The sequence below is a fragment of the uncultured Tateyamaria sp. genome, assembly GCF_947488715.1.
GTDB lineage: Bacteria > Pseudomonadota > Alphaproteobacteria > Rhodobacterales > Rhodobacteraceae > Tateyamaria.
This window is the reverse complement of record NZ_CANLAG010000001.1, coordinates 113,610-228,952: the sequence shown is the minus strand read 5'-3', so window position 1 is coordinate 228,952 and position 115,343 is coordinate 113,610. Positions and strand designations below refer to the sequence as shown.

At 60.8% G+C, this 115,343-nt stretch carries 98 protein-coding genes and 2 tRNA genes (2 of these 100 cut by a window edge); 55 read left to right on the top strand and 45 right to left on the bottom strand.

From position 1 onward, the window contains the following. From Q0936_RS01050 to Q0936_RS01020, 7 genes are all read left to right on the top strand, one after another. Positions 1 to 285 carry the 3' portion of a nuclear transport factor 2 family protein gene (locus tag Q0936_RS01050; protein ID WP_299297244.1) on the top strand. The gene continues 135 nt to the left of window position 1, outside the view, so the window shows 285 of its 420 coding nt (coding positions 136-420); its start codon lies beyond the left edge, outside the window; the stop codon is at positions 283 to 285. Between the two features lie 79 nt (positions 286 to 364). Continuing rightward, positions 365 to 976, top strand: a complete 612-nt coding sequence (locus Q0936_RS01045; RefSeq protein WP_299297242.1) for a carboxymuconolactone decarboxylase family protein — start codon at positions 365 to 367, stop codon at positions 974 to 976. A 104-nt stretch (positions 977 to 1,080) separates the two neighbouring features. Further along, the gene (locus tag Q0936_RS01040) at positions 1,081 to 1,491 is read left to right on the top strand and encodes a hypothetical protein (protein WP_299297241.1); all 411 of its coding nucleotides are present in this window, start codon (positions 1,081 to 1,083) and stop codon (positions 1,489 to 1,491) included. A gap of 503 nt (positions 1,492 to 1,994) precedes the next feature. Beyond that, entirely contained in the window at positions 1,995 to 2,993 is a 999-nt protein-coding gene (locus Q0936_RS01035; protein ID WP_299377805.1) for an MBL fold metallo-hydrolase, read from the top strand. An 81-nt stretch (positions 2,994 to 3,074) separates the two neighbouring features. After that, positions 3,075 to 4,025, top strand: a complete 951-nt coding sequence (locus Q0936_RS01030) for an NADP-dependent oxidoreductase (protein WP_299298506.1) — start codon at positions 3,075 to 3,077, stop codon at positions 4,023 to 4,025. 24 nt (positions 4,026 to 4,049) lie between these two features. After that, entirely contained in the window at positions 4,050 to 4,658 is a 609-nt protein-coding gene (locus Q0936_RS01025; RefSeq protein ID WP_299377802.1) for a TetR/AcrR family transcriptional regulator, read from the top strand. A 141-nt stretch (positions 4,659 to 4,799) separates the two neighbouring features. Beyond that, positions 4,800 to 5,561: an SDR family oxidoreductase gene (locus Q0936_RS01020; protein ID WP_299298501.1), complete on the top strand. Its 762-nt coding sequence runs from the start codon at positions 4,800 to 4,802 to the stop codon at positions 5,559 to 5,561. 112 nt (positions 5,562 to 5,673) lie between these two features. Here the strand turns inward: Q0936_RS01020 and ugpC are convergent, their stop codons facing one another. From ugpC to Q0936_RS00960, 12 genes are all read right to left on the bottom strand, one after another. After that, complete coding sequence (ugpC, locus tag Q0936_RS01015; RefSeq protein ID WP_299298498.1) at positions 5,674 to 6,708, bottom strand: sn-glycerol-3-phosphate ABC transporter ATP-binding protein UgpC; 1,035 nt, start codon at positions 6,706 to 6,708, stop codon at positions 5,674 to 5,676. Continuing rightward, on the bottom strand, positions 6,696 to 8,117 hold the full coding sequence (locus tag Q0936_RS01010) for a mannitol dehydrogenase family protein (RefSeq protein ID WP_299298495.1): 1,422 nt from the start codon (positions 8,115 to 8,117) through the stop codon (positions 6,696 to 6,698). The genes ugpC and Q0936_RS01010 overlap by 13 nt, the downstream gene beginning before the upstream one ends. Beyond that, entirely contained in the window at positions 8,114 to 9,007 is an 894-nt protein-coding gene (locus tag Q0936_RS01005; protein WP_299139430.1) for an AraC family transcriptional regulator, read from the bottom strand. The genes Q0936_RS01010 and Q0936_RS01005 overlap by 4 nt, the downstream gene beginning before the upstream one ends. Positions 9,008 to 9,011: 4 nt before the next feature. Next, on the bottom strand, positions 9,012 to 9,776 hold the full coding sequence (locus tag Q0936_RS01000; RefSeq protein WP_299298492.1) for an SDR family oxidoreductase: 765 nt from the start codon (positions 9,774 to 9,776) through the stop codon (positions 9,012 to 9,014). After that, on the bottom strand, positions 9,776 to 10,606 hold the full coding sequence (locus Q0936_RS00995) for a carbohydrate ABC transporter permease (RefSeq protein WP_299139435.1): 831 nt from the start codon (positions 10,604 to 10,606) through the stop codon (positions 9,776 to 9,778). Before Q0936_RS00995 ends, Q0936_RS01000 begins: the two co-directional genes overlap by 1 nt. Before the next feature lie 4 nt (positions 10,607 to 10,610). Next, positions 10,611 to 11,471 (bottom strand): sugar ABC transporter permease, encoded by an 861-nt coding sequence (locus Q0936_RS00990; protein ID WP_299139437.1) that lies wholly within the window; start codon positions 11,469 to 11,471, stop codon positions 10,611 to 10,613. Between the two features lie 100 nt (positions 11,472 to 11,571). Further along, a complete protein-coding gene (locus Q0936_RS00985; protein ID WP_299298489.1) occupies positions 11,572 to 12,858 on the bottom strand; it encodes a sugar ABC transporter substrate-binding protein in 1,287 nt (428 codons plus the stop codon). A gap of 267 nt (positions 12,859 to 13,125) precedes the next feature. Further along, positions 13,126 to 14,295, bottom strand: a complete 1,170-nt coding sequence (gene pobA / locus Q0936_RS00980) for a 4-hydroxybenzoate 3-monooxygenase (RefSeq protein WP_299298486.1) — start codon at positions 14,293 to 14,295, stop codon at positions 13,126 to 13,128. A 65-nt stretch (positions 14,296 to 14,360) separates the two neighbouring features. Continuing rightward, positions 14,361 to 15,023, bottom strand: coding sequence for a TetR/AcrR family transcriptional regulator (locus tag Q0936_RS00975; protein ID WP_299298510.1), 663 nt, complete (start codon positions 15,021 to 15,023; stop codon positions 14,361 to 14,363). Then, positions 15,020 to 16,549: a trimethylamine methyltransferase family protein gene (locus Q0936_RS00970; RefSeq protein WP_299298483.1), complete on the bottom strand. Its 1,530-nt coding sequence runs from the start codon at positions 16,547 to 16,549 to the stop codon at positions 15,020 to 15,022. The genes Q0936_RS00975 and Q0936_RS00970 overlap by 4 nt, the downstream gene beginning before the upstream one ends. Further along, a complete protein-coding gene (locus Q0936_RS00965; protein WP_299298480.1) occupies positions 16,546 to 18,948 on the bottom strand; it encodes an FAD-dependent oxidoreductase in 2,403 nt (800 codons plus the stop codon). Before Q0936_RS00965 ends, Q0936_RS00970 begins: the two co-directional genes overlap by 4 nt. A gap of 122 nt (positions 18,949 to 19,070) precedes the next feature. Beyond that, positions 19,071 to 19,811 (bottom strand): IclR family transcriptional regulator, encoded by a 741-nt coding sequence (locus Q0936_RS00960; protein WP_299298478.1) that lies wholly within the window; start codon positions 19,809 to 19,811, stop codon positions 19,071 to 19,073. Positions 19,812 to 19,952: 141 nt separating this feature from the next. On the opposite strand from Q0936_RS00960, the gene Q0936_RS00955 reads away from it, so the two are divergent. The 11 genes from Q0936_RS00955 to Q0936_RS00905 all read left to right on the top strand — a co-directional run bounded on the left by Q0936_RS00955 (position 19,953) and on the right by Q0936_RS00905 (position 30,961). Further along, positions 19,953 to 20,792: a cyclase family protein gene (locus Q0936_RS00955; RefSeq protein WP_299298475.1), complete on the top strand. Its 840-nt coding sequence runs from the start codon at positions 19,953 to 19,955 to the stop codon at positions 20,790 to 20,792. Positions 20,793 to 20,874: 82 nt separating this feature from the next. Continuing rightward, positions 20,875 to 21,225: a cupin domain-containing protein gene (locus Q0936_RS00950; RefSeq protein ID WP_299298472.1), complete on the top strand. Its 351-nt coding sequence runs from the start codon at positions 20,875 to 20,877 to the stop codon at positions 21,223 to 21,225. Further along, complete coding sequence (locus Q0936_RS00945; protein WP_299298469.1) at positions 21,222 to 22,007, top strand: SDR family oxidoreductase; 786 nt, start codon at positions 21,222 to 21,224, stop codon at positions 22,005 to 22,007. The genes Q0936_RS00950 and Q0936_RS00945 overlap by 4 nt, the downstream gene beginning before the upstream one ends. Before the next feature lie 3 nt (positions 22,008 to 22,010). Beyond that, positions 22,011 to 22,949 carry a 3-hydroxyacyl-CoA dehydrogenase family protein gene (locus Q0936_RS00940; protein ID WP_299298466.1) on the top strand — a complete coding sequence of 313 codons (939 nt, stop codon included), beginning with the start codon at positions 22,011 to 22,013 and terminating at the stop codon, positions 22,947 to 22,949. 148 nt (positions 22,950 to 23,097) lie between these two features. Beyond that, complete coding sequence (locus Q0936_RS00935) at positions 23,098 to 24,369, top strand: ABC transporter substrate-binding protein (RefSeq protein WP_299298463.1); 1,272 nt, start codon at positions 23,098 to 23,100, stop codon at positions 24,367 to 24,369. 9 nt (positions 24,370 to 24,378) lie between these two features. Next, the gene (locus Q0936_RS00930) at positions 24,379 to 25,107 is read left to right on the top strand and encodes an ABC transporter ATP-binding protein (protein ID WP_299139459.1); all 729 of its coding nucleotides are present in this window, start codon (positions 24,379 to 24,381) and stop codon (positions 25,105 to 25,107) included. Then, on the top strand, positions 25,100 to 25,810 hold the full coding sequence (locus tag Q0936_RS00925) for an ABC transporter ATP-binding protein (RefSeq protein ID WP_299298460.1): 711 nt from the start codon (positions 25,100 to 25,102) through the stop codon (positions 25,808 to 25,810). The genes Q0936_RS00930 and Q0936_RS00925 overlap by 8 nt, the downstream gene beginning before the upstream one ends. After that, entirely contained in the window at positions 25,807 to 26,673 is an 867-nt protein-coding gene (locus tag Q0936_RS00920; RefSeq protein ID WP_363323321.1) for a branched-chain amino acid ABC transporter permease, read from the top strand. The genes Q0936_RS00925 and Q0936_RS00920 overlap by 4 nt, the downstream gene beginning before the upstream one ends. Further along, positions 26,670 to 27,680 carry a branched-chain amino acid ABC transporter permease gene (locus Q0936_RS00915; protein WP_299298457.1) on the top strand — a complete coding sequence of 337 codons (1,011 nt, stop codon included), beginning with the start codon at positions 26,670 to 26,672 and terminating at the stop codon, positions 27,678 to 27,680. Before Q0936_RS00920 ends, Q0936_RS00915 begins: the two co-directional genes overlap by 4 nt. A gap of 3 nt (positions 27,681 to 27,683) precedes the next feature. Further along, positions 27,684 to 28,613 carry a 3-keto-5-aminohexanoate cleavage protein gene (locus Q0936_RS00910; protein WP_299298454.1) on the top strand — a complete coding sequence of 310 codons (930 nt, stop codon included), beginning with the start codon at positions 27,684 to 27,686 and terminating at the stop codon, positions 28,611 to 28,613. 326 nt (positions 28,614 to 28,939) lie between these two features. Next, a complete protein-coding gene (locus tag Q0936_RS00905; RefSeq protein WP_299298451.1) occupies positions 28,940 to 30,961 on the top strand; it encodes a calcium-binding protein in 2,022 nt (673 codons plus the stop codon). Between the two features lie 67 nt (positions 30,962 to 31,028). On the opposite strand, the gene Q0936_RS00900 is transcribed toward Q0936_RS00905, so the two are convergent. From Q0936_RS00900 to leuC, 8 genes are all read right to left on the bottom strand, one after another. Then, a tRNA-Pro gene (locus tag Q0936_RS00900) sits at positions 31,029 to 31,105 on the bottom strand. Positions 31,106 to 31,120: 15 nt separating this feature from the next. Continuing rightward, positions 31,121 to 32,104 carry a DMT family transporter gene (locus tag Q0936_RS00895; RefSeq protein ID WP_299139474.1) on the bottom strand — a complete coding sequence of 328 codons (984 nt, stop codon included), beginning with the start codon at positions 32,102 to 32,104 and terminating at the stop codon, positions 31,121 to 31,123. Positions 32,105 to 32,190: 86 nt separating this feature from the next. Further along, the gene (locus Q0936_RS00890; protein WP_299298448.1) at positions 32,191 to 32,553 is read right to left on the bottom strand and encodes a hypothetical protein; all 363 of its coding nucleotides are present in this window, start codon (positions 32,551 to 32,553) and stop codon (positions 32,191 to 32,193) included. A gap of 122 nt (positions 32,554 to 32,675) precedes the next feature. Then, complete coding sequence (gene leuB, locus Q0936_RS00885; protein ID WP_299298445.1) at positions 32,676 to 33,779, bottom strand: 3-isopropylmalate dehydrogenase; 1,104 nt, start codon at positions 33,777 to 33,779, stop codon at positions 32,676 to 32,678. Positions 33,780 to 33,811: 32 nt separating this feature from the next. Next, the gene (locus Q0936_RS00880) at positions 33,812 to 34,789 is read right to left on the bottom strand and encodes an endonuclease/exonuclease/phosphatase family protein (RefSeq protein WP_299298442.1); all 978 of its coding nucleotides are present in this window, start codon (positions 34,787 to 34,789) and stop codon (positions 33,812 to 33,814) included. A gap of 56 nt (positions 34,790 to 34,845) precedes the next feature. After that, positions 34,846 to 35,682, bottom strand: coding sequence for a hypothetical protein (locus Q0936_RS00875; RefSeq protein ID WP_299139485.1), 837 nt, complete (start codon positions 35,680 to 35,682; stop codon positions 34,846 to 34,848). A gap of 294 nt (positions 35,683 to 35,976) precedes the next feature. After that, a complete protein-coding gene (leuD, locus tag Q0936_RS00870) occupies positions 35,977 to 36,582 on the bottom strand; it encodes a 3-isopropylmalate dehydratase small subunit (RefSeq protein ID WP_299139489.1) in 606 nt (201 codons plus the stop codon). A 91-nt stretch (positions 36,583 to 36,673) separates the two neighbouring features. After that, the gene (gene leuC / locus Q0936_RS00865) at positions 36,674 to 38,077 is read right to left on the bottom strand and encodes a 3-isopropylmalate dehydratase large subunit (protein WP_299139492.1); all 1,404 of its coding nucleotides are present in this window, start codon (positions 38,075 to 38,077) and stop codon (positions 36,674 to 36,676) included. Between the two features lie 255 nt (positions 38,078 to 38,332). On the opposite strand from leuC, the gene Q0936_RS00860 reads away from it, so the two are divergent. Together Q0936_RS00860 and Q0936_RS00855 are read left to right on the top strand one after the other, a co-directional pair. Continuing rightward, complete coding sequence (locus Q0936_RS00860) at positions 38,333 to 39,730, top strand: mechanosensitive ion channel domain-containing protein (protein WP_299377797.1); 1,398 nt, start codon at positions 38,333 to 38,335, stop codon at positions 39,728 to 39,730. After that, on the top strand, positions 39,727 to 40,392 hold the full coding sequence (locus tag Q0936_RS00855; protein WP_299294712.1) for an MBL fold metallo-hydrolase: 666 nt from the start codon (positions 39,727 to 39,729) through the stop codon (positions 40,390 to 40,392). Before Q0936_RS00860 ends, Q0936_RS00855 begins: the two co-directional genes overlap by 4 nt. Positions 40,393 to 40,404: 12 nt before the next feature. Here the strand turns inward: Q0936_RS00855 and Q0936_RS00850 are convergent, their stop codons facing one another. Beyond that, on the bottom strand, positions 40,405 to 40,626 hold the full coding sequence (locus tag Q0936_RS00850; RefSeq protein ID WP_299294714.1) for a helix-turn-helix transcriptional regulator: 222 nt from the start codon (positions 40,624 to 40,626) through the stop codon (positions 40,405 to 40,407). Continuing rightward, positions 40,623 to 41,156 carry a hypothetical protein gene (locus tag Q0936_RS00845; RefSeq protein ID WP_299294715.1) on the bottom strand — a complete coding sequence of 178 codons (534 nt, stop codon included), beginning with the start codon at positions 41,154 to 41,156 and terminating at the stop codon, positions 40,623 to 40,625. Before Q0936_RS00845 ends, Q0936_RS00850 begins: the two co-directional genes overlap by 4 nt. Positions 41,157 to 41,450: 294 nt before the next feature. On the opposite strand from Q0936_RS00845, the gene rsfS reads away from it, so the two are divergent. Together rsfS and rlmH are read left to right on the top strand one after the other, a co-directional pair. Beyond that, complete coding sequence (rsfS, locus tag Q0936_RS00840) at positions 41,451 to 41,813, top strand: ribosome silencing factor (RefSeq protein WP_299139502.1); 363 nt, start codon at positions 41,451 to 41,453, stop codon at positions 41,811 to 41,813. Positions 41,814 to 41,822: 9 nt separating this feature from the next. Beyond that, entirely contained in the window at positions 41,823 to 42,293 is a 471-nt protein-coding gene (gene rlmH, locus Q0936_RS00835; RefSeq protein ID WP_299294717.1) for a 23S rRNA (pseudouridine(1915)-N(3))-methyltransferase RlmH, read from the top strand. Positions 42,294 to 42,314: 21 nt separating this feature from the next. On the opposite strand, the gene Q0936_RS00830 is transcribed toward rlmH, so the two are convergent. Then, complete coding sequence (locus Q0936_RS00830; RefSeq protein ID WP_299294719.1) at positions 42,315 to 42,665, bottom strand: hypothetical protein; 351 nt, start codon at positions 42,663 to 42,665, stop codon at positions 42,315 to 42,317. A gap of 35 nt (positions 42,666 to 42,700) precedes the next feature. After that, a complete protein-coding gene (locus Q0936_RS00825) occupies positions 42,701 to 43,399 on the bottom strand; it encodes a DUF599 domain-containing protein (RefSeq protein ID WP_299139509.1) in 699 nt (232 codons plus the stop codon). 84 nt (positions 43,400 to 43,483) lie between these two features. Here Q0936_RS00825 and Q0936_RS00820 point away from each other — a divergent pair, with 84 nt between their 5' ends. The 7 genes from Q0936_RS00820 (at position 43,484) to Q0936_RS00790 (ending at position 50,056) form a co-directional block, all read left to right on the top strand. Beyond that, on the top strand, positions 43,484 to 44,932 hold the full coding sequence (locus Q0936_RS00820) for an FAD-linked oxidase C-terminal domain-containing protein (protein WP_299294721.1): 1,449 nt from the start codon (positions 43,484 to 43,486) through the stop codon (positions 44,930 to 44,932). A gap of 58 nt (positions 44,933 to 44,990) precedes the next feature. After that, positions 44,991 to 46,109 carry a glycolate oxidase subunit GlcE gene (gene glcE / locus Q0936_RS00815; protein WP_299294723.1) on the top strand — a complete coding sequence of 373 codons (1,119 nt, stop codon included), beginning with the start codon at positions 44,991 to 44,993 and terminating at the stop codon, positions 46,107 to 46,109. Continuing rightward, positions 46,109 to 46,462, top strand: a complete 354-nt coding sequence (locus Q0936_RS00810) for a hypothetical protein (protein ID WP_299294725.1) — start codon at positions 46,109 to 46,111, stop codon at positions 46,460 to 46,462. The genes glcE and Q0936_RS00810 overlap by 1 nt, the downstream gene beginning before the upstream one ends. A 1-nt stretch (position 46,463) precedes the next feature. Then, positions 46,464 to 47,777 carry a glycolate oxidase subunit GlcF gene (gene glcF, locus Q0936_RS00805; RefSeq protein ID WP_299294727.1) on the top strand — a complete coding sequence of 438 codons (1,314 nt, stop codon included), beginning with the start codon at positions 46,464 to 46,466 and terminating at the stop codon, positions 47,775 to 47,777. Positions 47,778 to 47,865: 88 nt separating this feature from the next. Then, entirely contained in the window at positions 47,866 to 48,648 is a 783-nt protein-coding gene (locus Q0936_RS00800) for a trypsin-like serine protease (protein WP_299139540.1), read from the top strand. Then, positions 48,645 to 49,460: a trypsin-like peptidase domain-containing protein gene (locus tag Q0936_RS00795; RefSeq protein WP_299294729.1), complete on the top strand. Its 816-nt coding sequence runs from the start codon at positions 48,645 to 48,647 to the stop codon at positions 49,458 to 49,460. Before Q0936_RS00800 ends, Q0936_RS00795 begins: the two co-directional genes overlap by 4 nt. Before the next feature lie 131 nt (positions 49,461 to 49,591). Then, a complete protein-coding gene (locus tag Q0936_RS00790; protein WP_299139544.1) occupies positions 49,592 to 50,056 on the top strand; it encodes an Hsp20 family protein in 465 nt (154 codons plus the stop codon). A gap of 131 nt (positions 50,057 to 50,187) precedes the next feature. Here Q0936_RS00790 and Q0936_RS00785 read toward each other — a convergent pair whose 3' ends face one another. Beyond that, positions 50,188 to 52,353, bottom strand: a complete 2,166-nt coding sequence (locus Q0936_RS00785; RefSeq protein WP_299294731.1) for an esterase-like activity of phytase family protein — start codon at positions 52,351 to 52,353, stop codon at positions 50,188 to 50,190. Positions 52,354 to 52,438: 85 nt separating this feature from the next. After that, positions 52,439 to 53,407 carry a threonine dehydratase gene (locus tag Q0936_RS00780; protein WP_299294733.1) on the bottom strand — a complete coding sequence of 323 codons (969 nt, stop codon included), beginning with the start codon at positions 53,405 to 53,407 and terminating at the stop codon, positions 52,439 to 52,441. A 155-nt stretch (positions 53,408 to 53,562) separates the two neighbouring features. On the opposite strand from Q0936_RS00780, the gene Q0936_RS00775 reads away from it, so the two are divergent. From Q0936_RS00775 to Q0936_RS00750, 6 genes are read left to right on the top strand one after another with little or no spacing between them, the layout of a single operon-like run. Next, positions 53,563 to 57,483, top strand: coding sequence for a DUF6603 domain-containing protein (locus Q0936_RS00775; RefSeq protein ID WP_299294735.1), 3,921 nt, complete (start codon positions 53,563 to 53,565; stop codon positions 57,481 to 57,483). Between the two features lie 37 nt (positions 57,484 to 57,520). Continuing rightward, positions 57,521 to 60,670, top strand: coding sequence for a hypothetical protein (locus Q0936_RS00770; RefSeq protein ID WP_299294737.1), 3,150 nt, complete (start codon positions 57,521 to 57,523; stop codon positions 60,668 to 60,670). A 5-nt stretch (positions 60,671 to 60,675) separates the two neighbouring features. Further along, entirely contained in the window at positions 60,676 to 64,695 is a 4,020-nt protein-coding gene (locus Q0936_RS00765) for a hypothetical protein (protein ID WP_299377794.1), read from the top strand. Beyond that, entirely contained in the window at positions 64,688 to 66,727 is a 2,040-nt protein-coding gene (locus Q0936_RS00760; protein ID WP_299297359.1) for a hypothetical protein, read from the top strand. The genes Q0936_RS00765 and Q0936_RS00760 overlap by 8 nt, the downstream gene beginning before the upstream one ends. Before the next feature lie 24 nt (positions 66,728 to 66,751). Further along, a complete protein-coding gene (locus Q0936_RS00755; RefSeq protein ID WP_299297360.1) occupies positions 66,752 to 68,590 on the top strand; it encodes a hypothetical protein in 1,839 nt (612 codons plus the stop codon). 18 nt (positions 68,591 to 68,608) lie between these two features. Beyond that, on the top strand, positions 68,609 to 70,426 hold the full coding sequence (locus Q0936_RS00750; protein WP_299297361.1) for a hypothetical protein: 1,818 nt from the start codon (positions 68,609 to 68,611) through the stop codon (positions 70,424 to 70,426). A 1-nt stretch (position 70,427) separates the two neighbouring features. On the opposite strand, the gene Q0936_RS00745 is transcribed toward Q0936_RS00750, so the two are convergent. The 5 genes from Q0936_RS00745 to Q0936_RS00725 all read right to left on the bottom strand — a co-directional run bounded on the left by Q0936_RS00745 (position 70,428) and on the right by Q0936_RS00725 (position 75,691). After that, positions 70,428 to 72,416, bottom strand: coding sequence for a hydantoinase/oxoprolinase family protein (locus Q0936_RS00745; RefSeq protein ID WP_299297363.1), 1,989 nt, complete (start codon positions 72,414 to 72,416; stop codon positions 70,428 to 70,430). 24 nt (positions 72,417 to 72,440) lie between these two features. Then, on the bottom strand, positions 72,441 to 73,487 hold the full coding sequence (gene queG / locus Q0936_RS00740) for a tRNA epoxyqueuosine(34) reductase QueG (protein ID WP_299297364.1): 1,047 nt from the start codon (positions 73,485 to 73,487) through the stop codon (positions 72,441 to 72,443). Between the two features lie 66 nt (positions 73,488 to 73,553). Beyond that, positions 73,554 to 74,219, bottom strand: a complete 666-nt coding sequence (locus Q0936_RS00735; protein WP_299139565.1) for a glutathione S-transferase family protein — start codon at positions 74,217 to 74,219, stop codon at positions 73,554 to 73,556. Positions 74,220 to 74,275: 56 nt separating this feature from the next. Further along, on the bottom strand, positions 74,276 to 75,004 hold the full coding sequence (mtgA, locus tag Q0936_RS00730; RefSeq protein ID WP_299297365.1) for a monofunctional biosynthetic peptidoglycan transglycosylase: 729 nt from the start codon (positions 75,002 to 75,004) through the stop codon (positions 74,276 to 74,278). A 36-nt stretch (positions 75,005 to 75,040) separates the two neighbouring features. Beyond that, positions 75,041 to 75,691, bottom strand: a complete 651-nt coding sequence (locus Q0936_RS00725; RefSeq protein WP_299377791.1) for an SGNH/GDSL hydrolase family protein — start codon at positions 75,689 to 75,691, stop codon at positions 75,041 to 75,043. 159 nt (positions 75,692 to 75,850) lie between these two features. Here Q0936_RS00725 and Q0936_RS00720 point away from each other — a divergent pair, with 159 nt between their 5' ends. After that, the gene (locus tag Q0936_RS00720) at positions 75,851 to 76,087 is read left to right on the top strand and encodes a hypothetical protein (protein ID WP_299139571.1); all 237 of its coding nucleotides are present in this window, start codon (positions 75,851 to 75,853) and stop codon (positions 76,085 to 76,087) included. A 48-nt stretch (positions 76,088 to 76,135) separates the two neighbouring features. Here Q0936_RS00720 and gltB read toward each other — a convergent pair whose 3' ends face one another. From gltB to Q0936_RS00700, 4 genes are all read right to left on the bottom strand, one after another. Next, on the bottom strand, positions 76,136 to 80,665 hold the full coding sequence (gltB, locus tag Q0936_RS00715) for a glutamate synthase large subunit (RefSeq protein ID WP_299164837.1): 4,530 nt from the start codon (positions 80,663 to 80,665) through the stop codon (positions 76,136 to 76,138). Continuing rightward, positions 80,662 to 81,375: a hypothetical protein gene (locus tag Q0936_RS00710; protein WP_299298175.1), complete on the bottom strand. Its 714-nt coding sequence runs from the start codon at positions 81,373 to 81,375 to the stop codon at positions 80,662 to 80,664. The genes gltB and Q0936_RS00710 overlap by 4 nt, the downstream gene beginning before the upstream one ends. Beyond that, a complete protein-coding gene (locus Q0936_RS00705) occupies positions 81,375 to 81,836 on the bottom strand; it encodes a GFA family protein (protein WP_299298173.1) in 462 nt (153 codons plus the stop codon). Before Q0936_RS00705 ends, Q0936_RS00710 begins: the two co-directional genes overlap by 1 nt. A 188-nt stretch (positions 81,837 to 82,024) precedes the next feature. Further along, a complete protein-coding gene (locus Q0936_RS00700) occupies positions 82,025 to 83,467 on the bottom strand; it encodes an NAD(P)-dependent oxidoreductase (protein ID WP_299139578.1) in 1,443 nt (480 codons plus the stop codon). Between the two features lie 218 nt (positions 83,468 to 83,685). Here Q0936_RS00700 and Q0936_RS00695 point away from each other — a divergent pair, with 218 nt between their 5' ends. Then, positions 83,686 to 84,489 carry an undecaprenyl-diphosphate phosphatase gene (locus Q0936_RS00695; RefSeq protein WP_299298170.1) on the top strand — a complete coding sequence of 268 codons (804 nt, stop codon included), beginning with the start codon at positions 83,686 to 83,688 and terminating at the stop codon, positions 84,487 to 84,489. On the opposite strand, the gene Q0936_RS00690 is transcribed toward Q0936_RS00695, so the two are convergent. After that, positions 84,486 to 85,466, bottom strand: coding sequence for a complex I NDUFA9 subunit family protein (locus tag Q0936_RS00690; RefSeq protein WP_299377789.1), 981 nt, complete (start codon positions 85,464 to 85,466; stop codon positions 84,486 to 84,488). The two genes, Q0936_RS00695 and Q0936_RS00690, sit on opposite strands and share 4 nt — an antisense overlap. Before the next feature lie 192 nt (positions 85,467 to 85,658). Here Q0936_RS00690 and Q0936_RS00685 point away from each other — a divergent pair. From Q0936_RS00685 to Q0936_RS00630, 12 genes are all read left to right on the top strand, one after another. Then, positions 85,659 to 85,745, top strand: a tRNA-Leu gene (locus tag Q0936_RS00685). Positions 85,746 to 86,585: 840 nt separating this feature from the next. Then, entirely contained in the window at positions 86,586 to 87,293 is a 708-nt protein-coding gene (locus Q0936_RS00680; RefSeq protein WP_299294293.1) for a hypothetical protein, read from the top strand. Beyond that, positions 87,290 to 88,915, top strand: a complete 1,626-nt coding sequence (locus tag Q0936_RS00675; RefSeq protein WP_299294291.1) for an AMP-binding protein — start codon at positions 87,290 to 87,292, stop codon at positions 88,913 to 88,915. Before Q0936_RS00680 ends, Q0936_RS00675 begins: the two co-directional genes overlap by 4 nt. After that, a complete protein-coding gene (locus Q0936_RS00670) occupies positions 88,912 to 90,123 on the top strand; it encodes a cytochrome P450 (protein ID WP_299139589.1) in 1,212 nt (403 codons plus the stop codon). The genes Q0936_RS00675 and Q0936_RS00670 overlap by 4 nt, the downstream gene beginning before the upstream one ends. Further along, positions 90,120 to 90,371 carry an acyl carrier protein gene (locus Q0936_RS00665; protein WP_299139591.1) on the top strand — a complete coding sequence of 84 codons (252 nt, stop codon included), beginning with the start codon at positions 90,120 to 90,122 and terminating at the stop codon, positions 90,369 to 90,371. The genes Q0936_RS00670 and Q0936_RS00665 overlap by 4 nt, the downstream gene beginning before the upstream one ends. A 43-nt stretch (positions 90,372 to 90,414) precedes the next feature. After that, positions 90,415 to 92,121, top strand: a complete 1,707-nt coding sequence (locus Q0936_RS00660) for a carbamoyltransferase C-terminal domain-containing protein (protein WP_299294289.1) — start codon at positions 90,415 to 90,417, stop codon at positions 92,119 to 92,121. A gap of 355 nt (positions 92,122 to 92,476) precedes the next feature. Next, positions 92,477 to 92,905: a hypothetical protein gene (locus Q0936_RS00655; RefSeq protein WP_299294287.1), complete on the top strand. Its 429-nt coding sequence runs from the start codon at positions 92,477 to 92,479 to the stop codon at positions 92,903 to 92,905. A 203-nt stretch (positions 92,906 to 93,108) separates the two neighbouring features. Beyond that, positions 93,109 to 98,175, top strand: a complete 5,067-nt coding sequence (locus Q0936_RS00650) for an SIR2 family protein (RefSeq protein WP_299377786.1) — start codon at positions 93,109 to 93,111, stop codon at positions 98,173 to 98,175. A 152-nt stretch (positions 98,176 to 98,327) separates the two neighbouring features. After that, complete coding sequence (locus tag Q0936_RS00645) at positions 98,328 to 99,335, top strand: serine hydrolase domain-containing protein (protein WP_299294283.1); 1,008 nt, start codon at positions 98,328 to 98,330, stop codon at positions 99,333 to 99,335. Positions 99,336 to 99,486: 151 nt separating this feature from the next. Continuing rightward, a complete protein-coding gene (locus Q0936_RS00640; RefSeq protein WP_299294281.1) occupies positions 99,487 to 100,728 on the top strand; it encodes an AraC family transcriptional regulator in 1,242 nt (413 codons plus the stop codon). A 157-nt stretch (positions 100,729 to 100,885) separates the two neighbouring features. Next, positions 100,886 to 101,071, top strand: coding sequence for a hypothetical protein (locus tag Q0936_RS00635; protein ID WP_299139608.1), 186 nt, complete (start codon positions 100,886 to 100,888; stop codon positions 101,069 to 101,071). 318 nt (positions 101,072 to 101,389) lie between these two features. Continuing rightward, positions 101,390 to 101,992 carry a DNA-3-methyladenine glycosylase I gene (locus Q0936_RS00630; protein ID WP_299294279.1) on the top strand — a complete coding sequence of 201 codons (603 nt, stop codon included), beginning with the start codon at positions 101,390 to 101,392 and terminating at the stop codon, positions 101,990 to 101,992. Between the two features lie 51 nt (positions 101,993 to 102,043). Here Q0936_RS00630 and Q0936_RS00625 read toward each other — a convergent pair whose 3' ends face one another. From Q0936_RS00625 to Q0936_RS00585, 9 genes are all read right to left on the bottom strand, one after another. Further along, on the bottom strand, positions 102,044 to 102,814 hold the full coding sequence (locus tag Q0936_RS00625) for an ATP-binding cassette domain-containing protein (protein WP_299139613.1): 771 nt from the start codon (positions 102,812 to 102,814) through the stop codon (positions 102,044 to 102,046). A gap of 1 nt (position 102,815) precedes the next feature. Continuing rightward, on the bottom strand, positions 102,816 to 103,982 hold the full coding sequence (locus tag Q0936_RS00620; protein WP_299294277.1) for an ABC transporter permease: 1,167 nt from the start codon (positions 103,980 to 103,982) through the stop codon (positions 102,816 to 102,818). A gap of 90 nt (positions 103,983 to 104,072) precedes the next feature. Next, the gene (locus Q0936_RS00615; RefSeq protein ID WP_299139619.1) at positions 104,073 to 104,999 is read right to left on the bottom strand and encodes a sugar ABC transporter substrate-binding protein; all 927 of its coding nucleotides are present in this window, start codon (positions 104,997 to 104,999) and stop codon (positions 104,073 to 104,075) included. Positions 105,000 to 105,332: 333 nt separating this feature from the next. Next, complete coding sequence (locus Q0936_RS00610; RefSeq protein ID WP_299294275.1) at positions 105,333 to 105,887, bottom strand: dTDP-4-dehydrorhamnose 3,5-epimerase family protein; 555 nt, start codon at positions 105,885 to 105,887, stop codon at positions 105,333 to 105,335. Continuing rightward, on the bottom strand, positions 105,884 to 106,840 hold the full coding sequence (locus Q0936_RS00605) for an NAD(P)-dependent oxidoreductase (protein ID WP_299377783.1): 957 nt from the start codon (positions 106,838 to 106,840) through the stop codon (positions 105,884 to 105,886). Before Q0936_RS00605 ends, Q0936_RS00610 begins: the two co-directional genes overlap by 4 nt. Further along, the gene (gene rfbG / locus Q0936_RS00600) at positions 106,782 to 107,876 is read right to left on the bottom strand and encodes a CDP-glucose 4,6-dehydratase (protein WP_299294273.1); all 1,095 of its coding nucleotides are present in this window, start codon (positions 107,874 to 107,876) and stop codon (positions 106,782 to 106,784) included. The genes Q0936_RS00605 and rfbG overlap by 59 nt, the downstream gene beginning before the upstream one ends. Further along, on the bottom strand, positions 107,873 to 108,646 hold the full coding sequence (rfbF, locus tag Q0936_RS00595) for a glucose-1-phosphate cytidylyltransferase (protein ID WP_299294271.1): 774 nt from the start codon (positions 108,644 to 108,646) through the stop codon (positions 107,873 to 107,875). The genes rfbG and rfbF overlap by 4 nt, the downstream gene beginning before the upstream one ends. After that, entirely contained in the window at positions 108,643 to 109,953 is a 1,311-nt protein-coding gene (gene rfbH / locus Q0936_RS00590; RefSeq protein WP_299294269.1) for a lipopolysaccharide biosynthesis protein RfbH, read from the bottom strand. Before rfbH ends, rfbF begins: the two co-directional genes overlap by 4 nt. A gap of 107 nt (positions 109,954 to 110,060) precedes the next feature. Next, the gene (locus Q0936_RS00585) at positions 110,061 to 111,044 is read right to left on the bottom strand and encodes a glycosyltransferase (protein ID WP_299294267.1); all 984 of its coding nucleotides are present in this window, start codon (positions 111,042 to 111,044) and stop codon (positions 110,061 to 110,063) included. 159 nt (positions 111,045 to 111,203) lie between these two features. On the opposite strand from Q0936_RS00585, the gene pcaF reads away from it, so the two are divergent. The 6 genes in view from pcaF to Q0936_RS00555 are tightly spaced (at most 31 nt apart) and all read left to right on the top strand, a layout consistent with a single transcriptional unit that may run on beyond the window. Continuing rightward, positions 111,204 to 112,406, top strand: a complete 1,203-nt coding sequence (gene pcaF / locus Q0936_RS00580; protein ID WP_299294265.1) for a 3-oxoadipyl-CoA thiolase — start codon at positions 111,204 to 111,206, stop codon at positions 112,404 to 112,406. Between the two features lie 31 nt (positions 112,407 to 112,437). Continuing rightward, positions 112,438 to 113,415 carry a 1,2-phenylacetyl-CoA epoxidase subunit PaaA gene (gene paaA, locus Q0936_RS00575; RefSeq protein ID WP_299294263.1) on the top strand — a complete coding sequence of 326 codons (978 nt, stop codon included), beginning with the start codon at positions 112,438 to 112,440 and terminating at the stop codon, positions 113,413 to 113,415. Next, complete coding sequence (paaB, locus tag Q0936_RS00570) at positions 113,412 to 113,696, top strand: 1,2-phenylacetyl-CoA epoxidase subunit PaaB (protein ID WP_299139639.1); 285 nt, start codon at positions 113,412 to 113,414, stop codon at positions 113,694 to 113,696. Before paaA ends, paaB begins: the two co-directional genes overlap by 4 nt. Before the next feature lie 20 nt (positions 113,697 to 113,716). Further along, on the top strand, positions 113,717 to 114,415 hold the full coding sequence (gene paaC, locus Q0936_RS00565; protein WP_299294297.1) for a 1,2-phenylacetyl-CoA epoxidase subunit PaaC: 699 nt from the start codon (positions 113,717 to 113,719) through the stop codon (positions 114,413 to 114,415). Then, complete coding sequence (paaD, locus tag Q0936_RS00560; protein ID WP_299294261.1) at positions 114,415 to 114,876, top strand: 1,2-phenylacetyl-CoA epoxidase subunit PaaD; 462 nt, start codon at positions 114,415 to 114,417, stop codon at positions 114,874 to 114,876. Before paaC ends, paaD begins: the two co-directional genes overlap by 1 nt. After that, positions 114,873 to 115,343, top strand: the 5' end (the start) of a protein-coding gene (locus Q0936_RS00555) for a 2Fe-2S iron-sulfur cluster-binding protein (protein ID WP_299294259.1). It continues 594 nt past the right edge of the window; the window shows 471 of its 1,065 coding nt (coding positions 1-471); the start codon lies at positions 114,873 to 114,875; its stop codon lies off the right edge, out of view. The genes paaD and Q0936_RS00555 overlap by 4 nt, the downstream gene beginning before the upstream one ends.

Below are 115,343 nucleotides of genomic sequence, written 5' to 3'. Positions count from 1 at the left end.
GCCCGCACCGCATTCCTCGACCATGCCTATATCGTCGGCTCTATCGACGGTGAGCACTACAACATGGACGCCGACACATTTGCCGGAGCTGTGACCGGAGGCGGCCCCGCGCCGGACGTTCAGCACCACATCGCATGGATCAACGTATCGGGCCCTGCCGCAGCAGCGCGTGTCGAATTCATCCACTGGGGCGAACACCGCTTCACCGACTTCTTTGTGCTCTACAAGCAAGACGGCGCGTGGAAAATCAGCGGCAAAGTCTACGACTCCCACTCCAAGAACTGAGGGCTAGAGGGTCAAATCCCCCATCCCGCCAATCCCAATACCAACTGCCGATGTTGAGGCACGTCCTGTTGCACCCCCTTTGCAGCGGGCTGGCGTCTTGCAGCCTACACAAAAGGAAAATCCAATATCCCACCTGACTGTACACACCGAAGAAACAGCACCCGCCGCCAGCAAGACAATCCTGGAAAGCACAAAGAAAGCCTTTGGTTTCTTGCCCAACCTGACTGCAACTTTTGCGGAATCGCCAGCGATGGTCGAAGCCTATGGCGTTCTCTCCGGGCTCTTTGAGAAAACCGATCTGACCCCGACCGAGCGCCAGATTGTTCTTATGACCACCAGCCGCGAAAACGGTTGCACTTACTGCATGGCGGCGCACTCGACCGTCTCTCAAATGCAGAAAGTGCCCGCGGATGTGGTCGAAGCCCTGCGCAATGATGCACCCATCGCAGATGCCAAACTGCAGGCTTTGCAGGTATTCACCGCGCGCATTCATGAAACGCGCGGCAACGTCACCGAAACCGACCTCAACGCCTTCCATGCGGCGGGTTATACCAAGGCGAACATCCTTGATGTCATCCTCGGTGCGGGCTTGAAAACCTTGTCCAACTACACCAACCACATCGCTGAAACACCGCTCGACGCGCAGTTCCAAGCCAATGCGTGGACCGGCAAAACTTCGGCCGCTGCCTAGACTCTATATGCCCTGCGCGATCTCACCTTCGCGCAGGGCGCTTTATCCAACGTTACGGCACACACGTCCCCGCTGGAAAACGTACTCAAGAAACGGAATTAGACATGACATTCAACGAAGCAATGGCCGCGCACGCCCCGGCTTGGGTTGTCATTTGGACAAACATCTTGCTGCTTGGCGCGGTTGTATTGCCATTGACGCTGGCCTTTTGGAAATCGACGCGGCTGACCGCGCTTCTTTCTGTCTTCGCCAGCGCAATCAGCATCGGCGGGATCATGTTCCTGTATCAGCAACTTGGCTACGTCAAATTGCTCGGCTTGGCTCACATCATCGCATGGACGCCGCTTGCCATTCACCTCGCGCTCAAGATGCGCGCACCGAGCGTTCCTCGCCCACCTCGCATCATCATGGGCGTGATTTTTGCGACGATCATGGTGTCACTGGTGTTCGATTATGTGGATACCATCCGCTACTTCGCGGGCGACCGAACACCCCTGGCTGTTGCACCCTTGTAGTCGGCTTGGCTCATCATTTGTCTCTGCCGCCTCGCCATCTGAGCGATTGAATGCGCGATCTACAGTGCGGTGATGGGCCACTTCACCGCATATTTGTACCAGCAACCCTCGATGCTATGGCAAACCGGTACTCCCTCGAAATATGACGCCCCTATATTCATTCGCAGGTCATCCCTTCTAGCAGTCAACGTCCAAGCGCGTGCAACTACGATGCCCGAAAATTGGACCGTTTGACGCGATAAATTTCTTCCAACATTGGTGATGAACGACATTGCAAGCCATGGGGGCTCGCAAAAATTGGAAAAACTCGAAGCCGATATTCTCTACACCGACACCTCACAGTTTGAACCAATACCCATCTATTGTACTGTTTTAATTTACTATTTCCTGCTCACGAAAGCGTTACAACCCATATCATCTTTTCATAATTGCAATTTAAGACGACCGGTCATATTTACATTCCACAGCGAGATTCCTTCTCAACTCAAACCATAGGACCACCCATGTCAGACTCATCCCAAAACCACCCCAACCGGCGTGCATTCCTGTCAACAGCCGCAACTGCAGTTGTCGGCGGCGCTGCCGCAACGTCCTCTCTTGTTGTGCCCGCCAGCGCAGCCACACCGCTTGTCGGAACCCAAACGCCGCTGGTGTACCGCCGCAAGCTGGGCAACTACGAAATCACAGTTCTAGGCGACGGGTATGTCGACCTTCCGCACCAAATCTGGGCAAACGTCAGCCCCGAACAGGCCGACGGCTATCTCGCGGATGCCTTTCAACCGGCCGGCTCCATTCGCAACGGCGTCAATGCCTACCTGATCAACACAGGTGACAAGCTGATCCTCGTCGACAGCGGCGCGCGCGATCTCTTTGGTCCAAACGCAGGCTTGCTGCCAAGCAACCTGGCCTCGATCGGGGTACAACCCGAAGACATTGATCAGGTCTTGATCACGCACGTTCACCCCGACCACATCGCGGGCCTCTTCACCGCAGAAGGCAGCGTGACCATTCCGAACGGCGAAATCTTTGTGGACGAAGCCGACCTCGACTTCTGGACCAGCGAAGCCGCCCAAGCACAGGCCGTCGAAATCTCGAAACCCTGGTTCGACGTTGCGCGCCAATGGAAAAGCGCGTTCAACGGCCGCATCACCACGTTCAAAGGTGAAAAGGACCTGGGCGACGGTATCTCTGCATTCCCGCTGCCGGGCCACACACCGGGTCACACCGGCTACCGCATCGAAAGCGCGGGTGAAACGCTTCTGATCATCGGCGACGCCGTCATCAGCGCGGCCATCCAGTTTGCAAACCCCGACGCTTCGGCGATCTGGGACACGAACGCGGAAGACGGCAAAAAGTCCCGGCGCACGGTCTTTGACGTCGCCGCCAATGAACGCACCTTGGTGACCGCAACGCACTTGCCATTCCCGTCCTTTGGCTATGTCGACCGCCGCGCGGATGGATCCTATGCCTGGGTGCCAGAAGAATGGCGTTACGCCACCTGATAACGGCCAATACCAAACGGGTGCCGACAAGATCGGCACCCGTCCTCCTCCCCCCTCCCATTCTAATCACGGAATTTAGAAATGCGCGCTATCGTCGTAAATCAGAACGGAGGGCCAGAGGTCCTCGAACTCACGGACGTGCCACAGCCCACACCCGGTGTTGGCGAGGTTTTGGTCAAAGTAGAGGCCGCTGCCGTCAACCCATTCGACGCCCAGGTGCGCCGCGGTGACTACGCAGCCTATATGCCCACACCTCACAAACTGGGCGTGGACGTGTCCGGTACGGTCGTCGCCATTGGCGAGGGTGTAGATACGCTTGCCGTGGGCGATGACGTGTTTTACAGCACGCGCGTTCTATCCAACGAAGGCGGATACGCCGAGTACCACGTCGAGCAAGCGCAGCTGATTGCCAAGAAACCCAAAGATCTGTCGTTTGTTGACGCGGCTGCTCTGCCAATCGCGGCAAGCACCGCTTGGGTCTGCCTGATCGAACGCGGGCGCCTGCAAGCCGGTGACCGCGTCCTGATCCATGGTGCGTCGGGCGGTGTTGGCCTCTTTGCCGTTCAAATCGGTCGCCTGACAGGTGCAGAGGTCGTCGCCACAAGCCGCGCGGACGTGCAGGACCTCGTGCAAAGCCTCGGCGCTGATACGACAATCAACTATCGCGATCCTAACGCGTGGGACCAACTCGCCACCCATTCAAATGGCGGCTACGACGTCATCATTGACCTCGCCGGCGGCGACACGATCCAAAAATCGCTTGGCCTTCTGGCCCCTGGCGGACGTGTGGTCAGCATCGTGGATCAACCAAACCCGCAAAGCCTGTATGACGGTTGGGGCTTCAATGCCGAGATCCACTTGGTCTTTTTGACGCCAAGTGCTGACCGCCTCGCCAAGCTGGCCTCGCTGACAGCGCGCGGTCTGCTCAAACCGGTGGTCGAACAAACATTGCCGCTGGAAAAAGCCGCAGAGGCGCATCGCCTCATCGAAGCAGGCGGGCGCACCGGGAAAATTGTTCTCGTCACTTCATAGACAGACAGTGTAGATGAAAAACCGGTGTGGGTGACCTCTTGCCCACACCAACCCACCAGAAAGCAGCGACTGATGCCAAGACCAAGCCACAAAGAAAAAATCGTCGAATCCGGGTTAGCCGTTTTCCACGAATTTGGCTACCACGCGAGCGGCGTGCAAACGGTCGTGGATCATGCAGGCGTGCCCAAGGGATCGTTCTACAACCACTTCAAAAGCAAGGACGAACTGGGCCTTGCGGTGTTGGATGCCTATTGGCACCGGACAGAAGACGTACGTGCCATCCTCAACGATACATCTTTAAACCCGCTTGAGCGCATCGAGGCTCACCTGGCCGCATTTACCGTGACCCAATCTGGCTGCCTTGTTGGAAATTTCACAAGCGAAATGGCGAACGAACCACAGTTCCGCGATGCATTGAAAACCGTCTATGGCAGTTGGATTTCAGATGTCGCGGCGTGCATTTCACTGGGTCAAAAGGATGGAAGCATCCGCGACGACCAACCTGCCAGAACCCTTGGCGAGTTCGTTGTGACCGCGCTGGAGGGGTCCATCCTGAAAAGGAAGCTCGAGGACAACAAGCAGAACGTCATCGATTTCCGCAAAACCATTCTGGCCTTCCTGCGCGCAAACTAGAGCGGCTGGAAAACAACTGCAAAACTCGCACACAAAGACATCCAGAGTGTTCTTCCGCGAAATGGCGCTACCTTCGTAACAGAAGCCGTGGCCGCGAAAAGAGTGACCGCATAGCGCGACGCAACCCAAACAGAGGCTCTAATGACCAAAGCCGCAGAAAACAGCCCGTATCAAAAACCGTCTGTCGCCGTCACCGGGGCGAGCCGTGGCATCGGCCACGAGATCGTCAAAGAGTTTCACACCTCGGGGTGGGAGGTCTTTACCCTTGCCCGCACGCCATTCTCCGAAGTGTGCCCATGGGCCGAGGGTATTGTAAAACACATCGAGGTCGATCTGAGCGACAAGGCGTCGATCCGCGCTGCGGCCAAGTCCTTACACCGCCAATTGGCAGGACGCGGTTTGAAAGCACTGGTAAACAATGCTGGCATCTCGCCAAAAACCGCAGACGGTGGGCGCCTCAGCGCAACCGCCACGACGCTCGAGACGTTCCAGCGGGTGCAGATGATCAACCTGATTGCACCCCTGCTGCTCACGCAAGAATTGCTTGATCCGCTGGAACAAGCGCAGGGGTCCATCGTAAACATCAGCTCGATCGCCGGGACACAGGTACACCCCTTTGCCGGGGCGGCCTATGCCGTGTCCAAGGCGGCACTATCCGCGCTGACACGTGAACTGGCCTATGAGCTCGCAGACCGAAACGTGCGCGTCAACGCCGTCTCACCCGGCGAAATCGCCACGTCGATCCTGTCCCCCGGCACCGAGGAAATGGTTGAGCGTGACGTGCCGATGAAGCGGCTCGGCAACCCACAAGAAGTCGCCGAAGTCGTCAGCTTTTTGTGCAGCGCCAAGTCGTCCTACATCAACGGTGCTGAAATCCCGATCAATGGCGGCCAACACCTGTAGCTGCCAATGGCGATTACGACATGCACCATGTCGAACAGAAATGAAAAAGGCCGGGTGCACTGAACGCGCCCGGCCTTTTGCTTTTCAGCATCAACACTGAAAAATCAGGGGCTTAGATCCGCAGACCAGTGGCCTTGTTGAACACATGCACCAGATCGGGCTGAATGGTGAAACCGATGGTGGCACCTTTGTCCACTGCAGGCGGTTTTTCCGTTTTCGCGATAAAGTCGTGACCGGTTGGCGTGGTCAGGTGCACCAGGGCATATTCGCCAAGGTTTTCCACCAGTTCCAACTTACCGTGCACCACAGCGCTGTCCGCGTCCGTGACGGTCAGGTGTTCGGGACGCATCCCAACCTGTTCATCCGCACCCAACGTCCGTCCCAGCACCGTGCTGACGGAACCAGTCAGATCCTCGCTAGAAAAGAAGTTCATTTTGGGGCTGCCAATGAACTGCGCGACAAACGCGTTGGCTGGCCGATCATAGAGTTCAATCGGCGACCCAACCTGTTCAATCCGCCCGTCTCGCAACACGACAATCTTGTCGGCCAGCGTCATTGCCTCAACCTGATCGTGGGTCACATAGATCATGGTGGTTTTCAGACGCTCGTGCAGGCGCGCAATCTCCAGACGTGTCTGAACACGCAGCGCTGCGTCCAGGTTGGACAGCGGTTCGTCAAACAGAAACACCTGCGGGTCGCGCACAATCGCCCGCCCAATCGCAACACGTTGACGTTGTCCGCCAGACAAGTTGCGCGGGCTGCGATCTAGGTAGTCGGTGATTTGCAGGATTTCAGCAGCGTCTTTGACCCGGCGGTCGATTTCGGCTTCGGCTGTCTTGGCCTGCCGCAGACCGAACGCCATGTTCTTGTAGACCGTCATGTGCGGATACAAGGCGTACGTCTGGAACACCATCGCAACGCCGCGCTTGGATGCTGCCACGTCGTTGACCTCTCGATCCCCGATGGCAACGGTGCCGCCGGAGATATCCTCAAGGCCTGCAATCATGCGCAACAGTGTCGACTTTCCGCACCCGGATGGGCCGACAAAGACCACAAATTCACCGTCGTCGATGTCGAGATCGACACCGTGCATCACCTGGGTTGCACCATAGCTCTTGCGCACATCGCGCAGTGTCAGACCGGCCATTTCGCCTCCAATTCTGTGATCTCATGCCGCAAAACCGCGGCAAATTCAGGATATGTTTCGGGCAAGTCACCCCATAGGCGGTGGCTTGTCACAAAGCTGTCGGAACCAAGCATGGCTGCCAGATCGTCCCAACTGGGTTCAACGTAATCAAATGGAATCTTGCCGGCCGCGACGTGCCGCGCAAACACATACCAACCTGCGATACTTTGGATGGCATGTGTCGGCATGACCCCCTGTTCAAGACATCCAGCCAGCGTCGGACGAATGAAAATCGGGAACTTGGCCATACCATCGGCACAGATACGTGCGACAGTGTCGCCAATGGCACGATTGCCAAATCGGCGCGCAATCTTGACCAGATAGTCCCCCTTGGAAAATGGCAGGTCCAATGTGATCGCCCGCAAGACTTCGTGCGTTTCGAAATCATGGAAGTGGGCGTTCAGATGCGGGACACGCATCGCCGCGTCAAAGGTTTCAACACCCTCAAGCGCCGCGAGATAGGCCAACGCCGTATGGCCACCGTTTAGAACGCGGATCTTTGTTTCTTCGTAGGGGTCCACATCGTCCGTAACCGTAACGCCCGCCTGCGCCAGATCAGGCATGTCTCCGGCGGCTGTGTCTTGCAGCACCCACTGAATGAAGTCTTCGGCCATGATCGGCGAGGCAACCAGCGAACCAGTCAATGCGGTCAATTCATCGCTCAACTCGGAGGGGCTGCGCGGTGTAATCCGATCAACCATCGAACAGGGAAACGCCACATCTGTTCCCACCCAGGCCGCGAGCGTGTGGTCTCCGCAGGCTTCGAGATAGGCCAACAGATTGCGGCGCAACATCTTGCCGTTCTGCCGGATGTTGTCGCAACACGCGATGGTCAGGGGATTGGCGCCGCTCGCTACACGTTTGTGCAACGCCGCTCGCAGGAAGCCGTACACGCTCTCGGGCGATCCACCGGCAATTTCACGCGCAATAATCGGGTCTGACGTGCTCAGATCACCGTTCGGGTCCGTGTAATACCCGCTTTCCGTCACGGTGATCGTCACAAGGTGAACAGAAGACCCCGACAACAGAGCCTCGGCCGCATCCGAATCCACGCTCCAATCCGAAAAGGCGACGTGACTGCGCACTTTGCGCAGGTCAATCTGACCTTCGGGCGAAACCGATTTCAGGAAATAGCCGTCATTGCGGGTGATGTCCGCCACGGCGGTTTCAAATTGCCGGGTCTCGGACCCACGCAGGTTGACCGCCGCGATCCCCCAACGCACGTCGCCTGTCTGGTCAATATAGTCATCCAGATAGACCGCCTGATGCGCCCGATGAAACGCCCCAAACCCCAGATGTACGACCCCAACCGCGCATGCGGCCCGATCGTAACGCGTCGCCGCGATATGTGTTTTTGCCGCGCTGTTCATGATGTGGAACCCATCGCTGGGGCAAGGTCCTTGCGGGCCGTATCCCGGTACTCCGACGGGGTCATGCCTTTGAGTTTGAGGAAATGCCGGTTGAAGTTTGCAAGGTTCTTGAACCCTGCCTTGTGGCAGATGGCTGTCACCTGATCGTCGGACGCATAGAGCATCCCACAGGCTTGACCGATACGCACTCGGTTGACGAAATCAACAAATCCATGGCCAGTGACAGCCTGAAAATTCCGGCTGAACGTAGCCTGCGTCATGCCCGCCAATTCAGACGCCTGCGCCACGGAAATCTCTTCGCGGAAATTCTTGATCACGTGGTCGATGACCTGCCCGATGCGGGCGTGTTTGCTGCCGCCTTGCGGCTGGATCAACTTGGCCGCAGACAGGATTTTCTTTTCCGCATGCTCGTTCAGGCGCACAAGGAACCGGACAAAGGACAGAATCCGCTCTGCACCTTTGCTGTCCCGGATTGCCTCCATGTGGCCGCGGGCAAACGTCGGGTTGAAACCCTCGAACTGAATGCCCGATTGAGACATCTGCAGGATGTTCAGCACCTGCGAAAACTCAGGGAACCCTTCGGCCAGCTTTTCGACGCTTTCATGGCTGAACTGCACCAGCATGTCGCGCGTGGCCAGCGGTTCGGACCACACCTGATCCGTCACCCAATTGTGCGGCAGGTTTGGCCCGGTCATGAACAGATCGCCCGCCTTGAAGTCACCGATATAGTCGCCCACAAACGCCTTGCCGCGCGAGGCCACAATCAAATGCAACTCGCATTCCTCATGCGCATGCCAGCGGCACAGCTCGGATGGCCACCCGTGTTCGAGATACCGGATGGACCGCGTGCTGCGGTCGACCATTTCGATTTCGGGTTGCATGATCGACATCGGACTACCTCAACACGTTGCCGCCATCGACACCGATGGTCTGGGCGGTCATGTAGGCAGATTGGTCTGATGCCAGGAAAACGGCGGCACGCGCCACGTCGTCCGGCGCACCCATGTATCCCAAGGGCACGGCTTCGCCGACTTCGCGTTTCTTTTGGCCCGGCGCCTTATTCTCGAACTTGGCAAAGAGCGCGTCGACCTCACCCCACATGGGCGTGTCGATCACACCTGGGCTGATCGCATTCACGCGCACCTTATGTGGCGCCAGCGCAAGGGCCGCGGATTGGGTATAGCTGATCACGGCCGCCTTGGTGGCACAGTAGTGCGCGACAAGCGCCTCACCCCGGTGCCCCGCCTGCGAGGCGAGGTTGATGATCGATCCCGGCTTACCCTCGGCCACCATGGATTTCGCGGCGGCTTGCATGACGGCGTAAAAGGCCCGGACATTCACCCCGAATAGACGGTCGTATTGGTTCAGATCACCGGAATCGATCACACTGCCCATGGCGAAAATCGCAGCGTTGTTGAACAGGATGTCGGGTTTGATCTCGGCCACCCAGTCACAACACGCGCCCAGCTGGGCATCGTCCAGCAGATCGAACCTTCGATAGGTCGCGTCGCCGTCAAACGTGTCGGCAATGTCAGTCGCGTACACCTGCGCGCCCAGCGCGGCAAAATGCGCGACAGCACTGGCCCCGATGCCACCGACAGCGCCGGTGACAAGGGCAACCTTGCCTGTCAGGTCTGTGGGTGCCGCATCGAGGGTCATTACTTCACCGCTCCGAAAGTCATGCCCTGCACCAGCTGTTTCTGTGCCAGCCAGCCAAAGACCACGATGGGTGCGCAGGCCAGTGTCGACACCGCCGACACCTTGGCCCAGAACAGGCCCTCGGGTGCCTGGAACGACGCGACAAAGGCGGTCAGCGTGCTGGCGTCGGTGGTGGTCAGAACGATGGACCAGAATGCCTCGTTCCAGCACAGGATGATCGAAAGCAGCGCCGTGGACGCAATTCCACCCCACGCCAGCGGCATCACCACCTGGCGGATCTCGTTGAACGTCGACGTGCCGTCCATGCGCGACGCCTCAAGGATCTCCTTGGGGATCTCGCGGAAGTAGTTGAACAGGATCAGCATCACGATCGGCAGGTTGATCATCGCATAGATGATGACTAGCACAGCTTTGGTGTCATAAAGACCCGAGTTCTGCGCCAGGAAATAGATCGGCATCAGAACGCCAACCGCAGGCAGCATCTTGGTGGACAGCATCCACATTAGGATGTCCTTGGTCCAGCGACCGGGGTTGAACGCCATGGCATAGGCCGACGGGATCGCGATCAGCAGTGCCAGCAGCGTGCCGCCAAAGGACGTGATGATCGAGTTCAATGCGAACTTGCTGTAGTTGGTCCGCTCGTTGATCTCGGTGAAATTCTCCAGCGTCGGCTCAAAGAACAGCAGCGGGGGAATGGCGATGGCCTGGTTTTCGGTTTTGAACCCGGTCAGGACCATCCAGAAGATCGGAAAGAAGAAGAGCAAAGCCGCCACCCACGCAAAGAACACGGCGATGCGGTTTTTCCAGATATCGCGTTGCTTGTCTGTCATGGGATTACACCGTCAGCGTTTTGCCAATCGCGCGGATCAAGAAGATCGCAACGATATTGGCGAGGATGATTGCAAACACACCACCGGCCGAGGCCACGCCCACATCGAACGCTTGCTGCGACTGGATGTAGATCAGGTAGGTGAGGTTCGTCGACTGCACGCCGGGGCCACCGCTGGTGGTCACAAAGATTTCGGCAAAGATCGCGAGGTGAAAGATCATCTGGATCAGGATCACGATGGAAATCGGGCGCGCCAGATGCGGCAGCGTCAGGTGAAAGAACTGCGACCAGAACCCGGCACCGTCCAGCGTGGCGGCCTCTTTCTGTTCCTGGTCCTGGCTTTGCAACGACGTCATAAAGATCAGGATGGCAAAGGGCGTCCACTGCCAGCTCACCATGATGATGATCGAGGCAAGTGGTAGATCCTGCAACCATTCAATCGGCGTCATACCCAACGCGTTGGCAAGTGCCGCAAACAGACCGTTGTTGGGGTCCATCAGCATGTTCTTCCAGACCAGCGCCGACACGGTCGGCATGATGAAAAAGGGCGAGATCAGCATCACACGCGCCACCCCACGGCCCCAGAACGGGCGGTCAATCAGCAGCGAGACAGCGAGACCAAGGACAACGGTGATAACCAGAACCGAGCCCACCAGAACCAGCGTGTTGATCAGCGCCGGAAAGAACGATGGGTCCGTATAGAAGAATTCGTAATTCGACAGCCCGATGAAACCCTTACGCTCGGGATAGAGCAGATTGTAGCGGATCGTGGAGAAGTAGATCGTCATGCTGAGGGGGACGATCATCCAGATCAGCAAGAGGACAATACTCGGGGCCTGAAGCCACCTGACAAGTGCCGGGTTCATCTGAACATTCCTGATGTGCGAGGGGCGGGTGTCTTGGGGGTTCCGGGGCGGCGCAAATGGCGCCCCGGAACGTTGGCTGGCTTGTGAGCACGAGGCTTACTTAGTAGTAGCCGGCTTTCTTCATCTCACGGTCGGCCGCTTCTTGTGCATTGGCGAGCGCTTCTTCGACCGAGATGTCACCAGCCAAAGCGGCTGTCATCTGCTGACCCACGGCTGTACCGATGGCCTGGAACTCGGGGATCGCAGCGAACTGAACACCAACGTAAGGCGACGGGTTCTGCGTCGAGTTTTCAGGCTGTGCCGACAGGATCGCTTTCAGCTCCGCATCTGCGAACGCAGCAGCGGCCTGGAAGTTGGGGTTGTCGTATGTCGACTGACGTGTGCCTGTCGGAACTGCGCCCCAACCATTGGTTTCAGCAACCAGCTCGATGTAGTCTTTGGACGTGGCCCACTCCATGAACTTCATGGCGTCTTCTTTTTGCTTGGTGCCCGACGGAACCGCCAGCGACCATGCCCACAGCCAGTTTGCACCACGTGTGGTGACCGCTTGCGGTGCTTGTGCGTATGCCATGTTTTCGTTGGTCAGGAACGAAGCGGCGATTGTCGCGTCGATCCACATGCCGCACTTGCCTTCGTTCATCAGCGCCAGGATCTCGTTGAACGAGTTGGCCGAGGAACCGGGAGGGCCATAGTTGTTCAGCAGGTCAACGTAGAAGTTGACAGCGTGGTTCCACGCAGGGCTGTCCAGAGCAGGCGTCCAGTCTTCGTTGAACCACTGCGCGCCAAAGCTGTTGGCCATTGTGGTCAGGAACGCCATGTTGTCGCCCCAGCCTGGCTTGCCGCGCAAGCAGATGCCGTACTGACCGGCGTCTTTGTCGGTCATGGCTGCAGCTGCGTCAGCAACGTGACCCCAGCTTGGGTTGTCGGGCATTTCCATGCCGGCCGCGTCCATCAGGTCCTTGCGGTACATGATCATCGAGGACTCACCGTAGAACGGTGCAGCATAGAGGTTGCCTTCGTGGCTCAAGCCACCGCGCATGGCGGGCAGGATGTCGTCGACGTCATAGTCAGCGCCGAAATCCAGTGGCTCCAACCAGCCGCGCGAACCCCAGATCGGAGCTTCGTACATGCCGATTGTCATGATGTCGAACTGGCCACCTTTGGTGGTGATGTCCGTGGTCACGCGGCTACGCAGCGTGCCTTCGTCCAGAGTCACCCAGTTCACGGTGATGCCAGGGTTGGCTTCTTCGAACTTGGGCGTCAGTTTCTGCATTTCGATCATGTGACCGTTGTTCACGGTCGCAATCGTCAGCTCACCGGCAGACGCGGCTGTTGCACCGGCAACAACAAGCGACAGGCCGAGGGCCGTGTTCATTAGAGATTTCATGTTTTTCCTCCCAGAAATCACAGATGCGTTGTTCTCTGTGGTCCTAACGGTGCGGAATTGCCGCCTTTGCTGCAAATACAAATCGGGCAAAGAAGCATACGATTCTTGCAAATGCGGACGGTTCCGACGCGTTTACTGCAGTTTTCACCTGAACGTCATAATCACGCCCAACCTAAAAAGAATCAACAGCCAACGCCGCATCCCAGACTTTTCGGTGTCGAAAAAAGACAGGTTTCCACGCAATGCCAGCGATTCCCGAGGTATCCCTTAGTACGGCAGACCAACATAGTTTAATGCAAAAGATGCCTGCGCTTCGGGGCTGTCGCGCAAAAACGCGAGCTCGGCGAGCTGCATTTTCTTGTCAAAATCGGACTGTCCGGGCGCATGATGCATGAGATTGGAAAACCACCAACTGAACCGCTCGGTCTTCCATACACGGGCCAACGCCTGTGCCGAATACGCATCCAGACCGGCCGCATCGCCCTCCGCATAAAACTGGCGCAGACCCTGATACAGGTAGTGCACATCACTGGCCGCCGTGTTCAGCCCCTTGGCCCCCGTCGGCGGTACGATATGCGCGGCATCGCCACACAGAAACAACCGACCCCACCGCATCGGTTCCGTGACAAAGCTGCGCAAGGGGGCGATCGACTTTTCAATACTTGGCCCCGTCACCAGACTGTCAGCCGCCGCGGCGGGGATGCGTTTGCGCAACTCGGTCCAGAACGCGTCGTCTGACCAGTTGTCGGCGCTGTCACTGGCATCGCACTGGATGTAATATCGGCTCAGGTTGGCATTGCGCATCGAACACAGCGCAAACCCGCGGTCGGAATTGGCATAGATCAGTTCATCGTTGACCGGTGGCGTCTCTGACAGGATACCCAGCCATCCAAACGGGTACACTTTCTCATATTCCCGGCGCACATCAGCCGGGATCGTTTTCCGACTGACCCCGTGAAAGCCGTCGCACCCCGCCACGAAATCACAGTCGATCCGCTGATCGACCCCGCCTTCTCGAAACGCAACAAAAGGGTGGTCGCTGTCCGCGTCTTCGATCACCACATTCTCGACTTCAAAATGGGTCTTCGCACCGATGTCATCTCGCGCGGCATAAAGGTCGCGCGTGACTTCGGTCTGCCCATAGACCAACACAGTGGCGTCTGTGTGTTTGGTGAAATCGACCCGAAACATATCCCCGTCATAGGCGATCAAGGTGCCGTCATGGACATACCCTTCGGCGGTCATGCGCGCGTCTACGCCCGCCTCGCGCATCAACCCAACAAGGCCACGTTCCAGCACACCAGCGCGGATACGGCCCAGAACATATGCGCGGGATTTCCGTTCAAGAACGACGGTTTCTATGCCAGCCTTGTGCAAGAGCAGCCCAAGCAACAAACCAGACGGGCCGCCACCGACAATAACCACCTGTGTCCGCACGAAACCCCCTCCCGGATCATCGTCGGAAAGAGTGGCGGCAAGTCGCAAGGCGGTCAAGGCACCCTTTAACCGGTCACCGTGCGGGCAAAATCGTTGAACGCGGCGATTTCCTCGGCGCTGGCGGTGCTGCCTGTAAAGGCCACCAGATACCCCGGCACCATCGACAGCCGTTGTTCCAGCGTTTCGCCCAGGTCCGCATCATCATAGCCCAACTGCATGTAATAGATGACGCGCGCGCGTGCCGTCGCCTCCAATGGCGGATAGTCGTGGCGCTCAAACATGGCTGTTAGCGCATCCAGACGCGCGGCATCCCCGGCTTTCAAAACCGCATTGACCCGGTCAGACCGCCGCGCCCAGTCCCGGATGGCAAAGTCGAGCCGGTTGTCAAACAACCGCGCGTCGATATTGCAGTGGAACACGTTGCAGCATGCCTCGGTTATGGTGCGCGCCGGGGCATCCGCCTGTTGCACAAGGGCGGCGGTGTTGGTGTCCTGCCAGTGCTGCAACAAGGCATCCAACAGGTCTGTCCGGTTCTTGAAGTACCAATAGAAACTCGACCGCGACACCTGCATGCGTGCCGCGAGGTCCGCGACCTTGACGGTTTCCACGCCCCCTTGCTTGAGAGCTGCAAGGGCCGCGTTCAGCCAATCCTGCCGCGTGACTTTGACATTCCCGATCAGCGGATCCTTGTCCGGGTCATCCCGGTGCAGCAGCGGCGCAGTCATCAGTTTTCCGGTGCACAGCCACCAACCGCGCTGCGATCCGCGATGTACTTGCGCAGGGTCTCCAAACAGTCGGCGTCATTCGGTGGTGGTTTAAAGTCGCGCAAAATCCCCTTCCAGATATCGGTGGCGCGGTGCGTTGCGTCTACGCTGCCGCGTTCTTCCCACGTGCCGATATTGGCAAAGTCCGCCACGACAGGTTCGTAAAATTCGGTCTGATACCGTTCCATCGTGTGCGCCGCGCCAAAGAAATGTCCGCCCGGCTGTACTTCCTCCAGCGCATCCAGCGCAATGTCCGTATCGTCTGCGGCTGTTGCGGTGCACAACTCGGCCACCATCTGCAACACCTCGACATCCGTGATCAGCTTTTCATAGGACACCGACAGCCCGCCCTCTAGCCAACCGGCCGCGTGTAGCGTCACCGTGGCCCCGGCCAGCAGACAGCCCCAGGTCCCGAACTGCGTCTCGTTGGCGGCCTGCGCATCGCCCAGGTTCGCCGCCGACCCGGACGCACAGCGCCACGGCAACCCGATGTGCCGCGCCAGTTGCCCGGCGGCCAGCGACGCCTTGAAATGCTCCGGTGTGCCAAAGATCGGCGCGCCGGATTTCATGTCCACATTGGACGTGAACGTGCCATAGCACACGGGCGCGCCAGGGTTCACCAACTGGCCCAGCGCAATGGCGGCCAGCGCCTCGGCATGGGACAGCGTCATGGCCCCGGCCACGGTGATCGGCGCCATCGCCCCCATCAGCGTAAAGGGCGTGATGATCGCCATCTGCCCGGCCCGCGCGAAATCCATCACGCCCAGCGCCATGGGGATATCCAGCTGACGGGGCGAGTTGGTGTTGATGATGGTATAGCAATGGGATGCCGCCGCGAACTCCGCATCCGACAAGCCGCGCGCGATCTGCAACATCTCGAACGCTTCGGTCACCTGCCCCGTGCCGCGCGAATAGATGAACGGCACCTTGTCCGTCAGCTCCATCTGGCTCAGTGTCATGGCGTAGTGGCGCAGATGAATGGGCACGTCCTGCGGCTCCACCAGCGGCGGGATCATGTGCAGCACATCAAAATGCTGCGTCAGACTGATCAGCTCGCGAAAGTCCTGCTCCGTCCCCGGTCTGCGGCCCCGTTCCAGATCGGTGGCGTGGGGGCAGCCCGCGCCCGGTTGAAAGATCATCGACCCCAGTTCCATGACCTGATCCCGGTCGGGATGCCCGGCAATCAGGGGAAAGGATTTGGGGGCCGTGGCCAGCGCCGCCTCGATGATGTCGCGCCCGATATGCACCATCTCGGTGTCCTCATCGACCCGCGCGCCCGCCTTGCGGAATACTTCGCGGGCGGCGGGCAGCAGCACCTTGATCCCCAACCGCTCCAACACGTCCAGCGCCGCGTCGTGCATGGCGGCAATGCGGTCGGGCGGGAACACATCCATCGGCGGAAAGGGATTGCGCAGACGGCGGTAATCCGTTTGCCGTGTCTTGGCTGGCGGGGCACCGCGCCCACGTCTGCGCCGAGGTTGGTCGGTCATCCGCGCATCGCCTTGCCCGCCGGATCATAGGGCGACGCCGCCACAACGCGCGCGTCCCGCTCCACACCCACGATATGCACCGTCAGCGCGCTCCCCTCGCCCGCGCAATCGGCGTTGACCAGCGCCATGGCCAGCGATTTGCCAACCGTGTGTCCGTAACCGCCGGACGTGACAAAGCCGACCTTTTCACCGTCCTTCCAAATGGGTTCGTAGCCCGAGGCATCCGCCCCGTCCGCATCGACTTCAAGCGTGACTTGCAACTGCGCCGGCCCATTGCCGTCGCGTTCGGCAAGCGCCGCGTCCTTGCCCACGAATGTCTTGTCCCAGTCGATCCAGCGGTCCATACCCGTCATGCCGGGGGTGTAGCCTTGGGTGAACTCCGCCGACCAGATGCCAAAGCTCTTCTCCAGCCGCAGCGACAAGAGCGCGTTGAACCCGTATTCGATCATCCCCTCGTCCGCGCCTGCCGCCAGCAGCGTCTTGCGCAGGGTGATGTGGTCGCCCATGCGGCAGTGGATCTCGTACCCCATCTCGCCCGTCACCGACAGCCGACCGACCTTGCAGCGGAGCATGCCGATGTCGAAATCGCCGCACCCCATAAACGGCAGATCGCCCACCGAACCATCTGTCAGCTTTTCAATCACGGCCTTCGATTTAGGCCCGGACAGCGAGAACCCCGCCATCTCGTCCCCCAGATCCCTGACTGTCACGCCGTCTATCATGTGATCGTCAAACCACCGCATATGCCAGGTCCGCAGGTAATAGCTGCCCATGATCCACCAGGTGCCATCGCCCCAGTTGAACACGGTCAGATCCCCCTTGAGCCGCCCGTCCTCACCCAGCATCGGGGCCAGCCTCGCGCGGCCCGGCGAGGGAAGGCGGGAGGCCATCACATGGTTCAACCACGCCTCGGCGTTTTCCCCGGTGACCTCGAACCGCGAGAACCCGCTAATGTCCAACAGGCCCACGCCCTCGCGCACGCCCTTGCACTCGGCTGCGACGATATCAAAGGCGTTTGACCGCTTGAGCGATGGCGTCTCTTCGAACCCCTGCGGTGCGAAATACAAAGGCACCTCCATGTCCCAGCTTTGCCCCCACTGGCACCCGGCGGCGGTCATGTCCGAATAGGCGGGCGCGGTTTTCAGAGGCCGCCCCGCAGGCAGCTGTTCATTGGGATAGGTCATCACGAACCGGCGGGAATAGAACTGGCCGGTCGTTTCCTTGATGTACTGCTTGTTCTCGGCCCACACGCCATAGCGCGCGACATCCATGCCATAGACGTCCGCCTCCGGCTCTCCATGGATCATCCATTCGGCCAAGGACTTGCCAACGCCGCCCCCTTGCAGGAACCCGGCCATGACCGCACAGGCCGACCAATACCCGCGCTTGCCCGGCACCGGCCCCACCAGCGGGTTGCCATCGGGCGAGAATGTGAACGCCCCGTTGACCCATGTCTTGACGCCCACGTCCTGCAAGGCCGGATAGCGTTCAAACCCCATGATCAGCTCTTTTTCGATGCGGTCAGGGTCTTCCTGTTGCAACTCGAACCCGTAATCCCACGGCGCGCCGTCCATGTTCCAGTGCTGGTGATCAATCTCGTAGATGCCCAGCAACACGCCCTTTTGGTCCTGCCGCAGATAGGTGAACCCCTCCAGGTCAACCGTCATCGGCACTTCGAAATCCAGCTCTTCGAGCGCGGGGATGCTGTCGGAAATCAGGTAATGGTGGTTGAGCGGCGACACCGGCAGTTCGATCCCCGCCATACGCCCCACTTGCTTGGCCCAGAGACCCCCGGCATTGACCACATGTTCACTGGAAATCGTCCCCTTTTCGGTCACCACGTCCCAGCCTTGCAGTGTCTGGTTCAGCTCAAGCACCCGGTTGTGTTCGATGACCGTGGCGCCACGTTTCTTGGCCGCCGTGGCATAGGCGTGCACGGTGCCGGTGGTGTCGATATACCCCTCGCGGTCGGCCCACATGCCGCCCAAGAGGCCGTCGCCTGACATGATCGGGTTCAGCGCCACCGCTTCCTCGACGCTGACAAGGCGGCAATCCTCGATCCCGATGGACTGGAACGTGCGGTAGGCCGATTGCAGCCACTCCCACCGATCCGGCGTGCCCGCCATGGTCAGACCCCCGGTCATGTGCAGGCCGATGTTCTGGCCGGACTCTTCCTCGATCTCGGACAGCAGGTCGATGGTATAGGCCTGAAGCTGCGCGATGTTCGGATCCGCGTTCAGCGCGTGAATGCCCCCCGCCGCGTGCCAGCTTGACCCCGCCGTCAGCACCGACCGTTCGACCAGCGCGACGTCCGTCCACCCCATCTTGGCCAGGTGGTACAGCACGGATGCCCCCACAACCCCGCCGCCAATCACCACAACCCGGTAATGCGATTTCATGTCTGTCCCCAGTCGTCAGTCCGCGTGTTGGGGTCAAGCGTCGACGAACTGGACAGGCCTGTCCAGTACTTTTGCGACACGGGCGCGCCGGGGTGCGACACGGTGGGCCGGACAGGTGGATGTCAGTCGATGCTGCCCATCAGGTGCTTGCGCAGCACCGATTCCAGGTGGGTTTTGACACGTTCGTACCGCGTCGCAGGCACCGGCGTGGACAGCGCATAGATGTCGCCCGCGGCATCACTGATAGCAAAACCCAGCGCGCAGACACCCTCGGTATGCTCGTTTTCATCTCGCGCCAGCGCACCGTCACGGATGGCCTGCACCTCGCTCAGCAGATCGGCAAGAGGGCGGTCCGGGTTGCCGTCCAGCTCATCAAGGATCAGGCGCGTGGCTCGTGCGGGTTCCATCGCGGCAAGCGCCGCTTTGCCATTGGCGGTCGTGGTCAGGGGGAACCGCTCGCCAATGCTGGACACGGTGCGCAACCGCTGGCTGCCCACGACCTGATCGACAAACAGCATCCCGTCGCCGTCCAGCAAGGCCAGATCAACGGTCTCACCAGTCTCATCGGCGATGCGTTTCATCACAGGGCGCAAGCGGTCGCGCATGTCGGCCTCCGCGGCCTGGGCCAGGCTCTGGATCTCCGGGCCCAGCTTGATTCCCCCATAGCCCTTCTCGGTTGATATGAACCCCTCGACCGACAGCGCCGCAACGATCCGCTGTACCGTAGAACGGGGCAATTTCACGCGGGTCGCAATCTGCCCCAGGCTCAGCCCGCCAGTGTCCTCACCCAAAAGGCGCAGGATGTCAGCCGCACGGGAAATCACCTGAATGCCTTGATTTTTATGAGAAATATCTCCACCCATCTGCCGCCTCCGTCGTCGCATACGCCCCTGATTGGCGTGGCTTAGCCTAAGCAGCGGCGGGTTTCAAATCAATGCTTGACCGCATTGCGGTACATACGCACCATCATACAGAACACCTGCAACCGCTTTTGGGAGGAACGGATGGTCGTCAATATTCGCGGAATCGATTTCCAGGAAAACGACAACAACGATATGGGGCTGGAGTTCGTGAACCTCAGCCACCGCTACGGGTTCCAGTGCCCGAACTGGCCGTACTTCAAGGACGTCCAGATCGACCGCAAACACTACATGGCGAAATCCGGCGTGTTGTCCCAGACCATTACGACGACGATGCACGTCACCACCCACATCGACGCCCCGGCGCATGTGGTGCAAGGCACGCCCTTTATCGACGAAGTGCCGCTGCCGCATTTCTTTGGCACCGGTCTGGTCGTGGATATCCCCAAGAAGAAGTGGGAACAGATCACCGGTGACGACCTCGAAAAAGCCTGTGGCCACGCCATCCGCAAGAACGACGTGCTGATCATCAACACGGGTTGGCACAAGCAATACGAGGACGGCGACTACTTTGCCTATTGCCCCGGTCTGGTGCCGTCGGCGGCCGACTGGATGGTCGAGAAGGGTGTGAAAGTCGTGGGCCACGACACACAGGCCAATGACCACCCGCTGGCCACCGCCATCGGCCCACAGCGCAACGGCCCCATCCTGCCACATCTAGAGCAGGAATACCTCGAATGGTCCGGCGGCACCCCGTGGGAGGTGGATTTCCCCGAATGGGAGCCGGTGCACCAGAAACTGTTCAAGAACGGCATTCTGGGCATCGAGAACGTGGGCGGCGATCTGGACCGGGTGACGGGCAAGCGCGTGACCTTTGCGTTCTTCCCCTGGAACTGGGATCGCGGCGACGGGTGCATCATCCGACTGGTCGCGATGATGGACAAGGATCAAGCCTACCGCATCGAGGCGGGCGAGACGTTCTAAGGAACGGTGCGCGCCAAGCGCGCACCCTACGGCGCCGGGGAAAGGTGCGCGGTTCCCGCGCACCTCTGGGAGGAGACCCGACATGCTTGTCAAACGATTTGAAGATGCCACACCCTACGAGGCGCCCAATCACTGGGGCGTCACCGGCTTGCGGCTGCAAGGGTTCGAAGACGGTGGCCCGGAAAACCAATGGGTCGGTTTTTCGCAGTTCCTGCCCGGCGGCGGCGCCGGTCCAGACGCGACGCTGTTTGAAAAGGTCTATGTCGTGCTCGAGGGCGAGATGACCGTCACCATTGACGGCACCGAAACGGTCCTGTCCGCCATGGACAGCTGTACCATCCCCGCCGGCGAAATCCGCACCATCGAAAACCGCAGCAACCACATCTGCAAGATGCTGGTCGTCATCCCCTACCCCCAAGGAGGTCGGCCATGAGCCTCGACAATCCGCTTTCCTTCTTTGATGTCTCGGGCAAGGTCGCGCTGATCACCGGCGCATCCGGCGCCTTTGGCGCGGTCGCGGCCCGGTGTCTGTCGGGCGCGGGTTGCAAGGTCGTGCTGGCCGCAGGCAATGCCGACGCCATGGCTGAGGTCGCAGACACCTGCACCGGCGACACCCACCAAATCAACGCCCGCCCCGACAGCGAAGACGCCTGTGCTGCGCTCGTCGCCGAAACGGTGGCCAAATACGGGCGGATCGACATTCTGGTCGTGGCCTCGGGCATGAACAAGGTCGCCAGGATCGGAGATATGGAGCCGTCCACCTTTGAAAACGTCATGGACGCCAATGTCACCCAAAGCTGGCTGATGGCGCGCGCTGCCAGCGCCCAGATGCAAGCCCAAGGCGACGGCGGCAAGATCGTCTTGATGTCCTCCGCCCGCGGCCTGCTGGGCCACCCTGCGGGCTACACCGCCTATTGCGCGTCCAAAGCCGCCGTCGACGGCATTACCAAGGCGCTGGGATGCGAGCTTGGCCCTACCGGCATCACCGTCAACGCCATTGCGCCCACGGTCTTCCGCTCCCCGCTCACGGCGTGGATGTTCGAGGATACGGACGCCGCCAAAACCGTGCGCGACGGGTTCCTGACCCGCGTGCCCAAAGGACGGCTGGGCGAGCCCGAGGACCTCGCAGGTCCCCTTCTCTTCCTGTCGTCTCAAGCGTCAGATTTTTACACTGGTCACATCCTCTATGCCGACGGCGGCTATACGGCGGGCTGAACGATGGTCAAGAACCAACAGATTGCGGTGATCGGCGGAGGCCTCATGGGCCACGGCATAGCACTGACCTTTGCCCGTGCCGGGCACTACGTCACCATCACCGACCCGGTCGCGGATGTTCTGGCCAGCGTGCCGCAACGGGTGTCCGACAGCCTGCGATTGCTGGGCGCATCAGACCCCGACGTCGCCAAAGCACTCAAACGGATCGAACTGTGCAACGGCATCGCCAGCGCCGTCCAGAACGCCAGTTTTGTGTTCGAAGCCGCGCCTGAAAAGCTGGCCCTCAAACAATCCATTTTTGCCGAAGTCGAGGCCCACGCACCCGCCACCGCCATTCTGGCGTCCAACACATCAGTCATCCCGATCACCCAAATCATGGGCGCACTGACCACGCGACACCGCGCGCTGGGAACGCATTGGTGGAACCCCCCGCACATGATTCCGCTTGTCGAGGTCATCAAAACCGAATGGACCGACGGCGATCTGGCCGACACGATGGTCGACCTGCTGGCGGATGCGGGCAAAACCCCGGTGCTGGTGGAAAAGGACGTCCCAGGCTTTATCGGCAATCGCCTGCAACACGCGTTGTGGCGCGAGGCGATCAGCCTGGTGGAAAACGGGGTTTGCACGGCGCAGGCTGTGGATGACGTGGTCAAGGCGAGTTTTGGACGTCGCATGGCTGTGCTGGGTCCTTTGGAAAACGCGGACCTTGTCGGGTTGGAGCTGACACAAGACATCCACCGTCAGGTGCTGTTCGATCTCGATACCAGCGACGCGCCATCCCCGCTCTTGCAACGGATGCTCGATGATGGCCGCAGCGGCATGGCGGCCGGGGCCGGTCTGCGTGACTGGAACAGCGACGACCTGGACAAGACCAAAGCGCGGATTGCACGCCATCTCAACGACCTCGATGCGATCCTCACGCACAGAGAAACAACATAACGCAAAGGTATATTCCCCAAGTGAAACGGCATCATGATCAAAAAGTGAATATGATAGCCCAAAACCAATCGCCTCAAAAAGAGGCAACGCGCACCGTTTCCAACAACACTGCGCCGATCATCGAAACGATTTCTCAGGGAGGAGAGATATGAAAACTGGAACCACACGCCGCCACGTTCTGGGCGGTCTTGCCGCCACGGTTGCGACACCCGCAATCCTGACAGCCACACGGGCCTATGCCGCCAATCCGACAATCAAGGTTGGCTTTGTGACACCATCGACTGGCCCTCTGGCCGGGTTCGCCGAGGCCGATGACTACATCCTCGAAGGATTGCGCGCTCACTTTGCCGGTGGGGTGACCAACAACGGCAAATCCTACAACATCGAGATCATCAAGAAGGACAGCCAGTCTAACCCCAACCGCGCCGCCGAAGTGGCCGCCGAACTGATCCTCTCCGACGAAGTCGACATCATCGCAGCCGCTGCCACACCGGACACAACAAACCCCGTGGCAGATCAGGCCGAGATCAACGAAGTGCCCTGCGTCACCACCGACGCACCATGGCAGCCCTATTTCTTTGGCCGGGGCGGCAATCCCGCCGAAGGGTTCCAATACACCTACCACTTCTTCTGGGGCCTCGAAGACGTCATCGCCAATTTCACCGGCCTCTGGAATGACAGCGGCGTGGCCAAAAAGGTCGGCGGGCTGTTCCCCAACGACGCAGACGGCAACGCATGGGGTGACGCCAAACTCGGCCTGCCCCCGGCGCTTGAGGCACAAGGTTTCGAACTGGTCGATCCGGGCCGGTTCCAGCCGCTCAACGACGACTTTTCCAACTATATCGCCGCGTTCAAGGATGCCGGATGCGAGATCATCACCGGCGTGATGATCCCCCCGGATTTCGGCACCTTCTGGAGCCAGGCGGCACAGCAAGGGTTCAACCCCAAGGTTGCGACCATTGGCAAGGCACTGCTCTTCCCCTCCGCCATCGCGGCGCTGGGTGATCGCGGGATCGGCCTGACGACCGAAATCTGGTGGTCCCCGAACCACCCATTTGCATCCTCGCTCACCGGAACGACGGCAGGCGAATTGGCGAACGGGTTCACCGCCGCAACGGGCCGTCCATGGACGCAACCCATCGGCTTTAAACACGCCCTGTTCGAAGTCATTGCCAACGCCATCAGCCGCGCTGACGATCTGGACGACCCAGAGGCGATTGCCGCCGCGATCAAAGGTACCAACATGTCCACCATCGTGGGCGATGTGAACTGGTCGAACGGCCCGGTGCCAAACGTGTCCAAAACGCCGCTGGTATCTGGCCAATGGCAGAAACAGGGCGACGGCGTCGAACTCGTGATCACCAACAACGCACACGCACCGCAAATCCCGGTGGGTGGTGAACTGCAACTGCTGGGATAAATCGCGACCATGACTGCCCTGTTGTCCATCGCTGGTCTGCAAAAGTCGTTCGGCGCCGTCGTGGTCGCCGACGACACCAGCTTTGACGTGGCCCAAGGGGAGGCTGTTGGCATCCTCGGGCCGAACGGGGCGGGCAAGACCTCTCTCTTTAACCTGATCACCGGCGCGCTTCCCCCGGATGCGGGCCGGATCACCTTTGAAGGGGCCGACATCTCGGCCACGTCCGCCGCGCGCCGGTGCAAGATGGGGATCGCCCGGTCGTTTCAGGTGCCGCAACCCTTTGGCGGCATGACCGTCTTTGAAAACGCTCTGGTCGGCGCGATGGAAGGCGCAGGCCTGCGCGGCCACGACGCCGAAAACCATGTGCTGTCGGTGCTCGAAGACACCGGGCTCTTGCCCAAGGCGAACGTGCGCGCCGGTGCACTGACTTTGCTTGAACGCAAGCGGCTGGAAATGGCCCGCGCCCTGTCCGCCAGACCCAAGCTGCTGTTGCTTGACGAAATCGCCGGTGGCCTGACCGAGGCCGAATGCACCGCGCTCATCGAAACGATCCAGCGCGTACACGCAAATGGCACCACAATCATCTGGATCGAACACGTGGTCCACGCGCTGCTGGCCGTTGTCGAAAAACTGATTGTCATCGACTTTGGCAAAAAGATCGCCGAGGGCGCCCCCAAGGCCATCATGGACAGCGCCGAGGTCAAGGAAATCTATTTGGGAGTTGACCCTGATGTCTGATCCCCTGCTGCAACTCACTGGCCTTGACGCCCACTATGGTGACTTTCAGGCGCTCTACGGCGTCGACATGGATGTGGCACCGGGCGAAGTGATTGCCATCATCGGTGCAAACGGCGCAGGCAAGACGACGCTGATGCGTTCAATCTCGGGGCTGCTGACCAATGCCGCCGATCAGGTCCAATTCCGCGGTAAACCCATTGGCGCCTTGCGCGCGGATCAGGTGGCCTATGCAGGCATCGCGCTGGTCCCCGAGGGTCGCCAGCTATTCGCCTCTCTGTCGGTCGAAGAGAACCTGAAACTCGGCGCAACGGTGGGCCGCGCAGGGCCATGGTCGCTGCGCGCAGTCTATGACCTGTTTCCGGTCCTCGAGGAACGCCGCAACCAACCTTCGACATCCCTGTCGGGTGGACAACAACAGATGGTCGCCATCGGGCGCGCACTCATGTCGAACCCGGACCTGATCCTGTTCGATGAAATCAGCCTCGGCCTCGCGCCCGTTATCATCAAATCCATCTACGACGCCCTGCCGGGCATTGTGGGGCAAGGCATGACCGCCATGATCGTGGAACAAGACATCACCAAGGCGCTGGCCGTTTCCAGCCGCGTCTATTGCCTGCAAGAGGGCCGCGTGTCGCTGTCCGGGCGGGTCGAGGACGTCACGCGGGACCAGATCACCGCCGCTTATTTCGGGGTTGCCGCATGATCGAATGGATCAACGCCATTGTCCAAGGTGTGCTGCTGGGCGGTCTCTATGCCCTGTTCGCCGCCGGTTTGTCCCTGATCTTTGGGGTCATGCGGTTGGTCAACATTGCCCACGGCGACCTGATCATCCTGGCCGCCTATCTGGGCCTGTCGACCACTGTGATGCTGGGCATCCACCCCTTTGTCGCATTACTGATCGTTATGCCCGCGATGGCGGGGATCGGGTACATCCTGCAACGCGGGCTTTTGAACCAGACGCTTGGGCCAGACATCCTGCCGCCGCTGCTGGTCACGTTTGGCCTGTCGGTGATCTTGCAAAACGCCCTGCTCGAAGGGTACACCGCCGATCCGCAAAAACTGAGCGCGGGCGGCATTGAAACGGCCAGCATCTCTGCGGGTGGACTAACGCTTGGCGTGCTGCCGCTGATGACCTTCGGGATCGCCATCGTGGTGATCGCAGGCCTGCAATGGATCTTCTATTCCACCGCTCTGGGCCGCGGGTTCAGGGCCGTGTCCGACAATCAGGACATCGCGCAACTGATGGGGTTGAACAAGGCGCACGTCTTTGGCCTCGCCATGGCGCTGGCCCTTGCCGTCACCGCCATCGCCGGGGTCCTGTTGGGCATCCGCACCAGCTTTGATCCGTCCATCGGCGGCGGGCGCCTCATCTTTGGCTTCGAGGCGGTGATCATCGGCGGCCTTGGCAACATCTGGGGCACACTGGCAGGCGGCGTCATCTTGGGCGTCGCCCAGACCATCGGGGCAAAAATCGACCCCGGTTGGCAGGTCCTTGCCGGGCACATCGCATTCCTTGTCGTTCTGGCCGTGCGCCCGAACGGGCTATTCCCGAGGGTCGAACATTGAACACAGTCACCCGCGCCACACCCGCCAGCCGCGTTGCGATGGTCATCGCAGCCCTTGCCCTGATTGTCCTGGCCCTAGCCCCCTGGTGGGCAGGTCGCGCCGATCTGCGTCTGATGGGCGAAGTCTTTCTCTACCTGTCACTGGCCTGCCTGTGGAACCTGATGGCGGGCTACGCCGGGCTGGTATCCGTAGGCCAGCAAGCGTTTGTGGGCTTTGGCGGCTACATGCTCTTTGCGCTCACAATCTTTGGTGGCCTGCACCCAATCGTCGCCATCCTGCTCGCCGGTGTGTTGGCCGCGCTGCTGTCCGTACCCGTCGCCGCTCTGATCTTTCGGCTCAAGGGCGCATACTTTGCCATCGGCACATGGGTCGTGGCCGAAGTGTTCCGCCTCACCTTTGCACAGATTTCATCGCTGGGCGGTGGGTCCGGCACATCCCTGCCCGTGGGCATCGTCAAATCGCTGGCCGGGTCCCGTTCAGGCCGAGAGGCGCTCAGCTATTGGCTGGCACTGGGGGCCGCCGTCACGGTCATCACCTGCGTCTACCTCTTTCTGCGCTCGCGCAGGGGGCTCGCCCTAACCGCCATCCGCGACAGCGAAGTTGCAGCGGCAGGCCTAGGCATCGACATCTGGCGCACCAAGCTTGAGGTCTACGTGGTCACCTCCGCCTTTACCGCCGTCATAGGTGGCCTGCTGTTCCTGCAAAAACTGCGCATTTCGCCCGACGCGGCATTCTCAGTCAACGACTGGACCGCCTTTGTGATCTTTATCGTCGTCATCGGCGGCATCGGCACCCTCGAAGGGCCAATCATCGGCACGCTGCTGTTCTTTTTGCTGCGCGAAACGCTGGCAGATTTCGGCACGATCTACTTGATGGTCCTGGGCGTGGTTGCCATCGTGGTGATGCTCAAGGCACCCAAGGGCGTCTGGGGCCTCGTGCGCGACCGCTACGACCTCGAACTCTTTCCGCTCAGCTACCGTGTGCGCACGGACAAAAAAGGACACTGACCCATGGCCAAGAACAAAACGATCATCACCTGCGCGGTCACCGGGTCGATCCACACGCCGACCATGTCCGATCACCTGCCGATCACGCAAAACGACATCGCCGAACAGGCCATCGCCGCCGCCGAGGCGGGCGCGTCGATCCTGCACCTGCACACTCGCGACCCCGACGATTTTCGCCCCTCTGTGGAACCCGACCACTACGCGCCGATCCTCGCCCGCGTCAAACAATCCACCAACGCCGTCCTGAACATCACCACTGGCGGCGCACCCACCATGCGGATCACCGAACGGATCAAGGCCGCAACGACCTTCAGCCCTGAGATGTGCAGCCTCAACATGGGCTCCATGAACTTTGCCTTTCACCCGCTGGCCGGGCGCTATGACAATTGGAAATATGACTGGGAAAAGGACTATGTCGAAGGCTCAGAGGCGAATATCTTCCGCAACACCTTTGCCGACATCCGCGAAGCCGCCGAAACACTGGCCCCCCACGACATCAAGTTCGAACACGAATGCTATGACGTGGGTCATCTCTACAACCTGAAATTCTGCATGGCGCAGGGCCTGTTCAAGGCACCGGTGTTTATCCAGTTCATCTTTGGCATCCTCGGCGGGATCGGCCCAGAGGTCGACAACCTGATCTTTATGAAACGCACGGCGGACCGGCTCTTTGGCGACGACTACCGCTGGTCCGTTCTGGGCGCGGGTGGCGCGCAAATGTCACTGGCCACCACGGCCAGCCAGATGGGCGGCAACGTCCGCGTCGGGCTCGAGGACAGCCTTTTCATCAACCGGGGCGAACTGGCCGTGTCGAACGCCGAACAGGTGACCAAGATCCGCCGCATCGTCGAAGACCTCGGATCAGAGGTCGCCACCCCCGACGAAGCACGCGAAATCCTCGCACTCAAAGGCGGCGACAAAGTCGCGTTCTAATCCGAACACTATGTCATGAGACACAGCGCAGCCGACGCCGTGGCAGTGCTGCGTCGTATAACTGTGCACTAAATCGATCTTTTTCAGCAAACTTCTTGAAATGGCGTAAAAATATCTCCTAGACTCTGCTCCATTAGAGCCATGCCCTTTGAATTTTTGTTTTTGCCACGGGCGTGCAGTGACTTTTCAGGAGACCACATTGACCACGACATTTGAACCGTCCGGCAGCCCGCTGGTGCTTAGCGAAATCAGCAAAGGCCTGTCCGCGCCGTAACTTCATACCAGCCAAGACCATTTGACGACCAAGTATTTCAAGGAGACGACCCATGCCCATCAACTTCGGTGGCCCCTTCAATCCATTTGACGGCGATGCAAACCTTCTGCTCGGCCTTGTGTCCCAAGAGCTGTCGGACGGGCGCATTTTCCTGGCATATACCGACCAGCAGTCCGCTACCGATGTGGGCTTTACCGTGCTCGACAGCGACGGCACGGTGCTGATCCCGCCAACGCTGGTGGCACCGGGCATCACGACGGCAAACCCGAACGTCATGGGGGCCGTGGCCACTGACGGAGGCGGGATCACAATCCATTTCGGCGCGGACGCCGACGGCCTCTTTCCCCTGAACGCAACGAACTACGTGGCGTCCTTCGATGCGGCGGGCAATCCAGTCGGTGGACCCACCGAAGTCGCTGGCGTTGATGGTCTCTACAACGCCCGCAACACCGTCCCCGAAGACATTGGCAACGGAAATCTCGCGGTGATGTCAGACGGCGGGCTGACCATTTTCGGTCCAGACGGACAGATCGCGGGCGGCGCGACCGGAACCCCGGGCTTTTCGACCACCGACAACGGGTATGCCATCGACGTGGCCGCGAACGGCACAATCTGGGTGGCCACCGTCGATGCGGATTTTTCGTTTTCCTTCTTTAACTGGGCAGGTACCTTATCCGTCCAGCAATTTGACGCCTCGGGCAATCCGCTCACGCCAGAGATCCCAATCGGGGAACCCGATCAGTTCCTGGGGGTTAATATCGGGGAACAGGCACTGGTCGACATCACAGTCCTAACCAGCGGCCAGATCGCCGTTGTATGGGCACCCGGTGACTCCCCAGGGGACGACGATTCAACCGGCCTCAGCGTCTATATCCTGAACGCGGATGGCACCGTCGCCTCGGGCCCGTTGCAGGGCAACGATGCAACCGACGGACGGCAATTTGCCCCTCGGGTCTTTGCGCTCGATACTGGCGGGTTTGTGGTGGCCTACAACAGTGATGACGTCACCGAAGACAACGAATCTCCTTTTGTGCGGGTCCAGATTTTTGACGCAAACGGCAACAGGGTCGATGACTCCGAGTTCCCCACAGTTGGCCTGAGCATCACCACAGGCGCGCAAAACAGCGTGATCCTGTCCGATGGAACGGGTATCATTATGGATGAAGGCGACCTCGCCACATTGGTCGAGGTCAATGCCCCCCAAGCACCCCCCGAAGACGTCGAAGGCGACGGCAACTCCGAGACAATCACCACGGGCGACGGCGATGACAGCATCGCGGGCAAGGGTGGCAACGACACCATCTCGTCGGGTGGCGGCAACGACAACATCCTCGGCGGCATCGGCTTTGACTTTATCCAGAGCGGGTCGGGCGACGACACCGTGGTCGGCGGCGACGGGTTCGACAGCATCATCGGCGGGGCGGGCGACGACTCGATCACCGGCAACAACGGCTTCGACACACTGATCGGCGGGTCCGGCAACGACACGCTCAAGGGCGGGTTGGGCACCGATGTGCTGCTGGGCGGCACCGGCGATGACAGCATGACCGGCGACGCAGGCACCGACAGCCTGCGCGGCGAGGACGGCAACGACCAGCTCTTTGGCAACGCGGGCACCGACATCCTCGAAGGTGGCGCAGGGAATGACACCCTGTCCGGCGGCATCAACAACGACACGCTGGTCGGCGGCGAGGGCTCGGACAACCTGAACGGCGGCAACGGGTCGGACGATCTGGTGGGCGGTGAAGGTGATGACATCCTGCGCGGCAACGCGGGCAACGACACCATCAACGGCGGTGCGGGTGACGACATCATGAACGGCGGTCTGGGCGCGGATGTCTTTATCTACGCCGAGGGCGCAGACACCATTCAGGGCTTTGGCAACAACATCGACAGCATCCAGCTGGACGCCGTTGTGCTGGGCCTTCAGACACTGACGGAACAGCAGGTGGTCCAGCAGTTTGCGACCCCAGGCATGGATCAGGTCATCTTTGATTTCGGCGGCGGCAACACGCTGACGGTCAACGGCGTCAGCGCGCCCGGCCAACTGATCGACGATCTGCTCTTGTTCTGACGACCTTATCGCCGCCCCGTGCTCAAAACGCATGGGGCGGTGCATCATTTGCACACAGTGTGAAAAATGGTCGGAGTGAGAGGATTCGAACCTCCGGCCCCTGCCTCCCGAAGACAGTGCTCTACCAGGCTGAGCTACACTCCGACTGTGCCGGGCGAATTACTCCGGCACACGATCTTTGGCAAGAGGCTTGTCGCGGAACCGGCCGCTGGTCATCAGACTGCTGACACGGAACGTGCCGGGTGTCCCGATACGTGTCCGCGTCCGCAAAACAGGCGTGTTTTCCGAATTGCCCGGCGTGCTTTCGCGGAACACGATGAACAGCCCGGACCCGATGATGATCGCCGCACCGACACCCGTAAACAGGTCCGGCGTCTCGTCGAAAAAGATCAGCCCATAGGCCGTGGCCCACAGGATCTGCGAATACTGCATCGGGGCCACAATCGCCGCCTCGCCTGTCTGGTAGGCCGCGATGATAAACCGCCCGGCCACCCACGCCATCACCGAAATGATCGCCAACATCGCCAGATGTTCCCCCGGCATCGGCTGATAGACAAAGATCAGCGCCACACCCATCACGATGAAATTCGCCACCATGGGATACAGCAACAGGACAACCGTACGCTCGTCCGCGCCGATCTTGCGCACCACAATCGACGCAAACGCCCCGGCAAAGGCCGCCACAATCGCTGCCGCATGCCCCAGTGTCAGGTCCGTCGTGCCAGGCCGCAACACGACCATGACTCCGGCCAGCCCGACCATCACCGCCAACCAGCGCGGCAGCCGCACCTTTTCACCCAGAATGGGGATCGACAGCACCGTGATCAGCAAAGGCGTGGCAAAGAGGATCGCATAGGTCTGCGTCAGCGGCAGGTTGGAAAACGCATAGAACGCCGACACACCCGTGATCACCGCGCCCACCGTGCGCACCGCCATCCACCACGGATGCACCGGCAACAACGTCCCCGGCTTCGCGTCGCGCATCAGCATGATCGTCGCCAGCGGAAAGCTGAGCAAGACGCTGAAGAACACGATCTGGATCGGGGAATAGCTCGCACCCAGCGTCTTGATGAACACATCGTGCGTGGAAAAGATCCCAAAGGCGATCAGGGCCAGCAAGGCCCCTTTGACGTTGGATGACATGGCAGACGCTTTGATAGGGTTTTTCTGGGTTCAACAGCACGCGGGCCAGAATGTCCACCGACCCGCGTCCTGTCAGCGTGAAATAGTCATATAGCCAACGCACCTTGCCCAAAAATGAACTGCCAGCGGCTGCCGTCAGTCATCGTGACAAAACCAGACCCGGCATTTGGCGATTGAAAGAACGCTGTGCCGACGCCGCGCAGGCCGTTGTTGCACACCACTGGGAAACTGACCGTGCTGATGTCGGCAAACTTGTCATAGGTGCCGGTGCAGACGGCACTGCCATTGGTCGCCTGAAAACTGCCACCATGCAGGAACGTGTCGGTCGCGGATCCTCGGAACGTCACACCGTCGTCGCCGATCACGGACACAGGATAGGCGACGTCACAGGCCGCAACACCACCAAGAACGAGACCGCACAGCGCGGCACGCAGAGAAAACAGGGACATGGAAATTCCTTTGGTCCGTTACACAACGGATCACAACGTGGTGACCACACCGTGCCACCCCAAGTCAGGAATTCCCGCCCTTAAAAGGGACGCGCATCATGGTTAACGCGCGCCCGTATGGGTCAGAGGCTGGCGTCCAAAGCGGCCAGAATGACGTCACCCATTTCAGTGGTCGACAGCGGGGTGCCGCCTTCGGGGCCCATCAGGTCCGCGGTCCGCGCACCATCGGCCAGCACCTTTTCGATCGCGGATTCGAGGCGCGCGGCCTCGTCACCCTGATCAAAGCTGTAACGCAGCGCCATGGCAAAGCTGAGGATACAGGCGATGGGGTTGGCCTTGCCCTGACCGGTGATGTCTGGGGCCGATCCGTGGACCGGTTCGTACATCGCCTTGGGGCGTCCATTGTCCATCGGCGCGCCAAGGCTCGCAGAGGGCAACATGCCAAGCGAGCCTGTCAGCATCGCGGCACAGTCGGACAGGATGTCGCCAAAGAGGTTGTCCGTGACGATCACGTCGAACTGCTTGGGCGCGCGCACCAACTGCATCGCGCCGTTGTCGGCATACATGTGGCTCAGCTCGACCTCGGGGTAATCCTTGGCAACCTCGGTTACGACATCCCGCCACAGGATGCCCGATTCCATTACGTTGGCCTTCTCCATCGAGCAGACCTTCTTGTTGCGGCGCATCGCCAGCTCAAAGGCCGAACGGGCAGCGCGTTCAATCTCGCTTTCGGTGTAACGCTGGGTGTTGATGCCCACGCGCTCGTTGCCTTCTTCGAAGATGCCGCGCGGCTCGCCGAAATAGACACCCGAGGTCAGCTCGCGCACGATCATGATGTCCAGACCGGCAACGATGTCTTTTTTTAGGGACGAGAAATCCGCCAGCGCGTCAAAGCACTGCGCCGGGCGCAGGTTCGAGAACAGGTCCATCTCCTTGCGCAGGCGCAGCAGGCCGCGCTCGGGCTTCACCGAGAAATCCAGATCGTCGTATTTGGGACCACCCACGGCACCCAACAGGACCGCGTCGACCTCTTGCGCCTTGGCCATCGTGTCATCGTGCAGCGGCACACCGTGCGCGTCATAGGCCGCACCACCCACAAGGTCGGTGGTTACATCAAACGTCAGTCCGCGCTTGTCACCAAACCAGTCGATGATGCGTGTGACTTGGTCCATCACTTCGGGACCGATGCCATCGCCGGGCAGGATCAGGATCGACGGGTTGGACATGGCGAAACTCCTTTGATTGCTTGGGGTTTCGCCTATCCACCGTTGCCCGAATGGTCAAGGGTGAGGTCCACCCAAACCAACCTGTGACGGCTGGCTGTTGCAACTGTTTCCGCCAGCGGGTCGTCTGGTGCGGGCCACATCACCCCACTGTCCAGAACGCGCCAATGAGAGGACGGCAGCACATAGTCCACCCGCAAGTCACCCGGCATCGGATCGCGCCAGTCAACGGTGTCCGTGCCCGCCTGTCCCCGCGGGGACACGTCCTGAACCAAAGGCGACGACAGCAGGGACCGAATGGCGGGTTTTATCCCCGAACCGTCCACCGGGTCCAGATTTGCATCCCCGGCAATGACAAACGGACCGGGCGGCGGCGTGCCGACCTCACCCGTCAACACCTGCTCCCACAGCCGGATTTCATCCGCATTGCGCTTGCCGTTGCGATCCTCCGGGCCATCAAACACCGGGGGACTGGCATGAAAGGTCATCAGGGTGAACGTGCCGCCGGGCGCCGCAATCGGCACAGCCCAATGGCCGGTTGTGGACAACCGCTGCGCTGCCAGAGCCGCTACGCTGGGAAAGGGCGCGCCATTGACCTCTGGCAACGTCGCACCGGGTACGTCCTGCCACAACAGCTCTGAGAAATCCTGCACCCCCGCCGCATCAATGGGAAAGCGCGACAGGATCGCCATGCCACCCTGACCCGAAAACCGCCCATAACCCTGCGCATCTCGCGGCCCACCCAATAGGCCATCTCCGTCCATGTCCAGGCCAGTTGGCATGCCCGTGTTCGGGCGCAGCGCAAAATGGTGGTCATACCCCGTCAATTCGGCCAAGCGGCCCAGCGCCTCGCCCGTGAGATCATAATCAATGCCCTGTAACGCCAGCACATCCACATCGGCCTCAGCTATCACAGCAACCACGGCTGCAATCTGATCATCCGTCCCGCGCGCAAGATTGCGCAGGAACAGGCCCGGCCCGTCACGCTGCAATTCGGTGTTATAGGTGCCCACGCGCAAGCTGTCCGCCTGCGCGACACATCCCAGCCAGACCCATGCAAGTGCTGCAATCAGGCGAGCTGCAGGTCGCCCTCGGCGTTGGCATAGGCGCGCTTGCGCTGGTCGCGGATCATCTCGGCGATCCGCTGCATCGCAATACCGCGCATGATCATGCTGGCAGGAAGGAAGGCCCATGCGCTCATCGTCCAGATCAGGGTTTGCGGGTTCTCAAGCGTGATTGGGTTTAGCAGGTCTGCCGCCATCTTGACCACCGCGGGGATAAGGAAGGGCAGCAGGAAGCCAAGCGCGATATTGATCCGCGCATCGCGGTTCAAGCGGTGCAGCACATCGCCACCCGCAGTCGGGTCGAACAGCGGCAGGTTCACCCATACGTTGAACGCACCCGAACGCGACGGCCACCCCAGCACACGCACCAGAAACAGGAACGCAGCCATCGCAGTGAGCGATACGAGATAGGCCAGACCCGCCGCGATACGTACGGAGTCCACGATCTCGGCCTCTGCATCGGCGGGCAACATCAGCACCACCAGACGCACCGGCGAGAATGGAAAGTCGATGCTGTTTCCGATGATCGTCCCGATCGAACTCAGCGCGCCGGTCAGCAATGTGGGGTCCGTCTTGCCCTTGCAGATCACGCTGAGGACAAAGACCGTCAGGAACAGCGCCACGAACCGCAGGCGGTTGAACGGGGCCGCGTCGCGGAATTCAACGATGCTGGGGCTGGATGAGTTGTATTCGACAAAGGTCAGGAAAGCCGCAAGAAGTGCAATCAAAACAGTCGCTTGCGATGAATCAATCGTAACACCCGGCACCACGAGTGCAGGTGTGGCAATCATCAATGCCACCAAAAATCCGCGCATCGCTGCGCCTGACAGTCGTGCTATCACGTCTCGATCCCTTCAAACTGGCCAGCCACGATACGTTGCCGCGACTTGTTCCAACTTGATCCCACCGGGTTTGGCAGGTGCCTCATTTACGACACAATGTTGCCTTGATTGGTCCGGGGTCTCAAGCCTCTTGGTTAATCAAACGTAAGACCTGGGACATTTTGAGGGAGCGTGTGGTGCCTTTGTGCATCATTTCCAAGGCGGGAATAAGGCCGGGCCCAACATGTAGTGTTTGGGCCCGGAATGCTTCATATCGGCTGCCTGTTTTTCCACCACAAGTTGGGGTGGATCAGATCAGACCCAAGGGCGCGCCTGCGCGGCCTGTGCTTCAAAGCTCTTGATGCTGTCGGCCTTGGCCATGGTCAGGCCAATGTCGTCCAAACCCTCAAGCAGGCAGTGCTTTTTGAATGCGTCCACCTCGAAGGAGAAGACCTCGCCATCGGATGTGGTCACCGTCTGGCTTTCCAGATCGACGGTCATCCGGGCGTTTGCGCCCTTTTCTGCGTCTGTCATCAGCACATCGACCACCTCTTTGGGCAGGGCGATGGGCAGAATGCCGTTCTTGAAGCAGTTGTTATAGAAGATGTCGGCAAAGCTGGTCGATATCACGCAGCGGATACCGAAATCCTTGATCGCCCAGGGCGCGTGTTCGCGACTGGACCCACAGCCAAAGTTGTCGCCCGCCACGAGGATCTCGGCACTGCGATACGCCTCTTGGTTCAGAACGAAGTCCGGAACCTCGTTGCCCTGCCGATCAAAGCGCATCTCGTCAAAGAGGTTCGCGCCCAGTCCCGACCGTTTGATCGTTTTCAGGAATTGCTTCGGGATGATCATATCGGTGTCGATATTGACCAACGGCATCGGCGCCGCGATCCCGGTGAGTGTGGTGAATTTGTCCATTACATCTATCCTTTTCCCGCGGGGTGGTGCGCCCAGAGGGCACACCCCACGCATCGGGTGTAGGGTGCGCATTCACTGCGCACCTTTGGCATTACATCAGCTCACGTACATCCGTCAGCTTGCCGGTGATCGCCGCTGCTGCTGCCATGCCGGGTGATACGAGGTGCGTACGGCCCTTGTAGCCTTGGCGTCCCTCAAAGTTCCGGTTCGACGTGGACGCGCAACGCTCACCCTCGCTCAGCTGGTCGGGGTTCATCGCAAGGCACATCGAACAGCCCGCAAGGCGCCATTCGAACCCGGCCTCCTTGAAGATATCCGCCAGGCCTTCTTCTTCGGCCTGCGCACGGACAAGGCCCGATCCGGGAACAACCATGGCCCGCTTGACCTTGATCTTCTTGCCCTTCAGAACCTCAGCCGCGGCGCGCAGGTCTTCGATCCGGCCATTGGTGCAGGAGCCGATGAACACTGTGTCGATCTCGATATCCGACAGCGGTGTGCCGGGGGTCAGGCCCATATAGTCGAGCGAGCGTTGCGCCGCGCCAACTTTGCCACCTTCGAAATCATCTGCCGACGGCACTGTCGCGGTGATCGGCAGAACATCCTCTGGCGATGTGCCCCATGTCACGACCGGTGCAATGTCTTCGCCCACGATGGTGATCACCTCATCCCAATGCGCGTCATCATCGGAGTACAGTGTTTTCCACCACGCTTCGGCAGCTTCCCACTGAGCACCTTTGGGCGCGTGCGGGCGGCCTTTGCAGTACTCAAACGTCTTTTCGTCCGGCGCGATCAGGCCTGCGCGCGCACCGCCCTCGATTGCCATGTTGCAGACGGTCATGCGCCCTTCCATGGACAGATCGCGGATCGCCTCACCGCAATACTCGATGACGTAACCTGTGCCACCGGCGGTGCCGGTTTTGCCGATGACCGACAGTGTGATGTCTTTGGCCGTCACACCGGGGCGCAGCTTGCCCGTGATCTCGACCTTCATGTTCTTGGATTTCTTCTGGATCAGCGTCTGCGTGGCCAGCACGTGTTCGACCTCGGACGTGCCGATGCCGTGCGCCAGCGCGCCAAAGGCACCATGGGTCGCCGTGTGGCTGTCGCCACAAACCACGGTCATACCGGGCAGGGTCCAACCTTGTTCAGGGCCGACGATGTGCACGATGCCCTGGCGGATATCCGACACCGGGTAATAGTGGATGCCGAAATCCTTGGCGTTCTTGTCGAGGGCCGCAACCTGCACCCGGCTGTCCTCGGTCATCGTTGCGGCGTTGGCGCGGTCCAGCGTGGTTGGCACGTTGTGGTCTGGCACGGCAATGGTCTTGTCCGGCGCGTGCACCGGGCGGCCTGCCATGCGCAGCCCCTCAAAGGCCTGCGGGCTGGTCACCTCATGGACGAGGTGGCGGTCGATATAAAGCAGGCACGTGCCGTCTTCGGCTTCGTGGGCCACATGCGCGTCCCAGATTTTGTCATAAAGCGTTTTGGGGGACATGATGGTCCTCTCCCTTTTCTGAACTGGCGGTGTTTGACTGGATGGCTTCGGGCGCGCGCCTATAGGCGGGCGAGCACCGTGTGTGTCGCCCCGTAAAAGCGTTCGCGCAAGCGCGCACGGTCATCCATGTCAAAGAGGCGGGTCATGAGCCAAGGCTTTAGACGGATTCCCCCAGCCGATCAAGCAAGCCAACCGTCTTCGTGCATTGATCGTGCGGGCGTGGACGTGCATGCTGTGCGCCAACAAGGAGCAGGAATGAGCAGTCACACGACGCAGCCCGGCACCAACGGGATCGCCGATGCCCTCAATTCGGCCGCCGAAGCGGCCATCGACGGCCAGACAGACAATGGCGAGACGCTGTCCGAAACCGTTCTGACACTGGGCCAGACCCTGCTGAACGAGGCGCAAACCTTTGTCGAAGGGCTGCTGCGTCCGTGGGTCGGCTATCAGGTGCTGATTGTCGTTGCGGTCTTTGTCATTGCACATTGCCTGCGCCAATGGCTCGGCCCCCGTATCCGTGCATGGATGGGCACGCGCGAAGGGTGGCCCAAGTGGCGGATGCGCGTACTGGTGGTCGTGCACCAGCGCCTGCGCGCGATCTTCTTTGTGCTTCTGTTGTGGGTCGTCGTGCTGATCATGCGCGAAATGACCTGGCCGTCCCGGTCCTATATCCTTGGCTTGGTCGCAACACTGGCTATTGCATGGCTCGCGGTTGTCTTTGCCACGCGGCTGATCCGGTCGGTGTTCCTGCGCCGGGTCGTGCGGTTGGGGGCATGGGCCTATGTGACGCTCTATGTGCTGGGCATCGTCGATCAAACCGCCGAAATCCTCGATGCCGCCGCGCTAAGCATCGGGGACATGCGCCTGTCGCTGTTGCTGGTGGTGCAGGGCGTTGTCGTGATCGGTGTGCTGCTGGCGCTGGCGCGGTTCGTGACCACAACCACTTCGTCACGCATTCAGTCCAACGAAGACATCTCGCCCTCGATGCGGGTGCTGATCGTCAAGGTCGTGCAGATCGTCTTCTATGCCATCGCCTTTTATGTGGGCGTGCGATCGCTGGGCATCGACCTCACCGGGCTTGCCGTGCTGTCGGGCGCCATCGGCGTGGGCCTGGGCTTTGGCCTGCAAAAGGTCGTGTCCAACCTCGTCTCCGGCGTCATCATCCTGCTGGACAAGTCGATCAAACCCGGCGACGTCATCAGTCTTGGCGAAACCTTTGGCTGGATCCAGACGCTGGGCGCGCGCTATGCCTCGGTTGTCACACGCGATGGCAAGGAATACCTGATCCCGAACGAGGACCTGATCACCAGCCAGGTGGTCAACTGGTCCCACTCGGACCAGTTCGTGCGGCTCGATATCCACTTTGGCACGTCCTACGGCTGCGACCCGCATCAGGTGCGCAAACTGGCGATTGAGGCCGCCAAGGGCGTGGAACGTGTCCTGTCCAGCCGCCCGCCCGTCTGCCATATCGTCGGCTTTGGCGACAGTTCGGTCGATTACATCCTGCGGTTCTGGATCACCGACCCGACCGGCGGTCTGACCAACATCCGTGGTAACGTGTTCCTCGCGCTGTGGGACACGTTCAAGGAACACAACATTTCCATCCCCTTCCCACAGCGGGAAGTGCGGATGCTGGGGGACGACGACGCATGATCCAACTGGGGGAAAATGCCTGGCAAATCCCGGTGCTGCCACGGCAGGCATTGAACTGCTTTCTGCTGGGCGATGTTCTGGTTGACGCTGGGTTGCCGTTTTGCCGTGGCAAACTGCTGTCTGCACTGACGGGCAAGGCCGTGGGCGCCCATGTCGTGACACATGCCCATGCGGACCATCAAGGCGCAACAGCGGCGGTGGCGCAGGCGCTCAATCTGCCAGTCTGGTGTCATGCAACAGAACGTGCAGCCATTGAAACCGGCGACGTGCTGTCCTCCTTTGACAACCCGCGATCCCTGACCGCGCGGTTTCAGCAACGGTTCCTCGCCGGTGCGTCCTATCCGGTGACGCGCACGCTGGCCCAGGGTGACATGGTTGGCGGATTCGAAGTCATCGAAACGCCCGGCCATACGGCGGGCCATATCTCGCTTTGGCGGGCGTCGGATGGGCTGTTGGTGGCAGGGGATGCGGCACTGGGCATGAACCTGTTGACCACGCGACCGGGCCTGCACCTACCCTTTGCGCATGTGTCTTGGGATATGGCGCATGTGCGCAGCAGCGTGCGCAAACTGGCCGCCCTGTCGCCACGCCGCGTGGCCTTTGGACACGGGCCCGCCATTGACGGCGCGTCGTTCATCGCCTTTGCCGACACGCTGAACTGACCGAGCGGTGGCTCAAGCCAAATCCGATCCCTCGGCCTCCAACAGGTCACCGGGCTGACACTCCAACGCATCGCACAACCGCGCCAATGTCTCGAACCGGACGCCCTTGACCTTGCCCGATTTCAACAGGCTCAGGTTCTGCTCCGTGATGCCGATCCGCGCCGCCAGATCGCGCCCCCGGATCTTGCGACGCGCCATCATCACGTCCAGACGCACGACAATCCGGGCGCTCATACAAAGGCCTCGTTTTCCGCGCGCAACCTTGCAGCTTCGAACTGGATCCAGCCGAACAACGTCACCAGACACCCGGCAAGAACCAACAGGATTTCCGTACTGCCGAACCCGATGGACAAGGCCCGTTGCCCCGCCGGATTGTCCCAGGTCAACGCGCCAACAATAACGGTGTTGCCCGCCACATGCGCCAATGCCAAGACCATCAACCCGGTGCCTGCCCGCACCACAAACTGCGCCGCCCGCGGGCTGAGCGCCTGATCGCCACTGCACAGAACCAGCCACCGCCGCACACACCACATGATCCACAACAACAACGCCATGCGCGCCGCCTCGACCCCCAGCCAGACCAGCGTGGGACCGGGCTGCAACGCCTCTGGCATGACCGCTACACCGTAGTGCGCGCGCAACATGGCGCTATCCACGCCGCCACTTGCCACGAAAACAACGGTGCCCAGCGGCAACAGAACCATCACCGCCGTGGTCACCCAAGCAAGATACCGCGCCCGGCGAGACAACCTGTCCATACTCATTCTAAATTCTCCCTACAGGGTGATTCTTTATCGTAAAACAATAATATCTGATTCCAAAAGAAACAAAAAGCCCAAACACTGGACAACACGGCACCACCGCACAGATCCGCTGAAAACCTCAGCGACCTGACGGCAAGGCACCTGTTCCGGCCACCGCTTCATTGAAATGTCACGAGCGCGTTGTTACCATAGGGCGATCCCAGCGCCGGGGATGGTGGACGGCGCGATGAAAAGGAGGACGATGTCCTGTCAATCTCTGCAGAAGCGGTGCGCGCCGCTGATGGGGCCGCGGCCATGATGGCCACAGCCAAAACGCAAGCCACAAGCGATTTGCTCCTTGCGGCTGTCCTTTCTTCCCTCTCCGATGACAAGGCCGAAGACGTCGTGCAGATCGACCTGCGTGGCAAGACCGAGATTGGTGACCACATGGTCATCTGCTCGGGCCGTTCTTCGCGTCAGGTCGCGGCGATCTCGGAAAAGCTGGTGCAGCGCCTCAAGGACGAATTTGGTCGCACCGCCCGGATCGAAGGCAAGGAAACCGGCGATTGGGTTCTGATCGACACGGGTGACATCATTGTCCACGTGTTCCGCCCCGAAGTGCGCGAGTTCTACCAGTTGGAGAAAATGTGGCAGCCGGGCGCTGCGGCAACCAACTGACCCTGCGCCATGCGTGTGCATGTCTGTGCCATGGGCCGCCTGCGCGGCGGTCCAGAGGCCGACCTCGTTTCCGACTACACAACCCGTTTTGACCGCACGGGCCGGGCCTTGGGCCTTGGCCCCCTGTCCGTGATCCAGGTCGACGACCGCAAAGGCGGCGGCATGGCAGCCGAGGCGCAATTGCTGCGCCGCGCGGTGCCAAAGGGGTCCATTCTATGCTGCCTCGATGAACGCGGGACGGTCGAACCGTCCCCCGCCTTTGCCCGCCGATTGGCCGGTTGGCGCGATGCGGGTCAAAGCGACGCGACCTTTGTCATCGGTGGTGCGGATGGCATCGACCCCGGCTTGCGCGCAGAGGCGCAACATCTGCTGTCCTTTGGCGCAATGGTCTGGCCGCATATGCTGGTGCGTGTGATGCTCGCCGAACAGCTTTACCGCGCGGCATCCATCCTCGCCGGTGGTCCATACCACCGCACCTGACAGCGCAGTCATAAGTGTGACTCAGGGCAGATCCACAACCGTGGTGCCGGCGTTCCACCCCGCAGGCAGATCGCGCGCCTGCACCTGAACTTGTTCAGTGCCCGCAGGAATACGCACACCATCAAGACTACGGGTAAACGGCTGCTCGTTCTCATGCGGGTGAAACAGCATACGCAGACCCAGCTCGTTGCCATCCATGTCCAGCACACGCCAGCCGTCCGCATAGTGATCCCAGCCGGTGTCCGGGTGGCGGATCGTGACGCTGAATCGATAGGTTTCAGGCGCCGTGCGGGTGACCGCGACATCCTCGATCACGGGTTCTTCGGCAAAGGCAGGGCTGGCGGCCAGCAACAGGGGGATCAGACGGTTCATGGCGCTGTTCTAACCCATCGCGGGCATCTGTCCCATCACAACTGTGTGCCCAGCAGGATCGTGCGCGACCGCGACGCAAATTCCCGCCGCCAGATCACCGCCAGCGTGAACACGGTCGCCGCAATCAATGGGATCGGTCCCGCCAGCCACGCCGCAACCGTCAGCGCGAAATAGACAGACCGCAGGCCACGGTTGAACGATCGCGCCGCTGCGATGTTGATCTCGGCCGCCTGATCGGCGCGCCCCGCGCAGGCCGGATGCGTCACATCATTCGGCACCGCCGCCATCACCACAGCCGCATAGCCAAACAGCCGGTTGGCCCAGACGAATTTCAGGAACGAATTGGTCAGAAACAGCGCCATGATGACCAGCTTGACCTCCCAGACAAAGGCCGGAGTTTCCATCAACGTCAGGTCATTTGCGATTCCCGTCACACGCTCTGCGTTGCCAATCACGGCCAGCGTCCCGCCAATGGCAATCACCGAGGTCGAGGCGAAAAACGCTGTCCCCTGCCGCAGGCTCGCCACGATCTGCGCATCGAAAATGCGCGGCTCTCGCGTGATCATCTGGCGCATCCACTCATGCCGGAACCCGGCCATGATCTGCGATGTAGAGGGATGCTTGGCCCGCGGGTGTTCAATCCGCCACCCAATCAACAGCCAGCCCGCAAACAACAGGCCCAGCGCCGCAACATCCAAAGGTGAAAAAAACGAAAGGCGATCAATCCAGGTCATGCTGTGCTCTTACACCGCAGGAAATGAGATTGCATCCCGATCAAATTGGTCATATTATTTTACCAATCCCTGAGGAGGTGCCCCATGGAAATGCCCGTCCCTGATTCTGCCGTACTGGCGCGCAAGGCCCGCGTCGTGGAGCGCCTGCGCGAGGTGTTGCCCCATGACGCCGTGATCGACGACCCCGCCGAAACACGTGCCTATGAATGTGACGCCCTGACGGCCTATCGCTGCCCGCCCATGGTTGCGGTGCTGCCTGCCAGCACTGCCGAGGTCTCGGATGTTCTGCGCATCTGCCATGACGAGGGCGTGCCGGTCGTCCCGCGCGGTTCGGGCACGTCACTGGCGGGTGGTGCGCTGCCCACGGCGGACTGTGTGATCCTGGGCGTGGCGCGCATGAACGATGTACTCGATACCGACTATGACAACCGCATCATCCGCGTGCAGACCGGGCGCACCAATCTGAGTGTGACGGGCGCGGTCGAATCGGACGGGTTCTTTTACGCGCCCGATCCATCGAGCCAACTGGCCTGCGCCATTGCGGGCAATATCGCGATGAACTCCGGCGGGGCGCATTGCCTGAAATACGGCGTGACCACCAACAACCTGATGGGCGTCACGCTGGTGCAGATGGACGGCACCGTGGTCGAGATCGGCGGCGGGCATCTGGATGCGGGCGGGCTCGACCTGCTGGGCGTGATCTGCGGATCAGAGGGGCAGTTGGGCGTGGTAACCGAGGCGACCCTGCGCATTCTGCACAAACCCGAAGGCGCGCGCCCCGTGCTCATGGGCTTTGACAGCGCCGAAATCGCGGGCGCTTGCGTGGCCGACATCATCAAGGCGGGCGTCTTGCCCGTCGCAATCGAGTTTATGGACAAGATGCTGATCGAAGTCTGCGAGGACTTTGCCAAGGCCGACTATCCGATGTGCGAAGCCCTGTTGATCGTCGAGGTCGAAGGGTCCGGCGCCGAGATTGACCACCAGCTTGCCCTGATCACCGAGATCGCCCAGCGCCACAACCCCGTCGCACTGCGCGAAAGCGCTTCGCCAGAGGAAAGCGCGCGCATCTGGGCCGGTCGCAAGGCCGCGTTTTCCGCCATTGGCCGGGTGAACGATTACATGTGCCTTGATGGCACGATCCCCGTGTCCGAATTGCCCTATGTCCTGCGCCGCATCGGCGAGATGTCCAAGGAATACGGCCTGGCGGTCGGCAACGTGTTCCACGCGGGCGACGGCAACATGCACCCGCTGATCTGTTATGACGCGAACAAACCCGGTGATCTGGAAATCTGCGAGGCGTTCGGGGCCGAGGTGCTGAAGCTTTGCGTCGAAGTGGGCGGATGCCTGACCGGCGAACACGGCGTCGGCATCGAAAAGCGCGATCTGATGACCTATCAATACGCGCCTGATGACCTTGAGGCGCAGATGGCGGTCAAGGACGTGTTCGATGCCAAATGGCTGCTGAACCCCGCCAAGGTGTTTCCGCTGGCGGTGTCGGAACCGCGGCGTGGCGCGCGGATGGCGGCAGAATAGGGGGCCAGCCCCCTCGGCCTTGCGGCCTTACCCCCGGAGTTTATTGGGCAAGATGAAGATGAGTATGTTGAATTCAGAAGATGCGGTTGCGCAGGCGGTGGCCGATGCCAAGGGTCCGCTGACCATTCGCGGCGGTGGCACGCGCGCCGTTGGACGGCCTGTCACTGGTCAGGTGCTGGATGTGTCAGGCCTGTCTGGCGTGACACTCTATGAACCCGGCGCGCTGACCATCGTGGCACAGGCCGGCACACCCGTGGCCGAGATCGAGGCGACGCTGGCCGCTGAAAACCAGCGCCTCGCCTTTGAACCCTACGATCTGACCGGCATGCTGGGCACCAAGGGTGCGACGACCATTGGCGGCGTCATCGCCACCAACGCCAGCGGGCCGCGCCGCATCATGGCCGGGGCGGCACGGGATTTCGCACTTGGCGTCCGCTTTGTCGACGGCGCGGGCCATGTCATCAAGAACGGTGGCCGCGTGATGAAAAACGTGACGGGCTACGATCTGGTCAAACTCATGTCCGGGTCATGGGGCACCCTTGGCGTCCTCACCGAAATCAGCCTCAAGGTCCTGCCCGCTGTCGAGGCGACAGAGACACTTGTGATCGACGGGCTGACCTCCGCAGGTGCGGTTGCCGCCATGGCGCAGGCGCTGGGCTCCCCGTTCGAAGTGTCCGGTGCGGCGTGGACCGATGGCGCGGTGTGGCTGCGCATCGAAGGGTTCGGCAGCTCGGTTGCCTACCGCGCGGATGCGCTCACCGCGCTCTTGAGCAAACATGGCGACGTGATGCGCGTGTCAGATGCCGATTGGACCACCATCCGCGACGCGACCCCGCTGCACGGCATGGACAGCGTATGGCGCGCCTCGGTCAAACCGAGCGATGCCCCCGCACTTGTCGCCGCCCTGCCCGACGGTTGCACGACCCTGCTGGACTGGGGCGGCGGGCTGGTCTGGATCGGCCAATCGGGCGGCAACGCCGCGGCGACCCACGGCACAATCCAATCGACGGTGGCCACGCTGGGCGGTCACGCCACTCTGATCAAGGCCCCGAACGCGGTGCGCGCCTCTGTGCCTGTGTTCCAACCCGAACAACCGGGCGTCGCGGCCCTGAGCACGGCGCTGCGTGCGCGGTTCGACCCACGGGGTATCCTGAACCCCGGCCTGATGGCCGCCTGATGCTGCTCATCCTGTTCACCATGGCCTTTGTGATCGGCCCTGCGCTGTTCCTGGCGCTGGTGCGCACCGATGGGCGGCGCTGGCCGCTGGCCCTGATCGCGTCGGTGCTGGTTGTCCTCAGCTTTGTCTTTCGCAGCGAGGCGAGCCTGACCCTGGGCGTCGATCCAACCCCGGTGTTCCTCAGCGTGTTGCTGATCTGGCTGGCCTGGGTGCTGGTCATGGTGATCGTCGCGCGCGCCATGTACGCCGCGCAACCGACCCCTACGATGCGGCGCTGGAGCCGCGCAATCTGTGCCATGGGCACCACCGTACCGTGGTTTGGCTTTGCCACGGCCCAGATGATGGCGGAGTGATATGCAAACCACCTTTTCCCCCGAACAACTGACCGACCCCGCGATCCAACGGTCGAATGAAATCCTGCGCAACTGCGTCCACTGCGGGTTCTGCACCGCGACCTGCCCCACCTATCAGGTGCTGGGCGACGAATTGGACAGCCCACGGGGCCGCATCTACCTGATCAAGGACATGCTGGAAAACGACCGCGACCCGGATGAAAAGGTCGTCAAGCACGTAGACCGCTGCCTGTCGTGTCTGGCTTGCATGACCACATGCCCCTCGGGCGTCCACTATATGCACCTTGTCGATCACGCGCGGGAGTACATCGAGGAACGGTACAAACGCCCCCTGACCGACCGTGTGCTGCGCTGGGTGCTGGCACAGATCCTGCCCTATCCAACCCGGTTCCGGCTGGCGCTGCTGGGGGCCAAGATCGGGCGTCCTTTCGCCCGGCTGATGCCCGACGCCCGCCTGCGCGCCATGCTGGACATGGCCCCCAAACACATTCCCCCCGTCAGCCGCAATGACGACCCCCAGAGCTTTGCCCCCAAGGCACAGAAAAAGATGCGCGTGGCGCTGATGACCGGCTGTGCGCAAAAGGCGCTCAACACCGACATCAACGACGCCACGATCCGCCTGCTCACCCGTCTGGGCTGCGAAGTGGTCGTGGCCGAAGGTGCGGGATGCTGCGGGGCGCTGACGCACCACATGGGCAAAACCAGCCAGAGCCACACCTCAGCCGCCGCCAACATCCGCGCATGGACGGATGAAATGGACGGCGACGGCCTTGATGCGATTGTGATCAACACCAGCGGCTGCGGCACCACGGTCAAGGATTACGGCCACATGTTCCGCAACGACCCACTGGCCGCCGACGCCGCGCGCGTGTCCGGGATTGCCATAGATGTCAGCGAGGTGTTGATGAAACTGGACCTGCCTGCGCAGGCCGATCAGGACATGACCATCGCCTATCACGCCGCCTGTTCGCTGCAACACGCCCAACAGATCAAGACCTATCCCAAGGACCTGCTCAAACGCGCGGGCTATACCGTGGTGGAACCCGCAGACAGCCACCTCTGCTGCGGATCAGCGGGCACCTACAACCTGATGCAGCCCGAAATCTCGGGCCAGCTCAAGGACCGCAAGGTCCAGACCCTGATGGCCAAGAACCCCGATATCATCGCCGCCGGCAACATCGGCTGCATGATGCAGATCGGGTCCGCCGCAGGCGTGCCCGTTGTGCATACCGTCGAACTGCTCGACTGGGCGACAGGTGGGCCTCGGCCACCCGCGCTCGACCGTACCCACAGCGATGTCCCCATTTTGCGCTAAATTTTCCGTCTGCCCTAATTCTGCCGCCTTTCGGACCTAGACCAATCTCACCTACGGGATTGTATTTAGGTGGTTCATGCGCCGTTGGATGGCCCTTTCACTTATGGCGTTGGTCGTGACCTCGACCGCATTCGCCCAGGACGCCCGTTTGCGGCGGCTGAATTCGGGTGATGATGCCCGCCCGTGGGAGGCCGTTGGACGCCTGAATGTCGGTGGCACGGGGTTCTGCACCGGCGCGCTGATCGCGCCCAAGATGGTACTGACCGCCGCCCACTGCCTGTTTGACAAGACGACAGGCGACCGCATCGACCACACCGAGATCGAATTTTTGGCGGGATGGCGCAATGGCCGTGCGCTGGCCTACCGCACCGTCCGCCGCGCCGTGGTACATCCCGACTATGCGCTGGCCGATCACCTCAGTTCGGACGGCGTGCGCAATGATCTCGCCTTGCTGGAACTGGACCACCCGGTACGTGACGGCAAAATCAAACCCTTCCTGACCGCCACCCGACCCCGGCGCGGGTCGCAGGTCGGCGTCGTCAGCTATGGCAAAGGCCGGGCCGAAGCCCCATCGTTGCAAGAAATATGCCACGTCCTCGCGCAACAGGATGGCGTTCTGGTCACCTCGTGTTCCGTCGATTTCGGCAGCTCCGGCGCACCCATTTTTGTCGTGCACGATGGCGAACCGCACATCGTATCCGTGGTCTCCGCCAAGGCCGAAGTGGACGGCGAAGCCGTATCGCTTGGCACCTCGCTGGGCGCGCCACTGGCCCGCCTTCAGGCGGAAATGGTCGCACAAAAGGGCGTGATCACCCAACGCGTTCAGGCGGGCGCACGCAACGACACAGGGGCCAAGTTTCTGAAACCATGAAAATCCTTGCCCTCATCCTCGCCGCGGCCGCCCTGACATTTGGGACGCAAGCCACCGCGCAAACATCCGCGCTGCGCACACTCGACACGGACTATGCCGCCGCCAGTTGGAAGGCCGTGGGCCGCATCGATTTCGGCCAAGGCGCGTTTTGCTCCGGCACCCTGATCGCACCCGACCTCGTTCTGACAGCCGCGCACTGCCTCTACCAACCCGGCAGCGGCACGCTCTGGCCCACCGACACCATCCGGTTCAGCGCGGGCCTGCGCGACGGTGCCGCCGTCGCCGTGCGCCGCGCCTCTGATGCCGCCGCACACGCATCCTTTGAACCTACCGGCGCCATGTCCGTCCACAACGTCAGCCATGATGTCGGCCTGATCCGCCTGTCCGAGCCGATCTCGACCTTTGACGTGCCGCCCTTCTACATCCACGAAGACCGCATCGCACCCGGCCCCGTCAGCGTGGTCAGCTATGGCCGCGGACGCGCCAACGCGCAGTCCCGGCAAAAGGAATGCCAGATGCTGCTGCGCGAGGCGGACGCGATGATCTTTGACTGCGACGTCACCTTTGGTTCGTCCGGCAGCCCAGTGTTTTCCCACCTCAACGGGCGTGGCCGCATCATTTCGGTGGTGTCGGGCATGCTCGACATCGAGGGCGAGAAACGGTCCATCGGCATGGTCCTGCCCGCGCGGGTCGCCGAGGTGAAATCGCAGATGCGCCTGCAAGTGGCCCCGCCCACAGCCAAGGTCCGCCGGATCACCGTCGGTGGCGGCAAACAGCGCAGCAACATCGGCGCAAAGTTCGTCAAACCCTGACGGGTCTTGAACGCCGCAAAATCCTCACCACATCATGTGTACCGGATGCCCAGACGGGGTCCGGCCATAGCAACCCGCGGGTCTGTCCACGACGGAAGGCCCGCCCTGTAATCGCTCTGATGAGGATAACAATGCGTACATATGATTTTGCACCGCTCTACCGCGCAACCGTCGGCTTTGACCAAATCGCCGACCTGATGGACCGGGTCACCGCGACCGACAACAGCGCAAACAGTTACCCGCCCTACAACATCGAAAAAACCGATGACGACGCCTATCGTATCTCGATCGCAGTCGCCGGGTTCTCCGATGCCGACCTCAGCGTCGAAGTGCGGGAAAAGAGCCTGATCGTGACGGCCCGCAAAGCCGAGACCGAAGACAAGACCTACCTGCACCGTGGCATCGCCACGCGGGCCTTTGAACGCAAGTTCCACCTGGCCGACCACGTGGTCGTGACCGGGGCCAGCAACACCGACGGGATGCTGCACATCGACCTGGTCAAGGAAGTGCCAGAGGCGCTGAAACCCCGCCGGATCGAAATCGCCAGCCAGGCCGCCATCGAGGCGGATGTGGTTGACGCCAAAGCCGTCAACTAAGCCCAAGACTTGACCGACGGCGGTCCGGTGCTCCTCCCCTCGGGCACCGGGCCAACTCTGTCTTTCCCTTGAACAACAAAAAACGCCGCCCGATCACTGGGGCGGCGTTTCTGTTTCAGGGGTGCGTGGCGTCACATCTGGCCGATGGAAAAGAACATCGTCTCGCCCGAATGGTCGTCCACACCGTCATTGTCCGTGGAAATCCACGCGGTGCCATCGTCCATGATCGCCATGCCCTCGACCTTGTCGAGCACATAGCCCCCCGTCGACGTCAGCGCCGGGATCAGATCAGTCACCAACTCTTTGCCAACCACAGGCAGATCGCCACCCAAAGGCGCGGGCTGCATGTCGGCCAGCGGCACGCGGTACACTTTCTTGGTGACCGCCTCGATGCCGTGCTGGTTGTCACGCTCCACGATATAGACGTGGTCGCCATAGGCCGTGATCTCCGACAATCCGACCCAGCCCTTGTCGGCAGACGCCTTGGGGTAATGCACGGCACCCCACTCTTCGGTCTGGATGTTGTAGGACACCAGCTTCACGTGGTCGGCGGGGTCATCCTTCCACTCGCGCTGCACGGCCATCCACAGGGTGTCGCCAACCTTGGTGATCCCTTCAAAACCAAACCGCTTTTCCACGGCCATCAGCTCTGCAGGCAGACCGATTTCCTCTTCGATGCCGCCATCAGCACCAACCTTGTAAATCGCATGAGGGATGACCCGGTCTGTGCGCCCTTCCGAGGCGATCCAGAACGCGTCGCCGTCCACGGCTATACCTTCCATGTCCAACTTTTGCGCCGGACGGCCCGCACGGGTGACGTCAATCGCATCCACGATCCGCGCCGGGGGCTGGCTGGGGTCGATGACAAAGATGCGCGGCTGATAGCTGTAGAAGCTGTCCGACACCGCATAGATCAGGCCGTCTTTGGCCGCCATGCCAGAAATCGCGCCCCATCCGGTCAGCCTATCCATGCCCGCCGATGTCAAGTGCGGGTAAACCGCGTCGCCCTCAGCGTATTCATAGATCATCACATGCGCCCGCGCCGCGCCGTCCTCGAGGCCATCCACCTCATTGGCCGACACCAGCAGGTTGCGCGCCGGGATGGTCACGAACCCCTCTGGCCCGATCCCCGACGGCAGCATCTGTCTCAAAACCGGCGCCGCTGGGTCCGTGATGTCATACACCCCGACAATCGATCCGCGCTCGGACCCGACAAACACAAACGGCACACCACCATAGGTGCCCGTTGTCACGCTTTCCGGCTCAACACCTTTGCTGTCCGACCGCTTGTCCGGGTAGTGCCCGATCTGGATCATCGCGTGTTCAAAGGTCACACCGCTTTCGAAAACAACCGACCCATCCTTGTGAAAGATCGTCCAACCGCGGCTGCCGCCTTCGTAATCGCCCTCGTTCGCCGTCGCGAAATGCTGATCATCGATCCACGTCACCGCGTCTGGCTCACGCAGCCTGTCGCGCTGCACCTCGTCAAAGATCAATGCGCCTCGCTCGTCCGTGGCGTCGATGCCTTCCAGGTCCACCGATCCAGCGGAAAAATGGCTCACGATGCTGCCATCACGGGCCACAACCACCATGTGATTGTTCTCTTGCAGGGTGACGACTGTCTCGCCCAGCGCATTGATCGACACATATTCCGGTTCGGGATCGCCGGTGGCCACGTTGGCCAAACCGGTCAGGTCCGCTGTCACGATGCTGGCGCAATCCAGCGACCCGCTCACAACGTCGATCATCTGCAAAGTGCCTGCGGGCAGTTGCGCGATCACGCCGCCGTTCAGATCCTCGTCACGCTCGTTTTCAATCGCAACCGCGACAAAGGACCCGTCGGGCGACTTGGCGATGCTGTCCGGCTGACCCGCCAGCGTGCAGGACGCGAGGACCTCACCGCTCGAAGTATCGATGGCCAGCATCTTGCCCGATGGCGCGACATAGCTCTGAGACGTGTTCACACCAACAAAGGCGGTTGTGCCAATGACCGACACCGACGTCGGCTCACCACCCACATCAATTGTGCCTAGCGGCGCAGGCTTGACCGGATCGGTGATGTCCACCATGCCCAAGGCCTCAAGCGGGCTGTCGGTGTAAACCAGCGTCATGCCATCCGCCGTCACGTCGATGATCTCGGGCGAGGACTCGCGGCTGGTGTCCGCCCCTTCGGCCATGTTCGTGACAACTGGGAACGATGCGATACGGTTGAAATTCTTCTGCGCATGGTCGCCGGCAAATGCGGCGCCTGTCACCAGGGCCAGGGCCGAGGTCATGCAAACAAGGTGCGTGGTCATGGGACACTCCTTCGGGAAATCGTCCCCGACCACGTGCCGGTTTTGCACTACGCTTGCGTAACGGTTTGGTGTCGATTTTGTAAAATCAGACGGTGGGCGTCTGACCATCCAGCACGGTGCGGAACCACCCCGTGTCGATGTTGCCACCACAGAGGATCACGCCCACCTTGCGGCCCGCCATCGTCTCGCGTTCCTGCATCAGACCGGCCAGCGGGGCCGCGCCCGCGCCCTCGGCCACGTTGTGCGTCGCGGTGAAATAGAGCCGGATCGCCGCGGCAACCTCGTCATCGGTGACTGCGATGATCCGCTCGGCCCCCTTGGAATAGACGTCAAACGCCTCTTGCACCGGCATCCGCACCGCCATCCCGTCGGCAAAGGTCGCAGCCGAATTTGTCTCGATCAACCGCCCCGCCTCAACCGACAGCTTGGCGGTCTGTGCCTGATCGGACACGACGCCCACCACCTTGGTCGACAGGCCCAGGGCATCGCGTGCCATGATCGTCCCGCAAATCCCCGACCCGCATCCAATTGGCACGTACACCGTGTCCAGATCGGGCTGCGCCGTGAACAGCTCGAACGCATAGGTCGCCACCCCCCGCACCAACTCAGGATGATAGGGCGGCACAATGAACAGCCCCTCTGCCTCGGCCACCCGAAACGCCTCCATCCGCGCGGTGTCGAAATCGTCCCCATACTCGATCAGTTCGGCACCAAAGGCGCGCATCGCCGCGTTCTTTTCGACCGAGTTGCCGCGCGGCACATACACCTTGGCCGTCAAACCGGCATTGGTCGCGGCCCACGCCTGGCCCTGCCCGTGATTGCCCCGCGTCGCTGTGCAGATGCCCGAAATCTCCGGGTGGGTCCGCACCAGCCAGTCCATGAACGTCAGCGCACCACGCACCTTAAAGGCACCTGTCGGCGTGTGGTTCTCGTGTTTGACCCACACCTCCGCGCCTGTTTTCGCGCTCAAGAGAGGCCAGTGATGTTGCGGCGTGGGTGCCATCCGGGCCTGCACAAATGCGGCGACCTCTTGCAAATCGGTCAGTGTCAACATGGCGCAACTGTCCGCAGGTCACCGGGGAAAAGTCAACCAACACCGCGACATGCGCCTACAACTATTGATAGACGGATGCCCGCGAACTGTGCAACGCTCACTGCATTGGTTAGTGGGGGCCGTGGCGACACACCGAGTGTTACGCGGAAACAATTTTGGAAAAATCGGATACGGGGCTAGAGTTCCCCGCAGACGCCATCGACGCGCGTCTCAAGGATATTGGTGTTCTGGTTGGGCTGCTGACGCCCGCAGGCAGCAATGTTGCATTGAACCTTGGGTGGTTCGAAAACCCTGTCCAATACATCGAAGCGATCCCCGCCAACCGCGACGCCATTCTGGACCTGCTGCGCGATCTTTTGGGCGATGCCTCGGGCATATCGCCCGACGGCAATGCCTGGTTTCAGATCAAATATGACGACACCGAAACCCCGGTCTACGTGATGCTGCCCAAGGACAACGAGGGCGACAGCTCTGTCGTGTCTCTGGGCCTCTATCACACCCTGTCCGACGACGACCCGGTCAACGCCAGCCTATGGGCCGCAATCCCGCTGTTCGAACTGCCCCTGACGTCGTCGATTGTCGTCACCGGCAGCGCCAGTGATCCAATCACCCTCGCGCTGGACCTCAAGACCTCCGGCACCTTTGCGTTCCCGAACGGCAGCTTCAATGGGCTCGAATTCAAAGGGCTCGTGACCTTCGACGATCCACCCAGCTTCGAGCTCGACTTCCTCGGGATGACGCCGCCCGCGCCGCAATCGACCGTCAAAACGCTGGACGGGCTGGTGGCCGCGCTGGAAACGCTGTCGAACTGGATCAATCCGATGCTGGCGCAGGCCAATGTGGCCGCCATTCTGGGTCAGACAATCCCGTCGACCGGCACCACACTCGGGGCCGTTCTGGTCGACCTGGGCGTGCTGAAAACCAGCGCCACCCAGACCGTCGGCGGCTACACCTTTGGCGACTTCAAAACGCTGCAATCCCTGGGGTCCGCCAAGGCCTGCGCCGAATGGTTGCTCGCCGAAGGGCTCAAGGTCCTGGCCAGCCGCAAAACGCCCGTGTTCAAGATCCAGGAGGGCGGGGTTTACATCGTGTCCGAGGACGTGCTGGACAAAACCGCCACCGACTACGGCCTGCGCGTGACCGTGCCCAACATTCACGTGACCGCAGAGAAAAAGAAAACGCCAACCGCGCCCACCCCCGCCAAATCCGGCGGGAAAAAACCAAACGTGCTCAAGCTGCAGGCGGGCAAATGGCTGACGGGCGAAAGCGACAAGAACAACTGGATCAAACGCTCCGACCCCAAAGGCACGAGCCTCGCACCCGGCATTTCCCTGTTTGTGGTCCGTGAAACCGGCGCAATCCCCGCCTTCAAACCACGGCTCGAACTGGTCAGCCTCGGCCTCGACTACAACGGCGCGGAAAAGACACCGCTGGCCTCGATCAAAGGGGTAACCTTGGGCGGGGTTGAGCCGCGCTTTTCCGTCTCGATCGACTTTGCCAAGGTACGGCCTGTGCCATGGGGCATCGCCATGCGCATCGACAAGTTCGGCCTGCCGGTCGGTAATGTCACCAAAGGGGCGTCCGGCAATCCAGTGGCGGCCAATCTGTTGTCTTCCGGCACGTCCCCGGCCCAGAAAACGCCCGCCAAGGGTCAGGACAAAGGCGCGGACAAACAAGCCGTTGCGCCCGAGTTTTCCGCGGCCCTCGGCTGGGTGCACGACCCGGCCAACCCCACCACAGTCAACTTCCAGCTCTTTGATCAAAAGGACAAACCCTCCGACAAGGTGATCCTGCCGATCCAGCGCAGCTTTGGCCCGCTGTTTCTCAAGACTTTTGGGCTGGAATGGAAACAGCCCAACACCGACCTCGATCTGGGGCTGCTCTTTGATGCCAAGGTCACGGTGTCCAAGCTCGAGGTCGAACTCAAGGGTCTGTCGGTCGGCATCCCCCTGCGCACACCCGGCACGATCAGTGACTATTCCCTCGGGCTTGAGGGGCTGGATTTCACGCTGCAAGCCGGGTCCGTCGACATCAGTGGCGGCCTGTTCAAGGACGAGGTCATCGTCGATGGCAACAAGATCGCCGAATACAACGGTCAGGCGCTGGTCAAGATCGGGGACAAATGGACCGTCTCGGCCATGGGGTCCTGGGCCGAGGTTCAGGGGCACCCGTCCCTGTTCGTCTTTGCCATGGTCGATGCGACCATCGGTGGGCCGGGCTTCTTTTTTGTCACCGGGGTCAGTGGCGGCTTTGGCTACAACCGCGCGCTGAAAATCCCGGCGCAGGACAAGGTACAGGACTTTCCGCTGGTGGCGGGCCTGACCAACCCGGCCGCCGTGGGTGGCAAAGGCGCCAGCCCCGCCGAGGCTTTGGCCGCACTCAAGGACTACATTCCCCCCGCCCAGGGCGTGAACTTCTTTGCCGCGGGGGTACAGTTCACATCCTATGAGCTGATCAAATCAAACGCCCTTCTGGTGATCGAATTCGGCAAGACGTTCGAGGTCGCCGTGCTGGGCCTGTCCCGCATCAAGCTGCCTCAGGAAGGGTCCGAAACCTTCGCCTATGTCGAGCTGGGGCTCGAGGTGCTGTTTGTCCCGGCCCAAGGCGTGCTGGGCGCAACGCTGCAAATCACGCCCAATTCCTATGTGCTGACCAAAGACTGCAAACTGACCGGCGGCTTTGCCTTTTTCGTGTGGTTCGACCCCAGCCCCCATGCCGGCGACTTTGTTCTGACCGTCGGGGGATACTCACCCTACTTCAGGAAACCCGCGTGGTATCCGGATGAACCGCGGCTGGGGTTCAATTGGAAAGTGTCGGATCAGGTCACCGTCACAGGCACCGCCTATTTCGCCCTCACACCCTCTGCGATCATGGGCGGCGGCGGGCTTGATATCCAATTCCACTCCGGCGCGATCAAGGCCTGGTTCACCGCCCATGCGGATTTCCTGATCCAGTGGAAACCCTTTGCCTACATCATCGACATCGGCGTCACCATCGGCGTCTCGGTGCGGGTCAAACTGCTGTTCGTGACCGCCACGATCAAAGTCGAAGTCGGGGCCAGCCTCGAGCTTTGGGGGCCACCCACCGGGGGCGAGGCGCGCGTCCACCTGTGGGTCGCGTCCTTTACCGTCGGCTTTGGCGCCAGCAAGAACGAGATCGGCGGCTATGTCGACTGGAACAACTTCACCACCCTCTTGCCCCAGAACACGCCCGCCCAGACCGCCGCCATCCAGCCGATGATGCAGGCGCAAGCGGCGTCGCCCCCCTTTGAAAACGTGGTCACTCTCAAGATCACGGGCGGGCAAGTGCCCGCCAAGGACGCCGACGGCGCATGGCTCGTGCGGGCCAGCGCCTTTACCTTTGACGTCGAAACCGCGTGGCCGCTAACACAACTCAACCTCAACGGCCCTGATGCCGCGACACCGCTCGCGCCGCTCACGCTTGACCCTGTTGATCCAAACGTGCCGCCCGCCCCGTCCGGCAGCACCTTTCCCACCTGCGCACGCGCTGACGGCTACTATGTCGGGGTGCGGCCCATGGGGATCAATTGCACCAGCTCGGTGCTGGACCTCAGCGTCGTGCATCTGGACACCAAAGAGGTGCAAAACCTCGATACCGACTGGAATTGGACCATCGCGGCCAAATCCGTGCCAGAAGCCCTCTGGGGCATCCCCATCGCGCCGGGCAAGACACCGGCGGCCGAGGCCAAGGTTCTGCCCGGCCGGATGACCGGCCTGTCCGGGATCGGCCCAAAAAAGCACCCCATGACCGGGCCACCGCCCATCCCTCAGGCCAACCTCGCCAGCGATCCGATCAACCCCACGGCGGCGGACAACAACCTTCTGCCCTTGCCCCAAGATGCGCAAACCGGCACACCGGTGCCAAACGACGCTTCGCTGGCAACCATCGCCGCAACCGCCGCTGCGGCAGACGTCACGGCGCAGCGCACCAGCCTGTTTGACGCACTGGGCGCGGCCGGGGTGAACGCAGGAACAAATGGCGACATGCAGCCCTTTGTCGATGCCATCCCCACCAGCTTTGCAGGGGCGCCCATGCTGGGCCGCGTGGCAGCGTGATGCCCGGCCCTCTCACACGATCACAAGGCGCACAGCGATGACCACCAAACCTACCGCGCCGGGCAGCCTGCCGCTGAATGACATCCAGTTCTTTGACCGGCACATCCCGGCACTGCACGGCGGCGACTATACGATTTCGGTCAAACAGACGGTCGCCAGCACCAATGTCGAGACGCAGACCGGGGGTCAGGACCTGCCGCCCACCGCCTTTCCCGGCCCGCTGCCATTGGCACAGCTCGTGTCCGTGGCCGCACCGCGCTATGCCCTCGACCCCGCTGACGTGCACGCCGTCTTTCCCCCCGCCGGGCAGGTCGGCGCCTTTGATCAGAACCTCGCCTCGGTCACGCTGACTGGTGGGGCGCTGCCATGGGAACGGGCGCTCACGACCTCGGACAACGACACGCCCTATTTGGCCGTCCTGCTGGTGCAGGCGGATGAACTCAGCACCCCGCTCACAACCTTTCGCGCCTCCGACATCCTCAGCCCGCCACCCGGCACACTGGGACCACAGATCGGGCCGCCTGACCGTCAGGACCTGATGGATCAGGTCACGGCCATCACCATCACGAACGGCGGCGCGGGCTATGCGGATGCAACGCTGACCCTGTCGGGCGGCGGCGGCACCGGGGCCAGCGCCGATGCCGTGATTGGCAACGGCGTGGTCACCGCGCTGACCGTGGACGCAGGCGGCAGCGGATACACCACCGCACCCACAGTCACCTTGTCGGGGGCTGGCACCGGATTTGCCGCAACCGCCGTGATCAGCGCGGGCACCGTCAGCCACATCACCATCAATCAGCAGGGGTCAGGCTACGCCAGCGACGCCACCGTCACGCTCAAGGGCGGGGGTGGCAGCGGGGCCACCGCCAGCGCCACGGTCACCAACGGGGTGATCCTGGGTGCGACTGTCACGGCGGCAGGCACCGGCTATACCACGACACCCACGGTCGAGATCACAGGCGACGGCCAGAACGCCACAGCACTGGCCGCGCGGGGCGTCCAAGGCCGCGCCATCGACCTGCCCACCGCGACGTTCACCGCGCTCATGCCCCGCTATGGCGGAACGGACGTCGAACCGCGTTGGCTCGCCCATGTGCGCGACGTGCCGACCGGGGACAAGGAAACAGGCACCGCAACCGGCACCACCGAATTTGGCGTGGTTGTCGGCAACCGCTTTCCCGCGCCCGGTCCCGGCCCCGTGGCCGAACTGACCCTGACCGCAACCGGCCAAGGCTACACCACCGCACCAACAGTCACGATCACCGGCGGCGGCGGCACAGGGGCGACCGCCGTGGCGGGGCTGACGGGTGATCAGGTCACACATCTGACGCTGACCAATCCCGGCACCGGCTATACCGCCCCACCCACCGTCACCTTCGCGGGCGGCACCGGCACAGGGGCGGCTGCATCGGCGCGCACACGGGCGCATTGGCAGGCGCATCTGGTGTCCCTCGAAGGGTGGCAAGACTACCTCGGCGCAACGCCCACCTGGCCCACGGATCCCACCACCGGCGTTGCGGTCGAAAACGTGCGGCTGGTGTCGCTCTTTTCCTGGTCGTTCTATTGCCTGTCAGAGGCGGGTGATTTCCGCGACCTCATGCAGAACCTTGCCGCACCCGCAGGGGTGGATGGCACAACCAAGGACGCGCTGCTCCTGCGCATGCCCGATCCGGGGCCGGGCGACGGATCGCCCGCTGCCGCGTCGGTCCAAGGTGCCTTTGCCCAGGGCTATACCGCCCTCGAATACCAGACGCGGGCGGGCGTCGACAGTTTCGCCTGGTACCGTGGGCCGTTCACGCCCCTGCCCGTGCCACCCTTTGACATGCCCGAAGCATGGGACAGCGCCGGATCGGCCATGATCTACGACCAGACCACCGGCCTCTTTGACCAATCCTATGCGGCGGGCTGGCAGGCCGGGCGGCTCCTGGGCCTGTCAGACCCCAACTTTGCCACGCAACTGCGCGGCTGGCGGAGGCAAGGTATCACGCTGACCAACACATTGCTGGCACGGATCAACGCCACGTCCAACGGCGTCCTGCAATCGGTCCTGCCCAGCCCCGACCTGACCCAGGACGACCCGGACACCGTGGCCGAACTGGAAACCCTGCTTGAGGCGGACCTGCTGTCGGATGCGGTGATGGCGTACCTCACCACCACCTTTGCGGAAAACATCGCGCCCACGGTTGGTCAGGCCGACGTGGACAAGACGCCAGAAACGACAACACCCACCGCAACCGCGCCGCCCCCACAAAACGTGGTCACGGCGCTCAAATCGCTGCTGGCGCAACCCGCCGTCGCAGCACTGCTGGCCAAGATGAACGGCACCGATCTGGGTGACCCGGCGCCCTCGTTCCTGTCCTATGTGGTGGACTGGCTGGGCCAGTTGAGGCTGATGGACGGCGTGCCCTTTGCCCAGATGGTGCCCGACACACGTGCCCTGCCCACGGAATCGCTGCGCTTCTTTTACGTCGACCCCAACTATCAAAAGGCGCTTGTGGATGGCGCGCTCAGTGTCGGGCTCGAAAACGGGCACGAGGTGCTCTACCAGGCGCTGAACTACACGCTGCTGGCGGATGCCACCCAGCAAGAGATGGTGCAGACACGCGCCAAACTGATGGGCCAAACAGTGCCGAACCCGGCACCGGACCCCGGCGTGCCACTGGCCGGAGTCCTGATGCGCTCTTCTGTTGTGTCAGGCTGGCCCGGGCTCGAAATCCGCGCTTACAAAACCTCGACCCTCGCGGCGGGCGCAACCGACCCGACACCCAGCGCCCCGATGAAGGCACTGCGCATCGACCGGCTGGCCCCGGATGTGATGCTGGTGCTGTTCCCCGAACCGCCCGCATGGATCGAAATCGGCGAACCCGCCGAACAACTTGCCTTTGGGCACGAGGACAATGGCATTGTCGATCTGCGCTGGGTGTCGGATGGGCAGAGCCAACCCATTGGCGACATCATCCCCGGCCGTTCGGTCGACGTCACGACGCTCTACCGCGACGCAACAGCGCCCTCGCCCGTTGTGAACACCACCGCACTGGCTAGCGCCCTGTCACAGGGCCTGACGACCGCTTACGGCGGCACCCTGCCCGCGCCCTTTGATGCCGCCGACTTTGCCATCCAAATGGTGCGCGCGCCTGAACAAATGATCTTCCAGAACCAGGCCGCGCCCGGCTCAGACAAGGGATAACACGCATGCCCAGCTCAACCCCCCTCCTTGTCCCGCTGGCCCTCGAAGCACTGATGGTCAACGACGCCGTTGTCGCCCACCAGAACTGGTATCGCGGTTTGGTCGACTACGCGCAGCTCAACACGTTCAACGACCCACAACCGCAACCCAGTCAAATGGGGCAACCACCCAAGACCGGGATACACCTGCACTGGGCCCTGCCCAAGGCGCTGGTCCACGGCACCCAAATCCGCGCCACCGCCGAGGCGGAACTGACAGCCGACGGCGTCAGCGACCTCGCCCTGATCAACCCCGGCTCAGGCTATGTCGTGCCGCCCACCATCACCCTGACGGGCGGCGGCGGCACTGGCGCCGCCGCAGTGGCGGAACTGCACGACGGCGCAGTCAGCGCGATCACGGTCCTGTCGGCAGGCACAGGCTATACCTCTGCCCCCAAGGTCGACATCGCACCCAGCCCCGAGGTCTGCTTTCCCCTCGTGCCCAATCGCTGGATGATCACCCGCTTTGACCCCGCAACCAGCACCGACAGCCCGCGCCAGACGACAAGCTGGATCCTCACCTCGGACGAAGTCAGCACAACCGACGGTGCTGCCCCCTTTGTCGATCCCACCACCAGCACGGACGGACAGGTCGTGCCGACCAACATCGGCGTGTCGCGCCTGTTGTCAGCCTGGCAGGGTGAAAGCAGCGCGGCTGGCACCGACCTGTTCCTGCGCGCCATTGGGCCGGGCGAGATGACCTTTCACGCATTCCAGCCGGGGGCTGAAAACGTCTTTGGCATCTATGACGATCTCGGCTCGAACGGTGGCACGCTCAAGGTGCCTTACCCGGAAAACGCGGCCTTCACCTATCAGGTCGTGGGCTGGTACTCCGATCCAAACGCTGACCCGCTCTATGGCGAGGTCACCCACTGGGGCGACAATTGCACCGGCACCCGCACGGCCTGGACCACCGCGTCCGACCCAGAGGCCGCGTGGACCGCGCTGATGGAACACCTGAACTGGCAGGTGGACAACCCACCCACCACAGCCGCCGAGATGCCCAATAGCAGTCTCTATCACGGCATGATCCACACGGTGACCTGGACCAACGTCAACATTCCGCCCCGCATCAACCCCAATGCAAACGGGATGACCGTGTGCGTGGGCAACACCGCCGCAGACGCCCTGTCGGCTCTGGTCGCATCACACGCCACATCCGTGGACGCAGGCACGCTCGAGGTGCAGGAACTCGAGGCGCTCAACTTCAACGCGCTCAAGACGCTGGACAAGGCGGACGGGGCCGCGCAGATCGAGGCACTGATCCACGATGCCTGGTTCTCGACCCAGCCGGGCGGCACCACATGGGACATCGTGGCCGCCAGCAACGACAGCTTTGCCGGTCTGACCGCTGCCGCCATGCCGCCGGGCGATCCGCTGACCCACGAGCAACAGGTCGCCCTCGCACAGTTGAACCAGGCACAGGTCGCCCTCGACAGCGCGCTGCGCGATTTGCAATCGATGAAATGGTCCCTCTTTGCGACCTGGTGGAAGGACAAGCGCAGCGCCTTTGATACCGACTGGCAGGCGACGGTGTCGGACCCCGACCAGATCCTCAAGACGATCACCGACAACCTCGACCCGACCCAACCGGGCCTCTACAAACAGGTGATCGACCAAGAGGCGGCACTCGGTCGCCAGGCCGCTTCGTTGCCCCAACCCACAAACCCGGTCAGCATCGCGCAATATGCGGCAACCGTGCTCAAACTGGACCCCGCACAATGGACGCTCAAGGCATCAGGCGCCGAACCCTTCCACGCGCCGGTGGACCCGGTGGTGATGGTCGCCGGGCTGCAACCCTCGGCCAAGCAAAAGACCCAGCACCCGCAATACACCTCCGGCACGGGCTGGGACGACACGCTGATCTGCCGCACACAGGACCAGACCGCCACCGGCATCATCACCGGGGTCGAAAACAGCACGGACATCAGCCCCGCGTCAGTGTTTTCCGCCGAGACGGCAATGGTCACCAACCCACACTTTTCCACCGCCCTTCAGGGGGGGATTTCCGCGCTATGCACCGAAACATTCCTGGCCGATCCCCAAAACGCCGCCACAATGGTCGCAGTGGTCAATGGCGGACCGGGCAACACGGCCCAGATCACAGCCCTGTCCGACGCAATCAGCGACTTTCAGGCACCGGTCACGACCCAAGGCACGCCTGCACTCCGGGAACACAGCGCCTATGTCACCTGGCAACAAGCCTGGTCGCCTCTCTACCTGCAATGGACCATCAACTTTTACGCCACCACCAACACCGACAACACGGGCAACGCCGCACCGGGTGAACAGTGCGACAACTGGGGCTTTGACCTCGGCGACTGGGCCTTTGACGGCACCGACTATGTCTGGACCGGGGGCAACCCCGCACACGGGTCCCAAGGCTACAGCGGACGGACGTTCCTGACCGGACAGGCCAACTTTGCCCTGATCTCGCGGCTGCACCACTACATCACCACCGCCAAAGCGCCCGAGGCGGGCCTGCAAGCCGTCGAAGACCTGATCGAAACCGTGGGCGAGATGAACTTCATGTCGCAACGGCTGACCGGGCTCAGTGACGCGCTGGTGATGCGCACCGTCAATCCCAGCAACCCACCCAGCGACGACATCGCGCCGCATATCGGGGCGCAGTACAACGAAACGCCCGACCCCACCAAGGGCAACCAGACGCTCAGGTTCGGCATGGGCAACCCGTTTTTCTTTCCGGTGCGGGGCGGTTACATGACATTCGAAGCCCTGTCGGTTGTCGACGCCTTTGGCCAAACGCTCGATCTGATGACGGCCGGTGGCAACGGCGGCACGGGTCCCGCGTTCCGACCCCTCTGCGGTGCCGGGCTGGCACCACCGCCCGACCAGAACGTCAGCACGCCCAGCTTGCTCAAGGCGGTGTACCTGCAACCACGTGTCGTGCAACCGGCGCGGCTCAACTTTGACTTTCTCTCTGCCAGCGATGACAGCAAGATCCTCGGCCAGACCGCGGATGTGAACCCGGTCTGCGGCTGGATCATCCCCAACCACCTCGACCGCGCACTCAACATCTACGACGCGGATGGCATAGCCTTGGGCGAACTGATCGAACTGGCCAACACAACCGGCACCGCACAGCTTGGCTGGCTGCCCGCCCCCAACAGCACCGGGGCCGTCAGGGACCCCGGCCAAATCACCAACAGCCACCTGGGCGGCTTTGTGCAGGGCCTTCTGGCGCGCGCGGACGGGGCGGCGGGCTTCCGCAACTTCCTGTCCTGCGTGGATGAAACGCAATGGACGGTCGACCCCCTCGGTGCGCGCAAGGACCAGAACCTGTCGGTGCTGATTGGCCGCCCGCTGGCGCTTGTGCGCTGCAAACTAGGGTTGGAACTGGATGGACTACCCTACACCAACCAAAGCTGGCGGGACACGCTGCAAAACCTCAGCGCCGGGCTCGAAGGGCTGGAATGGGACGTGCGGCTGGGCAGCCTCGATTTGTTCGATGACGGGCTGATGGGCTATTATACGGGCGACAGCTATGACAGCTTCCACGCGGTCCACGACCCACAAGGGCTGGCCCCCGCGAACCCGCCCTACCTGAACCCGATCGCACCGGGCAACTACCTGCGCACTGCCTTTGACGGCACCGATCAGGTGCTGACGATGGTGCTCGACCCGCGCGGCGACGTGCACCTCACCACCGGCATCCTCCCCACCCGCAACGTCGCCCTGCCCGACGCCTTTGTCGCGCCCGCCATGGGGCAATTCGCACTCAGCTTCCGCACCGGGCCGGTGATCAGCGAAACCGCTCAAGTGCGCGTACCCTACCCAACCGAACGCCACGGCGACTGGGCCTGGGCACAACTGAGCGAACCGACACCTCCGGGCACAGCGCCCAGCTACACCGTCAAGTCACTGGTCAAAGCCGGACAAGCGGCACGGCTGGACTCCGCCCCGCCCGCCCTGATGGAAGGCTGGCTGACCTTCACACCCGACGGAACAGGCCCCGACGATGGCTGACCCTGGCGCAGCGCAGCCCAGCATGGCGAAAAAGGCGCTCCCGCCGCGCCTCAGCTATGGGCTGAACACCACGCCCGCACCGCCCTTTTGCGGCGAACATCTGACGCTGACCCTGGACGTGTCCAACACGCTCGACCAACTGGTAGAGATCACGGAAATCACGGTGACCCTCGTCGTCGGCCCCTTTGGGGACGCGCTGACGGCTGACCCCTCCGGGCTGAAACTGAACCCGCCCGCCGACTGGGACATGCGCCAGAACGGCGCCACCTTTCACCTGACACCCAAAGACACCGCTGGCCATCCGGGCCGCGTCGGCGCCAAGGGGCTGGAATTTGACATCGGCAACATCCTGGTCAGCGACGAAACCGGACCGACAATGATCACCATCACAGAACACAGCGGCACCGACACCCCCCGCATCGGCACCCTGCACACCGAACTCACCAAGGAAAACCCGCCGCTGCACCTTGGCAACGTGGTCGTGGACACGCCGACCTTCGACTACATGGGCGACGTCACCCTGTCGTGGCAGGCCACCCACGGCGCGCTCATCGAAATCAGCTGGCCCGGTCAATCGGTGCGGTCCGTCAAAGGCCAGCCCGGCACCCCCCTCCCGGCCAAAGGCGACTACACGCTCGAAGCCCTGAGCGAGGACACCGTCGTGACCGTCATCGCCACCGGGCAAAAGGCCGACGGATCGGCGGAAAAACAGGAAAAACAGATCACGCTCGGCATGAACCCGGCCGTGCTGGCAGACGTTGCTGCAATCACCAAAAGGACCGACACGGGCCTGCCCGCCGTCCAGTTCAAATGCACTCCCAAAAGCGCACAAAGCGTCACGGTCGCGGGTCCGGGCCTCAGCCCGACCAAGATCGACATTGACCCAAGCGTTCTGGACGCAGACGGCGCGCTGATATGGCCGCAAACGCCAATCCCACGGCTCTTGCCAACGGACTATACCCTGACACCAGAAAACCCCGGAACGCTCGACCCCGAGGGCTATACCGCGCCTTACAGCCCGCCGACCGACACCTGGATCTACGTCGGCCCCTCGCCCAACATCTCGCGCAGCGCCATCACCGCGACCGCCGACAGGCTGGTCACGATCCAGTACCAGGACATCGACGCTGACGGCGCCCCAGACACGGGCCGGGTGTCGTCCTCGAGGGATGGCCTGACCTGGACCACGCACAAGACCCCGGCCCCCTGGACCGCTACGTTCGACGACACCTTTTACAGCAACAGGATCGCGCAGATTTCGACCTTTGCGCACGGCGCGCGCGTGTTCATCTGCGCCTCGCTCTTTACGCCAAAGATGACCTTGGCGCTTTGGTACAGCGACGATCTTGAGACCTGGTTTCAAACCCCGCCGCTCGACCTGCCGCAGCCCGAAGACGGCGCAATTCTGGGCAACATGTGTGCAGACGAACAGGGCCATGTCTGGGCGGCCTGCTACACTTTTGCAGACGCGCAGAGCTTTCCCAAGACCGCGCAGTTGTTCAAAACCGAAGACCTTAAAACCTGGACCCCAATGCCCACGCTGGACGACGGCACCAGCAACAGCCAATACGACGTCACGGCGATGGACTGGATCGGCGGCAAACTGGTGCTCTGCCTCTCGGCGCCGGGCGCGGAGGGACCTGCTAAAACCGACGTCTACACAGCCGGTGCAGATGGTGTGATGACCAAAGCACCAGGCGCGCCTATGCCGGGCCGACCAGGCGCACGGCTTGTGTCCGCTGGCGCTGATCTGGCTGCGGTCTTTGACACCGCAGACCCGGATCACGCCCTGTACCAACTGACGCTCACCCGACGCGCCCCGGATGGCACCAACACCGTCGACACACCCCAAGCCAACATCGCAAGGATGGGGGGCAACAGCCTGTTCCCGACCGTTCAGATCGCCACATTCAACGGCGTGATCTTTGCCGACACGGTGGCAACGATGGATGGCTGGACCAACGGGCACCAAGATCCCAATCACGCGCGCAACGGGATCTGGATGTTCTGCCCCGCCAGCGCCTCTGACTGACGTGCAAGAAAGGCACCCGGCCCCATGACCCAACAGCCCCTGATAACGGCTCTGACCGCCCTGCCCGCCGCACCCGAATGTGGCGAAAATCTGGACCTTTTGTTTACGCTGACCAACACGACCGATGCCCTGATCGACGTGACCAAGGTGACGTTCACGCTTCAGGTCGGGATGTTCCCCTCTGATCTCGCCACCGGCTTTGACGGGGTTGAACTGATTGCGCCGACAGGTTGGCAGTTGCACCAGAACGGGGGCACCTTCACGGTGACGCCCAGCGCGTCCAACACCGGCGCCGTGGGCGCTGCGGGTCTCGAGTTTCAGATTCTGAACATCATGGTCAACGACGCCCCCGGCCAGACCTCTGTCACGATGGTCGCGGCGCACAAACCGATCACACATCCGAACCAACCGCCTGACATCGCGCCCTGCGAAAACACGGCAACCCTGAACAAGATCCTGCCACCACTCAGCCTCACGGATGTCTACGCCGACCCGCTGCCCGCGCTCTATGACGGCTCCACCACGATCTACTGGACAGGTTCAAGCGGGGCGGTGATTGCGCTGGATGCCAATGGCGTGACGATCACCCACGTCAAGAACGACCCGTCCACCCCACTGCCCAGCGCGGGCAGTTATGCGCTCGATGAGGTGACACAGCCCACCATCGTCACCGTAACGGCCACGGCCAGCGCCACCGCCGCGACGGCGGCAGAACTGCAAAAGCAGATCACCGTGCCCATCGCGCCCCCCACGGCCACGCTGACGGCCAGCGTCACGCCAAACGCAAATGCCCTGCCCAGCGCGACGCTGAACTGGACCACAACCAGCGCCAACGCTGCGACACTGACATCCACACCCCCCGCCAGCACCCAGACCGTAAGTGTCGGGTCCAGCGGCATGGCCTTGCCCATCACCGGCCCCACCAGCTTTGCACTCACCGCCACGAACCCGGTGTCAGCAACCGCCGCCACCGCGACACAGGCGGTCACGCCGCCCAGCTTCACCTGGGTGTCCGCCGCAGACGGCCCCGTCCCCCTGACGGAACAAGTGCGACTGCTCGAAACCCACGCGGGCCTGTTGCTGGTGACAGTCGGCACGGATGACGTCACCACCGGCAGCATGTGGACAAGCACGGATGGCCTCAGCTGGGACCAGATCACAACGCCGCCCGCGTTTGACTACCAACTGCCCGTCTACACAGCGGTCAACGCCGGCACCACCTACCTGTCCGTGGCCCCCAAAGGCAGCGCGCCGTCCATGATCTACAGCTCAACCGACCTGCAAACGTGGACCGCCCTGCCCCAGGCCAGCTTTTTCGCCGCATTCGCACCCCCCGCGATCACCTTTGACGATACAGGCACCGCATGGGCCTTTGCCCCGTTCTCAGAACAAATGATCTGGTCCTCTACGGACCTGATGCAAACCTGGACGCAAGTGCCACAACCCAACCTGCCAATGGGCATCGGCACATGCCTGATCTTTACGGCGGGCAAGCTATGGTCGCTGGGGCGCATCACATTCGGGGATCCGGTCCTCGACCTCTACAGCTCGACAGATGGCGTGACATGGGACAGCCACCCGCCCCCCACCGGGGTCACCGGCAACGCCAGCCTGCACGCCACCGTGTTCAACTCTGAAATCTGCTTCTTTGTCACGCAAAGGCACAACCCCGACCCCTTGCCCATGGCGATGTGGCGCATCGATGCCTCGGGCACCTGGACCCAAGACCCTGCAATCCCCGGCCAAACGATGCTCGACCCAACCGGGTACGGGCTCAGCCTGGCACAATGCAACACCGCGCTCTTTACCGCTGGCAACGGCATAACAGCACCAAAACAAGGGATCTGGGCCAAAAATGCCTGACCGGAAAAGGACGCAAACGTGACCGAAAGGGCACCGCTGATACTGGCCGTCGTGACCAGCGCCAACCACGCGGAATGCGGTCAAACGCTTTCCCTGTCGTTCACCGCAACCAACGCGACCAACGACATGATCACAACCGCGTCCCTCAAAATCACACTGCCCATGGGCACATTCCCACCGGACCTCGCAGGCGGGTACGACAACGTCACCGTCAAATGTCCGCCGGGCTGGCAAATGCGCCGGAACGGCGGGGCCTTTACCATGACCCCTGTGAACACCGCCGCCGGACAGGTCGGCCCCAAAGGGCTGGAATTCGACATCAAGAACATCACCGTGAACGACGAACCCGGCACGTCGACGCTCCAAATGGCCCAGACCATCGGACCAGACAACCAAGAGTACAAAAGCCACGCGGACATCACCAAAGTCTGGCCCACCCTCGCCATCTACGCCTTTGATGCGCCTCCGGGGGCGGTGGTCTATGGCGGATCCCCCCTCGTCTCTTGGGAGGCATCGCTCGGCTCCGTCATTGCGCTCAGCTACAACGGCAAGGTGATCCGACACGTCAAGGACGACCCCTCGACACCGCTCCCCCCCGTGGGCAGCTTCCAGATCCAGGACCCGCTGTACCAACTGACCCCATTCAACCTGACGGCAGAACCAGGGCCCGGCGCTCTGCGTGCTCTGCCGGTCAGCGCCCAGATCAACGTGTCGATCATCCCGCCCTCGGTGACGTTGGACGCACCGGTCACGTCCTCGGCCGACGGGCCACCTGTTGCACACCCAAACTGGACATCCTCCAGCGCCACAGACGTCACCCTGCAAACCGCACCGGGTCCCGCGCCGCATGCTGTCCCGACCACAGGAAACAGCGATATCCCTTTTGTGGTGCCGACAACACTGACGCTGTTGGCCACAAACCCCGCAACCGTCCACCCCAGCGACGCAAGCACCACGATCGACGTACCCGCCATTGAATGGGTGCCGGTCAGCGACGGACCGATCCCGATGGATCACCAGAGCTATCTGGTGGAAACCCACGCCGGAATTGCCCTCGTTGATATGGGCAAAGACGACGCGCCCGGCGGCTTGTGGATATCAGCAAATGGGCTGGACTGGTCACAGGTAACGACGTTGCCGCCCCTGCAATTCGACGCACCATTGTTCTCCACAACAACCCAGACCGAAACGTTCCTGTCTGCCACGACGAGCCTGCGCAATGGCATCATCCTGCGGTCCAGCGATCTGGTGACCTGGACAGAGATGCCACAACCCTTGGAAAACGCGGCATTGGTCGCGTCCCCAATCCTTGCGACCGCAGACGGCAAACTGCGTGCCTATGCCGACAATGGCGCCACCTTCTCGCTGTTCGAATGGACCGCAAACGGTCAAGGGGGCTGGGAGCCACAGGGTATCTGTAACCTACCTCCGGCGCTGACGTTCAACCTCACTGCAATGGGCGGCAAGCTTTGGTCGATCAGCTCCATCTCTCCGGGCTACCCCGAACCCCGTGTCTACTGGTCAACAGATGGGGTGAACTGGACAGCCTGTCCTGTGCCCGACGCCGTGGCGTCAAAGCATTGCAGCATGAACACCGCCGTATTTGACGGCAAAATCTGCGCGTTTGTGACGCCTCGCCATAACACTCCGGATTTGCCCATGGCGCTATGGCGCATCGATGACACCGGCGGCTGGATCCAAGACAGCCCGACGCCGGGTCAAACCATGCCGTTCACCGGCAACCTCACCAGCGTTACGGCCTGGGCGGGCACCCTGTTCACCTGTGGCAACGCCAACTTCAGCCCCAGGGGCGGCATCTGGGCGCGCACCACCTGAGCTATCCCAGGGCCACGCGCGGACGACCCGTGGCCTCGACCGTGATGGTCGCTTCGACAAAGACCTCGCGCGCTTCGGCCTGTGCCGTGCGGATGTCGCGCATGACCTGCACTTCTATTTCGTCGGCCCCCGCATCCCGCGCCGCCCCGGATGCTTCTTGGGTCAGGGTCTCTTCCAAATGGGCAAGCGCGGTGTCTGACGCCGTAAAATCCTGCGGGCCGCTTTCCTGATGGACGCGGAACAGCCCTTCGCTTGGGGCTGTGATCGTCCCGCTGCGGCGTATGGTGACACGCCCCACCACCGCGCCAATGGCGTTCGCGACACCGCCGTCTTCAGGCAGCACCATCTTGGTGCCCATCCGCGTACCCACAGCTGGATAATAGGTCGCCGCCGACGCGCCCAGGCCAATGACCGGCACGTTCAAACCAGTCTCTAACTTGACCAAACCGTCATGCCCGCCCAATCCGTGCTGCATCAGGACATGGGTGGCCAACGCCTCGTCCAGCCCCTCTTCGGCCAGCGCCGCCTGCAACAGCGCAACGCCGGTCTGATGGGTCAACTGATCCACGATCATCTGGGCCAACACGGTTGGGTCACTGGCCAGAACCTCGCCCGCCCCGGTCCTGCGCCGCCCAAAGAGGACACAGGCCAGCCGCGCGGCCTCCGCATCCCATGCGTCCAGCGTACCCAACACGTGGCTCGCATCCGAGGGCGTCAGCGCCGCAATCTGCACCACGCCCCGCGCCACCAGCCGCTTGAGAGCGCCCTGCTCCATCCGCGTGCGCAACACCGCAGCCAGCGGGTGCATCTGCGTCCCGATCCGCTCCAGCAACGCGGCGTCCCGCCCCGTCAACCCGTCCGTCGCAACACCCGGCACCGCCCGCACAAACCGCCCGTCATGCTCGCCCGGCGTCGTGCTGCGCAGCTGCTGTGCAAGGGTATCGACGACGCCCGGATGCTCCACCGCCAACAGCGACACCGGCACCACCCGGCGCGGCCCCAGGGTCACACCCCCACGCAGCCCCTCCGAAACGAAATGAACCTCACTGTCCCCGCCCAGCCCGGTGGTGCGCATCGCAACCGCCTCGACCATTGTGCGGTATGGACCCACCCGCGCGCCCTGCGGATCAATGGCCGGACGCCCATCTCGCAACACCGCCACATCAGTTGTTGTGCCGCCAATGTCACTGACCAGCGCATGATCCATCCCCGTCAGCCACCGCGCCCCCACAATGGAGGCCGCCGGCCCGCTCAGTATCGTCTCGATGGGCCGCTGCCGCGCCTGCGTCGACGACATCAGCGCCCCATCTCCCCGCACCACCATCATCGGCGCGGCAATGCCAACACGGCGCAGCTCATCCTCCGCTCGCCCGATCAACCCGTCAATCATCCCGATCAACCGCGCATTCAACACCGCCGTCAGCGCCCGCTTCGGCCCGCCCAGCTTGGCCGACAACTGATGCGACGCCGACACCGGCCGCCCCGTCACCGCACGCACTACCTCCATCACACGCAACTCATGCGCCGGGTTCCGCGTGGCAAACTGCGACGCCACCGCAAAACCGCTCACATCCCCGCCATGCGTCTCTAAAAAGGCCAAAAGCCCCGCCTCGTCCAACGCAGCCACCTGCGCTCCGTCATGCCCATGACCACCAGCCAGCACACACACCGGGTCGCCCGCCAGGGCATCCGCCAACCCCTGCGCCTCCAGATCCTGCGCCCGAAACCCGACATAGATCAGCGCGACACGCCCCCCCTGCCCCTCAACCAGCGCATTGGTCGCCAAGGTCGTGGACAGCGACGCCATCGCCACCGCATCCGCAGACACACCCGATACCTCCAGAACCGACCGCACCGCCGACCCAACCCCAAGGGCCAGGTCATGGCGCGTCGTCAGCGCCTTGGCACGCGCCAACACAACCGCATCATCCTGAACCAGAACTGCATCCGTATAGGTGCCGCCCGTATCGACCCCCAGCAAAATGGCCATGCCGCACTCCCCTTTTGACCCGGCCTACTGCGCCTGTTTCCGACCTGTCGCGCCCAATTGCGCCACCGCCCAGCGCGCCGCGTCCGCAACCGCACCATCCGCGTCATCCACCAGGGCCTGCGCCACCCCAACCAGCGACGCATCCCCCGAATTGCCAACCGCATAAAGCACATTGCGCACAAACCGGTCCCGCCCGATCCGCTTGATGGGCGAGCCGGAAAACCGCGCCCGAAACGCCGCATCATCCAGCCCCGCCAACGCGGCCAAGGGCGGCGCGCCCACTGCCCCCAAATACCGCATGTCACTCGCCGCCACCGCAAACTTGTTCCAGGGACAGGCCGCCAGACAATCATCACAACCGTAAATCCGGTTGCCCAAGCCTGGGCGCAGCGCCTCATCCACGGGTCCCTTATGCTCAATTGTCAGATAGGAAATGCACCGCCGCGCATCCAACTGATACGGCGCCGGAAACGCCTCCGTCGGACACACATCCAGACAAGCCCGGCACGACCCGCAATGATCCCGCTCCGGCGCATCGGGCGCCAGCTCCAAGGTGGTGAAAACAGACCCTAAAAAGGCCCAATTGCCCCAATCCCGACTGACCAGATTTGTGTGCTTGCCCTGCCACCCCAGACCCGCCGCCTGTCCCAGCGCCTTCTCCGGCACCGGTGCCGTGTCCACAAACACCTTCACCTCGCCCCCCGCTTCCGCAATCAACCAACGCGCCAATCGCTTCAGCCGCTTCTTGACGATGTCATGGTAATCCCGCCCCTGCGCATAGACGGACACGGCCCCCAAATCGGGCCGCGCCAACACCGCCAGCGGATCATGCTCCGGCGCATAACTTTCGGCCAACATGATCACCGACCGCGCCTCGGGCCACAAAACGGACGGATCAGCACGCCAATGCATCCGCTCTTCCATCCACCCCATCTGCCCATGCCGCCCTTCGGCAACAAACGTGGCCAACCGTTCCGCCACCTGCGGCACCGCGTCGGGCCGACATACGCGCGCGGCCACAAACCCCTCGCCGAGGGCCTGCGCCACAACCCGCTCTTTCAGCGCGCCCATGGCTTCATTGTTCCGAAAATATGCGCGGGGGTCCGGGGGTGGCAAACCCCCGGTCCGACGGCAGATCTAGAAATCGAGATCATTGTAATGCCGGGGCGGCGGAAATCCGGGCACCTGATCCGCCAGAATGCTGCGAAAGGCCGGGCGCGACTTGATCTTGGCATACCAGTCCTTGACCACCTCGCTGCGGTTCCAATCCACGTCCGAGATATAGTCCAGCGCCGACAGATGCGCCGCCGCCGCAAAATCGGCCAGCGTCATCACATCCCCCGCCAACCAGCGGCGGTGATCCAGCAGCCAGGTCATGTAATCCAGGTGATACTTGATCGCCTTCGCCCCGTCCTTGACGTTGCGGCTGTCGGGGAAACCTTGCCCCATCACCTTCTTGTTCACCCGCTCATAAAGCAGCTTGGACGTCACCTCGTTGTGGAACTTGTCGTCAAACCAGCCCACCAACCGCCGCACCTCCAACTTGGCCGCCGGATCCGCAGGCATCAGTGACGGATCGGGGCGTGTCTCCTCGATATATTCGCAGATGGCCGCGCTCTCGCTCATCATCACTCCATCGAGGCGCAGCACGGGGACCTTGGCCGCCGGGTTGCGGCGCAGGAAATCGGGATCACCCTCCCAATACCGCTCTTCGACCAGCTCCACCTCGATCTTCTTTTCGGCAAGGCTCAGACGCACCTTGCGGCAAAAGGGGGACAGCGGGACGTGAAACAGACGGGCCATGGGTCTTCCGGGTCAATCGCGGGGTCAGGCATCCATGCACCCCCCGGCGGGGATTTTCAACTCTGGAAACAGCGCGCGCGCCCATCCGCGCGGATCGTGGCCGCCCCGCTCAGGATCTGAGAGGCCCGTTTGCGTACAAAAGACGACGGGTTGCTGGCGCTCCGGTTCTTGGGATTGGGCAGGATCGCGGCCAGCCGTGCCGCCTGCACATTGCTCAGGGCTTCGGGGCCCACGCCGAAATAGTGCCGCGACGCCGCCTCGATCCCGAACACGCCTTCGTCGAACTCGGCCACGTTCAGATAAACCTCAAGGATACGCCGCTTGGACCAGATCGCCTCGACCAGCGGCGTCATCGCCGCCTCCATCACTTTGCGCACCCAGGACCGCCCGTGCCAGAGGTACACGTTCTTGACCACTTGCTGACTGATGGTGGACGCGCCCCTGTTGCTGCCTTCGTCAATGGCGCGCCGGATCGCAACCACATCCAGACCCCAATGCAGGCAGAAATTGGCATCCTCGGCTGCCACGGCGGCACGCGCCATGATCGGTGCGATCTCGTTCATGTCGACCCACTCGTGGTCCACGCCGCCCAGCCGTCGGCTTTCCTGCATCATGTAAAAGGTCGTGGGCGGGTTCAGCACCGACCACAGCAAGGTCACCGCCACCGCGATCAGAAACACGACACTGACCACGCGCAGCCCCCACCGCAGCAGCCATCGCATCGGCCGAAACCGGCGCGTCGGTTTGGCCTTTTTCCTGGATTTGGAGGTGCGTGGTTTCGCCATGGCCCCAGCTATAGGCGGACGCGTCTGGCCTGTGAACTACTGCGCGACAGATTGGGCCAGATATGTGCCAATCCTGCGCGCGCCACGGGGCGACGGGTGGATGCCATCAAAGGCAAAGTTCGCCCGGTCGTCCGGGTCCAGCACGTCCTCGCTGTCGATGAATGTCATGCCCGGCGTCGCCTCTGCCAATTGCGCCATCCGCGCGTCGTATTGCACCAGATAGGGGCGGCACCCTGCGAACTGCCCGGACCGCGCGCTGGCATAGTAGCCCATCCACAGAACCTGCACGCCCGTCGCGCGGATCTCGGCCACGAACTGCGGCACCTCTCCGGTCAGATCCGCGGCCAGCAACCCGTCCAGAACGCCATCACAGGCGCCACAGCCGCAATCGTTCAGCATGTCATTGGCACCGCCGTTGACCAGCACCATGTCCCACGGACCACGCCGAAACTGCGCCCGCACGTCAAACCCCACAGCCCGCCCCAGCGCCGACGCATTGGAAAACCGCGCCCCCGCAACAGCGTCGTTGTCGACACGTGCGCCCAGCACGTCACCTATCACCGACGGAATGTCTCGCCCCGTCCACTTGTGCCACGCCAACACGCTGTCCCCGATGGCCAGCACGCGCAACGGCTCGGCCCACGCAGACCCGCACAACACCCACACCAAAACGACCGCAAACCTCATGCCCCAGACATATGCCACACAGGCCCCCTGACCAGCCCGCAACACTCTGTTCAGCACGACTGCAAAAAACTCTAATAAATTACAAAGCGTTAATCCCTAACGACTGGTAACCGATTCTGGTATGGTCACACCGCCTTAACCACATTTCGGAGATCGGAGATGATAGACGTACTGACACCAACCCACGCCACCACAATCGCACCACAACACCGCGTGCTGAACGCCGCCGACGCCGCACTGGTCTGGGTGCTCAAATGGTCCGGTGACGCCGACCATGTCATCGCGCACAAACTCGGCACCATGCCCACACGCATCGCCGACATACTTGCGGAAAACACACACGTAGGCAGCCGCGACAAGGCGTCCAAAATGGTCGAACGCACCGACGGCCACTGACGACAAACGGTGGTGACCCGCGCCACCACCGCCATATGCACCTACGCTTTACTCCGCCGGAACGGCCGCCGCCTCAACACGGATGGGATGCGCCAGCTTGTCCAGCATCTCGATCGGACACACCTGCACGAAATGCCGCTGCTCGGTGTCCCAATGTTGCAGGATGTCCGCCGCCTTCGCACTGCCCGTCTCTTCGAGATGACGCTCCAACAAGCCCTCAAGCTCGTCCATCCAGTGATCCACCGTCACAGGGCAGGTCACCAGCGTCTCCATGTTCATCAGCTCCTGACACTTGCCCTCAGGATCATAGAGATACGCCATACCCCCGGTCATACCGGCACCAAAGTTTGCGCCAATCTCACCCAGGATCACGGCCACACCGCCGGTCATGTACTCACAACCGTTCGACCCACAGCCCTCAATCACCACCGACGCACCCGAGTTGCGCACGGCAAACCGCTCGCCCGCGCGACCGGCGGCAAACAGATAGCCGTCCGTCGCACCGTACAGCACGGTGTTGCCAATGATGGTGTTCTCAGCCGCAACAATGGGCGAGGCCATGGGCGGACGCACCACAATGGTGCCCCCCGACAGCCCCTTGCCCACGTAGTCGTTGGCATCCCCCGACACTTCCAGCTTTAGCCCCGGCGCCGCAAAGGCCCCCAGCGACTGCCCGGCAGAGCCGGTCAATTTGACCGTCAGGTGATCGGGCTGCAACGTGTTGCGCATCCCGAACTTGCGCACGATATGGCTGGACGTCCGTGTGCCCACAGTCCGATGCGTGTTCTGCACCGCATAAGAAAGCTGCATCTTCTCGCCATCCTCAAGGAATCGCGCCGCATCCCGCACAATCTGTGCATCCAGCGTGTCAGGCACCGCGTTGCGATCCTTGTCGCGGTTGTAAACGATGTCCGCCGCCCCATCGACAGTGATCAGCATCGGGTTCAGGTCCAGATCATCCAGATGCGCCGACCCACGGCTGACCTGTGCCAACAGGTCCGCACGGCCAATCACGTCATCCATGCTGCGCGCACCGATGCTGGCCAGCAACTCGCGCACTTCCTGCGCATAGAAGGTGATCAGGTTCACAACCTTGTCTGCATTGCCGGTGAACTTGTCGCGCAGCGCCTCATCCTGCGTACACACGCCCACGGGGCAGGTGTTCGACTGGCACTGACGCACCATGATACAGCCCATCGCGATCAGCGCCGCCGTGCCGATGCCGTATTCCTCGGCCCCCAGCATCGCCGCCATGACAATATCCCGACCCGTGCGCAGGCCGCCATCGGTGCGCAATGTCACCCGCTCACGCAGGTTGTTCATGCTCAGCACCTGATGCGCTTCGGTCAGGCCCATTTCCCACGGCAGACCGGCATATTTGATCGACGTCGCAGGCGAGGCCCCGGTGCCACCATTGTGGCCCGAGATCAGGATCACATCCGCCTTGGCCTTGGCCACACCAGCAGCAATCGTACCAACGCCGGACGAGGCCACCAGCTTCACCGTCACCTTGCAGCGTGGATTGATCTGTTTCAGGTCATAGATCAGCTGCGCCAGATCCTCGATGCTGTAGATATCGTGGTGCGGCGGGGGCGAGATCAGCGTCACGCCCTTGGTCGAATGCCGCAGCCGCGCAATCAGGTCCGTGACCTTCATGCCGGGCAACTGCCCACCTTCACCGGGCTTGGCGCCTTGGGCTACCTTGATCTCCAGCTCTTCGCACTGGTTCAGGTATTCGGCGGTCACACCGAAACGGCCCGAAGCCACCTGCTTGATCTTGGCCGACGGGTTGTCGCCATTGGGCTCGGGGTGGAAATGCGCGGGATCTTCGCCGCCCTCACCACTGTCCGACTTGGCCCCGATCCGGTTCATCGCCACGTTCAGCGTCTTATGCGCCTCAGGCGACAGCGCGCCAAGGCTCATGCCCGGCGTCACGAATCGCTTGCGGATCGAGGTGATGCTTTCCACCTCTTCCAGCGGGATCGCCTTGCCCAGCGGCTTGATGTCCATCAGATCACGCAGGTGGATCGGCGGCTGCGACCGCATCTTGGCCGAATACTGCTGCCACATCTGATAGGACGCGCGGTTGCACGCCATCTGCATCATGTGCATCGACGACGCTTCCCAAGCGTGCGTCTCGCCGGTTTTGCGCGACTTGTAGAACCCGCCAATGGGCAGCACGTTGGTGCCGGTCCAGCCTTGTGCGTGCACCTCTTCGGCCTTGGACTGGATGCCCGTGACGCCAATGCCGCTGATGCGGCTGGTCATGCCGGGGAAGAACTCGGCGCACATCGCACGGCTCAGACCCACGGCCTCGAAATTCAGACCACCGCGATAGGACGAAACAACGCTGATCCCCATCTTGGCCATGATCTTGAGCAGACCCTGGTCGATGGCATTGCGATAGCGCGCAACCGCCTCGGTCAGCGTCCCGTCAATCAGGCCCCGGTCGATCCGGTCAGCCAGTGAATCCTCAGCGAGGTACGCGTTGACCACCGTGGCCCCACAGCCGATCAGCACGGCAAAGTAATGCGGGTCGATACATTCCGCACTCCGCACGTTAAGCGAACAGAAGGTCCGCAGCCCATTGCGCGTCAGGTGGCTGTGCACCGCGCTGGTGGCCAGGATCATCGGCATCGCCACCTTGTCCGCGTCCGAATGCTGATCGGTCAGCACAATGTGACCGGCACCCGACCGCACCGCGTCTTCGGCCTCCGCACGGATGCGGGCCAGACCGGCGCTCAACGCGCCCGGCCCGGACGCAAAGCTACAGTCGATCTCGACCAGGTCCGCGTTGAAATAGGTGACCAGCTCGTTCCACTGAGCGTTGCCGACAAAAGGGCTGTCCAGCGTGATGATCTCGGTCTGCGCGCTGCTTTCATCCAGCACGTTCTTGAGGTTCCCGAAACGCGTCTTGAGGCTCATCACCCGGAACTCGCGCAAGGAGTCGATGGGCGGGTTGGTGACCTGGCTGAAATTCTGCCGGAAGAAATGCGACAGAGGCCGGTATTTCTTGGACAGAACCGCGCTGGGGGTGTCATCCCCCATCGACGCCAGCGCCTCTTTGCCGTCCTCCGCCATGGGGGCGAGGATGTTCTCCAGCTCTTCGATGGTGTAACCCGCCGCGATCTGACGACGCCGCAGCGCATCCCCGGTGAACAGTGCCTGCTCGGTCACGCCCGACAGCGCGGGATCGAGGTCATTGATCTTGCCGACCCACTCGCCAAAGGGCTGCGACGCGGCCAGTTGATCCTTGATCTCGGTGTCGTGGTACAGCTTGCCCTCGGCCATATCCACGGCCAGAATCTGCCCCGGACCCAACGCGCCCTTCTCGACGACGTTGGCCTCTTCGAGCGGCACCATCCCGGTCTCGGAGCCCGCAATCACCATCCCGTCCTTGGTCACCACAAACCGCATGGGGCGCAAACCGTTGCGGTCGAGCCCCGCACAGACCCAACGCCCGTCGGTCATCGCCAACGCCGCCGGGCCGTCCCACGGCTCCATCACCGAGTTGCAGTAGGAATACATGTCGCGCCATGCCTGCGGCAGCTCCACCGCCTGCTTGGACCACGATTCGGGCACCAGCATCGTCTTGGCCATCGGCGCATTGCGCCCGGCCCGCACCAACACCTCGAACACCGCATCCAAAGCGGCGCTGTCACTCGACCCATTCGCCACGATCGGCTTGATGTCCTCGGCCATGTCGCCAAACGCACCCGACGCCATGCGGATCTCGTGGCTCTTCATCCAGTTCAGATTGCCACGCAGCGTGTTGATCTCACCGTTGTGGGCCAACATGCGGAACGGCTGCGCCAGCCACCACTGCGGAAAGGTGTTGGTCGAATACCGCTGGTGATAAATAGCGAATGCACTCTCGAACCGCTCGTCCATCAGGTCCGGGTAAAACTCCGCCACCTGCTCCGCCAGCATCATGCCCTTGTAGATGATCGACCGGCACGACATGGACGCAATATACAGCTCAGGCACCTGTGCCGCTGCCGCCGCCTTCTCGATCCGACGCCGGATCACATAGAGCTCGCGCTCAAAGGTCTCTTCGTCCACACCCTTGGAATTGCTGATCAAAATCTGCTCAATCTCGGGCCGGGTCGCGTTCGCCTTTTCACCCAGACAGCCGATGCTGACCGGCACATGCCGCCAGCCATAGATGTAATACCCCATCCGCAGAACTTCGGTCTCGACGATGGTCCGGCACGTCTCTTGCGCGCCAAAATCAGTGCGCGGCAGGAACACCTGCCCCACGGCAATCATCTGATCGCGGTTGGGCGTGTGGCCGGTGCGCTCGATCTGATCATAGAAAAACGCCACCGGAATCTGCACGTGAATGCCCGCACCGTCACCGGTCTTGCCATCCGCATCCACCGCACCCCGGTGCCAGATCGCCTTCAGCGCCTTGATCCCATTTTCCACAACCGCCCGGCTCTTGGATCCGTCCACAGACACAACCAGCCCCACACCGCAGGACGAATGCTCCTCCGCTTCGGAATACAGACCGTTCTCGGCCATGTACGTGCGCTTGGCTTCCTCGGCCCGGACCCATTCGGCATCATATTTGGTCATTGGTCATATCCTTTCACAGTCGGAACGTAGCGGGCCAACGAGGCCTCGCAGTCGTAAAGAGGTGTCTTGCTGAAAAACCCCGGCTCATCGGGGTAGATAAAGTCGATCGGCGTGTAATCGCGCTCGACCTCGCGGCCATCCTGCATACGCGTCGTCACACCGCCAATGAAACGGCGGTGGCGCACCGACACGTATTCCCGGCCCGTCACCGTCAGGTACGTGCCCTCGAAATCTTCATAGCGCGCCGAAAATTCGGTGCCGAGCAACGGCTCGCCATCAATGATCACATCATCCCCGGTCAGCCGGTCATAACCGACAACCCGTACAATGCGCTCGTCCATCTTTTGCACGAAATCAAACGTGTCGATCCCGGTCTCAAGAAGCTCTGTCAGGTTCGCAGGATCATCCGCAGGCAACCGCAGCACATTGTGCTGGGTCGGAAACAGATCATAGCTTTCCAGCCACTGCGTTTCGCGGTCGATCTTGGACAGGAACACGGGGCCATCGGCCTCCAGCACCAGTTTCCAGTTTTCGCCCGGCGCATCCGCGGCACAGGTATAGATATTGGCCACCCGGCAACTGCGCATCTGAATGGTCAGCGCACCGGTGCACCCCACAGGCGGATAGAACACACTGCCATCCTGTGCCTGCGCCACCATCGGCACCGGACCAACCGCCATCACAACTGCCAGAACGAGACGACCCACCATCACGTCTCTCCCACATCCGGGTTCAACGCCACGACATCGGCGCGGGTCAGCCGCTTGTGACCCTGATCCACGATCTCGAACCCGTCCGGGGTGTGATCGGTGAAAATCTCATGCGTCAGGGTAAATCCGTTGGGATCATCGAAAATGCCCAGCGGCAGGTCGGTGGACCCAAACCACTCACCCTTCTTGGTCTGCCGGAAATACAGGCCCGTGCCACATTCACGGCACCACGCCCGCTCGGCCCAATCACTGCCCGCCCGCGTCGCGATATGTTCGGCACCCTCCCAGGTGATGTTCTCGGTCTTGATGCTGACCTCGACCAGGGCGGACCCGGTCCAGCGGCGGCACATCGGGCAATGGCAAATCCCAAAGGTGGCCGGCACGTCGCGCGCAACAAAACGCACGGCGCCGCACAAACAGCCACCCTTTGCCTCGTCGAACACTGCGCGCGGTGCGGTCATGCCCTGTTTATCCTTTTGCTCAGTTGCGTCAGCTTTGCTGACCTTTTGTGTTTACGTTTCAGTAGGCTTTGGGCCGTTTCCAAAACTGTGCAGTTGCGGCGGCAATCTGTACGTTTTTGCGATTTTGGCGCGAAATCGACAAATTTGGTGCGATCCAAACCGTACAATTTCAGACCAAAACTGTACGTTTATTCCGCTGCCATCACCTGCGCTTTGGCGTTCATGGCGTCCAGAATCGCGTCGGCACAATCGCGCCCGTCACGAATCGCCCAGACCACCAGGCTAGCGCCGCGCACGATGTCACCTACCGCATAGACGCCATCCATGGCCGTCTTGCCCGTGGTGAACGCCGCCTTGATCGTGCCCCAGCGGGTGACTTCCAATTCGGGCTGATCCCACAGTGTCGGCAGGGCCTCGGGCTCGAACCCCAGCGCCTTGATCACGAGGTCCGCGTCTTCGACATAGTCCGCGCCTTCGATCACTTCGGGGGCCTGACGGCCCGTGGCATCCGGCGCGCCGAGGCGCATCTTTTGCACCATCACGCCCGCCACGGTGTCGCCATCGGTGGTGAACCCTTTGGGCGCGCTCAGCCATTCGAACACCACGCCTTCTTCTTCGGCGTTCTGCACCTCGCGTTGCGACCCCGGCATGTTGGCGCGGTCACGGCGATAGAGGCATTTGACCGACGTGGCCCCCTGACGGATCGACGTCCGCACACAGTCCATCGCGGTGTCGCCACCGCCGATGACCACGACGCGTTTGTCCTTTGCGTTCAGGCGTCCATTGTCGAAATCCTCGACCGCATCGCCAAAGCTTTTGCGGTTGCTCGCAGTCAGGAAATCAATGGCCTTTTCGATGCCTGCGGCTTCGCCGTTTGGCATGGCCAGATCGCGGCTTTTGTACACGCCCGTTGCGATAATGACGGCATCATGGGTGTCTTTGATCTCTTGGAACGTGATGTCCTTGCCCACGGTACAGTTCAGCCGGAATGTCACGCCGCCCTGCTCCAATTGCGCGTTGCGGCGCATCACGACATCCTTCTCCAGCTTGAAGCCGGGGATGCCATAGGTCAGCAGGCCGCCCGCCCGGTCATAGCTGTCATAAACAGTGACCTGCACGCCCGCACGGCGCAGCACATCCGCCGCCGCCAGCCCGCCGGGGCCTGCGCCGATGATGCCCACGGATTCGGTCCGTTCTGCGGTCGGTGTGATGGGCTGGACCCACCCCTGTTCCCAGGCGGTGTCGGTGATGTATTTTTCGACGGAACCGATGGTGACGGTGCCGTGGCCGGATTGTTCGATGACGCAGTTGCCTTCGCACAGGCGGTCCTGTGGGCAGATGCGTCCGCAGATCTCCGGAAAGGTGTTGGTGGCCTGGCTGACGTCATAGGCTTCGCGCAGACGCCCTTCGGCGGTCAGGCGCAACCAGTCGGGGATGTTGTTGTGCAGCGGGCAGTGGCTCTGACAATAGGGCACGCCACACTGGCTGCACCGGCTGGACTGTTCCTTGGCCTTCGCGTCCGCGTATTCCGCATAGATCTCGTCAAAATCCTGACGCCGCACATCCGCCCCACGCTTCTCCGGCATGTCACGCTCGATCTTCACGAATTTCAGCATAGGCTGCTCAGCCATGGGGTCGGTCCTTGATCTGGTCTGGGTCTCCGCCGGATAAAGGAATGCAAACAGGATTAAAAGTCAGTAATGCTGACGTAATTTGAGAAAATTGGCCGCCAGAAGTCAAAAAGGTGCCGCAGGTCGCACAATTTTATATCCGAATCGGACTTATTTTCACTGTTTGCGTCCAGAATCGCGCATTTGTATTAACAATGTATCACAGGGGCGCACCAATCATGACTCTTTTTCAACTTCTGATTGTCGCCATGATTCAAGGCGTGACCGAGTTTCTGCCCGTGTCCTCTTCGGGTCACCTCATCCTGCTGCCAGCCCTCACCGGAACGCAGGATCAAGGATTGGCCATCGATGTTGCGGTACATGTCGGCACCCTGATCGCCGTCACACTGTATTTCTGGCGGGATGTCCGGGTGGCCGTGCGCGGAACCGGGCGTCTGATCCGCGGCAAAGTCGATACGCAGGGCGCGTTTCTTGCCCTGTGCCTCATCCTCGCGACCATACCGGCCCTAGTGGTCGGGCTGGTGATCAAAATGACCGGGCTGGATGAGGCGATGCGATCCGTTGCGGTGATTGGCTGGACCATGTTGATCTTTGGACTGGTGCTCTATTGGGCGGACAAGACGGGCGACACAACTCGGACGGCTGATCGCTGGACGCTGCGCGACGCGGCCATGATGGGTCTGGCGCAATGCCTGGCGTTGATCCCCGGCACGTCTCGATCCGGCATCACCATCACCGCCGCCCGCGCTCTGGGTTATGAACGTCAGGACGCTGCACGTCTCGCCATGCTGATGTCGATCCCGGTGATCCTGGCCTCTGGTGCCGTGCTCAGCCTCGATGTCATCGGAGACGCCAACTGGCCCCTGATGCGCGACGCGGCCATCGCCGCGGCCTTTGCGTGCATAGCGGCACTGGCGGCGCTGACACTGATGATGCGCCTTTTGCGCACCGTCAGCTTTACACCTTACGTGATCTACCGCGTTGTGTTGGGACTGGGCCTGTTGTTCTGGGCCTACAGTTAGGCGCGCAGGTTCTTTGCGCTTTCCTTGATCGCATCATACTGCCCGGACGGGCGGAACCGCCACAGATACTCGGGCAGAACCGACTCGAGCGCCACCGGTTTGATCCCAAGGGTATCGAACCCTTTGGCGCCATCAGCCACGATGTTGTCATTGCGCAGGTTGCGCACCTGATCGCGCGTGATCTGAGCCGGGACCAAACCCAGCGACGCCGCATTGATCATGTCAAAGGTAAAACCCATCAACGACGCAATCGGGAACGGAATGTTCACAATGGAGCGTCGACGGCGAATGACACCCAGCATGGTTGTCATCAAAGCGCGGAACGTGCGAACGTCTGGCCCGCCCAGCTCGTAAACGCCGGTATCGACATCCGTGGTCAACGCGAGTTCGGCCGCATGGGCCACATCATCCACATAGACCGGCTGGAACTGTGTCGCGGCACCCACAACCGGCAACACCGGGCCCAAGCGGGACATCCCCGCAAACCGGTTAAAGAAATCGTCTTCGGGGCCGAACACGATGGACGGACGCAGGATCACGGCATTTGGCATATGCTCAAGCACTGCCGCCTCGCCTTCGCCTTTGGTACGTGCGTAGTCGCTGTCGCTGGCCACGTCTGCCCCGATGGCCGAGATATGCACCATCTGCTGCACACCGGACTGCGCTGCAATCCGCGCGATGCGTGCCGCACCTTCGGATTGAACCGCGTCAAAGGTGTTCTTGCCCTTCTTGGCCAAGATGCCCACGCAATTCACAACAGCATCTGCGCCTGTCATCACCGAGGCAACGGACGCATCATCGCGGATGTTGCACAGCACCGGTTCGACCTGGCCCACGACGCCGTAGGGTTTGACAAAGATCGCCTCGTTCGGGCGGCGGACCGCGACACGAACACGCCAACCGGCCTTGGCCATCCGGCGCGCAATGTAACGCCCGACAAACCCGGACCCGCCGTAGATGGTGACCAATTTGGACATGACCCGCTCCTTGCGCATGAATCCAGACTGTATCTACAACCCGCCCCAGAGGCAGACAAGACGCCAATTTGGCGCGCCGGATTGAGAGCCACGTGATCCGCCAAACCAATGTGTCGGAAAGGCCGCGTCTGCACACCAGAATCGCATTGACACCCCCAGCCGCTGGGCTTAAACGCCCGTCTACCAACCCGTGCCCAGATGGCGGAATTGGTAGACGCGCTAGCTTCAGGTGCTAGTGTCCGTATGGACGTGGAGGTTCGAGTCCTCTTCTGGGCACCAAATCATCCCGTAACCACATATATTTTCCCGTATTTGTTGATACAGTGCAGCCGTGCGCGCCCTTATGGCCCCCGTAGTGCGTTTGGTATCCATCCCGCTCTACTGAAAAAGATCAACGCGGCCCTTGGCATATCTCGCCAGTGTCCCTACGACCTAGCTACTAAGTACGCGCGCGACATAATTTGCCTGCAAGAGCATAACTTGTGCGGTAAGCGTTTGGTGTCTCCAGGGAATACCGGGCTAGCTCCTAGCCTATGTCTCGGCGAAATTTCCGTAAATCCGCCTAATTTGGGCTCCGCGATATCCTAGGGGTAATCCGTGGGCCGTGCAGTAGCACCCCTAAATGCACGCAAGCACGCGCGCGTTCGGGGCCAATACCGCAGATTGCGCGGGGTTGGAGTATGCCCCCTGCTACGCCCTCCACTCCGCTGTTTTGCATTCCGTGAATCGCTGTGCCGTCCGATCAACGCGCCACTTCGCCCAGCGCTTTTTTGCGCCGTTGAAATCCGGTTGCGGCCTGCTTGTGACTTGGGTCCAGTCGATGGGCCACCATGCAGTTTCCACCGATTTCCATGTGCTGACCCTTTTCCCAACTTGCCGCATTTTTCCCCAAAATTGCCGCCCTGCCCGCTCTGCGTGTGGGTCAGATCACGTTTTATCTAGCTCCGGTTGTTTTCACATAAGTTTGACTGATTAAACGGCTGTTTGGCGTCTTGCCATTTGGCATTTTGAACGACTGTATTGCACTGAAACGCTAAGCTTTGCCGAAATTGAAACGACGACAGCAGAGCAATAAACGGGCAACGCTGACCAAGCCAAGACGTGCAGGAAGACAATAGTATGAACTCGAGACAGCAGCGCGAGGAGGCGAAGACGGCACAGTCAATGCTGGCGGCTGAACTCAAGCGTAGGCTTGAGCAGAATATCGGGAACTTGCCGCCTTGGAATTGGCGCGTTGACGACGTGTTTGTGCTCTTCAATGAAAGTGGGTCGAAAGCCCCCCTCTTTTGGTGCTTCAACAGCTGGGTTGAGCCAATCGCCCTCGCACGTGTTCTAGGTCCTGAGCAGCCACTTGTCGCGATGCATTCGCTCGACAAGGTCATGACGGGTCTTAGAGAAAAGCAGACCTACTTTCTTTCCATCATCGATCTTTATCGCGAAGGCATTCTCGAACGGACAGGAACAGACGATTTCGTCCTTGGTGGGAACTGTCAGGGAGCGGGGATCATGGAGACTGTAGCGCAGGACATCCTTGCGCGCACGGGAGTCGCTCGGCCGTTGATCCTGCTAGAGCATACGCCGCGGTTTGCTTACCCCGGTGAAACCCGAATTCTATTTGGAGAACAAAGCCAGCAGTTCAACCCTTTTCTGCGAGGCGAGAACCCCGTGCCTCGCTGGAATGCCCAGTTCACGTCCTATGAAGTTCAAGAGATCCCAGGCGCGCATGGGAAGTATTTTCGCTCGCCTGGCATTGACGCTCTGGCGCGGACTGTCACAGACATGGTGCAGCGAACACAGGGCGTACCCTCGCTGGTTGCCAATTCGTGACAGCCGACGAGAACTCTGTCCTAGCTGCGCTATGGGCCAATGTGCAGGCGCATCCCGATCACACGGCATTTCGCTTCGTGCGGCGCCGTGGCGAGCTGGGCGACACGTTGAGCGTCGGCGAGCTTTGGAAGAATGCAGAAGCGGTTGCCCATGCCCTGCCAGACATGGCCGACGCGAAACACACAGGCGTTATGCTTTTTTGCGGTGACGCGCAGACTTTCGTCACCGCGATGATCGCAGCTTGGATGCGCGGTGCAACGGTCATACCAGCCGCAGGGGGAATGAACGCTGGGTTGGCCGAACGTAACAAGCAAATCATAGATGCGGGCAAGCCCGACATCATCCTGCATGATCTGACGGAAGCACGTGCAGCAGACTTGAAAAGACTCGCGCCGGAAGCGGAGATACTGGACGTCAACCTGATTGGCAAAGCAACAAGACCCAGATCAAATCGAGATGAGACTTTCGACTTGTCCGGTGGTCAACTTCTGCAATTCACCTCCGGCTCGACCAACGCTGCCAAGGCCGTCTTGTTGACGCCTGAAGACATCGCGCTCAATGCCAAACACATTCGAGACACCTATGGGCTTGATCCAAATGGGACCTGTGTTCACTGGTTGCCGCTTTATCATGACATGGGGCTCGTTGGGAGTGTCCTTGCACCGCTTTACGCTGGTCAGCCATCAGTATTGATCCGACCAAGCGTGTTTATCCAGAATCCGCTGGAATGGCTGGATCATCTCACCCAGTGGCGCGCGACGATTACGAGCAGTCCGAATTTCGCCTACGATATGCTTGTAAACAGGCTGGACAAGACGCCCGAAGGGAAATGGGACCTGAGCAGCCTGCAAACTTTCATCTGTGGCGGCGAGCCAGTGCGCGAAGACACCATTGGAAGGGTCGTCGACCGGTTGGGCAGGTATGGCCTGTCCAAAGCTGCAATTGCACCATCGTACGGAATGGCTGAGGCGGTGCTTATGATTTCCTCAGGTCAAAGGCAGGATGGTCCCAAATTCCTTCGCAGGCAAAATGAACAGTCTCTTGCCTGCCTCGGCAAACCCGGCGGAGGGGTTGAGGTCGACATAGTTGAACCAATTTCGCGCGCAGGTGTGGAACACGGCACCTTTGGAGAGGTATGGATCAAAGGTTGCGGTTGTGGGCGTGTCATACCGCAAGGGCAATCCTGGCGTGTGCCTTACGACAAGAAAGCGATCAGGACAGGCGACTGGGGCATGATTGTAGATGGCGACATCTACATAGCGGGTCGCGACGCCGACCGCATCATCCTGCGCGGCCGCAACGTCTTGGCCGAAGACATCGAGGCCATTGTCTATGCGTCACAACCAGAAGCAGGTGCGGCAGACGGTGTCGTTGCATTTGGTATTCCGCAAAACGGAACCGAGGTGCTGCATGTATTGGTTGAACGTGGACGTGATGGACCCGCTTTCAACGAAAGGGCGTTTTTCTCGCTCCTGGGGGCCAGACTGGATATTCGTTGCGAAGGTGTGACGGTCGTCCGTCGCGGGTCGCTGCCTCGCACAACCAGCGGGAAGGTGCGCCGCGCCGCGTCTCGGGATGCTTTCCTTGAACTGTGGCAAGACCAGAAGGGCATTGAAAGATGAGCCGGAACAGCCCCCTTGCGCTGCGGCTCAATACGCGCGCGATGGTCAAAACACCGCACACGTTGCTTGATCCCATGCGCGAATACGGGGATTTGGTTTGGCTATCCAATCCTAATCGCTGGCTTGTTCTTTCACGGTCTGCCGCTTTGGAGGTGCTGCGCGATCCCAACCTGCATGTATGGACGCGGCGCAATAGCGTAGAACGCCTTCAAGATCGGTTTGACATGGATCTCTCTGCCGTTCTGAAGGCGCTCGATTGGATCCCGTTTATGCATGATGGCCCACGGCATGCTGCCCTCAGGAGCGCGTTTGCCAGGCTGCTTGGCAGCATTGGCACCGATTATCTAAAGGCCTACGAACAGACCTCATCCGAGCTCTTGGAAGTTATGCAAGAGTCTGGAAGCGGAGATTTTGCGGCGGGTTACGCTGACCGTTTGCACGTCGAAGTGTTTGGGCATCTCGCCGGAGTCCCACCATCGGAGCGCCACGCGTTTCATTGTGCCACCGCGCTTGATGGGACCGTCCAAGCGGCATCAACCGTTGCGAAAATGCAAAAGGCCTGCGCACAACTGGACAGTGTTCTTGAGCGCCTACAGGACCTGTCCAAGACGGAAACTACATCCGACTTTATGGACCAGGTCGGTGCCGCGCTGATACAATCTGGCCTTGAAGATACCGCTGTTTCTCGGAGCGAGTTCTTGCTGGCGTTTCTCTTGCTTGGGGGGGACACGCAAGCCGGGGCTCTCACTGTGGGGCTTGCACATTTGTTGGACAGTAATGGTGGCACGCTTTCTCTAGGCAGCGATGATTGCCAGTTGCCGGACAAGCATTGTCTGGTCGACGAGATGATACGTATCTCCACACCCGTACAAACCTCGGCGCGCTACGCTACGAAAGACACTGTGATCAGCGGACAGCACATCGCCAAAGGTGATGCCGTGCAGCTGTCTTTACAGGCTGCAAATTTTGATCCGTTAGCCTTTGAGTGCCCACACGCAGTCCAGTCAGGTCGCCCAAAAAACGTGGCGTTTGGTGGAGGGCGCCATCTTTGCTCTGCCATGCCATTGGTTAGAAAAACACTGGCCATCACATTGAGCCACTTGGAAACTCTGGGTTCGATCGAAGCTTTGCCTGGGCGCACTTTGGCCGAAGATTTAACTGTACGAAGATTTGCGCATTTACCGATAAGGATTCCTTCAAGGCTATGACCGATATTGACCTCGCCTCTCTCGCGCTTGAGCGTTTGGCTATCTACCTTAAACGCCCCGTCACCCCTAAGGACCTTGAACTGCGCTATGACGAACTTGGCGCAGACTCGGTGGACATGGTTTCGCTGGCCTTCGAGATTGAGGAAGCCATGGGGCAACCCGTATCGCCTGAGATTTTCCTTGAGTTTGAAACTGTTAAACAAGCCCTCGAAGCCGTTGCTTCGGGGCATGGTGACATAATCGGATGATCCGGTTTTTACGACGCCCAAGACAGATGTCTGAGGATCTCTAATGGCGGTGTTTCATCTCGGCCTTTCAACTTCGGGACACGATCCTGCACTCGCGGTGGTGGGACCAGACGGCGCGATCCTGTTTGCCGAGGCTACGGAGCGCGTGCTGCAGGACAAGCGGGCGTGGGGGGCTCTGCCCGATCATTTTGGGCATGTTAAATCTGCATTGGCTGCCGCCGGGTTTGACACTGGACGTGACACGTTGCGTGTCGCGACAACGTGGCGCCAAACTGCCGCGACCCAGCGCCCAAAAAAGTCGCATGAACGCGGCATGGGCATGTTCTTTGGTGACGGCCTTTTGGATGAAGCTGACGCAGCTTGGCTGCCCGTCTTGCATGCAAACCTACAACACACTGTAGGTGTGTCGTTCATGCGGCTTGGCCTCGCCAGCGACATGCCCGAGCCACGTCGTTTCGATCACCATTTATGCCATGCCGTAGCCGCCTGCGCTTTTGCGCCCGTCAGAAACGCATCCTGCCTTGTGCTGGACGGTACAGGTGAAGTCGGTGCGGTATCCGCGTTCCGGCTTTTGGACCGGACTCTTTCGTTTCACTGGCGGTCATGGGGGCCAGGCAGCCTGGGGGCGCTGTATGCCTGGATCACCAAGCTCTGCGGGTTTGACTGGTCGGCAGGCGAAGAGTGGAAGGTAATGGGGCTGGCCGCTTACGGGACGATACGGCCTGAATGGCGCGATACCATCGCCAGTGTCCTCAAAATCAATAAAGGGCGACCGGAACTTGCAAGCGCAGATGTGCTTGCCCAGGCCAAGGCGGAGATGTCCAAGCATGCACGCCATCCTGATTTACCTATCATGATGGCTGCGGATCTTGCCGCCAGTGGGCAAGCGGCCTTTGCGATGCTGGCCGATCAAGTTTTGGCTGCAGCCCAAACAGGTGAAGAAGAAAGGCCCCTCATTCTGACCGGTGGGTGCGCATTGAACTCCTCTTACAACGGCACCATTGCCAATCGGCTTGGCTTCGACCAGGTCTTTGTCCCACCTGCACCGGGGGACGATGGGAACGCTGTCGGTGCTGCTCTTCTTTCCTGGATGAAAGAAACCGGCACTGCCAGTATTCCACAACATGACGGCTCTCCGTTTCTGGGCAGTGAACCAAACCTTCAGAACCTACAGCGCCTCGCCATGGGTGGTCGGGTCACCGATGTCACGAGCAATAGTGAAGATGCGGTGGCAGAACGACTGGCGGCAGGTCAGATTGTCGGCGTGATGCGAGGACGAGCGGAATGGGGGCCGCGCGCCCTAGGGCACAGGTCGATCCTTGCCAACCCAAGTGTTGCTGGCATGAAGGATCGCATCAATCTTGAAGTGAAAGGGCGCGAACCTTACCGCCCCTTTGCACCTGTGGTCCGAATGGATGACGTCCATGATTGGTTCGAACGTCCGCAACCCTCGCCCTATATGTCGCTCACATTGCCCTGGCGTACCGAAAAGCGCGCTCTTGTACCGGCGACGGTCCATGAGGATGGAACTGGACGACTGCAAACCGTTACCGCAACAAATGCCCCATGGATGCACCGCCTCGTTTGCGCCTTTGGCGAGCGATCAGGAATCCCAGTGGTGCTGAACACAAGCTTTAACGTCATGGGCAAGCCGATTGTTCATTCAGTTGAAGACGCACTCGCTGTGTTTTCCACCAGTGGCTTGGACGCTATTCTATTGGGTGATACTTTGATTGAAAAGCCGTGCTGAGAAAGTGGTCGCGCGCCGTTCTGCCAGTTGTTAGCACTTCGGTTTAATCGCCATTTACGTATCTGGTGCCGATGTTATTCGCTTTGACTACGGGTCGCAAAACGGTTGCCACATCTTGCACTGTGACGCATTTGTTTTGCGCCTCTTCTGAATACTACCCCCCTGATTCCTTCTTTGTGCCAAACAGTACTATGCGCTTTTTTGCATCCTATTGCCGTCACGGATTGTAGGTGTGCCTTACCTTAGCCATCCGCATTTTGGTCCATTTCCCAAGGTCAACTGAATAAGCATTTCTTGACATACATAGGCGCAACGCTGCTAGCATACCCGACTATTAAGGGATTGGGGGAATGCAATGGATTTGGACGACTATACTGTTGAGTTTTCAAAAGTCGGATTGAAAGTGAAAGTGGGAGGAACGGCACCGTCACACGTGGGAAGCGCGCAGATTACACTCCCGAAACTGAAGAAACTGCCCGCAACGACAAACCTGCTGGACGTACTGCAATACATCTGCACGGAACTCTATCCGCTGGGCGTTGAGTTGGGACTTGAGACCAAAGGGCGAGGAAGCGATCAGGAACTGCTCGCGGTTAAACTGCATCACAAGGTCGGACTGATCCGGCAAAAGACAGTATCCTCTGCACCAGATGAACAATGGATGTGGCAAGTGCAAACGCCAAGCGTGCAGTTCAAGGACAGCGAACCGAAACCGTTTTCGGAGCTCTTGAGTGAAACGGCGCAAGACGGCAGCCACCTGAAATTCAGTCTCGAGAACCGTTAGGGAAACAGGCGTGCGCGGCATCCCGCCGTCAGGGGCTAGGGTGCAATGTCGCGACCAGCGCCTCGTTTTCCTAGGCCTTCTGTGCGCATCACCACAGTGCGAAACCGCCCGTTACACTTATTGAATAATCATCCATTCGGCCGCGTATTTTCGCAAACTTGGGCTGCTTGGGTGAATTTCAAAAATCAATTGGAGCAAAACACGTGTTTCCATATAATGAAAATGCAATAAGCACGCCGCGTACATCTTCGGACATTGAAAGGTTTGGGCATCAGGCGCTTTTGCGTGCGCTCAACATCGGTCGTGTTGTTGCCTTTGCCGGGTCTGGCACATCTCTGAAATTTGGGCAGCCCACTTGGGGTGAATTTGCAGAGCGCGGCGTCAAGCTGTTCTTTGCGCTGCAAACCGCATTGATGGCGCACGAGAATTGGGTGGACGGTGGGACCCAATCAGACATCGTAACAGATTTCAAAAAGACGCTTGGCCCGCTTGTTGAAGAAATCAAGGACCTCAGGGTGCAAAGCGACTTTCAACCCAGCCATCTGATCGAATTGATCGAAGATTATTTTGATGACATTCACCCGCTTTTGGAACGTCACGGGCTGATGCCGGAAGACCTGAACAAACACACGTTCAGCAAACGGCGCGCACTGGCGCTCACGAAACTGGAGGCCGCGCACCCGACCGAAGCTACAGCAGGTGGTTGGGAAGAGTACCACTTTGGCCCCGTCGTCAAAGACACCGGCGACCTCGACCGAATGGCGTTCAAAACGTCTGAATTTCGACGCATCTTTGCAGAGCAGTTCACCATCATGAAATCGCCGCAGGACAATCGTCTCAAGTCCAGCCACAGTTTTCAGGACCTGCTGGATGGGCTCGACCTTGGAGACCATTCGGCGGTCAAAGAGATCGACAGGATTCGATCCGACATCGAGCGGATAGACGCAGCGCGCACGTTGCGACGCAGTTTGGGCGTGCGGCGGTTTCTGACGCTGAACTATGATCTGGAACTGGAGATGATGCTCTTTGAAGAAGGGCGCGCCACACCGATCGAACCCTATCGCGACTTTCGGCAATTCTTGACACAGGAACGCTCGGAGGCGCTAGACGACCTGCCTTACAAACCTGGCCGCGCGGTCAAACTTGAGAGCCCATCGGGCCGTGTTGTGCGCAGCAGTTCGAGCCGTCGCGAGACATTGGCCGATCTGTTTTCCTTTGGTGCATTTCCTACGAACTACGATGCATCGGTTCACCACTTGCACGGACGGATTGACGATCCAAAGAACATGATTGTCACGCCCAAGGACTACCAACGCATCTACTATGGCGCGAGCGATCAGAAAAAGAGCTTTGACGAGGCCCGGCACGCCGTCTTTACCGGGTCTGACATTCTGGTTCTCGGGATGGGCACATCTGAACACGACGTGCTCAAACCATTGCGCGATTTCCTCGAACTTGAAGCAGACCGTCGGGACGCCTACGGCAACGTTTACTACATCACCGCAACAGAGTTTTCCGGCAAGCAGTCCAGCCTTTGGGATGCCATGCAAGCCGCACGTCTGAGTGCAAAATCCAAAACCCAGAGCCTCTATAAAGACTATGGGATGCACACGCTGTTCATTGACCAAAGTTTCGACAATCGGCGCTCGCGCAGTTGGACCGGAGCAAGCGCGTCTCTGTTCGCAGCAAGGGCCGAGATCGCATTTTACCTCAACGCGACCAAAGGGACCGCACGCATAGAGCCTTGGGCATCTCAAGAGGTGCAAAAGGACTTTGATCGGTTGTTCCACGACATCAACCGGTTCCCTGCCAGCGGCGCAAAGCCAGAAAAAATCCGGCTGACGGAAAAGGACGAGATCACGCTGGCCCGCGCGTTGATCAAATCATGGAACACCCTTGATCCACAAGACACCGCACAGGGGCAGGAGCGGCGCAATCAGATACGAACGGCGTTTGCCGCACTGGACTCGCATCTCAAGGACACCGGGCTGGTAGAGTTCGCAGAACGGTTGGAAACGTCGCGTCGGGAATGGTGGTCGGACTGGTCCGAGTTTCCGGGCCTGCGCGTCGCCGTTCTGGGACGGCATTTCTATAAACTGGATCCAGCTCAGGACCTTGCGGAACAGGCCAAGAACCCCCGGTTCAAGGTGGTCAACGAATGGGATGACGCCCCGCTTGTCTGGCGGCAAACCAATCTTGATGCACGGTTCCGGATCAAGTCGCTGCAGCTTGGCAATATGGACGAAACACCTCAATTCACCGGATTGCTCAAAGCCACCGAGCAGGCCAGATCAGAGGCGCTTGAAGCGGCAAAAACGGAGAACGAGGTACGAGCGGAGGCCGGTGAGCCGCTGTACCCAACCCAATTCCCTGCCAGCGTCGCACGCATCTCTATTCCGCCGGGCGGTGGGAAAGGCAGATTGCTCACCTATTTCACGAAGCAGCAAAAAACCTCTGGAGCAAAAGACGGGGAGACGATCTGGCCATTCCAGACCCTGTTCGGGGACCCTAAAACGCTTGGTGCCGCGAACAGGAACTACAAAGCCTGCTTTATGTCGCATCTGACCTACGCGCTCGAATTCAGCGGGACGATGATCGCCTTTGCTCGCATGCTGCAAAACATGTTGCCGCTGCTCAGGCAGGAAGTGACCCCCGAACACCAGGCTGACCCCCTATGGGACGAGATGCTGGACCATCAGTTTCAGGAGCGGAATGATGCAGACCCCTGCATCTCTACGCTACGCGATATGTTCGCTCTGTTTCGCCGTACCTGCCCGGAAACCGGCTGGAAAACACGGATGGTGGCGATCTTTTCCTATCTGGACCGTTTGGTGGATGAGAATGGGGATGCCTATTCGCCGCACCATCGCGCATTTTTCAGGCTGGTATCGGGCTGGAACGACGCTAACCAGCACATGCAGATGCCTTTTGATTGCGTGTTGATAAACTGCTACGCGGATCAACCGATCAGATACCTGTCCATCGAAAAACCGGTGAACCCGAAAAAGGACAAACGCAGAAACGAGGTCTGGGCGGAAAGCAATTGGCGCTTGCGCCATGACCGCCGCATTGCCTTGCAACACTGGACTGAGTTGGACCGCGTCCGGCCCAGGATCATCTTCCAGGAAGCTCTTGAACGGATTGCCCGCCTTCCACCCATTGCAGTCGCCCAAAATCCACAAGACAGCGCCGACGCCCTGAGTGCAGCGCTTGAGATCAAGGAAGACGTGAACGATTTTCTTCAGCTTCCATCGAACCTGAACAAGTTCATGTATCGGCGCGTGGCAAACGGCTACTTTCTGGCCGGGCTTGCCAATACGATTTGGCACTTGCGGGCCGGCGATGTCCAAGGCTTCCGCGATGAATGGCAGAGGTGCATATCTGCCTTGGATATCGCCTATGCCCGCGAGAAGTCCCGCGGCCTTATCGAAGAGTTGATGAGCATCTACCGCCGACTGGACCGTGAAATTGTGGACCTGGGATTAGGCACCAATGACGACCCTGAGAGCGACCGACGCGATGCACCGCCAAACCGCATCGGAAGCACGGCACGCAACCGAAACCGCGAACGGTTGCGGACAATGACAATTGACCATCTCGCACTGCTTCAGGTTCCGGCCACGCCGGAAACGCTCATGACCTGTCCCGATGTCAAAAGCGCACTTCACTCCGTGTCTCGGGCCGAGAACGACACCCCCCTCGAAATCCTGACGCAGGAACTCAACCTGTTGGTCGGGCGCGGCCTTGCATCACGGTACAAAAGGTTTGCCGACGAAGTCGCCGGAAAAACGGTGCCTCGGTATGTCTACGTGCTGAACACCAAGGTGGCGAGTGTTCTGCGCGCCAGAGCGAACCTGGAGGTCTATTCACAATACCGATTGATGGTCTTTCAACCCAACGCGTACCCATCGCAACCGGAACGCGCGCTCAAGCCGGACGTCATCCACCTTGATCGGGTTGATGCCGTCATACGCGCCCTGGTCAAGTCGACACATCAGGATCTTGTTCAGAAGTACTGGAATATTCGCAGGAATGAATACACCTGGCCGGATGATGCGACCATCGCCGCCGAGATGGAGCAGTGCAACGACAAGCTGCGGGCTGCTTATGCGCTGATCCGCGGCACCTTTTCGATCTCGGTGATCGCCCGGCTGGCAGAAAGCAGTTCAACCGACAAAAGGATCGCACCGTTTGACCAGTATCGCACCTGGACACGCAAATTGCTGAACACGGCCACTTTGTTGCGCAAGATCCGGGAACGTGACATGGAACGGCGATTGAACGCCGCAGGTCCGCGTTTCGACGTCGCCCTGCCCTACAACAACTCGTTTCTGCGGGACGAGGTGTCCTGGCTGTACAACGAACGCGCGCTTGTCAGCTTTGTGCAGGGCCGGTTGTTCGACGCATTGCCATTGTTCGAACAGGCGCAGGTGATGCTGGGCAATTCCAGCAAGCGTTCCGCACCGCAAAGTCAGGCAGCAACGCACCGCCGGATTCAAATGAACTTTGCGCTGGCGCAGGTCGAACGCGGCAACATCGTATCGGCACAGGAAACGCTGACCCGTATCGTGACAGAAACGGAACGGCGTTGGGATACAGACACACCGTCCGTCATTCACTGGATGGCCAAGGGGTTCATGGCGCTTTGCCACCATCTGACCAACGAATTCACCCGCGCCAAAGAGGACTATGAAAAGGTTCTGGACGAGATCGGAGCCTTTAATCATCCAAGGGCCGAAAGCATCTTTCGGCGTCACTATGGCGACTTGCTGAGGGCGATGGCAACGTCACGCAATGACCCCGAGTACAAAGAGGCGATTTCGCATCTGCGCAGCTCCGAAGAGCTGGCCTTGGGCATTCGCGCAACGGACCTGCACCACTATGCGATCATGGCCCAGGCCCGTTTGCACCGCGACATGCAGGACCGGGGACAGGCGCTTGAGAATCTCCGACGGGTAGAAGAATACGCGCGCTCCATGGGCATCCAGAAAATGCTGTCCGAAGTTCTCAAGGTGCGAGGCGAGGTGCTGCTGGCCGAAGGCGAGACGACGCAGGCGGGTTTTGTCACCGCGCAGTCTATCGCCATCTCAAAACGTAACGGTATGCGCCTGCGCAAGATTTCGGCCTCGATCATTCAGGCGCGGATATTGCAGGCCAGAAACCAGACAAAGGACGCAGAACGCCTGTTGAATGAAACGATCACTGAATCGCAGGTGCTGGGATATGCGACAAAAACCAGTCAGGCGGTCAGTCTCATCAAGGCGCAATAACCCTGCGCAGATCGTGTTTGGTTGAGGGAATATCCGCCAGATAACTGTCCGGTCCTGCCGGGACGGGCGACATGTCATGCACAAGTGCACAGATTTGGTGTACCGACAATTGTGTTGGATCCCAAACCTCTCCGCTTAGAAAGACACGTCCAATGAATCGACGCACCTTTAATGTGACCAGCCTTGCCGCGCTCTTGTCGCCATTGCCGCGCCTGTCGCTTGCCAGCATCACGGCGCAAACAGCGCCCGGCCACCAGGTCGCCGAGATTAAGAATGGTCAGTTCACAGCATCACATGGCGGCATGGCCACATCCCGGACTGCGGTGAACGACAACACGCTGTTTCAGGTGGCGTCGTGTTCCAAAACGGTGACGGCCCTTGCCGTTCTGACACTGGTGCGGGACGGGCGGGTAGAACTGGATCAACCCGCCAGCACCTATTTGCGTCGTTGGCGGCTTCAGGGTCCCAGAGGTGAGACGGCAACGGTTGCCGATCTTTTGTCCCATACGGCAGGAACCACGGTTCACGGGTTTGCGGGCTACGGCCCGGACGAAGAACTGCCAAGCACGTTGGAGATCTTGTCCGGGCACCCGCCAGCCAATTCCGATCCGATCCGAACCCGCCAGCGCTTGTTTCGCCGCTTTAGCTATAGCGGCGGCGGCACCATGGTCCTGCAAAGCCTGATCGAAGACGTGACAGGTATCGGATTTGCAAGCTACGCAGGCGCCGAAGTTCTGGAACCTGTGGGCGCAGACCACGCGACGTTCGCGATCACGCCCAACGCCGGATTTGCCCACGGAACGCACGAGGACGGCAAACCGTTGCCCGGTGGTTTTCGCAGACATCCAGAAAGCGCGGCGGCAGGCCTTTGGGCGACGGCATCAGACCTCGCCAGGGTGATGGACGCAATTGTACAATCCCTGCGCGGCACGCCTGACGCCATCATCCCCAAAGCACTGGCCAGACGCATGGTCACACCAGTCAGCGGGCAGTCCGCCCTGGGCGTGTTTGTGCACTCGGATTCCACCATCTTCCACGATGGGCGAAACTTCGGCTTTGATGCCACCATGGCCGCAGAGCTTGATACAGGGCGCATTCGCGCCGCCGTGACCAACCGGAACGGTGCGCTCGAAGGGCTGTTCCACACCTTGTCAGACTGATCCCGGCGCCCGCACAAACAGAGCCCGTTGATCCGCCATCTCTTGGCGCCACAGAGATCGCTTTGTCCATGCGCATAGGGAAAGACAGGTTTCACGGCGAATGACCTGTGCGCCCTCTGGCCTCTTGGCTGGTTTTGATACAGGTTTCGGGATGGACAATATGTTCGCCGAAATGATCAGCACAGCCACCATTGGTATCGCGCTTTTTGGCGCGGCCTATGCGTTGATGCAGAACACCTACCGCCATTTGAACCGCAGTTTCGCTCTGTTCTTGGGTGCGGTCACTCTGGCCAACATCCCCGATGCCTTTGATCGGCTGTTTGTCGCGATGCCCGGACAAAGCGGGGAACTTCTCAGCCTTTTTCTGTGGCACACCAGCGCTCTGTGCCTCGCGCCGCTGTTCTGGATCTATGTCTGCATGCTGACATCCGCAGAACAACAGCCACCGCCACGTTTGCGGCGGCATTTTCTGCTGTCCGCATTTTCCGCCTTAACCGCGCTTGCGGTGATCCTTGTGCCCGCAGATGTCAGCGCGCCGTTGGTGTCAGACGCTGAGTTTCCCAACGGTGAAGCGGCGCAGGTCCTGTTGATCGTCATCGCCATTGCGGTGCTGGTGATACAGCTGGCCGTCTATCCCCAGATGGCCATTTACCTGTTCCTGATTGTGCGTCGCATGATGCGATACCGCCTGACACTGCGAGACTATTACGCCAGCACGGAACAGCATGAACTCAGGTGGATTTACGTGATCGGCGGGCTTGCCTGGCTGTATTGGATCGCCCTGTCGCTGATGCTGCTGTTTGCGCTGGATCCAGACGCGACAGAGGTATCGCCGATAATCATTGGGGTTACCGGCCTGGCCAGCCTTGGCGTTCTGGCCGCGATGACGCTCTGGGGGTTGCGCCAGCGTCCGCCCCTGGCACCGGCCCCCGATGATGGTGAACCGCCCGCGCCCACGGGCCCGCCAATGGGCGAAAAATATGAAAAGTCCGCATTGAGCGCCGAAGCGTCATCACGCATCGCGCGCAAATTGCGCGCCGCGATGGAGCAGGATCACCTGCACCGCGATCCGAATCTGTCGCTATGGGCATTGGCGCGGCACGTGGGCGCATCGCCGAACTACATTTCGCAAACCCTGAGCGAAGCCATCGGAGAGAGCTTTTTCGACTTTGTGAACGGCTATCGCATCGAAGAGGCCAAAGTGTTGCTGTCGACCACCGACGACACTGTTCTCGCCATCACCTACGAGGTCGGCTTCAACGCGCGGTCGTCGTTCTACAACGCGTTCAAGCGTGTCACGGGTCAGACCCCGACACACTACCGCAAAACACTGTCTTTCCCTGCTGGGATGGACGACGGACAGCAGGAGTTGCGCGATACCTCCCCCCATTAGACCGATCGGGAGATATCCGCAGCTACCTCGCCACTCACGGCTCACTTCCAAAATCTGAAACCCCAAGACGATCCCACCGCTTGCGGGGGCCCAAGGTCGACATGTCGCCTTGGCCCCTGTGGCGGTGGGGTTCGAACAGAACAAGAAAGACACTGAAATGAAACGATATCTCTTTTTGGCCGTACTGGGCCTGTGCGCCTGTGAATCGCCCGCCGAAATCGCTGCGCGCGAGCAACTGGATGCGGCTTGCCTGGCGGGCAATCTTCAGGCCTGCGCAGCCGTTCAACAGCGTGTGGCGGCAGAAAACCAAGCCCTTGCGACAACCGTGTCGGGGGACTGGTAAGATGGAGCGCTAGGGGTAAAGCGATCCGTCGATGATGGAGGGCGCGCCTTGCACGCTACAACAACCGGTTTGTGTGGTTGCAACGGTGGGACTGGCACATTTGCGCCGCGTCAAACCTGTGGTGACGCGCGCCCTTCATTAATTCAATTACCTTAGAGTTTCGAAAGACCATGCGCCAAATCTCATGCCTTCTCAGCGGATATAGATGACGCCCACCTTCAGATCGAATTGCGTTACACGCGCATTGACCGCACAATTGTTGGCGGACGCAGGCCACGTTCGGACGGCATGCGGTGACTGAATACGTGTGGAGACAGCATGACCCTCTTTGTCGGGCCGGATGGCCATGAACGTTGTAAATGGAGCGGATCGGCGCCCGAATTCCTCGACTACCACGATACCGAATGGGGCTTTCCCGTTGTCGATGACACGCGCCTGTTTGAAAAGCTGTGTCTGGAGAGTTTTCAGTCTGGGCTGAGTTGGCGAACCATCCTGAACAAGCGCGAAGGGTTTCGCCGCGCTTTTGACGGGTTCGATGCCGCCAAGGTTGCACGCTATGACGACGCGGATGTCGCACGACTGTTGGCGGACGCCAGCATCGTCCGGCACAGGGGCAAGATCGAGGCGGTGATCAACAATGCCCAGCGCGCTCTTGAGATGGTGGAATCCGAAGGGTCGCTGGCACGTTTTTTGTGGCAGTACGAACCCGCAGACGACGAAGTGGCGGAACCTCAAACGCAGTCCACCAGCGCCAGTTCGGTCGCTCTGTCCAAAGAGCTGAAGCGTAGAGGATGGAAGTTCGTGGGCCCGACAACCGTGTTTGCGTTCATGCAGGCAATGGGGTTGATCAATGACCACAGTCACGGCTGTGTGCGCCGTGATGCCGCCGAAAAAGCACGCGCGGACTTCAAGCGGCCATAGTGCAAGACAAGTGACTGTCTGGCGACCCCCGCCGCCAGACAGGTTGGAACGTCAGATCGCTGCGAGTTCCTGTTCGAGATCGCCCATTTCGGCACCACCCGACATCAATCGGCGCATTTCCTTGTCCGAAATCTCGTCCGAAGTGCCCGCGCCAATCACCTTGCCCAAGGCAAGGAAGCTGAAGCGGTCACCCACAAGGCGCGAGTGGATTTCGTTGTGGGTGATGAAGATGATGGCGATGTCACCCCGCTTGCGCACCCGCTTGATCGTCTTGAGAACGCCCATCTGCTGTTTCTGACCCAAGGCCGATGTGGGTTCGTCGAGGATCAAAACCTTGGCGCCAAAGTGGATGGCGCGCGCGATGGCCAGCGTCTGACGTTGCCCGCCCGACATGGTACCCACGGCCTGCGTCGGATCAGAGAAATCGATCCCGATCTTCAGCATTTCGTCGTGGGCAATCTGGTTCATCTTGTCGAGGTCGAGCTGACCAAAGCTCTTCTTCAGCTCGCGTCCCATGAAGAAGTTGCGCGTGACGGACATCAGCTGGTTCAGGGCGAGGTCCTGATACACCGTCCCGATGCCGGCAGCAGACGCATCGCGGGGGGACCGGAATTGCACCGGCTTGCCCTCGATATAGATCTGCCCTTCGGTGGGTTCGTGTACGCCGGCCAGCGTCTTGATGAGAGTGGACTTGCCCGCACCGTTGTCGCCCAAAAGCGCGTGCACCTCACCGGGATAGACTTCGAGGTCGACCCCGCCCAGAGCGGTGAAAGGCCCAAACCGTTTGACCAGCTTTTCAACGCGGAGATATGGCTCAGCCATCTTAAATTCCCCCTGTGATGCGTTTGCGGATGCGTTCGTTGGCGAACACGGCAGCCAGAAGGATCGCGCCCAGGAACACCCGGAACCACGCGCCATCAATGGCGGGGATGAAGAACACCGCGTTGGCCACAAGGCCCACGGTGATTGCCCCGAACACGACGCCCAGCACGCTGCCGAACCCTCCCGTCATGAGCGTGCCGCCCACAACCGCGATGGCGATGGCAAAAAGCTCCATCAGGTTGCCTTTGGCCGCATCAGACGTGTTGTTTTCAAACACCTGACAGGCGGCAAAGATGGTGGCGCAGAAGGCGGTGAACATGAACAGGCCGATCTTGACCTTGTTCGTGGGCACACCGTTTGCGCGCGCCGCTTCCTTGTTGTCGCCTGTGGCGTAGATCCAGTTGCCCAACTGCGTGCGGCTGAGGATGAAATAGGCGGCCAGTGCGATCAGGATGAACCACAGGAACCGTGCATCGAACCCTTCGACCCATTGGGTGCCGCGGCGGTTGATATTGCCGCCCAGAGTGAACCACTGGTCCGTGCGCTCGAACCCCATATCGACAAAACGCATGCCGATCCAGAACCACGCGTCATAGAACCAGCCGAATACTTCGCCACCAAAGACCCAGGCGACCCAGCTTTCTTCTTTGTAGTCGGGCAGGCCGGAGACCTGTGTGGATTGGTTGATCAGGCGGAACGACACTTCGGTCACACCGCGCATAAAGAAGAGAAAGGCCAGCGTCACGATAAAGGAGGATAGCCCCGACTTGACAACGATATTGCCGATGATCCACCCAAGGGTCAGCGTCATAGCCATTGTGATCAGAAGTGCGGTGAGCGGAGTTGCCTCGCCCAGACCAAAAGGCAGGCCCCATTTCAGCATGATCGCCATGGACATGCCTGCAAACCCGATCATGGACCCGATGGACAGATCGAATTCACCCGCGATCATCAACAGGGCCGCGCCGATGGCGATGATCCCATACTGTGCGATGATCTGTACGTTGTTCTTGAGACCAAGCGCGTTGAACGCCTTGCCGCTCGATGCCCATGTCAGCACCACGACAATGACGACCATCACGATGAACGAGCCGATTTCGGGCCTCCGGATTGTCCGTTGCAGCCACGTTTCCTGCGCCAGTCTGTCAGCTTCGCTGAGATCGGCCATGGTTCCCCCCAATAATTTTTTGATGTGCTGGCTAAGCGCACAGGCGAGCGGGTCGCCCGCCTGTGACGTATTGTTTGATCGAAAGACCGATTACCGGTCGATGCCTGCCAGCTCTTTGACGGCTGCGGCGTTCGACTTGTCCACGAAGCCGGGGCCCGAGGCGATGTTGTTGCCGGGCAGCAGACCTGCGTGGTTGTTGTAGAGGTGCAGAACGATCACGGGCATGTAGCCCTGCAGACGCTGCTGCTGGTCGATGGTGAAGGCTGCACGACCGTCTTCGATCATGTCCATCACACCGGGCGACAGGTCAAAGCACGCCAGGTGCACGTCGGCACCAACGGCTTCGATCGCCTTGGTTGCAGCTTCACAGACGTGGGGACCAACAGCCAGAACGCCGTCGATGCTCTCGTCCGCTTCCAGAGCGGCCGCAGTACGTGTTTCGATCTGGGCCGGGTCGTTCGACACGTCGATCTGGTTCAGGTCGGCGCCCATGGCGTCGAAGTAACCGGTGCAACGGTCGACAAGCGCGGTGTTGAACGCTTCTTGGTTGAGGCAGAGACCTTTGGTCACGCCTTCAGCCTTGGCACGTGTACCAGCGGCAAAACCCGCGTCACGCTCGGGCTGACCCACGTGCATCAGAGCACCCAGCTCGGCCGAGGATTCGAGGCCAGAGTTCATGGTCACAACCGGGATACCGTCCGCAACGGCGGATTTGATGGCCGGGCCAAGCGCCGCAGCATCGGGCAGCGACACGATGATGCCATCGGGCTCGGAGGCCGCAGCAGCTTCGATCAGAGCGGCCATGCCTGCCATGTCGCCGGAGGCGTCAAAGTTGTACTCGAGCGTGGCGCCAATGGCCGCAGCGGCGTCGCGGCCACCTTTTTCAACCACGGGCCAGAACGGGTCTGTACCTTGGGTGTGCGTGATCATCACGTAGCGTTCGCTGTGGCCATCAGCATACGCTGCGCCCGCGATTGCTGTTGCAGCGGCAAGCGCCGCAAACATTGTCTTCTTCATTAGGGTCTCCTCCCAAAGATGTTGCGCTGTCGCGCCAAAATTTGCCGTTCATCGACAACAGTGCATGCCCCTTGAAACAGGGTCATTGATCTCCGTGCCCCTCCTCGGACGCGGTGATGACCTTTAGAACGCCCCGTTAAGACCCCTCATGTCAACAACAGTTTGCGTTATCGGCCCCAGACCCGCCAATTTTTTTCCGATCTCGAATTAAATACCCTGTTTGGGACCGGGCAAGGGTCAAAAAACCTGAGCTCGGTGGTGGGCCACAAGCCAAACAGAGGCGATTCAGACCGAATCACCAAGGCCGTAATTTCGTGTTTTGGGGACGTTGGTTTAGGGGTTGCACCAGGACGCAGGGGCGACGAATTCAGCAAGCGACGGGTGACCAAGGTCTCGATCCGACAAAATTGGATCCCGCACCGGCCAATCAAACCCGAAACCATCCCATGCGATTCCAGCGTCATGTTCCGGTGCGTGCACCGTCTCAACAAGGTACAAAAGGCCACTGTTGTCTGCATGCGCGCAAAAACCGTGCGCGACACCTTTGGGCAAGATCACGCAATTGTCGCCATCCGGTGCAAGCGCAACACTCTCAACGGCACCAAAACCGTCACCCGACCGCAAATCCAGGATCACGTCCGTCACTGCACCTGTCAGGCAGACAACAACCTTGGCGTGGTCGTGTGGCGGCAATTGAAAATGCATCCCGCGCAAAACGTTTTTCTGTGAGGTCGTCAGGTAAGCCTCTTGCAGGGACAGTTCTGGCACCAGGTCCCCAAAGGCAGGCGCATGAAACAGCTTCTGAAAACCGCCGCGCGCATCCTGTAAAACAGGCAACCGAGCGACGAAACATCCCGAGATGCCCAGAGGGCGCGCCTGAAGGTTCATCTTGGATCTCCACGAGTGAAATAGGAGCGCAGTCCAGCCTCAAGCGTCACGCGTGGCTCCCACTGCGTCAGCCTGGGCGCATCTGCCCAAACATCGCGCAGCGAAGAATCCTCTTGACGGCGGTCATCAAAATCAATGGCGAACTCTGGCACTATGTCTGCCAGCAGTTCTGAGATAGCACCCAGAGTAACGGTTTCATCATGCATCAGAAAGGCAGTGTCGACCGTTTGCAATGGCAACTGCGTCGCGCGCTGGGCTGCCGCAAATAACCCCTCAACCACATCAGTGATGTGCAGCAGGTTGATCGGCTGCGCCCATGACCGTAGCTGCATCGAACGCCCCGCCAACCATGCGTCCCGCATAGCGCCCATGACCTTGCCACGGGTGTCTTTGCCGCCAAATGTGTCGTTCAGCTTGAGGTTCACACCTTTCAAAGCGCGGGTCCTCGCATAGTATTCCAGCGTTTGCGCATTCGCTGCCTTGAGTTGGGCATAAAGATTGGCTGGAGTCGGCGCACCTTTGTCCGAAAACTCCCAACTGGTGCCGACGTTGACGATGGGTGTATCCCCTGCGTCCGCTGCAGCCTCGAATATCGTGAGTGGATATTCCAGGTTGCCCGAAACCAATGCGGGAATGTCGGTCGCCGAATGACGGCTGACAAAGTGCCCGGCTATGTTCAGCACAACCGGAGCGTCCAATGTCATCAACTGCCGCGACAATGCGTGGGCATCCGACCATGGCGCTGCCATTGCAGCCCCCGCTACAGGTGCCTGTACTGTGTCGATACGCCCAATCAGAAATGGCGTATGCCCTGCCGAAATGAGGGTCGAAACCACATGGCGCCCTACATAACCGCCGTGCCCCGTGACACAAATTGTGTGATTGGCAAGGGTGTCAGGAACGACGGGACTGAAGTGCGACATAGTCATCAATCTGCGTTTGAGTGACAGCACGTACGGCCGCCGAGTCTGGTGCACCATAGAAGGCGCGATACCAAGCAACGGTCCAGTCGATTGTTGTCGCCAGATCCAGCACAGGCGCCCAGCGCAGCTTGTCCAGTGTTACACTGCTGTCGATGTCGAGAGTTTTGGCCTCTTCCCAGTCTTGCGCGTTTGTTGTGATCTCGATCCGCGCATCTGCACCCCAAGCGCCAGCCATCAACTCTGCCACGCGCCCGACGCTTTCGTGCGTGTTAATCACAGGCCCGAAGTTCCAAGGACAGGCAAAGCTGTGATCACGCGCCATCGCTTCGACGAGTGACAGATACCCGTGCAATGGTTCCAAGACGTGTTGCCACGGGCGTGTCGCCAGAGAGTTGCGCAACACGAGCGGCACACCCGTAGAAAAACAGCGCGCGCCGTCCGGCACCAACCGGTTCAAGGACCAGTCGCCGCCACCGACGACATTGCCCGCACGCGCACTGGCCAGTTGCACAGGGCCACCTTTGGCGAAAAATGAAGCCGCGTAGGCGCCCACGACAATTTCAGTACCTGCCTTGGATGCCGAATAGGGATCATGGCCGCCCAGTGGATCATCAATGGCAAATGCCCGCCCAGAATTGTCGTTGCGGTAACACTTGTCGGACGAGATCACCAAGACCTGCGCGGGGTTTTCCAACGCCCTGCACGCCTCGAGTAAGTGAACGACACCCATGACATTGGTCTCAAAAGTACCGGTGGGATCGGCATAGCCCTCGGATACAATTGGTTGCGCTGCGAGGTGAAGGACCACGTTTGGACGCGATTGCAACAAGGTGGTGCGAAATGTGTCCGCATCGCGGATGTCGCCAACATGGTGGTCAAGCCGGTCTGACAGCTCCAGAGCATCGAAAAGGGCCGGGTCGGTATTGGGCGCGAGCGCGTAACCCGTCACCTCAGCCCCCATGCTGATCAGCCAATGTGCCAGCCAAGCGCCTTTGAACCCCGTGTGTCCCGTCAGGAAAACACGTTTTCCCTTCCAGAACGCGGGTGTCACATGCCCTGTGGTCACGGTTGCCGCCAGGGCGGGGTGCCACTGTCCCAAAGTGCCTCGAGGGTGCGCTTGTCACGCAGTGTGTCCATTGGTTGCCAAAAGCCGTCGTGGTTAAACGCGCGCATTTGTCTGTCCGCAGCCAGCTGGCGCATCGGTCCCTGTTCCCAGATCGTATCATCACCTTCGATATATTCACCCACGCCCGGTTCGAGCACAAAGAACCCGCCGTTGATGCGGTACTGGTCCGATGCGATCTTCTCCCGGAAATCCGTGATCTCGTCCTGCGCATTGATTTCGAGTACGCCAAATCGACCGGGTGGGGTCACAGCGGTGGTGGTGCACAGTTTGCCATGTGACTTGTGGTAGGCAATGGATGCTCCGATATCCACGTCACTCAGGCCATCGCCATAGGTCATGCAGAACGTCTCACCTGGCTCAACATAGGACAGCGCGCGTTTGATGCGGCCACCGGTCATGGAATGCAGGCCCGTGTCGATCAGGGTGACGTTCCAGTTTTCCGACCGCTGCTTGTGCACCTCGACCGCACCTGTGCCCACCTGCACGGTAAAGTCCGACAGGGTGGCGGCGTAATCGAGGAAGAATTTCTTGATATAGTCGGCCTTGTACCCGAGGCAGATGATGAAATCGGTGATGTCGTGCTGCTCGTAGAGCTTCATGATGTGCCACAGGATCGGACGGCCACCGATCTCGACCATTGGCTTGGGGCGGGTGTCCGATTCCTCGGCCAGCCGCGTCCCGAACCCGCCCGCGAGGATCATCGCCTTCATGTGGATTGCTCCTTGAGCACGTTGATGATCGTATCGGCCATATAGTCGAGCATTTCGTCGTTGATGCCCGGCCAGACGCCGACCCAAAAGCTATCGTGCATCACCTTGTCCGTCACATCGAGCGATCCTGCGACGCGCATCTCCTGACCCATGAAGGCGGGTTGCTTGAGCAGGTTGCCGCCAAAGAGCAGTCGCGTGCCGACCTTGCGGTCTTCGAGCGCGCGGGTGATTTCCGACCGTTTCAGCTCGGTGCCGTCCTTGAGCGTCAGCAGGAAGCCGAACCAGGAGGGTTCGGAGCCGGGCGTCGCCTCGGGCAGGTGTGCAAACTCTTCGACGCCGCGGGCGCGGAGGCGGCTGGTCAGCCCGTCAAAGTTGGCGTTGCGTGCCTCGATAAAGCGGCCCAGCTTGTCCAGCTGGCTGACGCCCAGCGCGGCCTGCATGTCCGACACTTTGAGGTTATAGCCCAGGTGGCTGTAGATGTACTTGTGGTCATAGCCTTGCGGCAGGTCGCCCAGCTGCCAGTCAAAGCGTTTTTCGCAGGTGTTGTCCTTGCCCGGCTTGCAGTAGCAGTCGCGGCCCCAATCGCGGAAGCTTTCGCAGATGCGGCCCAGCTTCATCTGGTCCATCAGGATTGCGCCGCCCTCGCCCATGGTGATGTGGTGCGCGGGATAAAAGCTGAGCGTGGCTAGCTGGCCAAAGGTGCCGACGCCCTTGCCGCCGACCTTGGCACCAAAGGCATCACAGCAGTCTTCGATCAGGAACAGGTTGTGTTTTTCGGCCAGCGCGGCAATGCGCGGGGCGTCAAACGGGTTGCCCAGCGAGTGTGCGATCATGATCGCCCGTGTCTTGGGGCCAATCGCGGCCTCCAGCGCATCGACGTCCACATTGTGAGTGGTCATGTCGATGTCGACAAAGACCGGGATACAGCGGTTCTGGATGATCGGCGCAACGGTGGTCGGGAACCCAGCGGCAACCGTGATCACCTCGTCACCGGGTTTCAGGCGGTCCTTGCCCAGCTTCCACGAGGTCAGCGTGGAAAAGGCCAGCAGGTTCGCCGCCGAACCAGAAACGGTCAGCTTGGCCAGCTTCTTGCCAAACATGCGCGCGAGCTTGCTCTCGAATTCCTCGCCATAGCGGCCGGTGGTCAGCCACATGTCGAGCGACGCATCGATCAGGTGGGCACAGTCATCAGCATCCAGCACCTTGCCCGAGGGCGGGATATAGGTTTCGCCCGGTACAAAGGCCTTGGGGGCGTGCGTTGCGTCAAAATAGGCGCGGCTGGCAGCAAGGATTTCGTCTCTGTTCACCCTCGGCTCCTTTGGTCAGGCTGTGATTGATCGGGTTGGCGTCTGCCTGCCCCATTCCGTGTCTTCAAGCTCTGATACGGCAGGGCGGCTGAATTGTCACTGGCAGGTCATGTCACGTGGGTCAGCGTCTTGTTGAGGCGACGGCGCATACGCCGCGCCACACGAAATCCGCGCCAAGAGGAAAACCGTTGCGCCCTATCGAACCCAGGCTCCTGGATCAGGCGCAACTGATAAGCGGTGCTCTCAATCTCTGGGTCGAGTAGCGACACGATGTCCGTTACTCCCACCGCATCTGCGTCACGCCTGCGTTGGCGCATCGTCGACAGGTTCAGGGTCAGGATTCTAGCCAGTTTCGCAAGCCGGTCTGCACGTGTCGCGCCGGCACCCAGCTCGGCACTGTGCGACAGACCGATGCCTGTGCGATAGCGCATCAGCGGTTCTGGTACATGTGCCACACGGCCCGCCAGAAGTGCCCGAAAATAGAAAACAAGATCATCGTAGGTGCCCGTTTCTTCGATCGGCCCAAACCGATCCATCAACTCGTGACGCCATGCACAAGTCGCCCCGATGCAAAGCGCAAACATCAGCGCCGCGTCTTGCGAGGTCTTGCCTTCAAGATTGGGTTGCACGGACCAGACCTTGTCCAGTGACAGTCCATCCGGACCGCATTCCGTCACATCCGAATGGATGAGCAACGCCTGTGTATGCGCGGCCGCCTGGGACAAACGCGCCACGCGATGTGGCTCGGACACGTCATCCCCCGGATTGTAGACAATCAAAGCACCCCGGCAGAGGTCAAAGGCCTGATTGACATGACCAATGAACCCGCGGCCCGGCGGCTCGTTCCGGTTCAGGCGGATAGTGTGAGGGCCTTTGTACGCATCTGCGATTTCTGTCATCACGGCAAAGGTCTCATCCGCAGAGCCGTTGTCAGACAACACAATCTCAAGATTCACGTAGTCCTGGGCCAACGCAGCCATGATAATGGGGCGAATGATCTCTGCTTGATTGTATCCAAAGATGATCAGAGACACCAAATCCCCGTATGCAAACTTGGTTGGTGGATCAGTCACGGCGGCGGTCTGTGTCATCGTCGGTCCCCTTGCCCTGCGGGATATGTATCAATGCAGTTCCCAAGGCAACATCGAGGCCCAAAGCGTTACTAAATCACCAACCTCTGTTAAAATTTCGTAACATTTTAATTGCGCGATTGCGCAGCACCTCTTATCTTGATCCCCAAGGAGAGTTCGATGGACGCATACATCTGTGACGCACAGCGCACACCGATTGGTCGCTATGGCGGCGCATTGTCATCGGTACGGGCGGACGATCTGGCTGCTGCACCAATCGCCGCATTGATGGCGCGGAATCCACACATGGACTGGTCAACTGTCGATGATGTGGTCATGGGCTGCGCCAACCAAGCGGGCGAAGACAATCGCAACGTGGCCCGCATGGCGGCGCTGCTGGCCGGGCTGCCGGTGGATGTGCCTGGCATCACGGTCAACCGGCTGTGTGCATCCGGCATGGACGCCGTGGGCATCGCCGCCCGTGGTATCAAGGCCGGTGATCTGGATATGGCCATCGCAGGCGGTATCGAAAGCATGAGCCGCGCGCCCTTCGTCATGCCCAAGGCAGAAACCGCATTTTCACGCGCAAACCAGGTCTATGACACCACAATCGGCTGGCGATTTGTGAACCCGCAGATGAAGGCGCAATACGGCATCGATTCCATGCCTGAAACGGCTGACAACGTCGCAACGGACTGGGATGTCGGCCGTGCCGATCAGGACGCTTTTGCTGTACGGTCACAGGCGCGTTGGGCCGCAGCGCATGAGGCTGGCCTGTTCGGCGAGGAAATCGCCCCCGTCACCATCCCACTGCGCAAGGGTGATCCAATCGTCGTCGATACGGACGAGCATCCGCGCCCCGGCACGGAAGTGGTAAAACTCGCCAAACTGCGCGGGATCAACGGGCCTGACCTGACTGTGACAGCGGGCAACGCATCGGGCGTGAACGACGGAGCGGCGGCCATCTTGCTCGCCTCTGACACTACCGTGCAATCAAATGACCTGACGCCCATGGCCCGTATCGTCGCCATGTGTGCCGCGGGCGTGGCGCCGCGCGTGATGGGCATCGGGCCTGTTCCGGCCTGTGAAAAGGTTTTGAAACGCGCCGGTTTGACCATCGACCAGATGGACGTGATCGAATTGAACGAAGCTTTTGCCGCCCAAGGCCTCGCAACTCTGCGCAGCCTTGGTGTGGCGGATGACGACCCGCGTGTGAATGCGCAAGGCGGCGCCATCGCAATCGGGCATCCCTTGGGCATGTCAGGCGCGCGTCTGGTGATGACAGCCGCCTATCAACTGAAACGAACCGGTGGCCGCTATGCGCTGTGCACGATGTGTGTGGGCGTGGGGCAAGGGGTTGCAATGATTTTAGAGCGCGCCTGAGGCGCGACGATCTTGGAAAGGGCTTGAGACGATGTACGCACAGATGATCAAATCCGAAGCGACGCAGGACGATCCCGAAAAGCTGGCCGCCTTTCAGGCGCGTATTGATGCGGGCGACAAGATCGAGCCGAAGGATTGGATGCCCGCAGGCTACCGCAAGACCCTGATCCGCCAGATTGGGCAGCACGCGCATTCCGAGATCGTCGGCCAACTGCCCGAGGGAAACTGGATCACACGCGCGCCCACGCTGGAGCGCAAGGCGATCCTGCTGGCCAAAGTGCAGGACGAGGCGGGGCATGGCCTCTACCTCTATTGCGCCGCCGAGACGCTGGGGGTGAGCCGTGATGAACTGACCGAAATGCTGCTGGACGGGCGAATGAAGTATTCGTCGATCTTTGCCTATCCGACCCTGACATGGGCGGATATGGGTGCCGTCGGCTGGTTGGTTGATGGGGCCGCGATCATGAACCAGGTGCCGTTGCAGCGGACATCCTATGGCCCCTACGCCCGGTCGATGGTGCGGATCTGCAAAGAGGAGTCGTTCCACCAGCGGCAAGGGTTCGACATCATGATGAAGATGGCGAACGGGACGGAGGCGCAAAAGCGCATGGCGCAGGATGCGCTGAACCGGTTCTGGTATCCGTCGCTGATGATGTTCGGCCCATCGGACGCAGAAAGCGTGCATTCCGAACAATCGATGCGCTGGAAAATCAAGATGAACGGCAATGACGAGCTGCGCCAGAAATTCGTCGATCAGACGGTGCCGCAGGCTGAGTATCTGGGGCTGACCATCCCCGATGAGACGCTGGTATGGAACGAGGAAAAGGGCGGCTACGACTTTGCCCAGCCGGACTGGTCAGAGTTCTTTGACGTGCTCAAAGGCAACGGCCCCTGTTCGGTTGAACGCATCGAAGCACGGCAGAAGGCCTGGGACGACGGCGCGTGGGTGCGCGAGGCGCGGCTGGCACATGCGGCCAAGAAACAGGCCGCAAAGGTCGCAGCGGAATGAAACAGGAATGGCCCCTATGGGAAGTCTTCATTCGCGGTCAGCACGGGCTGTCCCACCGGCATGTCGGGTCGCTGCACGCAAGCGACGCGGAACACGCGATCCAAAATGCCCGCGACGTCTATACCCGCCGCAAGGAAGGGGTCAGCATCTGGGTCGTGCCAGCAGCGGACATCACCGCGTCCTCGCCCGATGACAAGGGGTCCCTCTATGATCCGGCGGACGACAAGGTCTATCGCCATCCGACCTTTTTCGACATTCCCGACGATGTAGGTGCGATGTGAGCGTCGCTGGCCTGATCCGCATGGGCGACAACACGTTGGTGCTGGGCCAGCGGTTGTCGGAATGGTGTGGGCATGCCCCCGCGCTGGAGGAAGACATCGCACTCGCCAACATGGCGCTGGATCTGATCGGTCAGACCCAGCTGTGGCTGGGCCTTGCCGCAGAACGAGAAGGCGCTGGGCGCACGGCGGATACGCTGGCTTATCACAGGGACGCGTGGGATTTTCGCAACCTCTTGCTTGTCGAACAACCCAACCGCGATTTCGGCGTTACGATGATGCGGCAGTTTCTGTTTGACACCTGGCATCTCGATGCACTGACGGCGTTGACCGAACATGACGACGCCGAGATCGCTGCGATTGCGCAGAAGTCGGTCAAGGAGGCCACCTACCACCGCGAAAGGTCATCGGACACGGTCATTGCGCTGGGCGATGGCACCGAAGAAAGTCACACGCGGATGCAAGCGGCCCTGGATCGGCTGTGGCCCTATGTGGGCGAGATGTTCAGCACCGATACCGATGATTTGATCGATATGAGCGGCCTACGCCCTGCCTTTTACGCCTATACAGACACTGTTTTTGCTGAAGCGACGCTGACACGGCCAAACACGGATTTCGCCCATCTGGGCGGCAAGACGGGTGCACGTCATACGGAACACCTGGGCCATATGCTGGCAACGATGCAGGTGTTGCCGCGCAACTATCCTGATGCGACATGGTAATGACCACAGCATCCGTCCAAGACGTGTGGACCTGGCTCGCAGATGTCCCTGACCCGGAAATTCCCGCCATCTCTCTGGTCGATCTGGGCGTGATCCGGGACGTAAAATGGCAAGGGGACGTTCTAGAGGTCACGGTAACGCCGACCTATTCCGGCTGTCCGGCGACCAGCATCATAAACTTTGAAATCGAGGCGGCCTTGCGCGCACGTGGAATCGAAAACCTGTCTCTAAAGAGGCAAATAGCACCACCTTGGACGACAGATTGGATGACAGACACGGGCAAGGCCAAGCTGGAACGCTATGGCATCGCACCACCCCAAGCCGCCGGAGGACCAAAGCGTTGCCCACTGTGCCAGTCCCATCAGGTCGAAAAGATCAGCCAGTTCGGATCAACCCCATGCAAGGCGCAGTGGCGCTGCACCAATTGCCTGGAACCCTTTGACTACTTCAAGTGCATATGAGCCAGTTTCACCCCCTCACCGTGACCCACATCCACCGCACCATCCGTGATGCGGTGGTCCTGACATTGCGCCCCGATGATCCGCGGGCATTTGCGTTTGTCCCCGGTCAGTACCTCACGTTCAAACGCATGTTCGATGACACCGAGCTGCGGCGGAACTATTCGATCTGCGCCGGCCTTGACGACGGGTGTTTGCAAGTGGGGATCAAACGGGTCGAGGGTGGCGCGTTTTCCACATTTGCGAACACAGAGCTTGTCGTCGGGGATACGTTGCACGCGATGCCACCCATGGGCAATTTCAGGGCCGATGTGGCGGCAGATGCGCCGCGGTCCTACCTTGGGTTTGCTGGTGGGTCCGGCATCACCCCGATCCTGTCGATCCTCAAGACCACGCTGGCCCGCGAACTCGACAGCCGGTTCACGCTTATCTACGCAAATCGCGCCGTTCACACGATCATGTTCCGCGAA

Excerpts from the sequence above, each read along its gene's own strand:
- Q0936_RS00860 (WP_299377797.1), top strand. The coding sequence starts at position 38,333 with ATGAGCAGTCACACGACGCAGCCCGGCACCAACGGGATCGCCGATGCC.
- mtgA (WP_299297365.1), bottom strand. The coding sequence starts at position 75,004 with ATGGCGAAACCACGCACCTCCAAATCCAGGAAAAAGGCCAAACCGACG.
- Q0936_RS00830 (WP_299294719.1), bottom strand. The coding sequence starts at position 42,665 with ATGAACCGTCTGATCCCCCTGTTGCTGGCCGCCAGCCCTGCCTTTGCC.
- glcE (WP_299294723.1), top strand. The coding sequence starts at position 44,991 with ATGAGTATGTTGAATTCAGAAGATGCGGTTGCGCAGGCGGTGGCCGAT.
- Q0936_RS00985 (WP_299298489.1), bottom strand. The coding sequence starts at position 12,858 with ATGAAATCTCTAATGAACACGGCCCTCGGCCTGTCGCTTGTTGTTGCC.
- Q0936_RS00790 (WP_299139544.1), top strand. The coding sequence starts at position 49,592 with ATGCGTACATATGATTTTGCACCGCTCTACCGCGCAACCGTCGGCTTT.
- Q0936_RS00800 (WP_299139540.1), top strand. The coding sequence starts at position 47,866 with ATGGCCCTTTCACTTATGGCGTTGGTCGTGACCTCGACCGCATTCGCC.
- Q0936_RS00680 (WP_299294293.1), top strand. The coding sequence starts at position 86,586 with ATGAACTCGAGACAGCAGCGCGAGGAGGCGAAGACGGCACAGTCAATG.
- leuC (WP_299139492.1), bottom strand. The coding sequence starts at position 38,077 with ATGTCCCCCAAAACGCTTTATGACAAAATCTGGGACGCGCATGTGGCC.
- Q0936_RS01020 (WP_299298501.1), top strand. The coding sequence starts at position 4,800 with ATGACCAAAGCCGCAGAAAACAGCCCGTATCAAAAACCGTCTGTCGCC.
- paaA (WP_299294263.1), top strand. The coding sequence starts at position 112,438 with ATGTACGCACAGATGATCAAATCCGAAGCGACGCAGGACGATCCCGAA.
- pcaF (WP_299294265.1), top strand. The coding sequence starts at position 111,204 with ATGGACGCATACATCTGTGACGCACAGCGCACACCGATTGGTCGCTAT.
- Q0936_RS00690 (WP_299377789.1), bottom strand. The coding sequence starts at position 85,466 with ATGTCCAAATTGGTCACCATCTACGGCGGGTCCGGGTTTGTCGGGCGT.
- Q0936_RS00660 (WP_299294289.1), top strand. The coding sequence starts at position 90,415 with ATGGCGGTGTTTCATCTCGGCCTTTCAACTTCGGGACACGATCCTGCA.
- Q0936_RS00615 (WP_299139619.1), bottom strand. The coding sequence starts at position 104,999 with ATGAAGAAGACAATGTTTGCGGCGCTTGCCGCTGCAACAGCAATCGCG.
- Q0936_RS00850 (WP_299294714.1), bottom strand. The coding sequence starts at position 40,626 with ATGAGCGCCCGGATTGTCGTGCGTCTGGACGTGATGATGGCGCGTCGC.
- Q0936_RS00735 (WP_299139565.1), bottom strand. The coding sequence starts at position 74,219 with ATGGCCCGTCTGTTTCACGTCCCGCTGTCCCCCTTTTGCCGCAAGGTG.
- paaB (WP_299139639.1), top strand. The coding sequence starts at position 113,412 with ATGAAACAGGAATGGCCCCTATGGGAAGTCTTCATTCGCGGTCAGCAC.
- Q0936_RS00645 (WP_299294283.1), top strand. The coding sequence starts at position 98,328 with ATGAATCGACGCACCTTTAATGTGACCAGCCTTGCCGCGCTCTTGTCG.
- Q0936_RS00625 (WP_299139613.1), bottom strand. The coding sequence starts at position 102,814 with ATGGCTGAGCCATATCTCCGCGTTGAAAAGCTGGTCAAACGGTTTGGG.
- Q0936_RS00920 (WP_363323321.1), top strand. The coding sequence starts at position 25,807 with ATGATCGAATGGATCAACGCCATTGTCCAAGGTGTGCTGCTGGGCGGT.
- Q0936_RS00810 (WP_299294725.1), top strand. The coding sequence starts at position 46,109 with ATGCTGCTCATCCTGTTCACCATGGCCTTTGTGATCGGCCCTGCGCTG.
- Q0936_RS00820 (WP_299294721.1), top strand. The coding sequence starts at position 43,484 with ATGGAAATGCCCGTCCCTGATTCTGCCGTACTGGCGCGCAAGGCCCGC.
- rfbF (WP_299294271.1), bottom strand. The coding sequence starts at position 108,646 with ATGAAGGCGATGATCCTCGCGGGCGGGTTCGGGACGCGGCTGGCCGAG.
- Q0936_RS00585 (WP_299294267.1), bottom strand. The coding sequence starts at position 111,044 with ATGACACAGACCGCCGCCGTGACTGATCCACCAACCAAGTTTGCATAC.
- ugpC (WP_299298498.1), bottom strand. The coding sequence starts at position 6,708 with ATGGCCGGTCTGACACTGCGCGATGTGCGCAAGAGCTATGGTGCAACC.
- leuB (WP_299298445.1), bottom strand. The coding sequence starts at position 33,779 with ATGTCCAACCCGTCGATCCTGATCCTGCCCGGCGATGGCATCGGTCCC.
- Q0936_RS01010 (WP_299298495.1), bottom strand. The coding sequence starts at position 8,117 with ATGAACAGCGCGGCAAAAACACATATCGCGGCGACGCGTTACGATCGG.
- paaD (WP_299294261.1), top strand. The coding sequence starts at position 114,415 with ATGACCACAGCATCCGTCCAAGACGTGTGGACCTGGCTCGCAGATGTC.
- Q0936_RS00845 (WP_299294715.1), bottom strand. The coding sequence starts at position 41,156 with ATGAGTATGGACAGGTTGTCTCGCCGGGCGCGGTATCTTGCTTGGGTG.
- Q0936_RS00655 (WP_299294287.1), top strand. The coding sequence starts at position 92,477 with ATGGATTTGGACGACTATACTGTTGAGTTTTCAAAAGTCGGATTGAAA.
- Q0936_RS00640 (WP_299294281.1), top strand. The coding sequence starts at position 99,487 with ATGGACAATATGTTCGCCGAAATGATCAGCACAGCCACCATTGGTATC.
- Q0936_RS00785 (WP_299294731.1), bottom strand. The coding sequence starts at position 52,353 with ATGACCACGCACCTTGTTTGCATGACCTCGGCCCTGGCCCTGGTGACA.
- Q0936_RS00890 (WP_299298448.1), bottom strand. The coding sequence starts at position 32,553 with ATGTCCCTGTTTTCTCTGCGTGCCGCGCTGTGCGGTCTCGTTCTTGGT.
- Q0936_RS00935 (WP_299298463.1), top strand. The coding sequence starts at position 23,098 with ATGAAAACTGGAACCACACGCCGCCACGTTCTGGGCGGTCTTGCCGCC.
- Q0936_RS01030 (WP_299298506.1), top strand. The coding sequence starts at position 3,075 with ATGCGCGCTATCGTCGTAAATCAGAACGGAGGGCCAGAGGTCCTCGAA.
- Q0936_RS00970 (WP_299298483.1), bottom strand. The coding sequence starts at position 16,549 with ATGACCGACCAACCTCGGCGCAGACGTGGGCGCGGTGCCCCGCCAGCC.
- Q0936_RS00695 (WP_299298170.1), top strand. The coding sequence starts at position 83,686 with ATGACTCTTTTTCAACTTCTGATTGTCGCCATGATTCAAGGCGTGACC.
- Q0936_RS00710 (WP_299298175.1), bottom strand. The coding sequence starts at position 81,375 with ATGGTGGGTCGTCTCGTTCTGGCAGTTGTGATGGCGGTTGGTCCGGTG.
- Q0936_RS00705 (WP_299298173.1), bottom strand. The coding sequence starts at position 81,836 with ATGACCGCACCGCGCGCAGTGTTCGACGAGGCAAAGGGTGGCTGTTTG.
- Q0936_RS00610 (WP_299294275.1), bottom strand. The coding sequence starts at position 105,887 with ATGAACCTTCAGGCGCGCCCTCTGGGCATCTCGGGATGTTTCGTCGCT.
- gltB (WP_299164837.1), bottom strand. The coding sequence starts at position 80,665 with ATGACCAAATATGATGCCGAATGGGTCCGGGCCGAGGAAGCCAAGCGC.
- Q0936_RS00955 (WP_299298475.1), top strand. The coding sequence starts at position 19,953 with ATGGTCGTCAATATTCGCGGAATCGATTTCCAGGAAAACGACAACAAC.
- rlmH (WP_299294717.1), top strand. The coding sequence starts at position 41,823 with ATGCGTGTGCATGTCTGTGCCATGGGCCGCCTGCGCGGCGGTCCAGAG.
- Q0936_RS00700 (WP_299139578.1), bottom strand. The coding sequence starts at position 83,467 with ATGGCTGAGCAGCCTATGCTGAAATTCGTGAAGATCGAGCGTGACATG.
- Q0936_RS00910 (WP_299298454.1), top strand. The coding sequence starts at position 27,684 with ATGGCCAAGAACAAAACGATCATCACCTGCGCGGTCACCGGGTCGATC.
- queG (WP_299297364.1), bottom strand. The coding sequence starts at position 73,487 with ATGGGCGCGCTGAAAGAGCGGGTTGTGGCGCAGGCCCTCGGCGAGGGG.
- Q0936_RS00945 (WP_299298469.1), top strand. The coding sequence starts at position 21,222 with ATGAGCCTCGACAATCCGCTTTCCTTCTTTGATGTCTCGGGCAAGGTC.
- Q0936_RS00930 (WP_299139459.1), top strand. The coding sequence starts at position 24,379 with ATGACTGCCCTGTTGTCCATCGCTGGTCTGCAAAAGTCGTTCGGCGCC.
- Q0936_RS00990 (WP_299139437.1), bottom strand. The coding sequence starts at position 11,471 with ATGAACCCGGCACTTGTCAGGTGGCTTCAGGCCCCGAGTATTGTCCTC.
- Q0936_RS00760 (WP_299297359.1), top strand. The coding sequence starts at position 64,688 with ATGGCTGACCCTGGCGCAGCGCAGCCCAGCATGGCGAAAAAGGCGCTC.
- glcF (WP_299294727.1), top strand. The coding sequence starts at position 46,464 with ATGCAAACCACCTTTTCCCCCGAACAACTGACCGACCCCGCGATCCAA.
- Q0936_RS00630 (WP_299294279.1), top strand. The coding sequence starts at position 101,390 with ATGACCCTCTTTGTCGGGCCGGATGGCCATGAACGTTGTAAATGGAGC.
- Q0936_RS00720 (WP_299139571.1), top strand. The coding sequence starts at position 75,851 with ATGATAGACGTACTGACACCAACCCACGCCACCACAATCGCACCACAA.
- Q0936_RS00795 (WP_299294729.1), top strand. The coding sequence starts at position 48,645 with ATGAAAATCCTTGCCCTCATCCTCGCCGCGGCCGCCCTGACATTTGGG.
- leuD (WP_299139489.1), bottom strand. The coding sequence starts at position 36,582 with ATGGACAAATTCACCACACTCACCGGGATCGCGGCGCCGATGCCGTTG.
- Q0936_RS00725 (WP_299377791.1), bottom strand. The coding sequence starts at position 75,691 with ATGAGGTTTGCGGTCGTTTTGGTGTGGGTGTTGTGCGGGTCTGCGTGG.
- rsfS (WP_299139502.1), top strand. The coding sequence starts at position 41,451 with ATGATGGCCACAGCCAAAACGCAAGCCACAAGCGATTTGCTCCTTGCG.
- Q0936_RS00620 (WP_299294277.1), bottom strand. The coding sequence starts at position 103,982 with ATGGCCGATCTCAGCGAAGCTGACAGACTGGCGCAGGAAACGTGGCTG.
- Q0936_RS00925 (WP_299298460.1), top strand. The coding sequence starts at position 25,100 with ATGTCTGATCCCCTGCTGCAACTCACTGGCCTTGACGCCCACTATGGT.
- Q0936_RS00895 (WP_299139474.1), bottom strand. The coding sequence starts at position 32,104 with ATGTCATCCAACGTCAAAGGGGCCTTGCTGGCCCTGATCGCCTTTGGG.
- Q0936_RS00965 (WP_299298480.1), bottom strand. The coding sequence starts at position 18,948 with ATGAAATCGCATTACCGGGTTGTGGTGATTGGCGGCGGGGTTGTGGGG.
- Q0936_RS00995 (WP_299139435.1), bottom strand. The coding sequence starts at position 10,606 with ATGACAGACAAGCAACGCGATATCTGGAAAAACCGCATCGCCGTGTTC.
- Q0936_RS00745 (WP_299297363.1), bottom strand. The coding sequence starts at position 72,416 with ATGGCCATTTTGCTGGGGGTCGATACGGGCGGCACCTATACGGATGCA.
- Q0936_RS00950 (WP_299298472.1), top strand. The coding sequence starts at position 20,875 with ATGCTTGTCAAACGATTTGAAGATGCCACACCCTACGAGGCGCCCAAT.
- Q0936_RS00940 (WP_299298466.1), top strand. The coding sequence starts at position 22,011 with ATGGTCAAGAACCAACAGATTGCGGTGATCGGCGGAGGCCTCATGGGC.
- paaC (WP_299294297.1), top strand. The coding sequence starts at position 113,717 with ATGGGCGACAACACGTTGGTGCTGGGCCAGCGGTTGTCGGAATGGTGT.
- Q0936_RS00670 (WP_299139589.1), top strand. The coding sequence starts at position 88,912 with ATGAGCCGGAACAGCCCCCTTGCGCTGCGGCTCAATACGCGCGCGATG.
- Q0936_RS00665 (WP_299139591.1), top strand. The coding sequence starts at position 90,120 with ATGACCGATATTGACCTCGCCTCTCTCGCGCTTGAGCGTTTGGCTATC.
- Q0936_RS00960 (WP_299298478.1), bottom strand. The coding sequence starts at position 19,811 with ATGGGTGGAGATATTTCTCATAAAAATCAAGGCATTCAGGTGATTTCC.
- Q0936_RS00780 (WP_299294733.1), bottom strand. The coding sequence starts at position 53,407 with ATGTTGACACTGACCGATTTGCAAGAGGTCGCCGCATTTGTGCAGGCC.
- Q0936_RS01040 (WP_299297241.1), top strand. The coding sequence starts at position 1,081 with ATGACATTCAACGAAGCAATGGCCGCGCACGCCCCGGCTTGGGTTGTC.
- Q0936_RS00635 (WP_299139608.1), top strand. The coding sequence starts at position 100,886 with ATGAAACGATATCTCTTTTTGGCCGTACTGGGCCTGTGCGCCTGTGAA.
- Q0936_RS00855 (WP_299294712.1), top strand. The coding sequence starts at position 39,727 with ATGATCCAACTGGGGGAAAATGCCTGGCAAATCCCGGTGCTGCCACGG.
- Q0936_RS00755 (WP_299297360.1), top strand. The coding sequence starts at position 66,752 with ATGACCCAACAGCCCCTGATAACGGCTCTGACCGCCCTGCCCGCCGCA.
- Q0936_RS00905 (WP_299298451.1), top strand. The coding sequence starts at position 28,940 with ATGCCCATCAACTTCGGTGGCCCCTTCAATCCATTTGACGGCGATGCA.
- Q0936_RS00765 (WP_299377794.1), top strand. The coding sequence starts at position 60,676 with ATGCCCAGCTCAACCCCCCTCCTTGTCCCGCTGGCCCTCGAAGCACTG.
- Q0936_RS01005 (WP_299139430.1), bottom strand. The coding sequence starts at position 9,007 with ATGTCGATCATGCAACCCGAAATCGAAATGGTCGACCGCAGCACGCGG.
- Q0936_RS01000 (WP_299298492.1), bottom strand. The coding sequence starts at position 9,776 with ATGACCCTCGATGCGGCACCCACAGACCTGACAGGCAAGGTTGCCCTT.
- Q0936_RS00770 (WP_299294737.1), top strand. The coding sequence starts at position 57,521 with ATGACCACCAAACCTACCGCGCCGGGCAGCCTGCCGCTGAATGACATC.
- Q0936_RS01035 (WP_299377805.1), top strand. The coding sequence starts at position 1,995 with ATGTCAGACTCATCCCAAAACCACCCCAACCGGCGTGCATTCCTGTCA.
- Q0936_RS00825 (WP_299139509.1), bottom strand. The coding sequence starts at position 43,399 with ATGACCTGGATTGATCGCCTTTCGTTTTTTTCACCTTTGGATGTTGCG.